At 45.7% G+C, this 96,963-nt stretch carries 88 protein-coding genes, 3 tRNA genes and 2 pseudogenes; 47 read left to right on the top strand and 46 right to left on the bottom strand.

Annotated features, from left to right (window positions below; genetic code table 11):
* Positions 1-518 precede the first annotated feature (518 nt).
* A pseudogene (locus tag KBW69_RS14695) lies at positions 519-746 on the bottom strand (ISAs1 family transposase); the annotation flags it as partial.
* Between the two features lie 371 nt (positions 747-1,117).
* Here KBW69_RS14695 and KBW69_RS14700 point away from each other — a divergent pair.
* From KBW69_RS14700 to KBW69_RS14715, 4 genes are all read left to right on the top strand, one after another.
* Entirely contained in the window at positions 1,118-1,603 is a 486-nt protein-coding gene (locus KBW69_RS14700) for a DUF29 domain-containing protein (protein ID WP_257255551.1), read from the top strand.
* 253 nt (positions 1,604-1,856) lie between these two features.
* A complete protein-coding gene (locus KBW69_RS14705; protein WP_257255552.1) occupies positions 1,857-2,285 on the top strand; it encodes a putative toxin-antitoxin system toxin component, PIN family in 429 nt (142 codons plus the stop codon).
* Positions 2,282-2,500: a toxin-antitoxin system HicB family antitoxin gene (locus KBW69_RS14710; protein ID WP_257255553.1), complete on the top strand. Its 219-nt coding sequence runs from the start codon at positions 2,282-2,284 to the stop codon at positions 2,498-2,500. The genes KBW69_RS14705 and KBW69_RS14710 overlap by 4 nt, the downstream gene beginning before the upstream one ends.
* Positions 2,501-3,359: 859 nt before the next feature.
* Positions 3,360-3,707 carry a hypothetical protein gene (locus tag KBW69_RS14715; RefSeq protein WP_257281337.1) on the top strand — a complete coding sequence of 116 codons (348 nt, stop codon included), beginning with the start codon at positions 3,360-3,362 and terminating at the stop codon, positions 3,705-3,707.
* 171 nt (positions 3,708-3,878) lie between these two features.
* Here the strand turns inward: KBW69_RS14715 and KBW69_RS14720 are convergent, their stop codons facing one another.
* The 3 genes from KBW69_RS14720 to KBW69_RS14730 are packed head-to-tail and all read right to left on the bottom strand — an operon-like array spanning position 3,879 to position 5,631.
* Positions 3,879-4,481 carry a hypothetical protein gene (locus KBW69_RS14720; protein WP_257281338.1) on the bottom strand — a complete coding sequence of 201 codons (603 nt, stop codon included), beginning with the start codon at positions 4,479-4,481 and terminating at the stop codon, positions 3,879-3,881.
* Positions 4,456-4,719, bottom strand: a complete 264-nt coding sequence (locus tag KBW69_RS14725) for a hypothetical protein (protein WP_257281339.1) — start codon at positions 4,717-4,719, stop codon at positions 4,456-4,458. The genes KBW69_RS14720 and KBW69_RS14725 overlap by 26 nt, the downstream gene beginning before the upstream one ends.
* Positions 4,720-4,725: 6 nt before the next feature.
* A complete protein-coding gene (locus KBW69_RS14730) occupies positions 4,726-5,631 on the bottom strand; it encodes a hypothetical protein (RefSeq protein ID WP_373690702.1) in 906 nt (301 codons plus the stop codon).
* 196 nt (positions 5,632-5,827) lie between these two features.
* Here KBW69_RS14730 and KBW69_RS14735 point away from each other — a divergent pair, with 196 nt between their 5' ends.
* Both KBW69_RS14735 and KBW69_RS14740 read left to right on the top strand, forming a co-directional pair.
* Positions 5,828-6,163 carry a type II toxin-antitoxin system Phd/YefM family antitoxin gene (locus KBW69_RS14735; RefSeq protein WP_257252408.1) on the top strand — a complete coding sequence of 112 codons (336 nt, stop codon included), beginning with the start codon at positions 5,828-5,830 and terminating at the stop codon, positions 6,161-6,163.
* 2 nt (positions 6,164-6,165) lie between these two features.
* Positions 6,166-6,513, top strand: a complete 348-nt coding sequence (locus KBW69_RS14740) for a type II toxin-antitoxin system RelE/ParE family toxin (RefSeq protein ID WP_257281341.1) — start codon at positions 6,166-6,168, stop codon at positions 6,511-6,513.
* Here the strand turns inward: KBW69_RS14740 and KBW69_RS14745 are convergent.
* Positions 6,510-6,863, bottom strand: coding sequence for a glycosyltransferase family 4 protein (locus KBW69_RS14745; protein WP_257281403.1), 354 nt, complete (start codon positions 6,861-6,863; stop codon positions 6,510-6,512). The genes KBW69_RS14740 and KBW69_RS14745 overlap by 4 nt on opposite strands.
* A 961-nt stretch (positions 6,864-7,824) precedes the next feature.
* On the opposite strand from KBW69_RS14745, the gene KBW69_RS14750 reads away from it, so the two are divergent.
* From KBW69_RS14750 to KBW69_RS14780, 7 genes are all read left to right on the top strand, one after another.
* Positions 7,825-8,058 carry an antitoxin gene (locus KBW69_RS14750; protein WP_257281342.1) on the top strand — a complete coding sequence of 78 codons (234 nt, stop codon included), beginning with the start codon at positions 7,825-7,827 and terminating at the stop codon, positions 8,056-8,058.
* Positions 8,058-8,474: a type II toxin-antitoxin system VapC family toxin gene (locus tag KBW69_RS14755; RefSeq protein ID WP_257281343.1), complete on the top strand. Its 417-nt coding sequence runs from the start codon at positions 8,058-8,060 to the stop codon at positions 8,472-8,474. The genes KBW69_RS14750 and KBW69_RS14755 overlap by 1 nt, the downstream gene beginning before the upstream one ends.
* Positions 8,475-9,008: 534 nt before the next feature.
* Entirely contained in the window at positions 9,009-9,230 is a 222-nt protein-coding gene (locus KBW69_RS14760) for a hypothetical protein (protein ID WP_257281344.1), read from the top strand.
* The gene (locus KBW69_RS14765; RefSeq protein ID WP_257281345.1) at positions 9,203-9,463 is read left to right on the top strand and encodes a type II toxin-antitoxin system PemK/MazF family toxin; all 261 of its coding nucleotides are present in this window, start codon (positions 9,203-9,205) and stop codon (positions 9,461-9,463) included. The genes KBW69_RS14760 and KBW69_RS14765 overlap by 28 nt, the downstream gene beginning before the upstream one ends.
* A 354-nt stretch (positions 9,464-9,817) precedes the next feature.
* Positions 9,818-10,198, top strand: coding sequence for a hypothetical protein (locus KBW69_RS14770; protein WP_257281346.1), 381 nt, complete (start codon positions 9,818-9,820; stop codon positions 10,196-10,198).
* A gap of 112 nt (positions 10,199-10,310) precedes the next feature.
* Positions 10,311-10,574 carry a type II toxin-antitoxin system RelB/DinJ family antitoxin gene (locus KBW69_RS14775; RefSeq protein ID WP_257252413.1) on the top strand — a complete coding sequence of 88 codons (264 nt, stop codon included), beginning with the start codon at positions 10,311-10,313 and terminating at the stop codon, positions 10,572-10,574.
* Positions 10,571-10,843, top strand: coding sequence for a type II toxin-antitoxin system YafQ family toxin (locus KBW69_RS14780; protein WP_257252412.1), 273 nt, complete (start codon positions 10,571-10,573; stop codon positions 10,841-10,843). Before KBW69_RS14775 ends, KBW69_RS14780 begins: the two co-directional genes overlap by 4 nt.
* 343 nt (positions 10,844-11,186) lie before the next feature.
* Here the strand turns inward: KBW69_RS14780 and KBW69_RS14785 are convergent, their stop codons facing one another.
* Complete coding sequence (locus tag KBW69_RS14785; RefSeq protein WP_257281347.1) at positions 11,187-11,957, bottom strand: galactosyltransferase-related protein; 771 nt, start codon at positions 11,955-11,957, stop codon at positions 11,187-11,189.
* 38 nt (positions 11,958-11,995) lie between these two features.
* Here KBW69_RS14785 and KBW69_RS14790 point away from each other — a divergent pair, with 38 nt between their 5' ends.
* On the top strand, positions 11,996-12,214 hold the full coding sequence (locus KBW69_RS14790; RefSeq protein ID WP_257281348.1) for a hypothetical protein: 219 nt from the start codon (positions 11,996-11,998) through the stop codon (positions 12,212-12,214).
* 100 nt (positions 12,215-12,314) lie between these two features.
* Here the strand turns inward: KBW69_RS14790 and KBW69_RS14795 are convergent, their stop codons facing one another.
* From KBW69_RS14795 to KBW69_RS14885, 19 genes and pseudogenes are all read right to left on the bottom strand, one after another.
* A complete protein-coding gene (locus KBW69_RS14795) occupies positions 12,315-13,373 on the bottom strand; it encodes an ATP-binding protein (RefSeq protein WP_257281349.1) in 1,059 nt (352 codons plus the stop codon).
* Positions 13,370-14,152 carry a hypothetical protein gene (locus KBW69_RS14800; protein ID WP_257281350.1) on the bottom strand — a complete coding sequence of 261 codons (783 nt, stop codon included), beginning with the start codon at positions 14,150-14,152 and terminating at the stop codon, positions 13,370-13,372. The genes KBW69_RS14795 and KBW69_RS14800 overlap by 4 nt, the downstream gene beginning before the upstream one ends.
* 326 nt (positions 14,153-14,478) lie before the next feature.
* Positions 14,479-15,504 carry a hypothetical protein gene (locus tag KBW69_RS14805; RefSeq protein WP_257281351.1) on the bottom strand — a complete coding sequence of 342 codons (1,026 nt, stop codon included), beginning with the start codon at positions 15,502-15,504 and terminating at the stop codon, positions 14,479-14,481.
* A complete protein-coding gene (locus tag KBW69_RS14810) occupies positions 15,504-16,097 on the bottom strand; it encodes an AAA family ATPase (RefSeq protein ID WP_257281352.1) in 594 nt (197 codons plus the stop codon). Before KBW69_RS14810 ends, KBW69_RS14805 begins: the two co-directional genes overlap by 1 nt.
* Positions 16,098-16,145: 48 nt before the next feature.
* A complete protein-coding gene (locus KBW69_RS14815; RefSeq protein ID WP_257281353.1) occupies positions 16,146-18,332 on the bottom strand; it encodes a glycosyltransferase in 2,187 nt (728 codons plus the stop codon).
* 160 nt (positions 18,333-18,492) lie between these two features.
* Positions 18,493-19,380, bottom strand: coding sequence for a UTP--glucose-1-phosphate uridylyltransferase GalU (gene galU / locus KBW69_RS14820; RefSeq protein ID WP_257281354.1), 888 nt, complete (start codon positions 19,378-19,380; stop codon positions 18,493-18,495).
* Positions 19,381-19,733: 353 nt separating this feature from the next.
* On the bottom strand, positions 19,734-20,999 hold the full coding sequence (locus KBW69_RS14825) for a polysaccharide pyruvyl transferase family protein (protein ID WP_257281355.1): 1,266 nt from the start codon (positions 20,997-20,999) through the stop codon (positions 19,734-19,736).
* A gap of 211 nt (positions 21,000-21,210) precedes the next feature.
* A pseudogene (locus KBW69_RS14830) lies at positions 21,211-21,868 on the bottom strand (IS1 family transposase).
* 138 nt (positions 21,869-22,006) lie between these two features.
* Complete coding sequence (locus KBW69_RS14835) at positions 22,007-24,760, bottom strand: glycosyltransferase (protein ID WP_257281356.1); 2,754 nt, start codon at positions 24,758-24,760, stop codon at positions 22,007-22,009.
* A gap of 219 nt (positions 24,761-24,979) precedes the next feature.
* Positions 24,980-25,291 (bottom strand): hypothetical protein, encoded by a 312-nt coding sequence (locus KBW69_RS14840; protein ID WP_257281357.1) that lies wholly within the window; start codon positions 25,289-25,291, stop codon positions 24,980-24,982.
* Positions 25,292-25,459: 168 nt separating this feature from the next.
* Positions 25,460-26,626: a dTDP-glucose 4,6-dehydratase gene (gene rfbB / locus KBW69_RS14845; protein WP_257281358.1), complete on the bottom strand. Its 1,167-nt coding sequence runs from the start codon at positions 26,624-26,626 to the stop codon at positions 25,460-25,462.
* A complete protein-coding gene (gene rfbD, locus KBW69_RS14850) occupies positions 26,623-27,591 on the bottom strand; it encodes a dTDP-4-dehydrorhamnose reductase (RefSeq protein ID WP_257281359.1) in 969 nt (322 codons plus the stop codon). The genes rfbB and rfbD overlap by 4 nt, the downstream gene beginning before the upstream one ends.
* A 2-nt stretch (positions 27,592-27,593) precedes the next feature.
* Positions 27,594-28,220 carry a dTDP-4-dehydrorhamnose 3,5-epimerase gene (rfbC, locus tag KBW69_RS14855; protein ID WP_257281360.1) on the bottom strand — a complete coding sequence of 209 codons (627 nt, stop codon included), beginning with the start codon at positions 28,218-28,220 and terminating at the stop codon, positions 27,594-27,596.
* Between the two features lie 12 nt (positions 28,221-28,232).
* Complete coding sequence (gene rfbA / locus KBW69_RS14860) at positions 28,233-29,156, bottom strand: glucose-1-phosphate thymidylyltransferase RfbA (protein ID WP_257281361.1); 924 nt, start codon at positions 29,154-29,156, stop codon at positions 28,233-28,235.
* A 255-nt stretch (positions 29,157-29,411) separates the two neighbouring features.
* Complete coding sequence (locus tag KBW69_RS14865) at positions 29,412-29,834, bottom strand: hypothetical protein (RefSeq protein WP_257281362.1); 423 nt, start codon at positions 29,832-29,834, stop codon at positions 29,412-29,414.
* Positions 29,835-29,962: 128 nt separating this feature from the next.
* Positions 29,963-31,564, bottom strand: coding sequence for a polysaccharide biosynthesis/export family protein (locus KBW69_RS14870; protein ID WP_257281363.1), 1,602 nt, complete (start codon positions 31,562-31,564; stop codon positions 29,963-29,965).
* A gap of 94 nt (positions 31,565-31,658) precedes the next feature.
* Positions 31,659-32,912: a hypothetical protein gene (locus KBW69_RS14875; protein WP_257281364.1), complete on the bottom strand. Its 1,254-nt coding sequence runs from the start codon at positions 32,910-32,912 to the stop codon at positions 31,659-31,661.
* A gap of 21 nt (positions 32,913-32,933) precedes the next feature.
* Positions 32,934-33,587, bottom strand: a complete 654-nt coding sequence (locus KBW69_RS14880; protein ID WP_257281365.1) for an ABC transporter ATP-binding protein — start codon at positions 33,585-33,587, stop codon at positions 32,934-32,936.
* Complete coding sequence (locus KBW69_RS14885) at positions 33,584-34,363, bottom strand: ABC transporter permease (RefSeq protein WP_257281366.1); 780 nt, start codon at positions 34,361-34,363, stop codon at positions 33,584-33,586. The genes KBW69_RS14880 and KBW69_RS14885 overlap by 4 nt, the downstream gene beginning before the upstream one ends.
* 1,099 nt (positions 34,364-35,462) lie before the next feature.
* Here KBW69_RS14885 and KBW69_RS14890 point away from each other — a divergent pair.
* Positions 35,463-36,167, top strand: coding sequence for an acyltransferase (locus KBW69_RS14890; protein ID WP_257281367.1), 705 nt, complete (start codon positions 35,463-35,465; stop codon positions 36,165-36,167).
* 106 nt (positions 36,168-36,273) lie between these two features.
* Here the strand turns inward: KBW69_RS14890 and KBW69_RS14895 are convergent, their stop codons facing one another.
* From KBW69_RS14895 to neuB, 6 genes are all read right to left on the bottom strand, one after another.
* A complete protein-coding gene (locus KBW69_RS14895; protein ID WP_257281368.1) occupies positions 36,274-37,341 on the bottom strand; it encodes a DUF6716 putative glycosyltransferase in 1,068 nt (355 codons plus the stop codon).
* A gap of 49 nt (positions 37,342-37,390) precedes the next feature.
* On the bottom strand, positions 37,391-38,857 hold the full coding sequence (locus KBW69_RS14900; RefSeq protein ID WP_257281369.1) for a hypothetical protein: 1,467 nt from the start codon (positions 38,855-38,857) through the stop codon (positions 37,391-37,393).
* A 1-nt stretch (position 38,858) separates the two neighbouring features.
* Positions 38,859-39,509 (bottom strand): hypothetical protein, encoded by a 651-nt coding sequence (locus KBW69_RS14905; RefSeq protein ID WP_257281370.1) that lies wholly within the window; start codon positions 39,507-39,509, stop codon positions 38,859-38,861.
* Complete coding sequence (locus tag KBW69_RS14910) at positions 39,484-40,170, bottom strand: cytidylyltransferase domain-containing protein (protein WP_257281371.1); 687 nt, start codon at positions 40,168-40,170, stop codon at positions 39,484-39,486. Before KBW69_RS14910 ends, KBW69_RS14905 begins: the two co-directional genes overlap by 26 nt.
* Positions 40,170-41,336: a UDP-N-acetylglucosamine 2-epimerase gene (neuC, locus tag KBW69_RS14915; protein ID WP_257281372.1), complete on the bottom strand. Its 1,167-nt coding sequence runs from the start codon at positions 41,334-41,336 to the stop codon at positions 40,170-40,172. The genes KBW69_RS14910 and neuC overlap by 1 nt, the downstream gene beginning before the upstream one ends.
* 71 nt (positions 41,337-41,407) lie before the next feature.
* On the bottom strand, positions 41,408-42,445 hold the full coding sequence (gene neuB / locus KBW69_RS14920; protein WP_257281373.1) for an N-acetylneuraminate synthase: 1,038 nt from the start codon (positions 42,443-42,445) through the stop codon (positions 41,408-41,410).
* Positions 42,446-43,510: 1,065 nt separating this feature from the next.
* Here neuB and KBW69_RS14925 point away from each other — a divergent pair.
* Complete coding sequence (locus KBW69_RS14925; RefSeq protein WP_257281374.1) at positions 43,511-43,825, top strand: type II toxin-antitoxin system RelE/ParE family toxin; 315 nt, start codon at positions 43,511-43,513, stop codon at positions 43,823-43,825.
* On the top strand, positions 43,812-44,126 hold the full coding sequence (locus KBW69_RS14930; RefSeq protein WP_257281375.1) for a DNA-binding transcriptional regulator: 315 nt from the start codon (positions 43,812-43,814) through the stop codon (positions 44,124-44,126). The genes KBW69_RS14925 and KBW69_RS14930 overlap by 14 nt, the downstream gene beginning before the upstream one ends.
* Positions 44,127-44,317: 191 nt before the next feature.
* On the opposite strand, the gene KBW69_RS14935 is transcribed toward KBW69_RS14930, so the two are convergent.
* Positions 44,318-44,394, bottom strand: a tRNA-Pro gene (locus KBW69_RS14935).
* A 291-nt stretch (positions 44,395-44,685) separates the two neighbouring features.
* On the opposite strand from KBW69_RS14935, the gene KBW69_RS14940 reads away from it, so the two are divergent.
* The 3 genes from KBW69_RS14940 (at position 44,686) to KBW69_RS14950 (ending at position 48,407) form a co-directional block, all read left to right on the top strand.
* On the top strand, positions 44,686-45,246 hold the full coding sequence (locus KBW69_RS14940; RefSeq protein ID WP_306674567.1) for a peptidylprolyl isomerase: 561 nt from the start codon (positions 44,686-44,688) through the stop codon (positions 45,244-45,246).
* 85 nt (positions 45,247-45,331) lie between these two features.
* Entirely contained in the window at positions 45,332-46,228 is an 897-nt protein-coding gene (locus KBW69_RS14945; protein WP_257281377.1) for a rhodanese-like domain-containing protein, read from the top strand.
* On the top strand, positions 46,221-48,407 hold the full coding sequence (locus tag KBW69_RS14950; RefSeq protein WP_257281378.1) for a tRNA(Met) cytidine acetyltransferase TmcA: 2,187 nt from the start codon (positions 46,221-46,223) through the stop codon (positions 48,405-48,407). The genes KBW69_RS14945 and KBW69_RS14950 overlap by 8 nt, the downstream gene beginning before the upstream one ends.
* Here KBW69_RS14950 and KBW69_RS14955 read toward each other — a convergent pair.
* Positions 48,399-48,635 carry a hypothetical protein gene (locus KBW69_RS14955; protein ID WP_257274246.1) on the bottom strand — a complete coding sequence of 79 codons (237 nt, stop codon included), beginning with the start codon at positions 48,633-48,635 and terminating at the stop codon, positions 48,399-48,401. The genes KBW69_RS14950 and KBW69_RS14955 overlap by 9 nt on opposite strands.
* A 337-nt stretch (positions 48,636-48,972) precedes the next feature.
* Between KBW69_RS14955 and KBW69_RS14960 the strand changes: the two genes are divergently transcribed.
* A complete protein-coding gene (locus tag KBW69_RS14960) occupies positions 48,973-49,230 on the top strand; it encodes a GrxA family glutaredoxin (protein ID WP_257281379.1) in 258 nt (85 codons plus the stop codon).
* A 132-nt stretch (positions 49,231-49,362) separates the two neighbouring features.
* Here the strand turns inward: KBW69_RS14960 and KBW69_RS14965 are convergent, their stop codons facing one another.
* From KBW69_RS14965 to pdxH, 3 genes are all read right to left on the bottom strand, one after another.
* On the bottom strand, positions 49,363-49,770 hold the full coding sequence (locus KBW69_RS14965) for a hypothetical protein (protein ID WP_257281380.1): 408 nt from the start codon (positions 49,768-49,770) through the stop codon (positions 49,363-49,365).
* Positions 49,771-50,031: 261 nt separating this feature from the next.
* Positions 50,032-50,928 (bottom strand): DNA replication terminus site-binding protein, encoded by an 897-nt coding sequence (locus KBW69_RS14970; protein WP_257281381.1) that lies wholly within the window; start codon positions 50,926-50,928, stop codon positions 50,032-50,034.
* A complete protein-coding gene (gene pdxH, locus KBW69_RS14975; protein WP_257281382.1) occupies positions 50,925-51,560 on the bottom strand; it encodes a pyridoxamine 5'-phosphate oxidase in 636 nt (211 codons plus the stop codon). The genes KBW69_RS14970 and pdxH overlap by 4 nt, the downstream gene beginning before the upstream one ends.
* Positions 51,561-52,186: 626 nt before the next feature.
* On the opposite strand from pdxH, the gene KBW69_RS14980 reads away from it, so the two are divergent.
* The 5 genes from KBW69_RS14980 (at position 52,187) to KBW69_RS15000 (ending at position 60,757) form a co-directional block, all read left to right on the top strand.
* Positions 52,187-53,746 carry an AbgT family transporter gene (locus KBW69_RS14980; RefSeq protein WP_257281383.1) on the top strand — a complete coding sequence of 520 codons (1,560 nt, stop codon included), beginning with the start codon at positions 52,187-52,189 and terminating at the stop codon, positions 53,744-53,746.
* A gap of 494 nt (positions 53,747-54,240) precedes the next feature.
* The gene (locus KBW69_RS14985; protein WP_257281384.1) at positions 54,241-57,042 is read left to right on the top strand and encodes an insulinase family protein; all 2,802 of its coding nucleotides are present in this window, start codon (positions 54,241-54,243) and stop codon (positions 57,040-57,042) included.
* A 296-nt stretch (positions 57,043-57,338) separates the two neighbouring features.
* Positions 57,339-58,628: a 2-hydroxycarboxylate transporter family protein gene (locus KBW69_RS14990; protein ID WP_257281385.1), complete on the top strand. Its 1,290-nt coding sequence runs from the start codon at positions 57,339-57,341 to the stop codon at positions 58,626-58,628.
* A 158-nt stretch (positions 58,629-58,786) separates the two neighbouring features.
* The gene (locus KBW69_RS14995) at positions 58,787-59,887 is read left to right on the top strand and encodes an enoyl-CoA hydratase/isomerase family protein (protein WP_257281386.1); all 1,101 of its coding nucleotides are present in this window, start codon (positions 58,787-58,789) and stop codon (positions 59,885-59,887) included.
* A gap of 138 nt (positions 59,888-60,025) precedes the next feature.
* Entirely contained in the window at positions 60,026-60,757 is a 732-nt protein-coding gene (locus tag KBW69_RS15000) for an SDR family NAD(P)-dependent oxidoreductase (RefSeq protein ID WP_257281387.1), read from the top strand.
* 178 nt (positions 60,758-60,935) lie between these two features.
* Here the strand turns inward: KBW69_RS15000 and KBW69_RS15005 are convergent, their stop codons facing one another.
* The 3 genes from KBW69_RS15005 to KBW69_RS15015 are packed head-to-tail and all read right to left on the bottom strand — an operon-like array spanning position 60,936 to position 63,818.
* Positions 60,936-61,613, bottom strand: a complete 678-nt coding sequence (locus KBW69_RS15005) for a type 1 glutamine amidotransferase domain-containing protein (RefSeq protein ID WP_257281388.1) — start codon at positions 61,611-61,613, stop codon at positions 60,936-60,938.
* 18 nt (positions 61,614-61,631) lie between these two features.
* The gene (locus KBW69_RS15010; RefSeq protein ID WP_257281389.1) at positions 61,632-62,789 is read right to left on the bottom strand and encodes an iron-containing alcohol dehydrogenase; all 1,158 of its coding nucleotides are present in this window, start codon (positions 62,787-62,789) and stop codon (positions 61,632-61,634) included.
* A gap of 18 nt (positions 62,790-62,807) precedes the next feature.
* Positions 62,808-63,818, bottom strand: a complete 1,011-nt coding sequence (locus tag KBW69_RS15015; RefSeq protein WP_257281390.1) for an NADP-dependent oxidoreductase — start codon at positions 63,816-63,818, stop codon at positions 62,808-62,810.
* A 102-nt stretch (positions 63,819-63,920) separates the two neighbouring features.
* On the opposite strand from KBW69_RS15015, the gene KBW69_RS15020 reads away from it, so the two are divergent.
* From KBW69_RS15020 to KBW69_RS15030, 3 genes are all read left to right on the top strand, one after another.
* Positions 63,921-64,859 carry a LysR family transcriptional regulator gene (locus KBW69_RS15020; RefSeq protein ID WP_257281391.1) on the top strand — a complete coding sequence of 313 codons (939 nt, stop codon included), beginning with the start codon at positions 63,921-63,923 and terminating at the stop codon, positions 64,857-64,859.
* 103 nt (positions 64,860-64,962) lie between these two features.
* Complete coding sequence (locus KBW69_RS15025) at positions 64,963-65,277, top strand: hypothetical protein (RefSeq protein ID WP_257254723.1); 315 nt, start codon at positions 64,963-64,965, stop codon at positions 65,275-65,277.
* Positions 65,278-66,808: 1,531 nt separating this feature from the next.
* Entirely contained in the window at positions 66,809-69,439 is a 2,631-nt protein-coding gene (locus tag KBW69_RS15030; protein ID WP_257281392.1) for a TatD family hydrolase, read from the top strand.
* Positions 69,440-69,669: 230 nt separating this feature from the next.
* On the opposite strand, the gene KBW69_RS15035 is transcribed toward KBW69_RS15030, so the two are convergent.
* Together KBW69_RS15035 and KBW69_RS15040 are read right to left on the bottom strand one after the other, a co-directional pair.
* Positions 69,670-69,760 (bottom strand) — tRNA-Ser (locus KBW69_RS15035).
* A gap of 88 nt (positions 69,761-69,848) precedes the next feature.
* Positions 69,849-69,939: transfer RNA gene (locus KBW69_RS15040), tRNA-Ser, on the bottom strand.
* A 238-nt stretch (positions 69,940-70,177) separates the two neighbouring features.
* On the opposite strand from KBW69_RS15040, the gene KBW69_RS15045 reads away from it, so the two are divergent.
* The 5 genes from KBW69_RS15045 (at position 70,178) to KBW69_RS15065 (ending at position 72,305) form a co-directional block, all read left to right on the top strand.
* A complete protein-coding gene (locus KBW69_RS15045) occupies positions 70,178-70,849 on the top strand; it encodes a Bax inhibitor-1/YccA family protein (protein ID WP_257252809.1) in 672 nt (223 codons plus the stop codon).
* 96 nt (positions 70,850-70,945) lie between these two features.
* A complete protein-coding gene (gene tusD / locus KBW69_RS15050; RefSeq protein ID WP_257252807.1) occupies positions 70,946-71,338 on the top strand; it encodes a sulfurtransferase complex subunit TusD in 393 nt (130 codons plus the stop codon).
* 2 nt (positions 71,339-71,340) lie between these two features.
* A complete protein-coding gene (gene tusC / locus KBW69_RS15055) occupies positions 71,341-71,700 on the top strand; it encodes a sulfurtransferase complex subunit TusC (protein ID WP_257281393.1) in 360 nt (119 codons plus the stop codon).
* A complete protein-coding gene (tusB, locus tag KBW69_RS15060; RefSeq protein WP_257254554.1) occupies positions 71,700-71,987 on the top strand; it encodes a sulfurtransferase complex subunit TusB in 288 nt (95 codons plus the stop codon). The genes tusC and tusB overlap by 1 nt, the downstream gene beginning before the upstream one ends.
* A 3-nt stretch (positions 71,988-71,990) precedes the next feature.
* Positions 71,991-72,305 (top strand): TusE/DsrC/DsvC family sulfur relay protein, encoded by a 315-nt coding sequence (locus KBW69_RS15065; RefSeq protein ID WP_257254555.1) that lies wholly within the window; start codon positions 71,991-71,993, stop codon positions 72,303-72,305.
* 58 nt (positions 72,306-72,363) lie between these two features.
* Here the strand turns inward: KBW69_RS15065 and KBW69_RS15070 are convergent, their stop codons facing one another.
* Positions 72,364-73,620 carry a hypothetical protein gene (locus KBW69_RS15070; RefSeq protein ID WP_257254556.1) on the bottom strand — a complete coding sequence of 419 codons (1,257 nt, stop codon included), beginning with the start codon at positions 73,618-73,620 and terminating at the stop codon, positions 72,364-72,366.
* A 333-nt stretch (positions 73,621-73,953) separates the two neighbouring features.
* Here KBW69_RS15070 and KBW69_RS15075 point away from each other — a divergent pair, with 333 nt between their 5' ends.
* A complete protein-coding gene (locus tag KBW69_RS15075) occupies positions 73,954-77,034 on the top strand; it encodes an ankyrin repeat domain-containing protein (RefSeq protein ID WP_257281394.1) in 3,081 nt (1,026 codons plus the stop codon).
* A 139-nt stretch (positions 77,035-77,173) separates the two neighbouring features.
* On the opposite strand, the gene KBW69_RS15080 is transcribed toward KBW69_RS15075, so the two are convergent.
* On the bottom strand, positions 77,174-78,424 hold the full coding sequence (locus KBW69_RS15080) for a hypothetical protein (protein WP_257254885.1): 1,251 nt from the start codon (positions 78,422-78,424) through the stop codon (positions 77,174-77,176).
* Positions 78,425-78,733: 309 nt separating this feature from the next.
* Between KBW69_RS15080 and KBW69_RS15085 the strand changes: the two genes are divergently transcribed.
* The 3 genes from KBW69_RS15085 (at position 78,734) to KBW69_RS15095 (ending at position 83,817) form a co-directional block, all read left to right on the top strand.
* Positions 78,734-79,444, top strand: a complete 711-nt coding sequence (locus KBW69_RS15085; protein WP_257254884.1) for a TetR/AcrR family transcriptional regulator — start codon at positions 78,734-78,736, stop codon at positions 79,442-79,444.
* Positions 79,445-79,618: 174 nt separating this feature from the next.
* Complete coding sequence (locus tag KBW69_RS15090) at positions 79,619-80,761, top strand: efflux RND transporter periplasmic adaptor subunit (protein ID WP_257281395.1); 1,143 nt, start codon at positions 79,619-79,621, stop codon at positions 80,759-80,761.
* Positions 80,762-80,763: 2 nt separating this feature from the next.
* The gene (locus KBW69_RS15095; protein WP_257281396.1) at positions 80,764-83,817 is read left to right on the top strand and encodes an efflux RND transporter permease subunit; all 3,054 of its coding nucleotides are present in this window, start codon (positions 80,764-80,766) and stop codon (positions 83,815-83,817) included.
* Positions 83,818-83,888: 71 nt separating this feature from the next.
* Here KBW69_RS15095 and KBW69_RS15100 read toward each other — a convergent pair whose 3' ends face one another.
* Positions 83,889-84,773 carry a hypothetical protein gene (locus KBW69_RS15100; protein WP_257255372.1) on the bottom strand — a complete coding sequence of 295 codons (885 nt, stop codon included), beginning with the start codon at positions 84,771-84,773 and terminating at the stop codon, positions 83,889-83,891.
* Positions 84,774-84,946: 173 nt separating this feature from the next.
* On the opposite strand from KBW69_RS15100, the gene KBW69_RS15105 reads away from it, so the two are divergent.
* Positions 84,947-85,360 (top strand): hypothetical protein, encoded by a 414-nt coding sequence (locus tag KBW69_RS15105; protein ID WP_257255373.1) that lies wholly within the window; start codon positions 84,947-84,949, stop codon positions 85,358-85,360.
* Between the two features lie 214 nt (positions 85,361-85,574).
* On the opposite strand, the gene KBW69_RS15110 is transcribed toward KBW69_RS15105, so the two are convergent.
* A complete protein-coding gene (locus tag KBW69_RS15110; protein WP_257255374.1) occupies positions 85,575-85,880 on the bottom strand; it encodes an RNA-binding protein in 306 nt (101 codons plus the stop codon).
* A 380-nt stretch (positions 85,881-86,260) separates the two neighbouring features.
* Between KBW69_RS15110 and KBW69_RS15115 the strand changes: the two genes are divergently transcribed.
* The 4 genes from KBW69_RS15115 to KBW69_RS15130 all read left to right on the top strand — a co-directional run bounded on the left by KBW69_RS15115 (position 86,261) and on the right by KBW69_RS15130 (position 91,868).
* Positions 86,261-87,283, top strand: coding sequence for a C45 family peptidase (locus KBW69_RS15115; RefSeq protein WP_257281397.1), 1,023 nt, complete (start codon positions 86,261-86,263; stop codon positions 87,281-87,283).
* Positions 87,284-87,366: 83 nt separating this feature from the next.
* Positions 87,367-89,817 (top strand): DNA translocase FtsK, encoded by a 2,451-nt coding sequence (locus KBW69_RS15120; RefSeq protein ID WP_257281398.1) that lies wholly within the window; start codon positions 87,367-87,369, stop codon positions 89,815-89,817.
* 69 nt (positions 89,818-89,886) lie between these two features.
* Positions 89,887-90,537: an outer membrane lipoprotein chaperone LolA gene (lolA, locus tag KBW69_RS15125; protein WP_257255588.1), complete on the top strand. Its 651-nt coding sequence runs from the start codon at positions 89,887-89,889 to the stop codon at positions 90,535-90,537.
* Between the two features lie 62 nt (positions 90,538-90,599).
* A complete protein-coding gene (locus tag KBW69_RS15130) occupies positions 90,600-91,868 on the top strand; it encodes a replication-associated recombination protein A (protein WP_257255589.1) in 1,269 nt (422 codons plus the stop codon).
* A gap of 30 nt (positions 91,869-91,898) precedes the next feature.
* Here the strand turns inward: KBW69_RS15130 and KBW69_RS15135 are convergent, their stop codons facing one another.
* The gene (locus KBW69_RS15135; protein ID WP_257281399.1) at positions 91,899-92,606 is read right to left on the bottom strand and encodes a class I SAM-dependent methyltransferase; all 708 of its coding nucleotides are present in this window, start codon (positions 92,604-92,606) and stop codon (positions 91,899-91,901) included.
* 248 nt (positions 92,607-92,854) lie between these two features.
* Between KBW69_RS15135 and crcB the strand changes: the two genes are divergently transcribed.
* The 4 genes from crcB to KBW69_RS23835 all read left to right on the top strand — a co-directional run.
* Positions 92,855-93,244, top strand: coding sequence for a fluoride efflux transporter CrcB (gene crcB, locus KBW69_RS15140; protein ID WP_257281400.1), 390 nt, complete (start codon positions 92,855-92,857; stop codon positions 93,242-93,244).
* A gap of 125 nt (positions 93,245-93,369) precedes the next feature.
* Complete coding sequence (locus KBW69_RS15145) at positions 93,370-94,935, top strand: hypothetical protein (protein WP_257281401.1); 1,566 nt, start codon at positions 93,370-93,372, stop codon at positions 94,933-94,935.
* Between the two features lie 168 nt (positions 94,936-95,103).
* Positions 95,104-96,720: a hypothetical protein gene (locus KBW69_RS15150; protein WP_257281402.1), complete on the top strand. Its 1,617-nt coding sequence runs from the start codon at positions 95,104-95,106 to the stop codon at positions 96,718-96,720.
* A gap of 126 nt (positions 96,721-96,846) precedes the next feature.
* On the top strand, positions 96,847-96,963 hold a 117-nt coding region (locus KBW69_RS23835; RefSeq protein ID WP_373690703.1), incomplete at its 3' end, for a MerR family DNA-binding transcriptional regulator.

The raw sequence follows: 96,963 nt of genomic DNA on the forward strand, positions 1-96,963 counted from the left end.
ATCATCTTCTGGATAATGGACTCTTTCATTTCTTTGGAGTAGCGAGTCATAACAGCCTCTTTTTGTATGCTCTCAATTATTGAGAGTCATGAATCAAAAGAGGCGACATCTATCCTGACACAGCGGGCCTCCGGGCTGGAGGAATGTTAAGCCTGCGGAGTTCGTGTGAGACTTGGGGAACACGGGGCTGGGCGCCCCCGATGATTCATCATCGTAAAAGTTCCCACTGTGGAACTTTTACGCGAGAACCAAGCCTGGGCGGCCCCGCTTGTTCCCTGAGCAACGAACTGTGAAACAGGAACCTGTTAGGTGACTAACGGGAATCTCGCTCCTTCAGGGGCGAGAGGATGTCAAAAGGTAGAAACCACGGCAAAATCATGAAAGTGCCTACCCAGCAAGGACATCAGCCAGATAGCGTTTGCTCATAGCTGCTTACTTTTGTTTTCTCTTCAGACCTGCTTCGAAGATTTTCGTGTTGTTCAGCAGATTGACTGCAATATGTCTAAAGCCTGCTAAACCTGATTGCCTTTGACCGCTAACAGATAGTCAGCCTCCTTTTTGACTATGGCCCGGGCTATATGTCGCTGACATCCCATGGCATCGAGGGTCACCAGACAACCCCTGATTTCCAGGAGCTTCAGGAGTTCGGGGATGGCGGTTATTTCATTAGATTTCTCTTCTGTTTTAAGCTGTCCCAGCCCCACGTTATTGGCCGCAGAGAAAGCACTAACCCTATGAATTGCCGACAATAACAGCGCAGATGGTCAACAAAAGGATGTCTGTTAGCTTGTGGCCGACTTTCCAAGCTTGCAGAGGGTCACTGATAATAGAGAGTTGTGAAATCAAATCGTGAGCATTCATGCTGCGGCCTTACCCTAGTGTGCAGTTATAAGGCCATAGACGTATTAAAAAGAAAACAAATATAAGCTACGTGCCAATAATTTCAGGGGTTTTCATCATTTTTCCCTGATCCAATAGTCTGTTGGATATTTGGTTCTGAGGTGAAGGTCGGCCAGGCATCAGCAAAGGGACGCATATGCATTATGAAATAACTGGATAACTTACAAAAGTTGATCTAGGTTGGAAGGCCAATGGAGTTAAACATTAAGAGATGATCATGGAAAACCTCTATAACACCGATTATCACGGCTGGATCGCCCGGCAACGTGAGCTTCTGAAAAACAACAGGCTTAACGAACTGGATATACCCAACCTGCTAGAGGCAATGGAACAGGAAATGGGGAATAACCACCATACACTTGAATCACATCTGAAGATTCTTTTATTACATCTGCTGAAATACCAGTATCAGGTAGAAGTTATCAATCCGGTGCTGCCGGAGCCATATAATTGTCGTGAATGGTTTGCAAGCATAGACAGGGCGAGGGATGCCATAGGGTCGCTACTCCGCAGAAACCCATCTCTGAAACGGGAGACCGACGTAATACTCCGTGAGGTTTACCCTAGTGCCAAGCGCATGGCTATTAAAGAAATGAACCGCTACGTGCAGAAGCACCAGCAGCTCAATAACAACAGTTTCTCACCTGACTGCCCCTGGACCTTCGGGCAAGTTATTGAGGATGACTGGCTGCCCTGCGATTAAATAGGCTACCCGGCTAACTGCATCTGGTTTTCTGTGCGAGCATGGCTTGTTTCTTGGATCGGATAGCTATCACCTTGCCATTGGTTCGTCTTGGGCTTTAAATATTTTGCTATTGCCCGACTAACTCACCAGACGATAGCTTCATTCAATTCATCTGGTATGCGGCTATGGATATCTTAGGCCCACCTAAAAGCAGGTTGGCACTGTCATTAGTAAATATTTTTTTGATAGCATATGTGCTATCATTGAATTCATGAAAACCATTGTACTTGATACCAGCTGCTTTGTTTCGGCGCTTCTCGGTATTGGCGGCGCAAGCCGGGAAATTCTCAGGTTGTGTCTGAATCGCCAGTTGAACCCTCTGATGGGCAATGCACTTTATACCGAGTATGAGTCGCTGTTAAACAGGCCAGTGCTCTGGAATAAAAGCCGTACTACCGAGTCGGAACGTGAGCAGGTGCTCAACGCGCTGCTAAGTATTACCCAGTGGGTTGAGATCTATTATCTCTGGCGGCCAAACTTACCAGACGAAGCTGACAATCACCTGGTAGAACTGGCAATGGCTGGTGGTGCCAGCCATATCATCACCAAGAACATTAAAGATGTTGGTCGCGGAGAACTGAGGTTTGACCACCTGACCATTTGTAATCCAGAAGACTTTATCAGGGAGATCAGGCAATGAGCGTACTTACCATTCGACTGACCGAAGAAAAACATGAACGCTTGAAGCAATTGGCCAAGTCCAGAAATATCAGTCTGAACAAATTGATGGATGAATTATCGACCATCGCCTTGGCAGAGTTTGATACCTATAACCGTTATTTGGTCAGAGCAGAATCAGGTAATCCAAAGGAAGCTCTGAAGATTCTGGACAGGCTGGATAGTGAGTCACGGTAAAATCATGAAAGTTCGTGCCTGGCCAGGACTGCAGCCGGATAGCATGTGCTCATAACAGCTTTCCTTTGCTTTCCCTTCAGGCCTGCTTTGAACGTTTTCGAACTGTTTGGCAGAGTGACTGCAATCTGTCTAAAGTCTGCCAAAATTTCTGCTCCAGCATGACTTCGAATTCGACACTCATCTTCTCTCATCGCACCATCAAGCTTCCTTTTTCACTTTTCTTAAAACATACCCTCGTTTTCCAGGCGTCAATAGCTTCCCCTCACTACAGAGCTAAGCTATCGTTGATGAACCATTGATACAGGGAGCATGGATATGTTTCAGACTTACAAAGCCACTGTAGATAGTAAGGTCAACCTCAAACTGCCAGATTACCAGTAAACCCTACTCTGATCCGACAGCAGTTGTTATTGCTGCAAACGACTTCAACCAGGGTACCCTTAACCGTGAGAGCTATGCGCGTCCGGGAAAGTTATTCACGGCACATCAAAGCAGAGAAGTTTAATGAAATTATTCGTCGACTACATCAAATTTTTTCAAGAAAAGAGCAATAACCCTTGAACTGATAGGTTGACTCGTTCCCTCGCTTTTAGGCCCCGTGGGTCCCAGCGTGGAAATGCATACCCACACCTGAAAACGGACTCTGTCGTATTGGCTCAGCATGGGAGCCAATGTTCTGCCAAACGTGGAAACGAGCCAAAGAACCTTGAAAATAGAACAGAGTTAAACGATGTCAATAATCAAGACCTGACCCTTTTTTCTGGCACTAGCTGGTAGGATAATCAGACCAGGCGGTTTGTTGTTAAAGTCATTCATGGTCTAAGCTTGCATCTCTTCCGTCGGTTAACACGAGCTGAGTGTGTCGCAAACGCTGTTCAAAGAACTGAAAAACATAGGCATTGATGAGGAGCTGGCGGCAGAAGTCAGTGCCTCCCTTGACCCGGACCACAATGCTAGCAAGAAAGACGTGCTCATCATGCAGGAGGCTATCTTGCAGCACCAGGTTCGCAGCGATCAAAAAATGGCCGACATGAAGGCCGAGTCAGACGCGCGCTACTACGAACTGAAAATGGAAAACTCCAAGGCATACACCGAACTGAAAACCGAAATCCACACCACCATCAACCGGCAATACCTTGTCACCTTTGGCGGTGCCCTGCTGACCATTGCTTCCGTACTGGCAGTAAACTGGTACTTTAATGTTTGACTCGTTCCCACGCTTTTAGGCCCCGTGGGTTCCAGCGTTGGAATGCATACCCACACCCGAAAACAAACTCTACAACTCGAGATATCGTATGAGTCCAACATAGGAACCACTGTTCTGCCAAACATGGAAACGACCCAAAGAGCATCAATAATAAAACAGAGTCAAACGACATCAACAATCAAGACCTACCCCTTTTTTCCAGCTTTTCCGCACAAGCACACTATCCCGAAAAAATGCCACCGGATTCAAAAACAACTTCCGCAATTTCCGCCAAAAACCACCATTCTTTTTTCTTACACCAGCCTGAAAATGAAACAGACCGGGATATTCCTCAACCGGAAAGCCATTCAACGATTGTTGCTCCCGTAACCAGCAAGGAAAATCAGAAAGCACCGTATCAGAGTCAAAAACACCGTTTTTTAAAACAGCCAATATCTCAGCGTCTGCCTGAAAGCCCGGCAAAGGTTCTGGCAATGTCACTGTGGCGTCCTTGAGAAACGGATAATCGGCAGGCCGTTGGCCAACAGGGTAATACATGGCCAGTCGGTGAATCAGATCAAAGTCTTCATAGCCATGGCCAGCAAACGCCTGACGAAAGGCACCCATCGCCAGAAACCATTCACGATGGATCAGTAAACAGCTGGAGGCCAAGGCGATGCCATCCACTTTACAGACTTCACCACGAAACCAGGATTCAAACGCCTCCTGGTATAAAGCCTGCTGCAAAACAGGCTTAAAAAATTCTGCCTTAAAATGGGCAGGCAACCGTCGCATTACGTACCTGCCGCCCCGGAGCGAATACACCTGGCTGATACTGATGGAAATAGCGCAGGTTGTTCTGCTGTCTATTAGTCAATTTTAAGCGCGTTGATTGTCGCCCCGTATCAAAAACCACGAGTTCGATATCTGGTTGATCTGTAAAACAGGCAATGGCCTGATCAAGACGCTCAACAGAAGCCCGATTGCCCGACCGCTTCCGAAAGGGGATAATAACGGAAAGAAGCGTATTCAAGGTCTATTACCCGTTCAACACCTTCAATACCTGCTCAACCTTCTCCGCCAACACCTGACAGTGCCGGGTAATTTCCGCCTTATCCTCTCCTTCTACCATCACCCGAACTACGGGTTCAGTACCGGAAGGGCGCAACAATACCCGGCCACAGCCAGCCAGTGCCTGTTCGCATTCGGTAACGGCACGGGTCACTGCAGGAATACGGGTAAGGTCTCGGCGCTCGGTCATAACAATATTGACCAGATGCTGTGGGTACTTGTTTATGCCTTGCTTCAGTTCCGCCAGGGTTTTTCCGGAATGTTGAACCGCTGCCAGTACCTGCAAAGCGGCCACAATACCATCACCCGCTGTAGTCACCTGTCGGCAGATCAAATGGCCGGAGGGTTCTCCTCCCAGATACCAGCCATTGGCCAGCAGCAACTCATTAACATAACGGTCGCCCACCGCTGCACGGGTAAACGGAATATTGCGCTGGGCCAGGGCGTGCTCCATCCCCAGGTTGGACATCACCGTGCCCACCACACCGCCCTGCAACAGACCACGGTCTTGCAGTGAGCAGGCCATAATAAACAGCAACTCATCGCCGTCCAGCTCGGCGCCATTGCCATCCGCCATGATCAGCCGGTCACCATCGCCATCAAAGGCAATGCCCAGATCTGCACGATGTTCCAGCACCTGCTGCTGCAAATGGTTAATACAGGTGGAACCCAAACCGTCATTAATATTGGTGCCATTGGGCTCAATACAGGTGCTGATCACCTCAGCCCCCAACTCAGCAAATACCGCAGGCTCCACCTTGTAACAGGCGCCGTTGGAGGCATCCACCACAATCTTCAGACCATGCAGATTCAGCCTGGGTTGTACGGTACTTTTGCAAAACTCGATAAATAGGAAATTGACCGACACGGCCACGGATGCCGTCGGTACCGAAGTATTTTCTAGTCATTGGAAATCAATAAAGGAATAAGAGGATAGGAAAAGTATCTTGCAGGGCTCAATAGAAAAGGCAGGGCGGTTAATGCTAAAACCAGCCCAAAAGGTTTGTGTATGATAGTAAACCAGCTAGACTATATAAGGTCTTAATTAAGTCTCATGGAGGCAATTCAGGATGAAACTCTCACAACAAGTCAAGCCTATCAGCTACCTGAAAGCCAATGCAGCTGAGGTACTGAACCAGCTGCAAGAAAGTCGGGAGCCGCTGGTGATCACCCAGAACGGTGAAGCTAAAGCTGTTATTCAGGATATCCACAGTTATGAAGCATTGCAGGAAGATATCGCCCTCTTAAAACTGCTGGCCTTGGGAAAACGACAGCTGGCCGACCATCACACCGTTACGGCAGACAGTGTAATGGCTGATATTGATCAACTCCTGATGGATGACGCTCCTGATAATAACCGGGACCATAACAATGGTGAAGAATCACAAAACAGCACAGGGGAGTAATCGTGACAAAAGTTATTCTCACTCAGGATGCCCGACGGGACATACTGGATATTGTCACCTACACCAGAGACCACTTTGGCAACCCCCGGGCAGTGAAATTAAGGCAGACTTTTAATACCGCCTTGCAAAGCCTCAGGGAGCAGCCCTATAAAGGTGCCATAGTTCCGGAACTGACCCGGTTCGGGAATACTGAATATCGGCAATTGGTAAGGAAGCCTTTTCGTATTATTTATTTAGTAACTAAGAACGCAACAGGAAATAACCAGGACGTCACCGTTGCCATATTGCTTTGCGCTGATGGGCGGAGAAATTTCAGCACATTATTGCAAAAGAGGCTGTTCAGGTGCTAAATGGTAGAGTACATCTGAACATACTGCTTACCATTCTGCTCCCAGGTACGATTATTCTCAGCCCATTCTCTGGCAGCGGTTGCCAGCCGCACGGCCAGTTGCTTTTCCAGCAGTTTTTCAAGACATTCTGCCAGTGAATCTGCATTATCCGGTCGACAGATAAGACCGGTAACCCCGTGTTCCACCATTTCGGTTAACGGTGGCAGATCAGAAACCACTACCGGTTTTTCCATTGCCATCGCTTCCAGCACCTTCATAGGGGGGACATAACGACAGACTGCATCATTCCTTCGTGGATAGGCACAACAGTCAAAACTAGCATACCAGCGTTGTGCATCACTGTGAGAGATGGCCCGGCATAATAAATATTATTCGTTTACTCGTTCCCACGCTCCAGCGTGGGAATGCATATGGTGTGCCGAGCATGTTGCACAGCTTGGGGGTGAAAGTCCCCTGCCCAGCCAGATGAGGGTGAAGGGCTAGCGAAACACAAGGTTTGTATCGCGAGGTACAGGCTGAAGGCAGTGTGGAGCAAAACTGCGAGCTGACGAACATAAATCGGATATGAGGCTGCCTGCGTGGGGACGAGTTAGCGTATGGTAACGAAGTCCCATACTCATCCGGACATTCAGGCAGTAGATCCGGCAGTTGTGCAGTGAAGGCGGTGTGACTTACCTTGGGAGGTCTGTGTAGTGTCTGACATTTCAGACTGAGGTCATCGTAAGGTGTCCTGATCGCTATACAGAAGTCAGCAGACGGCATAGTAGCTGGCGTATGCCAGTGAAAGCCTGAACGGTATAGAGTGGTGAATAGTTTCTGTTATTCGATACACCGGACGCAGACAAGTCCAGCAAACACTGGAACTCATGCCAAGTGGTCACGGCGGAACCGGAGGCTAACGCTATGAGGGCTGAGGTCGTGTCGGCATCACAGGATTAAGAAAGCCCGGCAGTTATTGACTGCTTAACTGACCGAAACGCCCAGTAAGGATCCACACCCGAAAACAGACTCTACAACCAGAGATATCGTATGAGTTCAACATGGGAGCCAGTGTTCTGCCAAACGTGGGAACGAGCCAAAGAGCTTTAAAAATAGAACAGAGTCAAACGATGTCAACAATCAAGACCTGACCCCGGTTTCCCAGAGTCAAACGATGTCAACAATCAAGACCTGACCCCGGTTTCGCTCAACAATCAAGACCTGACCCCGGTTTCGACCCTGACCCCGGTTTCCCTAGATCTGTAGATCTGTAGGCAAGGCCTGAATTTTTAATCTTGTATATACTCAGGTATATACAAGGGAGGTTCGAATATGAAAACGACCATTTTCAAAAACAACAGAACGCAGGCTGTACGCATTCCCAAAGAGTTTGCGTTTCCCGAAAATGTAAAGCACGTTCAAATCCAGAAACAAGGGAATACTTTGACCATTTCCCCCGTGGATGTTGACTGGGACGAATTTTTTGACAACATCACGGTCTGTCCGGATTACCCTGACAGAGAACAGCCTCTACCACAAGAACGTGATTTTGGAGATTGGTCATAATGAAATATTTACTTGACACCAATGTACTGATTCACATCCTGAGAGGGCGCGATAAAGGTAGTATTAAAGCACATTTTAAAAACAACAATGGTCGTATGTTTATATCAGCCGTTACTTTTGGTGAGCTTATGTTTGGCATTTGCTCCGCCCCAAAAAGACTTCGGGAGACAAAACAGGAAGAGTTAAATACCCTCCTGAGTGTTATCCCAATACTGGATTTTAACGAGGATGCAGCAGAGCACTCTTCTCAAATTCGACACTTCCTGAAATCTACCGGTCAGCTGATTGGCAGCTATGACAATATGATAGCTGGACATGCCCGAAGTCTGGAGCTGACCGTGGTTACCAATAACACCAAAGAATTTTGTAGAGTGCCGGGCTTAGAGGTTGAAGACTGGTCGCAACCCTTGACATAACGGGTAGCAAGAATCCAAACCTGACCCCCGATTTCGCTGTTTTTGTTCCAAACCTGAAAAAATCAAACCACTCCACTCAGAACGCGACTCAAAGATTCAACATCCAAAACCAACTGATTCGCGTTGTTCAGCATATCCTGCTTATCCACCTGCATAAGGTACTCAATCGCTTCAACCCATGAATCAACACTATCATCAACAACCAGGCCAGCACGGTAAAATCATGAAAGTTCGTGCCTGGCCAGGACTGCAGCCGGATAGCATGTGCTCATAACAGCTTTCCTTTGCTTTCCCTTCAGGCCTGCTTTGAACGTTTTCGAACTGTTTAGCAGAGTGACTGCAATCTGTCTAAAGTCTGCCAAAATTTCTGCTCCAGCATTACTTCGAATTCGACACTCATCTTCTCTCATCGCACCATCAAGCTTCCTTTTTCACTTTTCTTAAAACATACCCTCGTTTTCCAGGCGTCAATAGCTTCCCCTCACTACAGAGCTAAGCTATCGTTGATGAACCATTGATACAGGGAGCATGGATATGTTTCAGACTTACAAAGCCACTGTAGATAGTAAGGTCAACCTCAAACTGCCAGATAATCTGGTTTTGCCTTCAGGATCTAACGTATTGATAACCATACTTGAGGAGTCACCCGGCCAGCAGGTTAATGATGAAGTGCTGTTAAGTGAACCGTCACTCGCAGCAGACTGGAATAAGCCAGATGAGGATGAAGCATGGGAATGCCTTCAGCAGGAACAATAGTCACTATCAATTTCCCGTTCTCCGACTTGACGTCAACCAAACGCCGCCCGGCTCTGGTACTTGCTAGCGTTGGAAAAGGTGATGTTATTCTCTGCCAGATCACCAGTAAACCCTACTCTGATCCGACAGCAGTTGTTATTGCTGCAAACGACTTCAACCAGGGTACCCTTAACCGTGAGAGCTATGCGCGTCCGGGAAAGTTATTCACGGCACATCAAAGCAGAGAAGTTTAATGAAATTATTCGTCGACTACATCAAATTTTTTCAAGAAAAGAGCAATAACCCTTGAACTGATAGGTTGACTCGTTCCCTCGCTTTTAGGCCCCGTGGGTCCCAGCGTGGAAATGTATACCCACACCTGAAAACGGACTCTGTCGTATTGGCTCAGCATGGGAGCCAATGTTCTGCCAAACGTGGAAACGAGCCAAAGAATCTTGAAAATAGAACAGAGTTAAACGATGTCAATAATCAAGACCTGACCCTTTTTTCTGGCACTAGCTGGGAGGATAATCAGACCAGGCGGTTTGTTGTTAAAGTCATTCATGGTCTAAGCTTGCACCTCTTCCATCGGTTAACAAGAGCTGAGTGTGTCGGTAACGCTGTTTACAGAACTGAAAAACATAGGCATTGATGAGGAGCTGGCGGCAAAAGTCAGTGCCTCCCTTGACCCGGACCACAATGCCAGCAAGAAAGACGTGCTCATCATGCAGGAGGCTATCTTGCAGCACCAGGTTCGCAGCGATCAAAAAATGGCCGACATCAAAGCCGAGTCAGACGCCCGCTACCACCAACAGAAAGCTGAGACAGATGCCCGCTACTACGAACTGAAAGTGGAAAACTCCAAGGCATACGCCGAACTGAAAACCGAAATCCACACCACCATCAACCGGCAATACCTTGTTACCTTTGGCAGTGCCCTGCTGACCATTACTTCCGTACTGGCAGTAAACTGGTACTTTAACGTTTAGGCGTCTCAAACCTGAAAACGGACTCTACAACTTTATGTTGCCTTTGCACTGTACCTCAAATGATCTACAATGAAGCTGCACGGAACAAATATGACATACAAAGGTACTTACAATGAGCAAAAGCGCAATGATCCGGGCCAGAATAGAGCCTGATGTAAAGGAACACGCAGAGGCGATATTCAGGAAACTTGGGCTGAACGCAACAGACGCAATAACTTTGTTTTATAAGCAGGTAGGCTTGTGTAATGGGTTGCCTTTTGATGTTCGTATACCTAATCAAGAAACCCTGAAAACTTTCGAAGATACAGATAAGGGTGTAGGTTTGACCCGATATGATTCTATGGAAGAAATGTTTGATGATCTGGACAAAGAATGATGCTGACTCCAGTAAGGTCGACGAAATTCAAAAAGGATTATAAGAAAGTCGAGCGCCAGGGTAAGGATTTAAAGAAACTTAAAAAGATTATGGTTCAGCTCGCAAAAAAAGAACCACTTGAGCCGAAGCATAAAGATCATTACCTGACAGGAAATCACAAAGGACGTAGAGAATGTCATGTAGAATCTGATTGGTTATTGATCTACAAAGTGGTTGGAAGTGAAATCTTTTTTGAAAGAACTGGATCACATTCTGATTTATTTGGGTAGCAACTGGCTATTCCGGTGCATTGACTCGTTCCCACGCTTTCAGGCCTCGTGGGTCCCAGAGGGTGACGCAAAACTCCAACAGCTCGTTCCCAAGCTCTGAGATCGTCATTCCCGCGAAGGGTCGTCATTCCCGCGAAGGGTCGTCATTCCCGCGAAGGCGGGAATCCAGCGTCAACAGTGTGTCTCCACCTTCACGAGGATGACAAGGCCAGGGGAGTCCGGGCAGTATGGTTCTGATGGTGAGTCAGTGTGGATTCCCGCCTTCGCGGGAATGACGGGAATGACGGCAAGAAAACGACCCAAAGAGCCTCAAAAATAAAACAAAGTCAAACGATGTCAACAATCAAGACCCGCCCCTTTTTTCCCAACTTTTCCGCACAAACACACTATCCCGAAAAAACGCCACCGGACTTAAAAACAACTTCCGCCATTTCCGCCAGAAACCACCATGCTTTTTTCTTACACCAGCCTGAAAACGAAACAGACCAGGATATTCCTCAACCGGAAAGCCATTCAACGTTTGTTGCTCCCGTAACCAGCAAGGAAAATCAGAAAGTACCGTACCAGAGTCGAAAACACCGTTTTTTAAAACAGCCAATATTTCAGCATCTGCCTGAAAGCCCGGCAAAGGTTCTGGCAATGTCAACGTGGTGTCCTTGAGAATCTCGGCAAAACGAGCTTCATTCTCCTTTCTTTTACGGTGGTATTGTCGAGTCAGTGGCCTTGGGTGCCACTGGTGCAGCAGAAATGAACCGTTAAACAGATGCGGCACCGCGTAATAACTGAAGTGGCGGCGAAAGCCCCGGTAATCACCCGGAAACCGACTTTTCACATCCTCAGGATAATCGGCAGGTCGCTTGCCAACAGGGTAATACATGGCCAGTCGGTGAATCAGATCAAAGTCTTCATAGCCATGGCCAGCAAACGCCTCACGAAAGCCACCCATCGCCAGAAACCATTGACGATTAATCAGCAAACAGCTGGAGACCAGGGCGATGCCATCCACTTTACATACTTCACCACGAAACCAGGATTCAAACGCCTCCTGATATAAAGCCTGCTGCAAAACAGGCTTAAAAAATTCTGCCTTGAAATGGGCAGGCAACCGCCGCATTACGTACCTGTCCCGGAGCGAATACACGGCTGATACTGATGGAAATAGCGCAGGTTGTCCTGCAGTCTATTGAAGAAGGTTCTGAACTACAAGGAAGCAACACTGGTTCGCTGGGCTATGGGCAAATACAAGAAATTGAGAGGGTGAAAAAGGCGTGCTTCCCGATGTTTTGGGAGAGTCGCAAAGCGAGCCCCATGGTTAATGGCACACTGGCGTTTTGGTTGTGTGTCAGCGGTTGGGTAAGAAGAGCCGGATGAAGGGGGACTTTTATGTCCGAATCTGTGAGCAGCTGAGGGGGGGGCTTGGTTGACTCGACTGGGGTGGAGAGAGCTGGAGAAAGACCAGTCCTTACCCGATTTATACCCCGTTTGCAGGGACAGTGAAGAAAAAAGAATTTTCAGCTATGTCAATGCCACCACTTGTATAACCTTTTTCCGTGCTGTTAACATGGATTTCAAAGTTATGTGCCTGTGCTATATGTTGTGAGACATACAAACCAATACCCATCCCATCATGGTGTAGCCTATTAGCGTGCTTTCCTCGATAACCTTTATGAAAAATGAACTCTTTATCTTCCTCACTTATCACTGGACCTTGAGAGGTAACTTTAACTTCTACTCCATCTCTTACATCTTCAATATTAATCTCAACTTCTCTTGTTTTAGAATATTTTAAAGCATTATGTATAAGAGTAAGTGCGATAATAGGGAAAGACTCATATAGAAATATTTCTTTGAATGATGTCCCTGTTAAATTGAACTTTTTATTGTACTTCTTTCCTTCAGAGAAATATATTATTGCTTGAACTTTATCAAATAATTTATAGACATTTGTCTTTACGCTGCTACCATAAGATGCACTTGCTGGATTAAAAAAGACACCTAACATCTGTATTGAATCAGCAAGCATCCTAGACGATTGATAGAGTGCTTTTTGCTCATTTTTTGCATTTTCTAGTTTTTTCTTGAAGTTATCCCCAGGCAGAGACAATATCAATTTCTCTGAACTTATTTTGATTTGCTCAACCCACTTTACGGGATCATGAAAATAATGAAGAGTCTCTGACATTCGTTTCAAAGATTCCTCTTCAAACTGTGAGTTCAGTTTCTTTACTCTAGTTATCCATTGATTGTAAGTTTCAGATGAAAACTTATTTAGCTTAGATTTCTTTTGATTCTTTCCCTGAAATCCAATTAATATGATTTTGTCCTCTCCAGATTTTTGCATATAAGAAACAACATTTTTTTTGCATATATACTGGTAGGTGTCACTATCTAAACAATCTCTCACATGACAACTTTCACATATATCAGGTGTAATATATTTATCACCAGGAATGAAATGATCATTTATAAAAACAGGCCACGGTGTTGAGAATAGGTCAGCCTCTAATACAGATACCAAATACTTACTCACAGCAGATCCTTCAATTTTTTGCTTTTTTCCTTGAGTTTATAAGCATCGACTTTGTACGAATACTTATTTACGGATTTGATTAGTCTATCTTCATCGATACTTTTACTTAAGTAGTCTGTAACGCAGTGAATTATTTTTTTATGCTGTCTATGCGAAAGATCACAGTCGTTTAATAGACTGTCAATTTCTTTGGCTATATCTGTTGGAGAATAATGCTTATTAAGAACCCTTAAAATCAACTCTTCGCATGCTTTTTCATCAATCGGTGTTTTTGATTGCTCATCTGCAAGTTTAAAAAACTCTGTGAGTGTCGGATCATATCTTTTTGAGGAAACCCCAATTATAACTATTCCGTTTATCTCTGACCGAACACGTTTTATGAGTTCAAAACCTCCTTTTTGTGGGTCTTCGATAACAACATTAGTAATATCAAGAAATATAAGATCATAATTTTTAATAAACTCATAATCTGAAAGGCTAACCTGCGTATAAGAGGTAACGTTGAATCCTCTTTTTCTAAGATGATCAATGGGGTATTGATCTTGATCGTCATCGATAATTGCAATTTTTCGTTTTTTAAGTCTTTCTATATTATTTTCAATATAATTAGACTTTATATAATTACTGATATTGCTATGATCATGGAATGAGTCAGCCTTGTTTCGAGTATATTTATATATTTCTCTTAATATGCTACCAATTGTGATGGTTCCTAATACAACTGTTAATAAATTAGAAATCCACCCAGAGTTGCTCCAAAACGAAATAAATTGCGACAACTTAATTATAATCCTTTGTTTAAGACTTAATGATAGATAAGGGGGGCAACGCCAAATTCAGTGGCTGCCGAAGTCAGTCCGCTGGAATTTTTTGGTACGCCCGGCATGGGCGAACTTATGAGGTGAAAGTCCCCTGTGGGTAAACCAGGCCGAGGGGTGTCATGATCCGTTCCCACGCACCAGCGCGGAAATGCAAACCCATACCTGAAAACAGGCTCAACAACTTGAGATGTCGTATGGGTTCAGTACGGGAGCCACTGTTTTGCCACACTTGGGAACGAGCCAAAGTACCTTAAAAATAGAACAGAGTTAAACGATGTCAACAATCAAACCCCTTCACTGAGAACACGACTCAAAGATTCAACATCCAGTACCAACTGATTTGCGTTGTTCAGCATATCCTGCTTATCCAACTGCATAAGGTACTCAATCGCTTCAACCCATGAATCCACTCTGTCATCAACAACTAAACCAGCATTACTTTCTTCTATCTTCTTCGACAAAGGAAAGCGATCAGAATAGACACCCACCGCCTTCTGACGACAGATGTCAAGCAATTTAGTATGGGATCGGGAATGGTTGAAAGAGGTGTCCATCAGAGGTGCCAGACCAATATCCATGGTCCTTGATACAGTCATGGTGAGATAGTCGGGCCAGGGCATGGGGTGGATGACCTGAACACGGGGAATACCTCTTACCGCTTTATACAGTGAATGGTCACCGATCAGTTCAAACCAGGTATTCAGGTTGCGCGACTGTACTTTTCTAATAACGTTTAATACAAACTTCCAGTCTTCTTGATGAGAGCTGCTACCGTGATAAAAACATCGAACCAAAGGTCGCTTTTCTTTTAGTATCTGACAGGGGGGGAGAACCGTTTCTGCTGGTAATTGATATTTTTCTGCCAAGTGAGCAGTAGAAACCCAGATCTTGTTACACAGCTTTGTTAGTAGAGGGCTTGCTTTTTTGTACCAGGAAGAAAGTCGTTTGCGATAGCTTTTTGGAAGTGTATGATCAAGATGAGCGGCTGGAATATCGTCATCTATGAACCATACCAAATTAGAAAAATTAAATTTGTATGCATTCAAGAATTTCAGTGCATCTAATGGAACGTCACGAACAAGAATAAGTGTACAGCCATCCGTTATGTGCTCTTGTAATTGATATACATAGTCGCTGGCACAAGTATCAATTTCTCTATAATCAGTATCTTTCTCTTTACGACTTCTGAGATAAAACTCGACAGTAGCTGATTCTAGATTGCCAAAAACAACAACCTTCTTAGATGAACGAATATCATAATTTGCAGAAGGTATGAAAAGACCTTGTTTTTTTTTTGGAAATTTTAACATCACTCAAAACGAGCTATATAATTTTTCAGAACTAACGCCTGTTCACTATCTGGCATCATAGCTAAAGCACTAAACAAAAATTGCTTTGATAGAGCTTCCTGGCTCAACTTATCAGACTTTATAACAACATCTGCGCTGTTATAAAGTGCGATACGTTTTGGTGAAAACTGCGTCGTCATATATTGCTCAAAAGAGATATCCAGTTTACGCGCCTTCCTGAAACGATCATAAGCCACAGCAGGTGTAGCCATTATTGATAGTGATTTACAGGATGAAACCCATTCCAGAGAGTGTTTGGCATCTAGAAAACCTGTTCCTACATCAACAATTATCGGCTGATTGTCACTAGCTTTCATGTGCTCTTCAAGCACATTTAATCCATAGTTGACGAAACGATCTCTGTCATTCTCAAAGTACTTGATTAAAGCATTCAAGTCTTCTTTTTTATCAATCAGCCCTGAATCTCTTGCCTGCTTATGAACAATATTATCCAAAACAATGAAATGAGCATTCTTTACTGCTTTCATTGCATATTTGGAAACTGTCGTTTTACCTATGCCAGAAGGACCCATAAGCAAAATTGGTTCTTTCAAAATTATCTCTTTTAATAGTCTGGTTAAAATGTTGTTTTTAAAAATAGCCTAAACATTATAAGAAAAGTCTTCATGATTGAGGGTTAGATTCGGGCTGTAGTATGGATCAGTCGTTAGCTTGTCTCCCCATTTCTGTTTCATGTACTCGATTTCTTTTTGGAATCGAGCTTGCTTTTCAGGGTTATCTTCGGCACCTCTGCTTAGGGATTCGTGATGATAAAGACAAGCATAGGGAGTCCAGAGATTTCTATAGCCTTTATCACGAACTTTTAGGCAAAAGTCCACATCATTAAAGGCAACCTTAAGATGTTTTTCTTCGAAACCCTCGACTTCTTCAAAAACAGATTTACGCACCAGCATTGCAGCAGCTGTGACAGCAGAAAAATTCTGAACCAGTTTCAGCCTGGAAAAATAACCAGGGTTGACATCTGAGAAATACTTATGAGTGTGCCCAGCGACGCCACCTATTCCAAGAGTGACACCGGCATGTTGAATTCGATTGTCAGGGTAGTATAGTTTGGCACCAACACAGCCGATATCAGGACGTGACACTTGTCTGACCATCTCATCAAGCCAGTCGGGACTGATCACTTCAATATCGTTATTAATCAGTCCAATAATACTGCCTTTAGTTTGTGGAACACCAAAGTTATTGATGGCTGAATAATTAAATGGAAAATCGTAATTGAGCACTCGGATATTATTGTAGCTTGAGATTCTTTCGAAGTAATCAAGTGTTTTATCACAAGTAGTCTGGTTGTTTAATACAACTATTTCATAGTTCGGATAAGTTGTTTTCGTCCTGATACTTTCAATACATTGTTTCAGAATCTCATAGCCATCACGAGTAGGTATCAATAAGCTGACAAATGGCAACGGCTTTGGCATAGGCCATATTGTCCGATAGGTGTTTGCCAGTTGGCCTTTTCTGACTTCAACAGGTATATAAGTTGCTTTAAAGAAATCTTGCAGAGCCTTGTATCCTGCCTCTGTTGTGTAGTTTTTTTCGCCTGAAGACAGAGCAGTGGAGCCCTTTATAGCCCGCCAATGATAAAGAATATGAGGGATATGAGCAATTTGACCATTTCCAATTTTAGCGACACAACGAAGAAGTAAATCATAGTCCTGACTACCTTCCAGGCCAGATCGGAATCCTCCCACTTCCTTTATTAATGTTGCATCAAACACACTAAAATGAGTGATATAGTTATGTGAATAAAAAAGATCACGATTCCAGTCTGTTTTGAAATGCGGCTCGTATCTCACACCCTTTTCATCAATTTTGTCTTCATCACTATAAAGTAACCTGACTTGCGGTCGCTCATTGATGGTCTTGGCGATATAAAACAAAGCATGTTCAGCCAGACAGTCATCATGGTCGAGCAAGCCGACATAGTCACCAGTAGCCAGTTCAAGGGCAGTGTTACTGGCTTTGGAGATATGACCATTCACAGATCGAAATGTGACTTTAATTCTTGTGTCTTTTTCGGAATATTCATTAAGAAGGGTGCGAACCTGCTCATCAGTAGAGCAGTCGTCAGCAATACACAACTCCCAATGACAATAAGACTGCTCTAGTACAGAATCTATACATGCCTTTAAAAATAAAGGTTCAGTATTATAAGTAGCCATCACAATACTGATCAAAGGCTTTCTATTTAGCTGCTCGAGTTCATTGGTAATTTTTCTTTTATCGAATACTGCAGGTTCATGACGTTGTTGCCACTGTGGATAGGTCAGGGTTGCCTTGCAAGGTGAAAAGCAGTGGTTATAACGCTCCAATAGCTCCGTAACGGCCAGTCCGCTATGACTGTCCGTAGTATGTCGGGTCGTTAACTTTTTGATCATCAACTTGCGAGCATAAGCAGAAGTCAATCGGGTCATTTTCAGTTGTTTTACAGAAAAGCTACAGGGCTGCTCTGAAGGATCAAAGCGTATAGCTAAAGGTCTCTGAGAAAAGTAACAGACCCTTTTAAGAGGCTTACCATTTGTTAAGGGCAGGAGAATTGCGTTCGCTTCATTAATACCCTCTCCATAATCAACGTAAAGCTTGCTGTTGAGCCGTGTAGCAGAACTTTCGACTTGTACCTCAAGCATATACCAGCCTTTAGGCTGGTAAGCCATAGGTTTTAATTTAAATGCAGGGTCTTCACCTGTTGACTGCCAGTCAAAACCACCGCTTGCTTCTCGAAGATCTGATTTGGGTAACAGTCGAAACTTGGGATTAACGCTCAACCAGTGCCTGATATTAAGAATTTGACCTAACAACTTTTTTACACGCTTTTCATTTTTAAAATTACCGATTTAGATAACTTCATAACTCACACAGACTTAAAAAAGTGCTCCTGCAATACCCAGGATGATATAAATGGAGCACAGCTCAAAACGCTACCGCTTAGCTCAACGAGGAAGCTATAACGTCCTGCAGATATTCCTTAAACCGGCCATTAAGCTCAGGATGACGCAGTGCGTATTCAACATTAGCTTTCATATGACCCAGCTTGCTGCCACAATCATAACGAATACCATCAAACTCATAAGCATGGATCGTCTGTTCTTGCAGTAGTGTAGCGATAGCATCAGTCAGTTGAATTTCACCACCTGCCCCGCGAGGTGTGCTTTCAAGCAACTCAAAAATACGGGGTTGCAGCACATAGCGCCCAACAATAGAAAGGTTGGAAGGTGCTTTATCTACCGAAGGTTTTTCAACAACCCCCTTTAGCTTGTATAGCCGGTCACTCAACTGAACCGGATCAATAACACCATACTTATTAACCTGATCCATAGGAACCTGCTCGACAGCAACAACCGAGCTTTGATCTTCCTGTGCCAATTTAATCATGCTGTTCAGACAGGGTGTTTTATCACAATAGATCATATCGTCAGCAAGTAGAACAGTAAAAGGTTCGTTACCAACAATATCTTTTGCACATAACACGGCGTGGCCTAATCCTAGTGCTTCCTGTTGACGCACATAAAAGCAATTAACGCCTTTGGGCAAAATACTTTTTACAGTATCAAGCAATTCTGCTTTACCTGCCTGCTCGAGCTTGTATTCAAGCTCAAAGTTTTTATCAAAGTGGTCTTCAATTGAGCGTTTAGTCCACGATGTGACAAAAACCAGATCAGTAATCCCTGCCGCAATAGCTTCCTCCACTGCATATTGAATCAAAGGCTTATCAACAACTGGTAGCATCTCTTTTGGGCAGGCTTTTGTTGCAGGCAAAAACCGGGTTCCCATACCCGCTACTGGAAAAACAGCTTTTTTAATTTCATTTCCCATATACTTGATCTATATATCTACTATTATATCTGACGATTAATGAGGACTCTGCGAAAAAACCTGAAAACTCCTAACTTTTATGCTGGTTATGGAAGCTGTCAATTTTCAGATCATTCTGGTTTCCGACACTTTAGCAAAGCTATCTGCCTGAAAAGCGGGTTACTATTTCGAGTTCAAGACAACTTTCTGGTAAGATTTATGTAAAAAACATCAAACACTATCAGGACTTTTTCGCAGCTTGCTCTGATTTATATGTACTTTTCGCAAACGGATAGGATATCCATACATAGACGTTGAAAAACGTCCTTGTTTTCATAAAATCTAAATTCTGATTACTATTCTATCAAAAATTATTAGATAGTTTTCAAGCCATACTCACCTTTTTCAGCTAACTTTCTTATTTCATATGCTCTGTCGCCTCGAACTCTAGAGCGTAAATAATCTGAAATCAGCTTATCATTTACTTCCTTGCCTTCAATTGAACTTAACAAGTCAACTATATTCTTTTGAGCCACTGGATTTAAAGAGTAAGAAGAAACCTCACTGTCAGCTTCACCAAGATTATGACTGACTCCATTTTTGTTCAAGAAATCAACATACTTATCATACTTATGAGAGTAACTTGCATTAAACAATCCATAATCAGCTTTTTCATAAAGCTCATCAACCGTATGCTCACCGTTGAATTCATCCAGGAACATGGTAGGGAGATTTAGATACTCACATAGTTCTCTTGTTCTAGTGTCAAATACTAAATTCAGAGCTGGTGTTCCAGCCTGAATAGCTCCCATATTTCCGTGAAATCTCGTACCGATAGAGAAATCAACTTGTGCCATGTAACTAAACCATTCATCAATATCAAAGAACCATTTTGTATTTTCATGAAACCAATCTCTAAATTCTCTTTTTGAGTACTTCCCGTTATTGTAGTATCCAAACATGTACTCAATATCTTTGTCTTCAACTTTCTTTTCAACAGCTGATAAAAGATCAACCTCACTCTGCGCAATGTATGATTCGCAATTTTCTATTGCAAAATTATTAATATGAGCAATATTATCCCGGTAGTGCCCAGTTGGGGTATAATGAGTCACTAGCTTAGGTGAATTAGGTAAAGCTGACTTATTGACCTTAAAGTTTCGATCTAAGTTCATAAAAATTGATGGACAACCGATCACTTCACCATTAGTTACTCCATACTCTTCAAGAAGGTTATTTGTGAAGTTGCCACGGACACCAATAGTTTCACTTCTATTAGCAATTACTTTCAAAAACCTTTCTGTTCCTTTTGTGAGTTTAACCTCTTCAGTATAGCTATTTGCTTGAGCACCAGCACCAATCATTACAATCTGCTTTACATTAAGCCTTTCGATGTTATCTGCAATAGGGCCCAGATCAGTATGAGGGCTCATGAAATTAGACATCGAAAGTACAAGTTTATCAGCACCCTTAGGTAGCTCATTAAAAGATGAAATAACCTCCATCCCAGAAAGCTGTTTTTTTACTGCTGTTTCAAAAAAATAATTACCAGTATTTCTAACAGTGACATCTAATTTCTCTCTCAAAGAGAGTTCTGGGTTAACAATATTTGGTACGGTTTGTAAAAAAAATGTTTTCATATTAAAGAATCCAAAAAAAGTACGGCATTTATCTAAATAACACTCAAAGATATTATTTTCTTATGCCATGAAAATATTAGAAAATCCACAAAATACTTAGCCAAACTGCAAATAATACATTTATTGCAAAATAGCTCACAAATAATCACCAGAGCTGATAGCACAAACTATAATAATAAGCTAGCGGGTACTGTACAGCTTAAGTCGTGTTTCAAATGAGTTGATACCACATTCTCGCAATGAACTCCCCGATGACCTTGTCATGCAATTCTTCTGATCGAGAAAAGCAGATAGTCTTACGGGTTAACCGTTTCAGTCGAGTACGTAGTGTCAGGTTTGTTCTCTCGATACTTTGTGACAGCTTCTTAGGACAACATGGATGTCTTCTGGCAGTTCTGAGCCGTATGGCTTCCAGCCATCAGTGCAGTAAAACTTGAATTTGTAGGGCTTGGTCAATTTTATCAGCTTCTTCAGCGTTTTCCTTGACCTACGCCCAAAGTCATGAGCGATTACCCTCTGGTAGCGTGGTTCCCAAGCATAGAACAGCCACCGCTGATTCTTTTTGTTGCCAACATAAGACCATTGTTCATCCATCTGACAGATCAGTACCAATTCTTCATTGTCGAAAGGAAGTGATGTTACTTTTGGCGGGTCAAGTTTTTTAAGTGACTGATGACCGTAGTAGGGCTGACTCCCAGGACACGACCTGTATCCCAGATGCCAGAACCGTTCATGGCCATGTTCACTATGCGTTCGTGGGCACCCGGCTTATTGGCGTTGTAGACAAACTCAAGCTGGAAGCTTTGTTTGCAGCTTTTGCATAGGTAGCGCTGTATACCTGAAGGTGCTTTACCGTTTCTCACGACCACAACTGTGTATCAAAGTGAACGCAAACAACTTTAATGACTGCTATAGGAAAATCAGCAGAGTAGCAGAAAAACTTGTTCGTCAGATATACGGATCAACGCATTTGATTCATGACCCTGTTCTTGAGAACAGAGCCAGCCTTACCTATTTAGAAACTTAGTCCATTTTGAAGACTGCTTCGATGACGTTATTTGAGGGGCAATCATTTTATTCAAAGCTGACTCCATTGAAGCGTGAAGGTATTCTTTATCTATAGATGCGACATTAGAAAAACCAACCCGTCCTTCTTTTTTTCCGAATGACTTGAAATGTAACAACCCTGATTTAAAATCCCCATTCTGAACTGCTGCAGCCACATCACTATGCATTGCTAGATATTCACTTTCATCCCTTTGTAACAACCTATTCAAAGCAGTTTCATATTCATCTTTGAGCTTTAATGCTCTAGCAGCCTGGGCTTCAATAGCCAAACCTTCATAGTAGGGCTTTAATGATTTTGCTAACTGATTGAAGTCGTTTATGCCTAGCTGCTTATGGCATTCTTCGTCTGCAAATATTGCTTTATAGTATTTCAGAACTTTTAGAAAATGACTTTCCTTAACAATTGAGAATGAAATCAAACTGCTTAATAGTTCTCTATATTTCTTATTTACAAGAAGAACTCTAAATTGCATATTTTTTTCTGTTTTTATCTTAGTTACAGAGAATGTTAAATCTGCCGATTTTTCACCAAATGCCTTTGCTGCATTGATCGCTCCTATTTTTATTGCATAAGTTACTAACTGCTTCCGAACTTCATCATGCTGCCATACATCTCCTCTCTGTATAGGTAAAGCAAGGTCCGAGAAATCAGTTTGAGCGATGCTGTGCTCAACTCTTTGAGCTTGCAAGTTTCGAGCCTGTTTACCTACTGTTAGTCGGATATAATCAAGGCAAGCATTTGGTTGTAGATTTGGATCTATTTTTGATACAACTCTATCGAAATTTTGGAATGCAGAAGTATTTGAAATCATACTAGGTCGGCCAACTTCATAGAGATACAAGGGCTCGGGCAATATTCTAATTTCACCTTTCATTTGCAAGGCCCTGAAGAAAAATTCATAGTCCTCATGACCAACGCCTCTATCCTCAGTATATCCACCTACTTTATCGAAAAATTCTTTTCGAATTAGCGCTGTTGCAGCACCCAGTATATTTTCTTGACAAGCAAGTGAAAGAGGTCCTCCTAATGGCAGATAAGAAACTTTTTGCTGGTATTTCTCTAGTTGGAAGATAGCATTCTCTCGCTCGCTTAAATCCATAAATAAATTCAAACAATTGACAATATCACTCTTAGAGTACTGTATTGATTTCACGAGCTTTTCAATTAAATATGGGAAAGCAATATCATCATCATCAAGAAAACAAAGGTAATCACCCTTTGCATTTTTGGCTACAGTATTTCGTGCAGCTCCAAGATAAGCATTTTCTTGAATAATAAGACGATGCTGAGTCCCGTCAAACATTCCTTTTATTTCATTTAGTGCTTGACTTGCACTTTCAGATTTAGAGCCATCATCAACAACAATAATTTCAATATTATTATATGTTTGTTGTATAATTGAATCTAAAGCATCAAATAGTTTATCTGGCCTTTCATAATGCGTTATCCCAACGGTGACCAAAGGCTGGGTGGTCGTTATAGCTGCTTCAGGTTTTTGAGCTAAGATTTTCTTATGAAAAAGCTGCCAACAGTCTTCAATCTGCTTATGAGTTTTTGATAGTAACGGAACATTTTTAGGGCTATCAATCCAACTTGCAATCTTATCAGTCAAATCATAATTTGTATCAGTGTCTGCTAAACAGTCCTGCCAAGTGTCTTTATTTATCAGCTCTTTCGCACCACCTTTTGAGCTAGTAATAAAAGCCTTATTTAACAGCAATGCTTCTAAAACCGTATAAGGAGAATTTTCCTCCGATGGTATAACGATGAGAGAGTTTTTATTCGCGGACAAATATTTAACAGCTTCGTTTCTATGCATATCAGTATATATAGAGAGTTGAAAATTCCAACTCTTAGCTCTATTAGCTAAATATATACCTGAATGTTTCCCATTTATTTGACCAAACTTCCCAAGAAACGTCACCTTGACTCCGTTTTTTAGAATCTTATCCTTTAGTTTGTCTATTGCATCACAAAATTTAACAAAGCCCTTTCTATCTTCATGCCTAGCAAATAGAACAATCTCATTTACTTTATTACATTCCCTTTCAACGGAAATCTCACTAAACATCGAAAGCTCATCAACAAGTACAGAACCAAGATTCTGAATTACACAAGTTTTCTTCGGAAACGAATAGTCAGCTTTCTCTTTCAAAAAGTCTAAAAGATATTGACTTGGAGAAACTACGTAGTCCGCATCGCGCGCACATTGCCTCTCCATATGATCAAGCTTCAAATGCCCTTCTTCGTGATACATTGATTGATTTATAGCTGTAGTCCATACTGTTGGGCCGTGCATTTGAAGGACTAAGTTCGATGAACCAAAAGCTAAACCTTGTTTTTTTGAAGAAAAACAATAAAAACCAAGTGCTTTGTAGTCATGAAAATGTATTGTATCGTAACTTTCGCCTTTAAGTGTTTGATAGACGGCATAAGCTCTCCCTTCAATACTATCTACTGGATGAACAAAAGCTTGTGCACGCAAAAATGATAAATTAATCTGCTTTTCTTTGAGAAGCGCAACCATTTTATTTTGTAGCTGAGCAGATATCTCACCAACACTACAGTACAGTATATCGACTTTGTTTTTTGGGTCTTTTGCAAGAAGCAGTGCCAACTCATAAAAAGCTGCACCAATGCCTCCAGAACCCTGAAAACCCGCTAACTCTTCAGTTACCAAACAAACTTTCATTTCTTATCAACTCACTTATCGAATCCAGAATTGTAGATAAATTCAAACAACATCAACAATTCAAAAAAAATCAATGACTTCTATTTTGATCTGAAATTAAAATCAAAAAGTCAAAAACATTAAATTAATTTAGCACTTATAGCTATTGATTTTTCATCTGCCACTCTAATGTTTTTCTTATACCAGTTTCAAATGACTCTAGGGGAAGGTCGGTGTTTTTCAAGATAGTGGGCCCTCAATAAATACTCCAATGTTCAGACTTGTAGAGTCATCATCAAAAGAAATATCGAAGGCCGCTTTACCCTCTGCAATACCATGTGATTTCAAATCATCTCTATAGATTACTCGCTCTACTTCAATTAGTTTTTCATTTATTTTAATTGTTACTGGTTTATTAATGGCTGTTTTGCCGGCAGATGCGATCCAACCCCTTACCCTGTCACAACTAACTTCATCTATTACGCCAATGTAACCCGTCAAGGGTTTTTCGTTATCTTTTTTTGTTGATTTTGATTTGAAGGTTTTTAACATATACGGCAACCGGTAAAACTTTAAATGATGGTAATCTTATAGTGACCGTTCAGGATTTGTGAGCGATTTTTAGCTAGAATGGTTGCTGTCCAGTAAAAACAAGGAAGCTACACTCAAAATGTACATTTTTGCTTACAAAAAATGAATAGTTACAATTTCTATAGTTAATTAAATAACATACTGAGCCTGGGCCCACTCACGATATGACCCATCCATCACACTTTTCCACCAATCTTCATTCTCCAGGTACCACTCAACAGTTTTCCGAATCCCGGTTTCAAAGGATTCTTTAGGCTCATAGCCCAACTCTGAACGGGTTTTTGCTGCATCAATCGCATAACGACGGTCATGGCCGGGGCGGTCTTTAACGTATTTGATCAGTGATTCTGAGTTGCCGACTATCGCGGACTTTGCTTTGGGGAAGCGTTGTTTGAGCTGGAGGCTAGACAGAGAATTGTTCCCGACATTCTCTGCATTCCCACCATCCTTGGCGATCAAAGCTGGAAGCTGGAAGCTTTCATTCATCAGCTTACAGACGAGTTTAACTATGTCGATATTATGCCATTCGTTGTGGCCGCCAATGTTGTAGTTTTCACCGACTTTGCCTTTGTTGAGAACCAGCTCGATTCCGCGGGCGTGATCTTCTACGTAGAGCCAGTCGCGGATTTGTTTACCGTCGCCGTATATGGGGAGTGGCTTGTCGTGCAGTATGTTTGTGATCACCAGAGGGATCAGTTTTTCCGGGAAATGGTATGGGCCGTAGTTGTTGGAGCAATTGCTAATTGTGGTCTTTAGGCCGTAGGTTTCCTGATAGGAGCGAACCAGGTGGTCACTGGATGCTTTGCTGGCTGCATAGGGTGAGTTCGGGGCGTAAGCAGTTTCTTCAGTAAAGGCTGGTTCACTTAACGACAAAGTGCCGTATACCTCGTCAGTAGAGACATGATGGAAACGATGTTCTTTACCTTTTAACAGGTCTTCGTCCAACCACACTTTTTTTGCCGCTTTGAGCAGGCTGTGGGTGCCTATGATATTCGTTTCAAGGAATGCATCCGGGCCTGTTATGGAGCGGTCTACATGGGATTCAGCTGCAAAGTGGACTAAGGTGTCGATTTTATGGTTTCTCAGTAAACCTTCTACCTGTTTTGTAACCAGAATATTCCCGTGTACAAAGGTGTAATTGGGGTGATCTTTGATGGGATCAAGGCTGGCAAGATTTCCTGCATAAGTCAGGGCATCAAGAACTACGATGTTATGCTCGGGGTATTGCTTTATCCAGTATTGAACAAAGTTTGCTCCAATGAATCCGGCGCCACCGGTGACTAATAGTGATTTCATGAAACTGGTTTGTCTGACTTAAGCTCTGTGAGCACGGACCTGAGAGCACTTCGCCAATGTTCAATGGGAAGCACTAACTCAGAGTATGTCAGCTGTTTGTCCAAAACGCTGTATTTAGGGCGTTCAGCCGGAGTAGGGTAGGCCGAAGTTGGAATTGGTTTGACCGGGATGCTTTTTTTCAGAATGCCAAGAGATAACGCTTCTTCCTGGATCGCCACAGCGAAGTCGTACCAGCTTGCTACTCCGGCGTCGGTCCAGTTGAAGATAGCTGGAAGCTGGAAGCTGGGCAGAGAATTGTTCCCGACATTCTCTGCATTTCCACCATCCTTGGCGGTCAAAGCTGGAAGCTGGAAGCTGGAGGCTTGAAGCTTTTTTAGTGATTGCCAGCAGCATTGTGCTAGTGACTTGGCGGAAGTGGGGGTGCCAATTTGGTCAAAAACGATACCTAGCTGATCTTTTTCTTGCATCAGGTTGAGCATGGTTTTTACAAAATTATTACCGTGGGAGGAATAGACCCAGGCTGTGCGAATGACAACGGCTTTGTTTCCGAGAATCTCAAGTACCTGCTTTTCGCCCTGAAGCTTGCTTTCTCCGTAGACACTGACAGGGTTGGTTTTGTCTGTCACTTTATAGGGCGTTGATTGAGAACCATCAAAGACAAAGTCTGTCGAAACCTGAACCATCGGGATGACATGCTTTGAGCATGCTTGCGCCAGGAAAGCGGCGCCCTTGGTGTTCACTGCGAAAGCTGAATCACTGTCTGTCTCGGCTTTATCAACCGCAGTATAAGCCGCGGCATTGATCACTGCTTCAGGCTGATGAGCATCAAAGTAAGCATCAACAGATACCTGACAGGTAATATCCAGTCGATATCGATCAGCACAAAGTAGCTCTATTCCTTCAGGCACAGCCCTCTGCAACTCATACCCCAATTGCCCATCACAACCCGTAATTAAAACCCTCATCTTCAACCTTCCCTAACCCACCTTCCAGACCGAAAATTGTTCCCGACATTTTCGGCACTTCCACCATCGCTTCCAGCTTCCAGCTTCCAGCTTCCAGCTCCAACAAACGCAACAGCATTCTCATCCTTACCAGACAGCAAAGGCTGCTCCCCATCAACCAACGGCCATTCAATCCCCAGTTCAGGATCATCCCAGGCAATACTCAAATCATACTCAGGCGCATAATAATCTGTGCACTTATAAACGAAATCAGTACTCTCACTGGTGACATAAAAGCCGTGGGCAAAACCTTCGGGCACCCAGAACATACGTTTATTTTCTGAAGAAAGGTAAACACCGTGCCATTGACCGTAGGTGTCAGAGCCTTTTCTCAAGTCTACAGCGACATCAAACACTTCGCCCTGAATCACTCTTACCAGTTTTCCCTGAGTGTGTTGAGTTTGAATATGAAGGCCTCGCAATATCCCTTGTTTTGAGCGGCTGTGATTGTCCTGAACAAAGTGGGTTGGAAGACCCAGTTCTTCAAATTTTTTGGCTTGCCAGGTCTCCATGAAAAAGCCGCGTTCATCACCAAACACCTGAGGCTCAATGACCTTAAGACCTTCAATGCCTGTTTCCAATGCTTTCACTGTCTTGGTACCTCAGGCAACTTCAGTCTTATGTTGTTCGAACCAGCTGATACCTTCCAGTTCTTCGATAATATTCATGAGGTAAATACCATAGCCGCTCTTACGCAGTGGGCCAGCAATTTCAAACAATTGTTCTGCACCAATGTAGCCCATTCTATAGGCTATTTCTTCAGGGCAGGCAATTTTCAAACCCTGTCTGGATTCAATAGTTTCAATATAAGCTGCAGCATGAAGAAGGCTTTGATGAGTACCTGTGTCCAGCCAGGTTGAGCCTCGACCGATAGTGGCAACATTCAGACTGCCTTCCTTAAGGTAACAGTCAATTACAGACGTGATTTCCAGTTCACCCCGTGCTGAAGGCTTTACCGATTTAGCAAAGTCTAGAACCTTGTTATCGAAGAAATATAAACCCGTTACAGCATAATTTGATTTGGGCACTGAGGGTTTTTCTTCAATGGTCAAAGCTTTGTTATTTTCATCCAGTTCTATAACACCATAATCCCGAGGGTTACTGACCCGGTAACTAAAGATTGTGGCCCCTTGTTGTTTATCAGCCTTTTGAAGCAGACTGGAAAACTTGTGACCGTAAAACAGATTATCACCCAATATCAGAACGCAATCACTTAAACCTATAAACTCTTCTGCCAATATAAAAGCCTGAGCGAGGCCATCTGGTGAAGGTTGAGCCAGATATTCAAGACGGATACCCCACTGCGAGCCATCACCTAACAGCTCTTTAAAGCGATGCTGTTCTTGAGGTGTGGTGATAAGAGCTATTTCGGTAATACCCGACAGCATTAATGTTGCCAGTGGGTAATAGATCATGGGTTTATCATAAACCGGCATTAGCTGTTTGCTGACAACACGGGTTAAGGGATAAAGGCGGGTGCCAGAGCCTCCAGCCAGGATAATACCTTTTCTGTTAGATTTTCCCATCTTAGATCCTGATTGCCGGGTTGTTAGAGGCTCAACATTACATGAGCTCTCATCGTAAACTGATAGATAACCTGCACAACATCGCTGGTATATTGCATGTTTTTTTCATCAGCTTGTAGCATAACAAGCATTACATTGCCGCCTTTAATGTCATATCTGGAGAGGTCGCCATTAAACCGGTGATTGTTGAGCGAGGGTAGGGCCGTCATATCTACAACGGTGCTCAATGATGTCGTTTTTCTGTTCCGGGCTGTCTCAATCGTCACCACCTAACTTTAAATTGTATAGCTTGAGTAGGTAAGCTTCGATCTGATCGGTAATTTTAATCAGTTCGGGAGCCACAGCCCATGCTATGTTGAGCGCATCAGCCCGTTGTGACTCAGCTTCCGGGTAGTCTTGAGAAAGTACATTACGAATTTCACGCATTTTCCGCCAGCTGTCAGCAGAACTGAGGATATGTCGCTTTTCCATCCGTGATAACGTATCTGCCATATTCAAGCCTTCTTCATCTTCCATTCGTAGTAAGTTTCTGAAGAGCTTGTTGCCAATACAGTCTTGCAGGCCTGCAAATCGAACTCTGAAAGCGTCGAGTTTTTCAAATAGCGCTTCATCTTCCGACTTGAGTGTTTGAGCAGTCAATGGAAAGTGCTGTTCAAGCCTACTGAGTGAGGCTTTCATGCGTTTGACGGCTCTTTGGGATTCAGACCAGTTTTGCTCAAAAAGGGATAGATATTTTTTATTGAGTGGCATTGTTCGTCTCAAAGATCAGAAGGCTTTGAACGCAGTATGCTGCCGATATTGCCACCTTACAAGCTCAATACCACGGCGGTGCTCATAGCCACCTGATAAATCACCTGCATGATATCACTGGTGTACTGCATGGTTTTCTCATCCACTTGTGGCATAACCAGAATTTCATCGCCGGGTTTAACGTCGTATTTGGCGAGGCCGCCGCTAAACCAGCCATCGTTATACTCAATACGTGAAATAGTGCCGTCACTATGGAGTATCAGGACACGGGACTGATCTGCTTTTTGAGAGTATCCCCCTGCTGAGGAAACGTAATCCGCTATAGTCTTGCCATTGTCAAAAACCATGGCATTCGGGAACATAACTTCGCCGTGCACCTGAACCAAAACGGTTTTATTAGGAATAACGACTCTGTCCTGGTCTTTCAGCAATACGTCCATGCGAGTTTTATTTTGACCTAACAGCACCTGACCACGTGGTTTTGTCTGTCTGGCTCTTTCTACGAACTGAAGGATTGAGTCTGCATCGGCTTTTCTTAAATTGGCTTCGCCTATGCTTTTGCTTCGTGCTGAGAGTGCCGCTTGTTCAAGCTGCTTCAACTGTACATCGAGCATGGCTTTTTGGCGTTCTGCTACTGACTCTCTGAAGAGTTGCATCGCTTCTATGTTGGAGCGGTCGTTAGGGGAGAGGCGGGCCATTAGATCTTTAATGGTGCTGCCATAAGGGAGGATATAAACGGCCTGGCCATTGTGTTCGCCCTCTACGGAAACGCTGATGGTTCCGGGCATTTTGTCAGAAACAACGGTGACTTCATCGCCACTCTGGAGTTGAACGTCGGCTGTTTTAGCAATAGGCAGGTATTCCACGTTACGCTTGGCCATTTGGTTTCTGGCAATTCGAACATGGGTGGCCTCGGGTAATACACCGACCATATCCAGTGCGTCTTTCAGAGCTGTCTGGCCGTTGGCGAATTCAATCTGAACCGGGTTTTCCACTAAGCCATCAAAGGCAGCCACCCCTTGTCGTGTGTTGACAACCAGAGTATCACCATCGCCCAGCTGAATCTGTTCAATGGTGCCTGTAAGAAGGAACTCATAGAGGTTAAAGGTGGCTCTGGTCTTGCCATTACGTTTTAATTCAACATTCAGGTAACTACCAGACTCTGGGCGTATACCCCCGGCTTTTGCCAGAAAGGCCAGTATTGAATCCGATGAGAAGCCACCATAAAGGCCGGGTGATTGCACAAAGCCGGTCACAAACAGTTTGACCGGTTCTGCTGCATTCAGGCTGGCGTAGACGTTGACATTCTTTTGGTAAACACTGCGAACCTTTTTCTCGATCACCTGATTAAGGTCTTTGTTGGCAACGCCTTCCAGTTTTACAGGGCCTACTTGTGGGATAAAGACATTGCCCTGGGCGTCGACCGTGAGTTCGACGGAAACTTCATAGGCTCCCCACATTTGCAGAGTGACTCTGTCGCCAATGGCCAGAGTGTACTCAGGGTTGAACCCTTTAAACTCGGCCTGCTTGAAGCCATCAAATAAATTTTGACCGAATACCGTACGCTGGGTGACGTTTTCAACCAGTTCCGGGCCCACTGTTTCTGTTTCGGTGGATTCGGGGATCGCTGTGTTTGCATAAGCCGCCATGCTCAGCATGAGAGCGGCTGTTGATGAAATGAGTGGTAGTTTCATAGATTCATAGTCTTGGAAATCGGGAATGCTTTAACGATGCTGTTTTATTGGTCTTTCGTCAATCACGATGCTCATGGATGGTGGCGCGAATCATACGGGCCAGCGCAAAAATCATCAGCAAAACCAGCAGTATGTTGATGAGGGAGTAGGCCACCTTGGGGTACTTGGCATCTTGTGCCTGGTAAGGACTGCTGACGACGACGAGCTGTTTTAATTTACGACTCGCCTCGGTGCGTGTTGTTTCCAGGGCAACCAGTGCCGATGTATAGGCTTGGGTAGCCAGATCGAGATCCAGTTGTAACTCTTGTTGTCGAGCGGCAAGATCGTTCAGCGAAGTAGATCCACTGTCGACCAGCTTGTCCTTTTCTGTGGTGATCTGTGACTGAAGCGCGCTGATCCGTTGTTTTAATGCAATGACCTGGCTTGAGTTCTCGTTCAGATAAGAAGTCAGGGTCTGCAATTCGGTTTGGCTTCTGATCAATTCTGCCTGAAGCTCATTCATAATACCGTTAAGGGCGGCTCCCTGTTCCTCGACGCTCAGCAAACCGGTTTCGTTCTGGAAATTCAGCAGTCTGCGAGTGAAGTCCTTGAGCCTTTGTTCTGCTCGCTCAACTTCTGAACGGACAAACGTCAACTGTTCATTAGCCAGATTGTGACTGATGTCATTTACAAAGCCTTCGCTCTTTAGAAGAATCAGGTCGGTGATTTTTTTGGTGTATTCGGGCTCAAAACCCTGAACCTCCATATCCAGCATGCCATTGGTATCATTGTATCGAACGTTGATATGACTGCGATAAAAGTCGAGAAAGTCTTCCTGACTGGCAGATGGGGAGAGTCTGGAGATCCAGTCGGCAGATTCAATGTAATGTTGTCTCAGGCTCACCTCTTGATTGAGGTAGTCCAGCATGTCGGGTGATTGTATAAAGGTCTCCAGGATTCGCTGGTCATTGCTGGCCTGTGGTGTCACACCAAACAGGCTAAAGCCTTCAATAGAACCGCCACCTGAGTCACTTCTTTCAATAAGGAAGCTGGCTTCAGAGACATAACGATCTGAAGCGATCAGGGTAAAGTATACGGCAGAGAGCGCCCAGGGAATAAGAACTATGGCGGTAAACCACTGCCCGGTTTGATGAGTCAGCAGCGCTGACTTAAGCTTATGAGTCAGTTTAAGCCTTTTTAGCTTTTTCTTGATGGTGTAAGCAGGCGCGTCGGGCTTTTTAGACTTCGGTGGTGTTCGAAGAACTTCGCTTTTGCTGGCGGGTTGTGCTTCTTTCGGGGGGGCTTGAGGCGGTGTTTGAATGGTATCTGGCATGTCGATAGGGTCAGGTCAAATTTACATGGAGTTATAGGCGGCAATGGCATCGTCGATGCTGTCATGAACATGGATAGAGCCATTTTTTATATAAATGCCAATATCGCACTGCCGCTTTAGCTCATTGATGTTGTGTGAAACAAAAAGAAAGTTGGCTATCCCTTTTTTGGCATCAAAGGTTTTGCGACATTTTTCTCTGAATCGTTTGTCACCGACGGCTGTTAGCTCATCGATCAGGTAGTAGTCAAAGTCAAAAGCCATGCAAACGGCGAATGAGAACTTGGATCTCATACCGGATGAGTAGCTTTTGAGAGGCATTTCGAAAAAGTCGTTCAATTCAGAAAAGTTTTTGATGTATTCGATCTTCTCCCCGATTTCCTCTTTGTCTTTTCCGTATATCCGGCATATAAACTCAGCGTTCTCACGTCCTGTCATGCTGCCCTGGTAACCGGAAAGTCCCAGGGGCCATGAAACATTACCTGCTACTTTAATGCTGCCCTTATTAGGGTGGTCAACACCGGCCAGCAGTCGCATCAGTGTGGATTTGCCACTGCCGTTAGCACCAAACACACCGATGTTTTTATCACCCGGCAAAACAAGGTCTACATCTCTGAGTATGTAGTGGCGACCGTTTGGCGTAGGGTAATACTTTGTGACGTTCTTGAAGGTGATCATTGTGTCAGCATCCTGCGCCAGTTGGCCCGAAGCATCAGAAGGCCTAATGTAAGCGTTGTTAAGGCCCACATCTCTACGTACTCAAGACTGAGCAGGCTTGTGTCATAGTCGTATGAAAAGCCTGAGCGCATAAATTCAAAAATATGGACCAGTGGGTTCCACAGCAAGATTTCCTGTGCGGCTGAAGGCAGCTCGTTGATGGAGAAGAATGTGCCAGAGATGAACATGAGAGGTCTGAGCAGGGTGGGTATAAATTTTCCAGGTTCGGGGTAAAGCGTATTGAGAACCCCAAATATCAAGCCTAACCCGAATGCAATGATGCTCAGCAACAGATAGGAATATATGATAATGAGACTATTCACCAGATTGACTTCATAACCAACCCACCAGGTGATCAGTATGATGCCGGACAAGACGATAAAAGAGGTGATGAATTCAAGTATGAAGCGGGACAAAAACGTATCAAAGACCCTTACCTGACGGTATATGAGCAGGTTTCTGTTGGCACTGACTGCATTCAATGATTGCGTTACGACTTTCTTGAAATACAGAAAGGGAGCAATACCTGTTGCCAGAAAAAGAGGAATTTCAAGACCTCCAACAGAGCTTCGTCCCCCAAAGTAAAACAGCCCCATGAAAACGGCCATCTGCAGGATTGGTTCGATAAAAGCCCAGGCTATACCAAGCCGGTAAGCTCCAAAGCGGGTCTTGAGTTCACGTATGAGTAGTGCATGCAGTACAGCATACTGAATTTGTAAGGGAGATCTTGATTGCATCAGAAAAATGAGGTCAGCCAGCTCAAACCACTAGGAGGCTGACCGAGAATAGACTGCCCTACTGCGGCGGCAGCAAATTGGTCTGAAAATCCGCTTTTGTTCGTCAAATAGCTCGCTATTCTCCTCACAAAACCGAATTTTCATCCTCAATTTTCTGCCGTCCTCGCTACGGGCGCTATTCTCGGTCAGCCTCCTAGCAGGTTTGTAGCCTGGATTTGCATCGATTTATATTCAGGCACGCTACCGCCCTTCGGGTTTTGCTTCATGAATTGTCATAGGACAGGTACGAGCACGCATATACTGAAACAGCGTGTTAGGAATTTGGCTGTGTACTATAAACTTTGTGTCTTATTCAGGTAATTGTGTATTGTCGCACTTGATTATTAAGATTTGATTACATTACTTATTGCTGCGGCGTTCATGTGCAGGTGCGAAAATAAGGAAGGTAAAAAACTCTGTGTAAAAAGGCGGTAAAGTATCTATGTTTCTGATATCCATATTCATATTTTGTCCATGGAATGTACAGTCTGTATAGTTTTTGTAATCTATACGGCACTGATTTTCTATGCAATAAGTGTAATCCCTTATACCCTTATTAAAAAAAGTGTGAGTCACATTTTGCGCTCAGCCTAAGGTGTTTGCGCACAAGTTCTGGTGTAACCAAGCTCTACCTGAAAAAAATGACAATCAGGCTCATGCATTAGGTCAACGAAAATAGTAATGATTCAGGGCATGCGCACTATTTGACAGGTTGAAGTAGAGGTATATAATCAGAAGTCTTCTAAAGCCTGTAAGCCTGATCCCTTGTCTCGCTTATCTTGAAAATTTCCTGGGTACACGTCGTATAGCGTAATGTGGACACGGCTTTATCGATATCCTTGTGATCGGTAATTTCGACATCATTGTAAACGTCGATACACAGGAGGAGATCGGTCAAGAAAAAGAAGTGTGGCTGCTAGCTTTTCCGAAACTGACGAGAGGCGTTCCCTCACATTACAAGTTAAGCTTAAGCCCTCTTTATCCTGTCAAATTTCTGAATTGCTTTACCCGCTGGGTAATCTGCTTTCCTGAAACTACTGAAAGATGAAACCAGATTAAAATGATATCAATCAACGCAGACACTCATTGCAACGATATTACTATCAACAAAATGAATAGTGATATCAATGGTCTTAGTATAATGGCTAAGGGGAGCGGTAATACACTGATTATTGAATCTGGCGCTAAAATCAACGATCTCAAGATCAACCTTATTGGTGATGGTAATAGTGTTATTATTCGAAAAGGGGCAATTTTCTTTGAGGGAATTATTACTGTTTCCCATAAAGCTAATGTTAATATTGGTCACAGATGCAGATTTGGACACAGACTGGAACTGATCGCCGAAAAAGAATCTATAACCTTCGGTGACGATTGTATGTTAGCCGCAGGCGTGCAGCTCAGGACGACCGATTCTCATCCTGTTTTCGATTTAGCCAGTGATACAAAAATTAATCAATGTAAGAGTATTGAAGTGGGTGACTATTGCTGGATAGGAAAAAATGTAACCGTTTTGAAAGGGGCGCAAATCCAACCATGTAGTAGCGTTGGTATTAACTCAATTGTTACAGGGAAAACGACGCCGTTTTCGGTATGGGCCGGGTCGCCAGCGAAGTTGGTTAAAAGTGGTGTTATCTGGTCAAGATTGAATAGAATTGATAGCTATCTTGATGAACCTATCATTGTAAGATATTTAAAAAAATATAAGGATCTCATTCCGGAAAATTTACGCGACACTATTGAGAAAAAAATAGAAAGCTTCTAAAGCACTGTGCTCAATCTCTGAGCTAATGGTGCAAACGGCTACTGTCGGGTAAGTGTTATAATAGATTGAGGTCACAACATATAAAATATGTTGTGTGGGTCAGACTTTATTGTGAGATTCCCTGTTTAATGGTTTTTGAGTCGAGAAATATTGCAAAATTTCTTAAAACTTTATACCTGGAGTCATTACAGAATCCTATTGGATCGCTCGTTAGCTTTTTCATTCTTTTTAACAATAATGGCCTGTTATCTGGTACTTTTGAAAAAGCTCCATCTGGCATATGACGATGTGGTAGCAGGCCTTTATTTTTAAGAACCAGAAGCTCATTTAGTTTTATTTTTAATGCCTCCACGTCAGGTTTTTTTACATTTTTTTGTAACCACTGTTGGTTAACCTTAGGCACATAACCAGCAGCCAGTTGATCAAAGGTTGTCAGGCATCCACTGCCTACAAAGCTAGCTGTATGAATATCTTTTCGTATCCCAAAATCACTTAAAATAGCTGTTGGGATGCTGCGAGCCATAGCCTCTATTGCGACAGTTGAACTGACAGTAATGCATAGGGCAGTGTGCTGAAGGATTTCTTCGACCGGTTTGTAGGTAAATCGCAAATTATCCGGAAATTTTAATTTCAGCAATTTTTTTATTCTTTCAAGGTGCCATATTTGTTTATGAATTGTTCTGCCGCCAAGTTTGCAACGGGGCTTTATTAATATGGTTTCCTGAGGTTTTGATTTTGCTAAATGAACGAGTTTTTTTAGTAAATAACATCTTTCACGAAAATTCCTGGGCGCAACAAGCTGTTCAAAAAAAACTATATCCTTTTGTTTGTTGACGAAGTTGTTTTTGATATTTAAAAGCTGAGGGTAGCCAAAACAAAAAGCGTTGTCTGGTGAAAAAGCAAGCTCTTTCGATAATTCGATATATCTTTCGTAATCGTTGGGGCAATTGAATAATATTAGATCAGACTGTACTCTGGACAAAATGGTTGCATCATCCCCCTCAATGTATCCAGAAAAACAACTAACAATCAGTTTTGAATGATTTTTTTCAAAAAAATTAATAAATTGTTTGTTGGTAAAGTTCTCAATCAAAATATCGTTATTAAAACAATCACCCAGTGAATGTTTAATTGCATGTTTAGAGAAATTTAATGATGAGTATTTTTTAAGCAAATTGTATAAGCTGACATTATATGAAATTTTAAAAAGATTAAATGAATAATCAAATTATGTATTCTTTTAGTTTATTCAGATTGTAATCTGACTGCCCTTTGCAATTGACAAAAAAGTCATTGTCTCCATCGCTTGTTATCTCAGGTATGTTAACAATGTATTCGACAGTCTTTTTGTAATCATCGATATAATGGAATAACTTTTTGCTGATCGCTTCTGAAAAATATTCCTTGGCATTTTCGCCATAGGTCAGAACTTTACATCCGAAAAAACTGGCTTCATATGCCACTGTAGAACTTTCAACAACTACCGCATAAGCCTGATTTAAGAGTTCGTATATATTTTTTGAGGTGGTTTCTTGTATATCAAAAAAAGTATAACTAGAAAAATGGTCTGTATATTTTTCTATCAAATGGTGACTTCGAGGATGCAGTCTTAAAGAGATCTTGAATTTATCCTGAAGATTATTGTCAATTATCGTGTTAACCGCCTTGGTTATCATTGATTTTGTATGGTTGTGAGTATATTGCTCAATAAATACAATATTCTTGATCTTTTTACCTTCTCTATTGCTTCCATTCTTATAAGAAAATAAGTCTAACTTCCCACCCACTAGCACTTCTGGTGCTAAATCGTCTTTTACTGGCTTTATGTATTTTCTTGAAGTCTCACCCCAGACCCAAAAAGTATCTGGTAAGATATCCTTTTGATGATCAAATTGTTTCAAGTTATGAAAGTTTGGCCCCAGAATCCCATGTTGTACTTCTGCCGTTTTTATTCCCAGCTGTTTGCAGGCAATAACCGCAGCCAGGCGTTCAGAAGAATAAAAGCTGGTTAACATGAGAAGCTTGGGAGAGATGTTAGATAAAATATCTATGAAATTATCTGATCTTATAAAGATAGATTTAATCCATCTGTCAACATAATCATAACTGAATGGGCATAATAATTTGTTCTTTCGAATGAAGAAGAAGAGTTCTTTCAATCCTCTTATATTACGTTCTTTAAAATTATTGGGTATAAATTTATCAATCGGTTTCTTGTAGTACAGTACATCTCTTTCAAATTTGATTTTTCTAAAGCTGTTATCAAATGGAAGAATGCTCAACTGTGAAAACTCTGACATTTTATCTTGAATAGGCTGAAAAATTCTATTTTCTGAAGAACCGTTCTCGTTCAAAATTAATGAGTCAACAGCTTCAAGAAAAACAATGTCATACTTATTATTAAGGCAATGCTTTTCTTTCGCCAATAGCAAATTATCGCCAACCTCTTTTGCGAAAAGTTTGTTTTGACGGAACGAGGAATCTCTATTAAAAACTGAGTAAGTTTTTCTATTGGCAGAAGCCAATAGTCCGGCACTATCAAAAGACCATAGGTGAAGGCCTGCTAATAAGCACTTTACAGCGTTCCAGACATGCCAGTTATTAAATTTTATGTTTTTTACGTTAAACTCTTGTTCAATACGACTGATGTTTTCTTCAACAACTTTAGGGTTTATTGAAAATGAGTCCATATTAAATGATTTCTAGTTTGTAGTTGATTTTAAGGCCATACTTTTTTTCTAGAAATAGTTTTTTCTTATATTGTTTTTTTGCCTTATTGCTAACTAAATTGCCATATAGCATTCTACATCGTGGGTTGATACCGCTACGTATTATATATTGCTTCAATCTGAATAAACTCATTTCAAAATTGCCGCAATGATAATAGCATTCAGCAGATTTTATTCTTGATGATTTAGCCGCTTTATGAGTATTTATAATATATTCATAATACCCCAAAGCTCGATCAAAATTTCTAAGTGCATGATATGAGTCACCTATCAATTCAACTATAGGCAAGCCGTATTTATGCTGGATTTCATCATATCTTTCTTTAGAGAACAGCCGTACAACTTTATAAAAGGATCTCATTCTAAAGAGTTCTCTGGCAATATCCACTTTCAGAGTCTCATGAACTTCATAAAAACGTATAATTCTTTCAGCAGAAAAATTATTGTTAGCCCTACGATATACTTTTGAGAATTTCACAGCTAAAGGGAATGTCTTTGGGCTGATCTTGCAGGCTAGTTTAATTAATTTTTCAGTGTTTAAAGATTTTTTACCAAAAAAAGAAAAATATCTTCTTATAAAAAACGATTTAATTTTTATAAATGGATTCAGCATTAATCAAATCGTCAATATTGTCGATATCAATTGAAAACTTATGTTCCATCTCGAATGGAATGACTGGCTTTTCAAAAAGATTTAATCGTTTTATGAAATTCATAAAATTTGATATATAGATTGCTCCATTAATTAAGTATGTTGACTCTAAACTTTGTCTTGGGGCGGTAAGGCTAGCCCAGTCAAAAACCGGTTCAATAACACCATTCCGTAAATATAAATTCTTTTGAATAGGGTGGTCTGTTTTGGTGACACTTACCAGGCTTTTAGCATTAGACGCATTAAATCTTTCCTTGGCATCTTTGATGTGTGTGGCACTACGCAAGGGTGATGTTGGCTGTAAAAGTATAAAATGCGTCGTTTCCTTATTCTGATTTACAAGCTCCAATAAAGCATGTTTGACTACATCAAGACTGCTGGATGAATCTGTTGCCAGTTCTTTTGGCCGGTCAATGACCTCAGCCCCCCAGGCCAAACTGACCTCTTTAATTTCGGGGCAATCTGTTGTTACAACAATATGCTCAAAGCATTGGCTTTCCAGCGCTGCTGTTATGGTGTGCGCAATCATCGGTTTACCAGCAAGGTCAAGAACATTTTTGCGGGGTAAGCCCTTAGATCCTCCTCTGGCCGTGATAATGGCGGTATAGGTATTTTTTTGCATCAGGCTACTTCTTTAATGGTTGGTGCTATTAGTGAAAAGTCAACGTCATTGAACAGTTTTTGGTCTGCAGCAGACCAGATTTCTTCTTTCTGTATAATTGACATGAACTTTTCTGTACTATTGCCATCACCAAAATAGCTGTCTCTTCCCGTATTTTTATAGTGTGAGGCTTTTTGAATAGCTTTGTATATATCTTCGCTATCGTAACCAGTATTGATAATGCCTTTTGCAAAATATCTTGCATTCTGACGGTTGCCGATATTAATTGATGGCATACCATAGAAGGGTGTTTCACGAATACCTGCGCTGGAGTTGCCAATCATGCATTCAGAATTCTTCAGTAACGTCAGGAATGACTCAAACCGGATAGAAGGGTAAATTCTAAAGTTTTCTCTGTCCTTCAATCGATCGTATTCTTTAAGAATATAATCTGAGCCTTCGTCATTGTTGGGGTATACAACCACAAAGTTTTTTTGACATTTCAATAAAGCGTCAACCATTGCCTTGGCATTGGCTGGCATATTATCAATATCAGTGGTTACCGGATGAAATAGAACAATGCTGTAATTTTCAAACGGTATAGCATAATGTTCCTTCACCGTATCCAAATCAGGCAGGTCAGATGATAGCATGGCATCTATATCGGGTGAGCCGATATTATGAATATATTCTTGCCTTTCTCCCATCTGGACCAGTCGTTTTACTGCCTCATTATTACTCACCATATGTAAGTGAGATAATTTAGAAACAGAATGACGAATAGATTCGTCGATCGTGCCAGAGCGCTCACCCCCCTCAATATGACACACCAGTGTATTAGTAAGGGCTCCTACAATAGCGCCCGCAAGGGCTTCGACACGGTCACCATGGATGACGAGCATGTCTGGTTTATTTTCATGAATATAGCGTGAGAGGCCTTTAATGGTGCTGGCCAGAATCATCTCCATTCTGTCGCCAACATGCTGGTTCATAAATGTGTAAACAGATTTATAACCTGCGCTTACAACTTCTTTGGCAGTGTAGCCATAGCGTTGTAGTGTATGCATGCCGGTAATAAATACTTGGCATTCAAACCTTTCATGGTTATCAGTAGCAAGCATTAAAGCCTTCATCTTACCGTAATCAGCGCGTGTCCCTGTAAGGAATAGTATTTTACGTTGCTCCATGACTTTCTTTTGTTGTTTAGAAGAGAATATGAAAAGCTGTCGAATGAACTTCGACAGCTCCTAAGAGTAAGTTAATTTACATCAGACTTTCTAATATGCTCGTCAGAGCTGATGTTTCGTGTCGCGACTTTACCTAGTAACGAGTTGAAGTCTTCTGCCAATATTTCCCCTGTGCCCGGGCGCTTGACCCAGATGTTGTCTTTATTGAATACATCACCTTCTACGATATCTTTGATTGCAACAACCGTTGCGAAAGCAAAATCTATAGTAGGTTGTTCTTCTTTAATTGGGGTTTTTGTTCCGCCTAAAGCCTTATGGATGGTTTTAGATCCTATGATTAGCTCAGACATGGTTTTTGTGTCGTTTGAACAAATAATATCGGGTCCTGGTCGGTCCATTTTATCTGTAAAGTGCCTTTCAAGGATTTTGGCGCCAAGTGCTACAGCACCCAAGCATGCATAATTATCAACAGTATGGTCTGACAGACCAATTACAGCATTTGGAAATGCAGACTGCATTTCAGTCATAGCACCCAGTCTGACTAATTCTGGTGGTGTCGGGTAGACATTTGTACAGTGCAACAATGAATATGGCACACCATGCTTTTCAAAAATAGAGACTGCTTTTTTAATACTCTCTATGGTATTCATTCCAGTGCTGAGTATTATAGGTTTACCAAATGAAGCAACATGATCAATTAATGGGTAGTTGTTGCACTCACCGGAACCAATCTTATAGGCGGGTATATCCATCCGTTTTAGTCTGTCCGCAGCTGCACGAGAGAAAGGTGTGCTAATAAAAATCATATCTTTACTTTCGACATATTGTTTAAGCTTGATTTCTTCCTCTTCATTGAGTGAGCATCTATCCATTATTTCGTATATAGAAACGTCAGCATTGCCGGGGATGACTTTTTTTGCATCTGCACTCATTTCATCTTCAATAACATGAGTTTGATGCTTAACCACTTCTACACCGGCATCAGCCGCAGCATCTACCATCTCAAATGCTGTTTTCAATGAACCTTCATGGTTGATTCCAATTTCAGCAATAACCAGTGGTTCGTCATTTGGGCCAATTCGTCTGTTGCCGATAAAAAATTCAGTCATATTAAACCTTTAAAGCTTTGGCTGTATGTAAGTGAGTTTTATTCAAAGTATTAAATACAAGATTTAAGAGATTAGATTGTGAATTTAGAATCTACTATTAATATCTCTGGTGTAATGCATATTTGAAGAGGGTGTTCGTAGGTTTCCCCGAGCTATAAGTAGATTTACGTGATGCTTTGTATTGATTTATATCGAGACACGCTACCGCCCTTCGAGCTTTGCTTTATGAGTTGTTGTAGGACAAACACAAGCACGCATAGACTGAAACATCGAGATAGAAAATTTGGCTGAGCATTTTAAGATTTATGTTTTGATCAGGTAATTGTGTATTTTCGATGCCTTGATCGGTTTTGAGCACCTGTTCTGCAAATATCCTGTAACAGCGAAATAGAGAAAGCTAGCAGAGCATCTTAAGTGTTATTTTTTGTCTGCGTAATAGTGTATTTGCGCACTTGATTTAGGGGTTAGTGCATTACGTATTACTGCTATGTTCCAGTAAAGGTGCGAATATCAGCCAGGTAATAAATACCTGTATAAAGGTGGAGAAGTATCTGGATCTCTATTTTCCATATACATATTTTGCCTATGAAATTCAGTAGTCTTGTATTTTTTTCTGCAATCTATACGTCATTGGTGCTCTATGCAATAGGTACTAACACTTACCGTTGATTTTCCTTGCCTAAGCTTCGCTCGCTATTTTATCGACGTCTACCGAGCGCTCGAACAGGTTGCATTGCTATTTTCAAATCCCGAATAAAAAACCATTAGGGCGTGCAGTATGAGTCTTGCAGATAGAGTTACGGCATTAGAAGAACATCGGGAGCATTGGGACAAGGTGCGTACTGGAACGTGGCCCGTAACTGAGCGGAATCTTCATAAAATCGGGCTAACCACCTGATTCCGTGCAGGAAAAATGAAATTCCTTATCAAACAGTCATATTGAAGTTTGATAAAACGAGGGTTTAGTTAAACGGGCAAAATCTGGACTGGAGCAGCCGGAATCGTCCGTAAAATGTTTCATTCTTCCGGTCTAACTATTCAAAGTCTGGTTTTCTCAGATTGTAGATGAGTATTCCAGGCTACCTGCATGAAGATTTGTCACGGTTACGGGCCACATACCGATCACTTCAGGTCGAGCTGATGGCTGACCCTTGGCAAGGCGATGTGATCCAGGGCACTGGCGGTTTGCGTAAGGTGCGTTTTGCTGGTAAGGGGAAAGGCAGGCGCGCTGGCCTGCGGGTCATTTATTATTATCTGGGTGAGCGCCAACGTTTCTACTTGCTAACCCTTTACAGCAAAAACGAGATGGCGGACTTGACTACGAATCAGAGGAAGCAGTTAAGACAATTTATGGAGGCATGGCGCAATGAGCAGTCGTGATTTATTCTCGGAACTCAGCACAGCCCTTGCTGAAGCCAGGGAACATTCAGAGGGCAAGTTGACACTCAGAAGTCATCAGTTGAATGACAGAGGAGAGCTAAGTATTTCACCGGACGAGATTCTTGGCATCCGGGAAACGTTTAATATGTCCAGGGGCGTGTTTGCCCGCTTATTGCACACTTCTGCCCGTACCCTGGAGAACTGGGAACAAGGACGCAGTGTGCCCAATGGTCAGGCCATTACCCTGCTTAGGCTGGTGCAGCGCCATCCTGAGACCCTCTCGTATATTGCGAGTCTTTGAGCAGCGCTTTCAAGCAATCTTGTTGCAGTATCTCATATTTCGATAGATGCTCACCATGTGCTGTAAGTTGGTGGTTTTTGATATTCGGGAGGATAAAAAGAGAGGAAAATTAATAAAAGACTTGCATGTCCCAGACGTGTCCCGCCCTGTTTTTTGAGATGGGCGAAAAACTCTGGAACCCTTGGTATGACTGGTCGGAGCGAGAGGATTCGAACCTCCGACCCCCACAACCCCATTGTGGTGCGCTACCAGGCTGCGCTACGCTCCGAGTCCGCTCTGTGCGGTGGGTCTGTATATTACCTTTCTACTATCTATTTGCAAGCTTTGAGCTGATTTTCTTCTATACCATAGCTTCTGAAAATGTGGGGGGTGCCAACAGCGTAGGATTAACGTGCAGATTATGGGGAAATGTGCATTTTTTCGGTGTGATGAACTATGGCCTGAACATGGATTCCAGTAGTATAACGACCTCAATCATCTTACTTATGGGTTAAAGCAGGTGTTAAAAGCTATTAAAAAAGTTCTGACGGTGTCTTTTTTACTGTTTGCCGGCCATGTGATGGCAGAGCAGAAAGCCACCGCTCCTGATAAACCTGTTGCAGAGGCTTTGCAGCCTGTTGATGTCGTTATCAAGACCAGTAAAGGTGATATGACAATTCGTCTGAATCCCGGGAAGGCACCTGTCACTGTAGAGAACTTTCTTGCTTATGTGGACAAGGGCTTCTACGAGGGACTGGTTTTTCACAGAGTGATGCCCGGCTTTATGATCCAGGGAGGTGGCATGACTGCAGATATGAGTCAAAAGCCAACGAGCGCACCCATCAGGAATGAGCCCGGTAATGGCCTCAGGAACCGTCGTGGCACTATTTCAATGGCAAGAACAGCTAACCCGGACAGTGCTACCTCTCAGTTCTTCATCAATCTCGTCAATAATGAGTTTTTGAATAATCGTCCCGGTCGTCCGGGCTATGCCGTATTTGGCGAGGTGATTAAAGGTGAAGAGGTTATGGATTCCATAGCTTCCGTGAAAACCGGGAACAGAGGGCCTCACGCAAATGTGCCTGTTGACCCGATTACAATTCTGACAGTTGAAAGAGTCAAAACCGCCCCCACTAAGTAATATGGCTATAAGTACCGCTGCAACCCAATAACTATCAGGTAAATCAGGTTCCATGAAGCATTGGGCAAAATATTGTCTGTTAATCATGTTGTTACCGGTCATCACGGCTTGCGACAGCTTTTGGAATGACAGGCTGGCATTAAAATCGGTTGATCAACCTGCGATGGAAGCACTGGTTCGGGAGCAGGGCTGGGTGTTGGTCGATGTTCGAGACAGTAACTGGTACAACGGGTGGCCTTCGGGTAATGACCCGGACGGGGGACATATTCCCGGTGCCCGAAATTTTGACCTGGCATTGATGACAGCCGATCCTGAACACGTCCGGAATCTTTTGACCAGTAAGGGAATATCGCCAGACAAGAACATCGTTGTCTATGGTCGTGATAAGCAGGATGCCCAGGTGTTAGCCCAGTGGCTGGTGGCTGAACAGGGCTTTGATGAAGGTCGGATTCGTGTTTTTGAAGAGGGCTTTTCTTACTGGCTGGCTCAAGGTGGCAAGCCTGCCAAACTGCCGGGTTATGAGCGACTGGTCACACCAGAGTGGTTGGATGAACAACTTAAGATGAATACCGACCTTATGGTGCTGGATGTCTCCTGGGGAAGAGGGGCTCGCTATGTTGTTCAGCATATTCCCGGTGCTCTGCACGTTGAAACAGGCAGCCTGGAGTCGATTATCAAGGAGTCAGAACGGCTGAAATCAGTTCTCCTTGGGCTGGGTATCACTAAACATACACCAATCGTCGTTTATGGCGACGATATGATTGCCGCTGCACGCGTTTTGTTTGTTCTTCAGTATGCCGGTGTCAAGGATGTTCGGCTTCTCAATGGTGGGCTGAAAGCCTGGACTGGTTCAGGCTACCCGGTGGAAAGAGGCATCAACTATGCTACACCCGCCAGGCAGTTTGGCAGTCTTGTTCCTGCTGAGTATGAATTATGGATGGATTCTTTGGTTTCAGAAAAAATTACGACGGCGAATGGATAACGTTGCCTCTATCCTCAAACGGGCGGCTGAAAACAATCACCGTGCTTTGTTGGTTTTGTCCGGAACAGAAGCCTGGACACAACAGCAGGCTGAGAGTCTCCTTTCAAGTGCACTTCTGTTTTCAAAGACACAAGGGCAGCAAACACTCTGGGTGGGTGAGCGCTTTAAGGTAAATAAAACTTCGATCTCTGCACCAAAAGCTATCAGCTGGCTGGGGCGTGAGATTGACTTCGTGGTATTTAATGCCTTTTCCGGTTTTGATGTCGATGCCTTTGGTCAGCTCAGTGGTGCTCTGAAAGGTGGAGGGCTTTTCATACTTCTGATACCGGATCTGGATGACTGGCCTGAATACTCTGACCCTGACCACAAAAGACTCGCTGTTTATCCATATCAACCCGGGCACATTCGGGGACTCTATCTGAAAAGACTGGTCAACCTTATCAAGTCTGAACAAACACTCTCTTTGTTGTGTGAAAACGGCGTTGCAAGGTGGCAACAGGGTATTTGTTGCAGTGGTTTACCTGATTCAGGGCAGGCAGAATCTCCAGACGACACTATTTGCAGAACATCGGATCAATCCAAGGCTGTCGAGTCCATTCTTCGTGTGGCAAAAGGCCATCGTCGGCGTCCATTAGTGCTGACTGCGGATCGTGGCAGGGGCAAGAGTGCTGCGCTGGGTATTGCATCGGTCCGGCTACTGCAATCAGGGCTCTCAAGGATATGGGTGACAGCCCCCTCTCTGGCTTCTGCCGAAGTCGTCTTTCATTCTGCTGAAGCTCTACTTGATGGGTGTGAAGCCCATCGGGGAAAACTGTTTTGGGAAGGCAAAATTCTCGAATTCAAAGCTCCCGACGAACTCCTGCATTCTGCTGGTGACTCAGACTGTGAGCTTATGCTGGTGGACGAAGCTGCTGCTATCCCGGTGCCACTACTGACCCAATTGTTAAAGAATCATTCTCGAATTGTTTTCTCATCCACTCAGCATGGCTATGAAGGGACGGGCAGGGGCTTTGCCATTAAGTTCAAGTCAACACTGTCTGAACTGACGCCAAAATGGCAGGGGTTGCATCTGAATCAGCCAATCCGCTGGGCTGATAATGACCCTTTCGAAGCCTTTGTTTTCAGGGCGTTGATGCTGAATGCCTCACCCGCTTCAGATGAAACGATAAAGGGTGCAGGTATTGATAATTGTTCGTTTGATCGTCTTGAATCCGCTCAACTGATTCAAGACGATCGGCTGCTGGCTGATGTGTTTGGTCTGCTGGTATTCGCCCATTATCGAACCCGTCCTTTTGATCTCAGGCATCTTCTGGATGGCCCGAATATCGAGGTCTATTGCCTCAGGTACCAGGAACGAGTCGTTGCAACGGCATTGCTGGCACTTGAAGGAGGCATAGAAGACGACTTGCAGGAAGCTGTCTGGCTAGGGCAACGCAGGGTTCGGGGTCATCTTATTCCTCAGTCCCTGAGTAATCATTGTGGTTTCCCGGAAGCTTCAGCCTTTACTGGCCTGAGGGTTATCCGAATAGCGGTACATCCTTCATTACAGGGGAATGGGCTGGGCACTCATCTGTTGAAGTGCATTGAAAAGCAGGCAAAACTCAGAAAACTGGATTATCTGGGCAGTAGTTTTGGTGCGACGTCAGAACTGGCGGCTTTTTGGGTGAATTCGGGCTATCTCCCGGTTCGTGTTGGCATTACCCGTGAAGCAGCCAGTGGCTGTTACTCAATGATGGTTTTGAAGTCACTGAATGAAGCATTCAGTCTCCTGACAAAGGAAATGCAGTCTCGTTTTACCTCAGGTTTTCTGATGCAGCTGTCCGGGGTATTCAAAGAAATGGCTCCTGATCTGGTTCGTGTAATGCTTCACTTAAGTCATTTCAGCATTGAGACTGCTTTAGATAAGCGAGATCGGATGGACCTGAAATCGTTTGTCCATTCAGATCGATTGCTTGAAAGTTGCCTTCCTGCTGTTCGCTCCCTACTGTTATCAAAAGTTTCTGATGGCTCTGTCTCGCAGGACGCTTTGAATGGATTGATTGCCAAAGTACTTCAGGGGGCTGAGTGGTCAGAGATAGCAAAAGCGAATGGCCTGACGGGTAGAAAGCAGGCCGTTCAATTTTTAAAGCAATGTGTCCGGCACCTATGTATGGGACAAAACCTTAAACGGTCAATCTGAGAAATCTGTACATTCAATTGGGCCGCCAAAGTTTTTTCTGGTACAAAACTTAACGTCTCCGCTTTCAGAATCCAGAATCCATATTTTATGGTCTAGCCCGTTGCCCTGGTTCTGGACAGGGTAGGCAGTATACCTGCCTGAAATAAAGCCTCTTACACAGTCCGCTGCCCAAACTGCACCACTGAATAAAACAGCAGCCAAAATTATCGTCAGATATTTTTTGTGCATAACTAACACCTCTCTAACTTATGAAAATGGTCATCTTTTTCAGAACAAGCTCATTTGCTTGACTTTGTATTTTTAGACAACAGCTCAAGGGAATCGTTCACTGTTGTAGCCATGTCAAAAAGTCCGGGCTTTTGCGGAAGGGGAGTTCAGAACATAAAGCTGGGCAATCCGCTGCTCAAAACTCACTAACAGGCATTTAGGGGGATTCGGTAATGACGGATAGACTTTCTCTATCAAACCGTTAAAAAATACTGATTTCGTGCGTCACGCTAACTCGTTTATAGTGGGCGTTTTCCTATTTCTGAAAGTTAATACTGATTAGAGTCAGGTGGGTTTTATGGATCGTTTTACCGTTTTTGGTCGTCCGGGCTGTGGTTATTGTGTACGAGCTAAAGAAGTGCTGGAAAGCCGTGGACTGCCAATGCTCTACGTGGATATTCATGCGGAAGGCATCACCAAGGCAGATCTGGAAAAAACAGTAGGAAAGCGGGTTGAAACCGTACCTCAGATTTTTCATGGTCAAAAGTACATTGGCGGTTACACAGAGCTGGATGCTTACCTGAAAGAAGAGATGGTGGAATCCCTGCAAGGCTGAGGTCGACAGCCAGTCGCTGCGCCTCAGGCCAGTCATTCGTGGTATGGTCCGGCCCCGTCGATGTAAGGTAGCAATCAGGATGCTCGACGTTACTATCAGGGGCAGAATCACTACAACCCATACGCCTTTGCGTTACTGGTGAAAGTGCCAATTAATGACAAAAACGCTGACAATGGTGGTAATCAGGCTCAGAAAGGTAATGATGTATTGCCGACTAAAAGAGCCCATTTCGGTGCGTACATCGCTGATTTCAGCACGTACATCGCTGATTTCAGCACGAACACCGGCAATCTCTTTATGCAGTTCGGTTCGCACACCGGCTATATCCCTGTGCAGCTCAGTACGCAAGGCACTGATATCCGAACTCAGTGACTGATAATTTCGCTCACCCTGAAGCTGTAACTGCATAATGGCTTCCTGCATAATCAGGATGTCCTTTTTAGTGGCGTTGTATTCCGGATCAAGGGAAGCACTGACCTTACTGGCCAGTTCTTCATCAATGCCAATACGCTTGAGCTCTGAAAATAACGACTTTTCCATAACCATCCCGACAAAAACTGAAAAAACAGCATAGATCAGGGATGACACTACGACCAGCTGGCAAGACCAGACTGCAGACCCTGTTTTTCAACAGGCCGACGATGCCGAAAAAGAACGTCTGCGCAACCAGTATTGGGAACAGAATCTGGCCCCTGCCATTCCCATGGAAAACTGGGCCGAAGCGAAAAGCATTTTTGATGAGCAGACACGCCACTGGCCACCATCTACTATCAACTACCCAATACCCAATACCTTTCGAATTCAGGCATATTTATAAATTCGAGAGTGTGGGTTTTCGGATATTTTCACCAGTCTGGCGTCACTGCGAGTGAGTCGCTCCTGTTTGGCAGAGGGATTAAAGGGTTTGATCCGGTTGAACTCTGGCAATGGCTGGCCTTTTTCGAGCTGGACAAAAACAGGGAGTGGGGTATTGATCTGGCCAGGATAGCGCTTGCGAAGCTCTTTATCCGCCTTTCTCAGCTGTTCAATCTCTTTGGCCCAGGTCAGATTGGCACGGAGGTGAGGGCTCAGAACTCTTTTGATAATGACGGTCTCGCTGGCGGGCATCGCTTCAAGCATCTCAATGTCTGTCTGAATGGCACTGGAAGTCAGGTATTTTTTGCGTAGATGGTCAATTGCTTCATTTGCGGAAAGCTTAACAGAGCCGCTATGGTGGGCTGCCCAGCTGAAGCCAATGCGACGGGGTGGTGTCTCAAAGAGTTTCAGTTGACGATAACTCTGGACGAAATGGATGTGGGCAAACTGCAGGCCGCCCAGCATCTTCTCCCTGATCTCGTCCGATGTTTCTTCAATGGCTTCAATACTGTCTCCATACAGCTTCCTGAACTCGGTCATGGCCTGTTTGAAGTTTTCCCGGGCTTCATTAAGCCTTATACCTGTCTGCAAGGTGTCTCTGGCAATGCCCACGATTCCGGGCAGCCGGGCCGTTTCCTGTTTGTTTTGCTGATCGGTATAGATCAACCGGGTGCTGGTTTCAGCTGCCAGTGCGCGGTCATTCTTGTCCTCGTCCGGCAATTTCATGACCCAGACGGGCAGGAGCTGGTCATCATAGACCTGCTCACGAAATTGTCTGTTGACGGTTACCATATGAATCAGAGTGTCTCTGACGGCAATCCTGGCCGCCGTTTTCTGACTCATGGTGACAGCCTTTCTATCGTCCAGTTGGATGCTGTCCGTGTATAGAGGAAGCGATCATGCAAACGATTGGGTCGTCCCTGCCAGAACTCTATGGTGTCAGGGATGATTCGGTAGCCGCCCCAGAAATCCGGAAGAGGTACCTTGCCTTCTTTGAATTTTCTTTTCATTTCTTCGAGCTTCATCTCAAGCACTTTTCTGCCAGTGATGACCGAACTCTGTTGTGAAACCCAGGCTCCCAGCTGGCTGCCGTGGGGGCGGCTGGTGAAATATTTTAACGAGTCGGTTTTGGAAATTTTTTCGGCCCGGCCTCTGACAGTGACCTGTCTCTCCAGGGAAACCCAGGGAAACATAATCGCGACATTCGGATTGTCAGCAATGTCCCGGGCCTTGCGGCTGCTGTAGTTGGTAAAAAAGACAAAGCCCCCGGGGCTTACGTATTTCAGCAGGACGGTACGCAGGCTGGGTAAACCTTCTTTGGATGTTGTGGCCAGGCTCATGGCGTTGGGTTCGGTCAGCTGTGCTTCGACCGCTTGCTGAAACCACAGGTCAAACTGTTGGAATGGATCGGGGTCAAGAGAGTCCAGGTCCAGACCCGCCTGAGTGTAATTCTCTCGCAGATGGCTGATATCCATGTTCATACTTCGCTGATGCAGTGAGTTTATTGTATATGAACCGGGAAGGTCGTGAAACCGAAGTCGTCTGGCTGTATCCCATAACGTTTGGGCTGAACTCGTTCAACTGCGGTGCGTCCTGACTATAAGCTTATAAGCGACAGTGTGTATCTAATACCCTGTTCGCACATGCTTTTCTTTAGGGGAGTTACCTTTATTAAAGGGCATTGCTTTGTTTTTATTTGAACTTTTGGAGTATTTTTTGTTACGTAGGCTTTTCTTGGTTGAAAGTACTGTTTGTATTCGTATTAATACGATTTGTTGAGTTGGTCTCTATCAATGAAAATACCGTCTCTCAAGATATTAATAATAAGTGGGCGCAGATGTTTGAAGGTGAAAGAGATTCATCTCTGAGGGTTATATTCCCCGTCGCTTGCGGCGAACGACCCACAGAGCTTACTTCATGCTCTGCCCCTTCAGGCAGGGTAGTTGATTTGATTTAAGCCATTCCAGACTGAAATTAACGTCAATCATACTCAATATTTTTCCCTGCCTTTAAAAATGCCTTTCAGAAGGAAGGGGCTCTCAAGCCTCTGGTCAGAAAGGGCCAATCAACAACATAACCCTTGGTACACAGGCTGGTATTAATGAGTACAACGGCAACGGTGGCACCTTCTGCCAATGGCGGCAGGAAATCCATGATTGAGAGAATCGGGAAAAAGATTCCTGACCCGGTCATTATCTTTATCTGGCTATTTGGCCTGACTCTGGCGGCTTCTTTCTTGTTGGGAGGCCATAGCTTTGAAGTCATGGGCGCGGATGGTGGTCAGATCGTTCATTCTGTCAAAAACATGCTGACCACAGAAAACGTTCGCTGGATGTTCGAAAACGCCATTCTGGCGAACTGGCTGTCCTTTGGACACGGCGTTCTGGGTATCATCCTGATTGTTATGCTGGGTGTCGGTGTTGCAGAAGACTCTGGTCTGCTATCCACCCTGATCAAGAAAGCCGGTCTGAAAGTGAACGATAAATACTTGCCTGCTTTGCTGGTATTCATCGGTATCATGAGCAGTGTCGCCACCGATGCCGGCTATCTGGTTCTGATTCCACTGGCCGGTCTTTTGTATGCAGGTCTGGGCAAAAATCCTCTGATTGGAATGGCGGCTGCTTTTGCCGGTGTATCTGCAGGATTCAGTGCTAACCTGCTGCCTGCCACGCCGGTGGATGTCGTCGTGGGTGTGAACGCTCAGATTTTTGCTGAATCTCAGGGAGTGCCTTTCACTAATGCCGCGGGTGAGGCTTTGACGCCTGCTACTATGCATTATTTCTTTATCCTTGCATCGACGTTTATTCTGGCGATTGTGGGAGCCTGGGTGACTCACAAGTTTGTCACTCCCAAGCTGGAGAAAATGGATTACCAGATACCTGAAGATCTGGATATCACCAGTTTTGAAGTCACTGAGGCTGAAAACAAAGGTCTGAAAGCAGCGTTCTTTGGTCTGCTGGCTGCCATTGCCATTATGGTGGGGCTGGCAACGGGCCCGCTGGCTGAATACACCAATGAAGCGGGCAAAGTGGTCAATCCGTTCCTGAATAACATCATCCTTATGATTACCATGACGTTCCTGATTGTGGGTATTTGCTACGGTAAATCAACAGGTAAATTCAAGGGTATGCAGGATGTTGTCAGTGCCATGGTCAAGCAGATGAATACGGTCGGCTATGTACTGGTGTTGACCTTCTTCTGCTACAACTTCCTGGCTCTGTTGGGCTTTACCGGACTGGGTACTTACATTACCTACCTGGGAGCCAGTTTCCTTCAGTTCCTGGGACTGGATAACTTCCCGATTCTGTTGATCATTGGCTTCATTATTACTACCGCAGTCATCAACCTGTTTGTTGGTGGTCTGACAGCCAAGTGGATGCTGCTGGGTCCCATCTTCGTACCCATGTTGTACCAGGCAAACCCGGCCATGACCCCGGATCTGGTGGCTGCGGCATTCCGTGTTGCAGACTCTTCCACCAACATCGTGACACCCATGATGACTTATGCGGGTGTTATTCTGGCCTTCATGAGGAAGTACAAGCCTGATCTGACCGTTGGCGACATGATCGGAATCATGATGCCTTACTCTATTGCCTTTATCACCATCTGGACGGCTGCATTAATAGGGTTCTTTGCCCTCAATATTCCTTTGGGCTTCTGATTCGCTACAGAATAAAACCAGCTCTCAGTGCTGGTTTTATTCAACGTGATGAATCCATTTCGTTTTAATTTGTCTGGTAACTCTGTTCCAGAAAAGCCTTTCTTTCAGATAATGGCCTCAAGAGTTGCGATGAGATCTGCGGCAATGCTTCATAACTGATCCTGATCGCATCGAGTGGGGGCCGACCCACTTGACTATCCTTCTTCCCGAAGGTAGCTCTATAAGACGTGGCTGATTAATGCTCGAATCTTTAATCCTTTCTGTGTTACAAGTGTAATTAGATTGCGACTGCTACCTTTGTACTCTGGTTTAAAAAATCTTGACGAATAGAAAAATAAATACAAATACAGGCATTTTCTATATGAGTCTTTTAACGAGCATCTTTGCAAACAGTAAAAGGATGGTAAATTGGTTGTCTCAGTGCTTGATAATTGGCCCAGTCTGCAGAAAGTATTCAGTTGGGATCAAGGCCTTTAAAAGGTGTGGAAATTTTTATGCTACTAAAGCACATGTCTCTGATTGCCGGGGTGCTGGCAACGGTGCTGGTAAGTGGGTGTACAGTGACAGCTGAACGAGATGCAATGGAAAAAAGCCAGGTGGTGGTGAAAAGTCCGGCAGATGATCGTGACTACCGTTTTGTCGAGTTGGAGAACGGTCTCAAGGCCCTGCTGATCTCTGATCCGGATACGGATAAGGCCGCTGCGGCAGTGGATGTGAAAGTAGGTAGCTTTCAGGACCCGGACAATCGTCTGGGCCTGGCTCATTTTCTTGAACATATGTTATTTCTGGGCAATGAAAAGTACCCGGAAACAGACGGTTATTTTGAATACATCCGCGCGAATGGCGGCTCTGCCAATGCCTATACGGCGGATACCCGAACCAACTATTTCTTCGACATTAACAGTGACAAACTGAGACCTGCGCTGGATCAGCTGGCACAGTTTTTCGTCTCGCCAACGCTGGATCCGACTTATGTTGATCGTGAGCGTAATGCGGTGGACTCTGAATATAAGCTTCATGCCAATGAGGATGGCTGGCGCTTGATGACAGCTCAGAATGCGACGTCGAATCCGGCGCACCCTCGCAGTCGCTTCAATATTGGCAGCCTGGAAACCCTTTCCAATGAAGACGGTAAATCTCTCTGGGAAGATCTGAAGACGTTCTACGATAGCTACTATGTCGCTGAGAATATCGGTGTTGTTATCTATGGCAAAGAATCAACGGATGTTCTGGAAAAATGGTTACGGGAGTCATTTGCAGGAGTACCTGAAGGTCAGTCGCCAGACACTCATATTGGCCTGGTTCCCTATACACCTGAGCAGCTGGGCGTTCGTATTCACCTGGTGCCTCTGAAAGACATCCGGGCGCTTTCTTTGAGCTTCCCAATGCCGAGCCAACATGAAAATTATCGCAAGAAGCCTTTGGGCTATTTGGCGAGAATACTGGGTTATGAAGGCGAGGGCAGTCTGCACAGTTATCTGAAAGAGCGTGGTCTGATTGAATCTCTGGCCTCCTATTCCAGCCATGTACCGGGGGAATACAGTGAATTCACGGTGCGTATGGAGCTGACCCCAAAAGGTCTGGAGCAGGTAGACGAGATGACTGCCAAGGTGTTTGATTATCTGGACCTGGTTCGCAAAGAGGGTCTGGAGTCCCGGATATATGAAGAAGCTCGCCAGCTGGCTGATCTGGGCTTTCGTTACCAGGAAGATGCTAATCCGCAGCAGACCGCATCCGGACTGGCTACTCGTATTCACGATATCCCGGCTCAGGATATTCTGCGGGCCAGTTATCTGTACGAGGACTTTGATCGCAAGCTGATCAGTGATCTGCTGGATCAAATGAAGCCTTCGAACATGAGACAGGTTGTTATTGCCAGAGACCTTGACACAGATCAGGTCGAGCCCTATTTCAAGACTCATTACAGCATTGAGCCTTTGGCAGATACTCTGGTGAAGCGGCTTTTATCGCCTCAGGTTCATGCAGAAATGACCATTCCCGAGCCGAACGGCTTCATTGCCAGGGATTTGAAACTGCGAGCAAGCAGTTCGGATGATGCACCCGGGGTACTACTGGAAGAACCCGGCTTTAAAGTCTGGAGTATGACAGACAGCAGCTTTGAAGTGCCCAAAGCCAATGTTCGCATCAAAATATCTTCAGAGAAGGCTTCCGGAACGGAATACGATCTCGTAGAAATGCAACTCTACAGTATCCTTTTGAGGCGTAGCCTGAATGAGTACGGCTATCCAGCCAAAGAAGCGGGGCTGAACTACGGTGTATCATCCGGTCGGGAAGGACTGACCATTGCCCTGTCCGGGTATCAGGATAAGCAGGCACTTCTGCTCGACGACATTCTCAAGGCCATCAAACAGTTCAACCCCGATCAGGCCGGATTTGATCAAGAGAAGGCACTGCTCATCAGAAGGCTAAAAAACAAACAGTTTCAGCCTCCCTATAAACTGGGTATGGATCGTTTAAGTCAGGAGCTTTATCCCCACTATCGTGATGATCAGACTCTGCTGGCGACAGCGGAAAAGGTCACCCTGAGTGATGTTAAACAGTTTGCCAGTGACTTCTACCGGTCGATTTATATCCAAATGCTGGTTCACGGTAATCTCAGTTCTCAAGAGAGCATGAAGCTGGCCGAACAGGTCGAAAAAGCTTTGCTGACGAACGATAACCGTGGCAGTCAGTTCTGGCAGCCACTCAATCTGCTGAAGGACAGGAAGCGTACCATTAAGGCTGACTTTAACCATAATGACTCTCTGTACGTCAGTTACTACCAGCGTCCTGGCACAGATGATAGAGATCGCGCTGTCTACTCCCTTCTGGGCAGACTCTTGGCGACCCCCTTCTTCAATCAGTTGAGGACTGAGCAGCAGCTGGGTTACATCGTCTTTGCCGGTCCCCGTCCTGTTGAACGTCATCCCGGCCTGATCTTTGTGGTGCAGTCGCCCGTGCTTGGGCCAGAGGGTATAGAGGATAAGGTAGAGGCATTTCTGCTGGGCCAGAAAGAGAGGATGAAATCCCTGACCGATGAAGAGTTGGAGCAGTATCGTCAGGGCTTGCTGGGTGATCTTCTGAAAAAAGATGCCAATCTGGATGAGCGCAGCTCCCGTTTCTGGCAGTCTCTGGACGGTCAGGAAGCCGACTTTGATTTCCAGAAGTCGATTGCTGAAGAGGTGAAAACGGTCTCCGTCAAAGAGATTCAGCAGGCGCTGGATACCATTCTTGAAGACAAGGGAAGATTGATCGTTGAGTCGATTGGCAAGGCTCAGACGGCTAATAAAAACTGAGTTTTCTTATTCAGGCCAGGCTATTTGTCTGGCTTGGATTTATTCAAAAAAAATAATTGGATGTAGACTGTCCTGACGAATTAGATTGCATTTCATGTGCTGACCAGACAGCGGCACAGAAAGTTGTGGAGAGAATACATAAGGCCGTTTTGAGTCTTATCTTTACTCCCTTCCCACTTTTAAAATCTCCTGTTTTTTTCTCCCTGAATGGAATGTCTCCCTGAAAGAAAAACACAATTTTCCTGAACTTTGCTATTAGTTAGATACATCCTGAAACTAACGGATAGCGTTCATTAATGGAAACCTTGTTGCAGCAGATGACAGGGGGGCAATCACCCCGGCGAGGGGTGTTGATCTGGCTGAGTTTGCTATGTGTTGTTGTGATTGCTGCTGGTTGCACGGGACGTCTGCCAGCAGGCATGGTTGGACTGATTCCTTTTCTTATGGCACTGGGCGGTGTGCTGAACGCCCTTGGCGAGCATCTGGACTGGGTTCGCAACTATTTGGGCGGAGGGCCGATTGTGGTCATTTTTGGCTCCAGCCTATTGGTAGCGACAGGGGGCATTCCAACCGAACTCTTTACCAGAATCGCTGATTTCGTCAGAAATCAGGGTTTTCTCGCTTTGTTTATATCAGGCCTTATTACAGGCAGTTTGTTTGGAATGGACAGGCGGCTGCTGCTGCGTTCAGCACTCTGGTATTTGCCGGTGGTTGTCGGTGGTGTTCTTGGTGCCATTACGCTGGCAGGGCTCGCGGGTATGCTCATTGGCACTGGTTTTGTTGAAGCTGTTTTCTATGTTGGTCTGCCCATCATGGGGGGCGGAATGGGGGCAGGAGCCGTACCGCTGGCGGAGATCTTTGCCAACATTTCAGGCTCCGACGCCGCAACCGTTTTGTCAAAAATGGTCCCGGCCGTTGTACTGGGTAATCTGGTTGCCATTATTGCAGCTGGAATGCTTGAAAAGCTGGGCAAAATCAAGCCCGGATTAACAGGTAATGGCAAACTGATGAAAAGCCAGAAGGCTGTCCGCCATGAAGAGAGAGTCGAGCGTATTCCGGATCTGGCAAAGATGGGAACCGGACTGTTTGTTGCAACCAGTTTCTATGTTGTGGGCTATCTGCTCAGTCACTTCATTTCTTTGCACCCTTACGCCTTGATGATTTTCTTTGTTGGCCTTGTCAAAGCCCTGGGAATATTACCTTCCCGCTTTGAAGAAGGGGCGGCTCTATGGGGTGATTTTATGGTGATGTCTCTGACGCCGGCTTTACTGGCCTGCATAGGAATAGGCTTTACGGACCTGCATCAGGTTGCACAAATGATCTCCCTCCAGTATTTCATTCTGGTGGTGACTACTGTGATGGGTGCGGTACTGGGGGCGGGCCTGACAGGAAAAATCCTCGGTTTTTATCCCATAGAGGCCTCCGTAACAGCTGGTCTTTGTATGGCCAATATGGGGGGAACCGGAGATGTGGCGGTGTTATCAGCCAGTCGTCGTATGTATCTCATGCCCTATGCTCAGATTTCTTCGAGAATAGGGGGGTCTTTTATTTTGCTATTGGCGACTGCGCTGCTGGGTCTGATGTAGATCAGGTTCAGGCAGTATTGTGATCATTATCCGGGTTTGAAAAGCCCGCGATGGTCTCATATAGTGGATCACTGAGAGAACTGCCTGTCCAGTGACCCCGGGCAAGCATAGGATAACGATTGACCGGTTTATCGCCGGTCATGGCAGGAGAAGAAGAAATGACCGAAAAGGTCCTGTTTGACAGGCTTGATACAGCTTCCGGGCATCAGGTCGGTGTTATTACACTCAATGCTGAACGCAGTCTTAACGCTCTTGACAAGGGCATGTTAGACAGTCTTTACGAACGATTAAATGAATGGCAGGAAGACAGCAAGATCGTCTGTATTTTTCTTCAGGCTGCTGGGGAAAAAGCCTTTTGTGCCGGAGGGGATGTCCGTTCTCTAAGCCAAAGTGTCATTGATGGGGATACCAGTGCCCCGGCTCAGTTTTTTGAAAAAGAATATCGTCTTGACTACCTGATTCATACCTACCGCAAACCGGTGATCTGCTGGGGTAACGGGGTGATTATGGGGGGGGGCTTTGGCCTGATGGCGGGAGCAGACTTCCGGGTCGTGACCGACACTTCTGTCATGGCCATGCCAGAAATTACTATAGGGCTTTATCCGGACGTCGGTGGTTCATGGATTCTGAATCGCTTGCCCGCCAAAATAGGTCTGTTTATGGCCTTGACCGGATGTCGTTTAAACCCTGCAGACGCCATGTATCTGGGACTGGCTAACCGATTTATTGATCATGCCTTTAGAAAAAAAGTTCTGGAATCACTTCAGGCAGCTGACTGGTCTGAAGATCATTATCAGGTGGCCTCTGACGTCGTTCAGTATTATGCGGATAACAGTGCTGGCTGGTTGCCTTATTCTAAAATCAGGGAACATCGCGATCTGATTGCCCGTATGATGGGCAAGTCAAACCTTTCGGCAATCATTGCCGATTTGAAAGCGCTGGAAACGGAAGACAGCTGGCTTGAGCAGGCACGAAATATAGCTCTGACCGGCTCGGCTCTATCAGCTGTGATTGCCTATGAGCAACTGAAGAGGAGTCGCTATGACTCTTTGAAAGAAGTCTTTCAGAGTGAGCTGGTACTCTCTATCAACTGTGTGCTGAAAGGTGATTTGCAGGAAGGCGTCAGGGCACTGCTGGTGGACAAGGATAATCAGCCGCAATGGACTTATTCGGTGATTGAAGAGGTGACTCAGGAAAAAGTAGCAGATATGTTTGCCCCCCCCTGGGGAGAGTCAGCCAACCCACTGTCTAATCTCTGATGTGAGCCGATAGCTGGCTCAAAGCGAGTTGAGCCATAAGCTGAAGCTCGCTCCTTCAGGGTGAGTCGTTCGCATAAAATGTGATCCGGATACTCACCCGGATGCGTAGGAGGTAAAACTCATCAAGTTGAGGCTTTTATGAAAATATTGGTTGCTGGTGGCAGCGGCGGAATCGGCCGGTCTTTCGTCGAAGAGATCGTACGTGTAATGCCACAAGCGGAAGTGCATGCTACTTTTTTCAGAGGCTCTCCAGGTTTCGAAAACGCCCCGGAAGATAAACACCTCGAAAACTCCGTTTTATGGCGCAAGGCAGATCTTACCGATGCGGAATCTGTAGAACAACTTGCCAATAGCGTTGGGCCAATTGACTGGATTATTAATGCCGTGGGGATGTTGCATACATCGACTCAGATGCCTGAAAAATCGATTACTCAGGTAGATGCAGATTTTTTTCACAAGACAATGGCGGTCAATGTTCTATCCACTCTCTTTTTAGCGCGTTATTTCCTGAATAATTTTAAGGGCAGTGATTGCCCCCGATTTGTTGCACTGTCTGCAAGAGTGGGCAGTATTGAAGATAACCAGTTGGGTGGCTGGTACAGTTACAGGGCATCGAAAGCGGCTCTTAATATGGTGTTGAAAACATTCAGTCATGAGTGGCGAAGGAAAAAGCCTGATGGTTGTGTTGTGGCCATGCATCCGGGCACGGTTGATACTCAGCTTACCGAGCCATTTAAAAAAAATGTTCCACCTGAAAAACTCTTCTCTTCAAATCACTCAGTCCATCAGATGTTGGAAGTTATTCGTCGTCTAAGTTCTGGGCAGAGTGGTCAGTTCCTGGCTTACGATGGCTCTTCGATTCCATGGTAGTTGTTCGAAAATTTGATACTTTGTGATCATACCCTGAGCAATAATCCGGCCCCTCCCGGAAAGCCCGGGGCATAAATGACAAAGCTACTTCACAATTGACATTGAAAGATGGGCATGGAAATTTTCAAAGCCCGCTATGGAAAATTTCTGCCAAAGCAGGCTTTGAAGGTTGATAGCGTCAGGTGAGCATAGACAAGACAACTTCTGCAACAGCTTCTGAAGAGGCAGGATTTTGTCCGGTTACCAACAAACCATCGGTGATACAGTAGGGTGACCAGTCATCTCCCTGACTGTATTCAGCCCCTTTATTTTTGAGTTCATCTTCCAGAAGAAAGGGCACGACATCGGTTAACCCGACAGCGGCTTCTTCGCTGTTGCTGAAACCAGTGACTCGCTTGCCACTGACCAGCGGTGTATTGTCTCCTTTCACAGCATTCAGCAAGACGGCTGGTGCATGGCATACGGCAGAGACTGGTTTCCCTTGTTTGGCAAATGTCTCTATCAGGGCGACGGAGTGCTTGTCATGGGCCAGATCCCATAAAGGACCATGTCCACCCGGATAAAAGACGGCATCATAGTCGTCTGCAGAGACTTCAGACAACTTGACGGTATTCGACAGTTTATCTTGCAGGGCACTGTCAGAATCAAACCTCTTGGTGGCAACCGTCTGAAAGTCTGGCAGGGCACTTTTGGGATCAACAGGCGGTTGTCCTCCCGCAGGGGAAGCCAGAGTTATCTCAGCATTGTGATCCGCAAACACGTAGTAGGGCGCTGCGAACTCCTCGATCCAGAAACCGGTTTTCTCTCCCGTGTCTCCCAGCTTGTCATGGGAGGTCAGGACGAATAGCACCTTCATAAGTTCATCTCCATATGGTCAGGCGGCATGCCTGAGAATTTGGCTGGCTACTTCAGGAGTAATGTTCTGTTTTTCTCCCAACGCAGTCATTTTATGCCGTTTCAGCTGATCAACAAGGTCGGCGATGGCGCTTTCTTCGATGCCATAATCGGACAAACGAGTTCCAATGCCCATCTGTTCAAAGAAATCACGGGTTTTGTCGATGGCTGCATCCATCCTCTCCTGGTCGCTGCCCTCCTTAATGCCCCAGATCCTGTCGGCATACTGAAGCAGCTTGGACGCTTTCTCTTCTCTCATGACATGCATGACAGAGGGAAGCACGATCGCCAGTGTCCGGGCGTGATCCACTCCAAACAGGGCGGTGATCTCATGGCCAATCATATGAGTAGACCAGTCATGGGGCACACCCATGCCAATCAGACCATTCAGGGCCTGGTTTGCAGTCCACATGATCGTGGCTCTTGATTCATAATCCTGCGGTTGTTTGAGAACCACCGGGCCCTGCTCAATCAGGGTTGACAGTAAACCTTCGGCATAGCGATCCTGAACAGGTGCATTCTCACGGGTGGTGAGATACTGCTCCATTACATGAACAAAGGCGTCTACTACACCGTTAGCGGTCTGGCTTTGGGGAAGGCTATAAGTGGTTTCCGGATCCAGCACCGCAAATTGTGGATAGACTTCGGGACTGCTAAAGGCCAGCTTGTCATTCGTGGCTCTGCGGGTAATGACAGACCCGGAGTTGCTTTCCGAGCCTGTGGCTGGAAGGGTAAGAACATTGCCTGCAGGAATGGCCTGGTGGATCCTGGCTTTGTCACTGAGAATGGTCCACGGGTCGCCTTCAAATGGAATAGCGGCGGCAATAAATTTTGTGCCGTCAATCACTGAGCCACCGCCTACCGCCAGCAAGAAATCAATGTTTTCCTGTTTTGCCAGAGCGACTGCTTCCATCAGTGTTTCAAAAGAAGGGTTTGGTTCAATGCCACCAAACTCGGTAATGGATGGGTGGTCTTTCAGGGCTTCCCTGACTTGATCAAGAGTGCCGTTCTTTTTAATGCTACCACCACCATAGGTGATCAGGATTCTGGCATTGCGCGGGATTTCATCAGTAATACGGGCGATCATGCCTTTGCCAAAATGAATGCGCGTTGGGTTGTGAAACGAAAAGTTTTTCATAAATGATCCTGATTCTAATTAACTGAGTTTAACGAGCATTTTGCCGGTATTAATGCCAGAGAAGAGGCCCAGGAAAGCCTCGGGGGCCTGCTCGATACCTTCAAAAACCGTCTCTTTCCAGGAGATCTTGCTTTCCTGTATCCAATGGCTCATTTGTTGAACAAATTCGGGGTAGTGGTCCCAGTGCTCAAACACAATAAAACCCTGCATTTTTAATTTTTTCACAATCATCTGTGACAGGTTAGCCGGTCCGGGAACAGGAGAGGTTGAGTTATACTGATCAATCATGCCACACACAGCTATGCGACCATGATCGTTCATGAGGTCGAGAGCGGCTTCAAGGTGCGGGCCGCCAACATTTTCAAAATAGACATCAATACCTTCAGGGCAGGCTTCGGCAATGGCATTGGCTAAATTGGGGGCGGCCTTGTAATTGACGACAGCATCTATTTTCAATTCTTCCTTCAGGTAGCGTGCTTTTTCATCGGAGCCAACACTGCCGGCAACATAGCAACCTTTAAGCTTTGCAATCTGGCAGACTGTGGACCCCACAGCGCCGGATGCAGCAGAAACAAAAACACGATCACCTTCCTTCAGTTCAGCAATTTGTGTTAACCCCGTCCAGGCTGTCATACCTGGCATACCCAGAATTCCGAGGAAGGCCTGATCGTCAACCTGTGTCTTGGGTAATAGCTGAAGGTCTTGACCCTCAGAAATGAAGTACTCTCGCCAGCCATTCATGCTGGACACTTTACTGCCTTTGGGCAGGGATGGGTTTCTTGACTCTACGACTTCTCCGATGGCTGCGCCTTCAAGAGGGGCATCCAAAGCAAAAGGAGGTATGTAGCTTTTACGATCGATCATGCGTCCACGCATGTAGGGATCCACTGACATCCAAAGATTTTTAACCAGAATTTCACCTTCTTTCAGCTCTGCAACTGGCTGAGAGACCAGCTTGAAGCAGCTGCTGTCAGGCAAACCCTCGGGGCGTCTGACAAGGTGAATCTCGTGACTTTTCTCTATAAACATGAACCGAAATCCTGAAACGATAGTTAAGAGGTAATTTATCGTTGTAATCAATATGACTCCAATGCATCATCGTTATAGTAGTCATGATTGTGAGTAATGATTTTGCCTGTTGATAATCTGTCGTCTTCTGACTTAAATCTGCTGCCGGTCTTGCAAGTTCTCTTGGAGGAGCGCAGTGTGACCCGTGCTGCCGGTCGATTAAATCTGACTCAGCCTGCCATCAGCCGCAGTCTGGCCAGACTCCGGGTACTTTTTGATGATCCTCTATTCACTCGAACTCCCCAGGGGCTGGCGCCCACTCCACGGGCTGAGGATATCGCTCTGGGTTTGCAGAAATCATTGCAAGATATCAGCCAGTTAATTGAACCTCCCCGTTTCATAGCAGCAGAGTCTGAACATAGCTTTCGATTGGCGTCTTCAGATTACGGGGCCCATGTGTTATTGCCTGAAGTCATAAAGAGGTTGAGTCGGGAGGCTCCGGGAATTTCGCTGGAAATTGTGCCCTGGCGCTCGCATTTGCTCCATGAACTGGATCAGCAGAATGTCGATCTGGCAACCTGCTCTATCACCGACGCACCCGCAATGATTCATGGGCGAGGAATAGGTCAGGACAAGTTTGTCTGTGTTGTCAGAGATTCTCACCCTCTGGTGGAGCAGGGTATGGATATTGAGCGCTATGCCAGTCATTCCCATGCATTGATCACCATGGGAGGAGAGCGAAAGGGAGCTGTCGACTATTTGTTGGAAGAGCGGGGATTGTCCCGGCGAATTGCCCTGAGGGTACCGCATTTTATTGCGGCACTGGCTCTGGTTGCCAATACCGATTATATATTGACAGCGCCTTATGGTTTGGTGGGAAGCTGCGCTCATCACTATGGGCTGGCAATACTGCCTTTTCCCATGGAGCAAAAGCCTTTTACCTACTCAATCATATGGCATGAGAGGTATATGAAAGAGCCTGCTCATATCTGGTTCAGGCAGCTGGTCTATGAAGAGCTGACCCAAAAGATCAATCGGCTTCATCTCGAGTGCAAGGTTTGAACACATTGTGATTGATTAAGCGCATGTGAGCATAAAAATTTCGTTTCTTTGTTAATTTTCTGTCACTATGTGAAGTGCTTGGAACAAACAGGGAGTGTTTGAAATGAAAGCTAACGGATTGGCACTTTTGCTGATTTTATTTCCTTTGCCTCTGATGGCTGAACAGGTGGCAGATAATCAACGCTGCTCATCAGGTCTGGCCATCTATATCGCAGGAGAGTATGCCAAAGCATTTGAGGTGCTCAAAGCTGAGGCTGACAAGGGGCTGGACTGTGCACAGCACTGGGTGGCCAGAATGTACCAGATGGGTCATGGAATCCCCATGAACAGAGAGCTTTCTAAAGCCTATTATGAACTGGCTGCCCGTCAGGGGTTTGAGCAGTCCATCATGCAGCTTGAGTTGTTGAAGAACGATTGAGATGACCAGAATAAAAAAAGCCCCTGACCACTTTTATGCTGATCAGGGGCTTTTTTAATGGCCGGGAATGAAGGGTGAGTACGTCCAACCAAGCGTAAACTTTTGTCTGCTGTCATTTTTAGGAAGGGCTAACGTTTTTGAAAGGCACTAAAATAAACGGGGGATAAATTAAACATCTTCAAATTTAAGGTCTATTGTTATGCCTCATCAATAAAGCCTGTAGGCAAATCCAATTATGAAAACGGCAAGACTTCTCACTATGACTCATCTGTTTTTCTTATTCATAGTATCTGTCGTTTTGCCGTTTGATGCCTACAGTGCTGCTTATGCCAATCTATTGAGCTGGACTGGTTGGTTGAGTTCCTCCAAAGCCATTGAAAAAAGGACAGCGGTATCGGAAGGGATTAGCAAGCTGTCGTTTATAGGTAGCGGTCCGCCTCTCCTTCTTGCTTATGGTGGCAAGACGGTTGACGAGAACATCAAGACAGTTTCTGAACTAGAGGACAATCAGCTTTATATCGTCCTGAATAGCCAGCCGGGCGACCTGTTTAATTTTTGTTTCAGAACTCCTCCCGCATTTTCGTCGGGAACTTTGCCCTACCCACCGGTCATTACAAAGCCTTTGACGGGCCAGAGTATGCCTCATATGCAAAACGGGGGAGTAAGACTGATCGCATTGGCACCAGACAGTGATCGCTGGCAGCATGAGTACCTGGCCAGATGGCGTTTACCGCCAGGTAATCAGTCCTTGGTTCTGTCCATTGAAGACAATGAGAGTGGATGGGTTTTAGAGCCAGAATGTAGCGGTATTGTTTCAGAAAGCACTGGTTCACCGTCGTCTTTGGATAGCAGTGTTCACGACGGTCATAATTTCGGTGACAAAAAAAAATCATCTGTCGATATTATTTTCCGTAACACAGAGACTCTAAAAAATGAGCCTGACCATCCTGAAGACAAAAGCCGTTTAAGTGGAGCTTTGGCTATACCCGTAGCTTCTGATAGTGCCGATAACCATGAGTCATTCACAAGCTCTGGTGGTGGCGGTTTTGGTGGTGGGAATGATTTTGACGATTTATTCAAGAAAAGGCCGGGAAACGGGATGGCCCCACTTTACTATTTTGAATGGATGAGTGAACTGGTCAGCAGTATGGTCCTGATGCCTGACAATGACGGCCAGACCGTTAAAAAACGGATCTGGGATAGCCGGATTGTGCTCAAAATTAAACAGGGTTGGAATGAGCAGACGATCATTATTTCGCAGGCACTGTGGGACAGGATAAGCAGGGCAAATCTTGAACGGAGTTCAGAACTGTTTCTGGCATTGTCCAGAAGCCCCGATGATCCGGAAGCTGCATTTAATCATTACCTGGACAGTAACCGGGCACAACCATTACAAACAGAAGACTACAGTCGTTATGCACAGCAAGGTTTCATTTTAAGTCCTGAACAATTACGCAGTGTGTCCGTTTTTCCGGGCTATTGCCCCACTGGGACCGGTTGCTCTGGAGGAACCAGTCAGGTTGAAAAGGAAATGGCCGGCCTTGGTATGCAACCACCCACCTATACCCAATCTCAAAGAGACTATGGTCGGCACAATCAAGGCAGCCGTGGAGGAAGGAATAGTGGGGGAGACGATGGGTCGGGTGGGTCTCCAAACGCTGGGTTATGCCAAAAGTGTAGGAAACCTGTACTCGCCTTCAATAAATGCCGTGAATGCCTGAATCGTGAATCTGATCTGGTCGAGCTGGAAGCGACTGAAGAACCGCTTGCTGCGATAAGACGAGATAAAGAAATGCCGGTGTCTGAAGCAAAGGATTTTAATACTTCAGCAATCCATGTATTTCGATGGTTCCAAAGTTTGAGATTCAATGAAAAAAAGAGAGGGGGTTATTTTCGCACTAATGATTTCTGTAATTTGCCAGAGCTTTATAACCTCTTATCTCATGGCCTTGCTTCAGACAAAAATAATCTAAGTAAATTCCATTCGAAATGGGTTGAATTTACAAAAGGAAATTTAGAACTTTACCACCTTATTTCAGAAGTCGGTGAACTGGCAAAATCCCAGGGGGGCGATGATTATGTTGAGGTGACGAGAATTATTAAATCGCTTGCTTTATACAGTAATATATATGAGAGCGAGGTTGCATTAAAACTATTCAGAAATGAATTACTGCACTACTTAAAGAGTAATGATCTCTTGGTGTCAGATGACTGGGATCAGGTTTATTATTCAGGGTTAACCCAACAAAAGAAAGCAAGCCTAATTAATTTTATTTATCAGGTGTTTAAAATAACTGGTCGTTCTCTACAAGAAGAAATTGTCCCATCGGAATATAAAACAATAGTGATGTTTAATAGATTAGCCAGAGATATTTATGCTGAGTATAACTTTGGTCTGCCGGATATTAACGATCAGGGGGAGGGATACACTATTATGTGGGGCTATCCGGACCATATTCAATATTCTTTTATTACCCGATCTAACATGAATAGATTACGTGAGGGTCGAAGTCATCAAGCACTTCAAAAACTGGCATTAGATATTTCTGGCGATGAATCATCAGGAGCTGAAAATGTTAGGGCAATGTTTACCGCTTTGGTTATTATAAGATCAATGTTTGCGGAACGTTTAAGAAAAGTGTTCCCGGAACACGCTTTTTTACTAAAAGATGTTCCTCGTGTGCAACTTGAGTTTTTAAGAACTTTTACCCTTAAAGCCAGAGAACAACTTGTTGAGGTACTAAAACTTACTCGGCCAGAAAAAAAAGACGAATTCGTACGTAATATGTTTTTGGTCTTTGGTATGGTTCCTGAAGAACTGTCCCAGGAGTGGAGCCCTCTATTTGTTCCTTCAGAGCAAGCTGCTGCTCACAAGGAAGATGTACAAAATGTCAGTCTTCACGCTGACGTGAACGGTTCAGGAGGGGGCTGGCAGGTGGTCGGCGATTCAAGAGCACTGAAAAGCAAAAAGAAAAAGCGTTCAGGTTCCACAGGCAGGTCTGTTGCCGGGTATCCACCCTGCGCTGCCCGCTATCGTGATAACTCTCGTCCGGATACAGTTCAGGGGCAGCAGGCTAAAGTCGACATAGGACAGCAGTTCCGACGTCGGCAGTCCTCAACACGGGCCAGTTTGCAGCTGAATGATTCTACCAGAGGTAATGATTTTGGCGGTGTTCAGTTAAATCCTGCACCAGGAAAAAAAGTAAAGCTGACACCTTTGGCGGTCAGGCCCCGGTACGATACTCCGCTGATAGATATTGGTGCCAATCTGGTAGGTAACAACAGATTTCATAACTTAAGTGGAGTTCTGGCTGATGCTGTCCGTTCGGGGGTCGGCACCGTCATTATAACCGGTACTTCTATCCCAATATCTGGACAGGTTCAGGATGAGGTAATGAAATGGGTGGAATCCTCTCCTGTGTCAGACAGAGTAACTGGTCAGGCAACAGCTATTGACGTTTCCTCTGACGCCTCCCGATGTTCTTTATACTATACGGTGGGTTGCCATCCTCACAAGGCCAAAGACTTTTTAAAAGACGGTGGTATCCCGGCGATAAAAGAAATACTTGAGAAAGATCACAGTCGCTGCGTCGCAGTGGGTGAGTGCGGGTTGGATTACGACCGTAACTTCTCAGATGAGAGAGATCAAAGAGAGGCTTTCCGGCAGCAGCTGGCACTGGCTGTGGAAATGAAAAAACCGTTGTTCTTGCATGAGCGTGATGCCCATGACGATTTCAAGGAAATTCTGGAGGGTTATATTGGGCAGCTGCCTGCAAAAAACATGGCCTGCGTTCACTGTTTTACCGGCAATGGCGAGGCTCTTCAAGATTACATCGATATGGGGTGCTCCATTGGAATTACCGGATGGATTGCTGGTAACAATAACAGAGATCTGGTGGAAGCATTGAGTACTGTTGGATGGGATGTTCTGCGGGACCGTCTGATGATTGAGACGGATGCACCATTTTTACGCCCCTTTCAGGTGATGTCCCGAAAAGATAATCCTAAGACGGATAATAAAAAAAGAGTTGATAATGTCCCTGCTAATCTGCCCTATGTGGTCCATGCACTGAGCGAAGTGCTGGGTGTAGATGCAGAAGAGATTGCTGCTGCAAGCACCCGTAATGCCAGGAAGATATTCTCCCTATTTGACGTTGATTGAACTTTTTTTATTGTTTTCGACGACTCCCGGGATCTCTGTTTTCCGAGCGACTGTGTTGGAAAGTCAAATTCCGTCTGAGGGTAATGTATAGGCTCAAAGTATCTTGAAAAGCTTTGTAGATGCCGGGTCTTCACTTAAGGCAGGCTAATAGCGATGTCAGAAGCAGAAATGCTGTAAATGATGGAAACCCGCCAACTAATCAGCGGGGCTCTGGACGCTCTGACAATAAATGGCGGTGGGTCAGAGATTCGAACTCTGGGAAGGCTACTAACCTTCGCCGGTTTTCAAGACCGGTGCTTTCAACCGCTCAGCCAACCCACCTAAAGAGGTTTGAAAGTGCAGCAACGAACATGGCAACAACCCGATTTTTACCAGCTGAACCCCGAGGATGTTACTGCACTTTGAGAAGTGGCGGAGGGACAGGGATTCGAACCCTGGGTGGGCTATTAACCCACGCCGGTTTTCAAGACCGGTGCTTTCAACCGCTCAGCCATCCCTCCGCAGCAACGGGATTGAATATTACCTGAAAACGATCAACTGTCAAACCCTTGAAAACCAAAGAATATCTCCTGATTGGAAAAATCTTTACGGCATGGCACCGGAAAAAAGTTACGGCTGTTACGGTTTTGTAATGCCTGCGGGGTACTGTGGGCATCCTGTAAAAAGAGAATCTCGATATAGCCGGTGTGTTCAGCTCTGGTATACTCCCTATATAAGCCCCAATGCGAGGAATAAAAAATGGAACGCAAATCCACCGTTTTAGCGTCAAGGCCGACACAGGTTGGCAGCGGCATTGAAATCAATAGTGTTTTGCGCAACACCTACCTGTTGCTAGGTATGACACTGCTGTTCAGTGCTTTTACTGCGGGTGTGGCTATGGCACTGGAAATCAGTCGTATCACTGCCCTGGTGCTCAGCTTGGTAGGTTTTGGTCTGATTTTTGTTGTCAATAAAACCGCTGACTCAGGCAAAGGTCTGGTGGCTGTTTTTGCTTTCACCGGCGTTCTGGGTGCTGCCCTTGGGCCTATGCTGAACTTCTATCTGGCGCTGCCTAATGGTCCTTCTCTGGTGATGCAGGCGCTGGGCGGAACAGCCGTTGTGTTCTTTGCCCTCTCAGCCTACGTGCTGGTTACCCGCAAGGACTTCTCATTTATGGGAGGCTTCCTGATGGTGGGCCTGATTGTGGCCGTGATTGCCAGTATCGCCCTGATCTTCTTCCAGATCCCGGCGGCATCCATGGCTCTGTCTGCTGCTATTGTGCTGTTGATGTCCGGCTTCATCCTGTTTGACACCAGCCGTATCATCCACGGCGGCGAAACCAACTACATCCGCGCTACCGTCTCTCTCTACCTGAATATCTACAACCTGTTTACTGCTCTGCTCTCTCTGCTGGGCATGTCTGACGACTAAGTATTCAGTAATTTATGAAAATACCTCGGTATTCCCGGGGTATTTTTTTTGCACCAGTGACGGTTATAGAAACTTTTTGTAGACGGGAGTCTGTGAATGAAATATGCACTGGCTGTCTACGGTGCTTCCGGTACCGGGCAGTCTTCTCTGACAGCACTTTCTTTTGCCAGGGCCTTGCTGGCTGCGGGCCATGAGATCATTCGAGTCTTTTTTTATCAGGATGGAGTGCACAATGCTTCCAGCCTGGTTTCACCGCCACAGGATGAGGTGAATCTGCCGGAGCAATGGCAAAAGCTGATCACAGAGCAGGGTATTGATGCGGTAGTCTGCATCGCAGCGGCTCTTCGCAGAGGTGTGGTGAATACTGAAGAAGCTGAAAGATATGAACTGCCAGCCAGCAATTTCAGGGAGGGGTATGAACTCTCGGGATTAGGTCAGTTACTCGAAGCGACCGTTGAAGCTGATCGTCTGGTGACTTTTGGAGACTGAGCATGAGTCAATCTATTTGCATTATTTCAACTCAGGCCCCTTATCGTGGCCAGTTTGCCAGAGAAGCGCTGGACGCTGCCCTGGTTTCTGCTTCCTATGAGATCCCAACCAGTCTGTTGCTGATGGGTGATGGTGTTTATCAGATATTGGACGGACAATCTCCCGGGCAGCTGGAAAAGAAAAAACTTTCATCCCTGTTCCAATCTCTCGAACTCTATGGGATTGAAACGGTTTATGTGGATGGAGAGTCGCTGGCAGAGCGTCATCTTGATCCCGAGCAGTTGTTACCTCTGTACACGCTTCTGGAAGGAGACGCGGTGGCATCTTTCCTGGCACAGCAAGATAAGGTATTGAGTTTCTGATGGCTACTTTACATACGGTCAATAAAGCCGGACAACCCCTGGAACTGTGCCTGAGAGCCCTTAATCCGGGTGACAGTGTTCTGCTTCTGGAAGAGGGCGTTTACGCTTTGTATGAAGCCAGTGATGTTTTGTCTGATCTCCTCAGGCATATAGCCGTCTATGTGCTGGAGGCGGATGTTCTGGCCCGGGGAATGACGAACAGAGACGATCTGGATATCGATATGGTGGACTATCAGGGATTTGTTGAGTTGACGGTGGCCAACGATAAAGTGGTGAGCTGGTTTTAGAATATGTCGGATTTGAAGCTTGATAAAGACGGCTATCTGGTCAACCTTAGTGACTGGAATCCAGAGGTCGCTGGTCAGTTGGCAGCAGAAGACCATGTTGAACTGACCGATGAACACTGGGAAATCCTTAATCTGCTCAGGGAATATTATCAGCAATTTGAACACGCTCCCAGTCAAAGACCTTTTGTGAAATACGTTGCCAACCAGCTGGGAAAAGAGAAAGGTAACAGTCTCTATCTGATGAAGCTGTTTCCCGGCAGCCCCGCCAAACTGGCTGCCAGAATTGCAGGTCTGCCCAGACCTACAAACTGTTTCTAGCAGCTTGTGTATCCCCACCGCAAAACCGGGCTGTCTGGTCGACAGCTTTTCCATAGCTTCAATTTGATTTAGCCGCCTGGCTGGCAACTTTTAAGGCACTGACATCCTGACGATAGACATGCCAGCAGCGCAGCTCCAATCCATTTCTTTCCGCGTCATATTTAATATCATTGAAAGATCTAAAATTCTCGATACGTGACCTTTCATGAAGATACTTCCTGAAGATGTAGTCTGGCCAACATTGATCAGGGTTTCTGAGCATTTCCGGTTGTAATTGATCTTTCAACGTGGAGATCGCAGCTTGGTAGCTATCCCGCTGTTCAGGAAGTTTTGCCAGCAACTGGTTTAACCGGTGAATATCACTGTTTTCTGCATTCATTCTTGCGGCTTTTGCCTCACGAATGGCAGTCTCTGTCGCAGTAGCCTCAGGAGTAAAGAAATTCGCGAATGCGTGATAATGTCTGGTGTACAGCAGTTCCGGGGGAATATAGCGCTGCGGTGAGGATACATAAGGGTCTTCAGTGGTCAGGACAAAGCAGCCGGGATTGTTTTTTATCAGTGCGGTCAGATAAAAGTCAGTCATTCCCTCTGTAATCTCCCTGTTCAGTCGTTTTGCAACTGAGCCTGAGCCGGTAAAAGGGTGTATAGCGGTAAACAAAGTGGTCGCCGGTGAAGCGTCAGCAATTTCCTGAGCCGGGATCAGGTTTATGGGGAGTGGCTTGGCATCGTTAGCCTCATTGGCGTAATCATTGCGCACATCCACAGGAATAACTTTGATCCTGAATCCCTGTTCATTGAGGTAGTTTTGCATTAACAGGGATAGTTTTGCGTTGTGACAGCCAATATCCACAATACATTCGATTGTGTTGTTTTTGCTTAAAAAATTAGCCAGAAAGCTGAAATTATACAAATCCAAAAAGCGCCTTTTTGTAGCCTGGGCAGGATCAACAAAGGGTTGCGAAGTATCCAGCGTCATCAGTTTCTGGTTGCCGATCCGGACAGTTTTCGGTTCAACGCCATGCGGTATATTGGCATAGGTCGCACAGTAATTGCTCCGGGGATTGTTATCCATATGGACTGGTGTATATTTGGAAGTGCCGGGATATGGCCTGGAAGGCGTCTTCAAATCAGTCACGGTACGACTCGAAAGACCGACGGTTTGTTGTTCGCGGACTCCGTTGCCGTCGGTCTTCAGATAAGGGGCGATGTCATGGCTTTGTGAGCCATCCTCAGGTTTACAAGGGGGAGTTTGTTCTGTTATGCCTTGTTCTGCCATCTGAACGTGTGAATTGGCAGTGTCCATACCTTTAAACATGATTACTCTCCATGTCTATGAGTCAGTAATAAGATCAAAAACTTTATTCAGTTTGAACTTATAAAAAGTTTGTGATTATTTACTTTGACCAAGATATTAATACTTAGTTCAATTCATAAATTGGCAGTCATATTGTCATTTTTCAGGGCGTCCTCAATCGGGCGCTTAATCCCTTTAGCAGGTTGGCTGGTCACTTCTGAGCGTGAGGCTGTTCCCGGTATCGAATAGAAGTTCCCTGAGTCAGAACTTTTTGAGTCATCAGTTGTCGTAAAAAGATAGCGTGTCTAATAAAAGCTGGCTGATGTGGGCAATATTTTCAGGAGGAAAAAAACAATGCTGCCAACAGGAGGGGCGTCATCCAATCCACTAAACCTGAAAGGTGTTGATACAACCACATCTGAAAAGCATAATCCCGTAACAGCCTCGACTAGAAGAATACCCTTTGTCCAGAGCGAGACAACTCCGCGTACGCAAAGCACTGTGCCATCTGAAGGCTTATGCACCACAAAAAGGGTAAAACTGAAACCGGCTCGCTCCATTCTTGGTCACCCTTATTACAGGCCCGAAAATAAAAAAGCACTCTTGGCATCAAATAATTCATATAATAATGTGCTGATGCAACAAATGATGATGGAGTTGACAGAACTGCAAGTCTCTTCGAAGGAGGCGCAATGTCGTCAGCACAACCTTTTGGATAATTCATCCCCGCAAGTCTTTATAAATCTGATAAAGCAGGGTGATACAAAAAGCGTAAAAGAATGCATTACCAATAACCCCCTTGCTTTAGCTGTTAAAAATAAAGAAGGTAACTCAGTCCTGCATCTGGCAGTGCTACACGGCCATGATGACTTATGCCGACTGTTAGTTAGTAGGGCACAACACCTGTTGCAGGCAACAAATAATAACGGCGAACGACCTCTGCATATCGCAGCCAAAGAGGAACAAAACCATTTTTTGAGATTTTTTCTGGATAATTGCCCCAGTTTGTCATTATTGGAAACAGAGTTGCTGGCAACAGACAAATCAGGAGCTACACCGGTACACCTGGCAGCTCAATACGGAAATAAAGCTGGTTTGATGGCCATGCTTGATTATGAAAGTATCCGGAATGTGTTTGTTGGCAATTATTTCCTTATCGGGTTGGCGATAGAAAATGGTCATACACAGTGTGCGGAAGTTATTATTAACAGTGCAAAAACTGCGGGTACTTTTTTTCAACCCTATAACCTTCTTCACTATGGGGTAGAGTGTGGCCAGTTGGATTGTGTAAAATGGCTTGTGCAAACCTATCCAGACGCTTTCACACCTGAAGAAGGTGATTTAAATGACTTGGAGCCACTAACCCGGTTAGCTATAAAACGTGGCCATGATGAAATTCTAAAATATCTTCTCGAGCAGCCGTTCGTCATAAAACAACTGACGAAAATGGGGTATGCCTCTGAATTTGAGAGTAAAGAAAATGGTGCCTGTGCAAAACTGATCAGAGATGCCCGGGAGAAAGTGAAGTTGCCTTTTTGCCCGGTGAAAAATTTCGATAAAACACTATTCCAACAGGCCTTGCAGCAGGAAGAAGATAAAATTTTCAATAAAAATACCAAGAGAGACAATTTATCGGATCAGCCCGATAACAGTTTTGCCGACAGATCATTGTCCAGCAAATATCTGCCACAAGTTAAAGCCTTGTTAAGTGGGTTGCAGGAAGTAGGCGTTTATGTACATTGTATCATTGAAGAAAATTTAGATAAAAAAGGTCAATTCATGGCTATGGGTGATACCGCAGCATCGGTTGGACTGATTAAGGCTCTTGTTGCCCTGGGCGCCAAAACTATCTATGCACAATTGTCACCTCCGGATTTCAGCGATTTCATTACACGACAAAAATTTAATCATAAAGAGCAGATAAGATACATAAAGAAACAGCGTATAGCATTATCCATGTTGGCTTACTTACTGCCGGGAATAAAGCTTAAGCCGGGCACTCAGGAAATTTATATTAAAGACACGAGAGTTATCATTTCAAGCTGTAGTCTTAGAAGGGAGAATAAAATCAATGCAGCCGTTACCCTTTCATTTTTCCGACCTGAAATGCTTTACTGGCAATTGGGATACATACAAGAATCCTACATTACTTTAAAACCCTATCGTTTTTTTTCTGAACACGAAACGATGTATTCGGATACCAAAGCATCGGTTAAAATGAATGATAAAAATAACGAATACCCTCAGTGGTCACAGCCTTGCAATTTTTCGAGATCTACTTTCATCGATAAATCTCCCACAACTTCCATTTACGACAAGGATGCAATGCCTGATTGTAATATCATCCCTTTGCATCTACCGGCAAACTCCATTATCCCCAGCGATGATCTGCAACCACAGGGAACGGAAATATCCACTGAATCCGTCGATAGCCATCAAGCAACATTAATCTCTGCGATTGATGAGCTTTGTGATTTATCTACCAACGGGAAAATACAAACTGCGGTAGTTTATGGTTTGCATACTGTTCCGCGGCAGTATAAAAAAACGATACTAACCAATTGGCTTAGTGCTATTAAAATGAATCAGGATCAGCTGGCGGATGCTCTCCCAGTGGTGGTGACCACCACGGTCAGCGCTTTCAGGGATAAAGATAGAGAGGGAGATGAATATATGGATGAAAGTGGAACGAGTTCGTTAAAAGAAATCGCGAGCACCACAGGCTTTACACTGATTGACTTTCGGGATCAGCAGGACTGGGCCTCTTTGAGGGCCACGGTCAAGAGCCAATGGTTACTGTGTCTTATGCCCAGTTTGCCACGGCAAAGTTTCAATAAACTGGTGCAAAGCTCCCGGTTCCCGGTGTTAAGTGAAGGCGCCAATCTGACCTCGACCCTGTTGCAAAATGGCCAGGCCCATCTTTCTCTCCTTCCCTATGGAAATACGCCAGTGGCTCAGGACATGGGAGTGCCACTGGAGGCTTTAAAAGCCCTGGCCTTTTCCTGCAAGCTGCAGATGGAAAGAAAGGGTGCCGAGAATGAAGTCCTTAAAACATTGTCAAACTTTGTCAGGAAAGGCCGCTATGCAGAGGCACTCTCTTATATTGACAAGATAAGGACCGAAGGCTTTGAAAATGGAGCATTGAGTTTTGTATGGGCAGACCCTCAACCATCGCCTTTGCATTTGAGGCCAGTCACCATTATGAGCCTGTTACATAAGGCAGAAAAACTGGGTGGTATTGAGAAAAAGGCGTTGCTCGCAGCGCTTGACCCTTCCGATCAAGCCCTGACTGATTACATTAATAGCTGCCTGGACAAGAACTCAATAACAAATCATCATTTCAGGCTGCAGCAAATGCATGTCAATAAGCCTTTCAATAATAAGGTGCTGGCAGCGCTGCTGCAATTTGGACGCTATAAAAAACTGCTGCCATGAAGGTAATCCTGTACTTGAGGTAGTGGTTAAAACAGTAATAACTGATAGTGTCAGGGAACCTGCAAATCACTACCCGTCTGTTACGCAGTGCGGTCGCGGCATTCGTAAACCGTGCTGCCAGTTAACTTCTATTTAAAAATCAGGGCTCTTTAGTCTGGCCATTAACTTCTGAGGTATTGATACCCTGTCGATAGACATGCCAGCAATGCATCTCCAAGTCATTCCTTAATACTTCATTTTGGATGCCTTCGAAAAAATCGACATTTGCCTTGAATAATGTTTCATCCATATAGATCTTGGAGATGATATCTGGCCAGAATTCTTCTGGCTTTTCTAGAATGGGTTCTTTTAAACAATCTGTAATTCGAGAGATTGAAGCCAGATAACGGTCCCGCTGTTCGGGAAGTTTCGCCAGCAATTGGTTTAGCCGATGAATATTACCGTTTTCTGCGTTCATTTCTGTGGCTTTTGCCCGGCGGAGGGCCCTTGTCTCAAATTCCTTCGGGAAATGGCTATTCGCGATAGCATGGTAATGTTTGGTGTACACCAATTCCAGGGGTATGTAACGCTGGGGTGAGGATATATACGCATCTTCGGTGGCCAGAACAAAACAGCCGGGATTATTTTTTATCAGTGTGGTGATGTAATAGTCAGTTTTCCCCTGCGTGATCTCCCTGCTCAGTTGTTCTGCCTCTTCCCCCTCATCGGTAAAAGGATGTATGGCGGTAAACAGGGTAGTTGCCGGTGTAGCACCAGCAATTTCCTGGGCCGGGATTAAGTTGAAGGGGATTGCTTTAATGCCATAATGTTCAGCTTCTGCACGACAATCGTTGACATCGACAGGAATGACTTTGATCTGGAATCCAAGCTCCTTGAGGTGATTTTGCATTAACAAGGATACTTCTACGTCACCGCAGCCAATATCAACAATGTATTTGATTGCGCTATTTTTGCGTAAAAAGTCAGTCAGAAAGCTGAAGTTATGCAATTCCAAAGTCGAACTGTCTGCCGCCAGAGTGGGATCAACGAATGGTTGCGAAGGGTCCAGTGTCATCAATTCCTGATTACCAATGCGGACCGTTTCCGGTGTAAACTCATCCGATAGATGGGCATAGGTAGCACAGTAATTGCCAATGGAACTATTATCCACAATGGCTTTTTTCGCTTCGGATGAACCGTAATACGGCGTTCTGGAAGGCGTCTTTAAATCAGTAATGGTCCGGCTTGAAAGATCGACGGTTTGTTGTTCGTGGAAGCTGTCGGTTTTCAGATAAGAAGTGATGTCATGTTTTTGCGTAATATCATCAGGTTTACCAGGGGGAGTTTCTTTAGTGTCGCCCTGAAGTGTCGTTGGAACGACAGAGTTGAGAGTGTCCATACCGTTAATCATGACTTTTCTCCTTGTCTATGAAGATGCAATAAAATTAAAAACTTTTATTCAGCCTGAACTGATTAAAGTCTGTGCTTAATTTTTAGACTAAAGTGCCATTCATTAGTTCAATCCATGCTTCCATAAGGGGCAGCCACAAAATTTCAGCAATTCGTAACCACGCCGCGACCCACAGAGCCTGAAACCGTGGGAACCGGAGTTTTGCAACAGCTCTCCAGCCTGGTAGCTATTCAAATACAAAAAAGAACTTGTATCCGTTTACTAAAAACGAATAATATTCGGCTTTATTTTCAAGTGTTAGTGTCCTTTATGTCCAGACAGCAGAAACGTAATCAGAGAGAGGCCGAAATCGTTGCTGCCACACTCCTCCTGATGAAAGAGAAAAGCTTCCTTGATCTGCGAATGTCCGATGTTGCCAAAGCAGCAGAATGTTCCATGGGAGCCATCTATTCTCATTTCTCCAGTAAAGAGGATCTCCTTCTGGGGTGCGCCTGTTTTCTGGCCCGGCAAAAAATTCAGGTGCTTCAACGTGTTCTGGGTGCAGATCTGACTTCAATTGAAAAGATGGTCATGATGTCTCTCTGCATGTGGCAGGTGAATCAGGAAAATCCGGAGCACTTTGCACTCGGTCAGCTGGCCATGAATCCAAGCGTCTGGCAAAGAGCCTCGACCAATCGCAGTAATGCCATGAATGAGTTGGGAGACTACATTGACAATCTCCTCAAGACTCTGGTTCGGCAGACACTGGTTGAGAATGGTTATGAAGAAGTGTCTGAGACCTTGGTCGCCGAGTTGTTGATGGGGCTCTGGGGGCTGTCCAGTGGTCTTTATCAAATTAAGGAGTCAGGTTTTGGCGTGTTCAATGCGGACTTTCGAGAAGACGACGGAGTCAATCTGCACCTGGCAAATATTGAACGCTACCTGGCAGGCTGGAACCTTCATGCTAGCGTTCCCAGATCACGACTTATTGAACTGGTAGACGTTGTGGGTGCCTATACAGCCCTTGAAGCAGTCTGCTGAAAGTTTTACGTTAAACACAGTTTGGTTGGCAATTGTGGCATTTGAAGGTGGCGCAGAGTGTTGTTCTTTGCCCATGGCTGTTTATATTAATCCCCTCAGGCAGGGGATTTTTTACACTATTTTGCGAATGATATTCGGGGTTTGGATGCCCTGTGTCTGAGAGGGAGAAAGATAATGAAACCGCTTTTCAGCCTGCCCAAAAGCAAGGCTTTGTTCAATAGCAACAAGTTGGGGCATTCTCCGGCTTTTGTAGGCTTGGTCGCTGCGATTCTGGTGCTTACGGGTTGCTCGCAGCCACAGGAAGAGCAAAAAGAGCTGGTTCGTCCTGTGAAGCTGTTCAAAGTGGAAGACTCCAATGCCGGGAACTTACGGCAGTTCCCGGCCAAGGTTTACGCCAGCAGGGAAGCCGAGATTTCTTTTCGTATTCCCGGTGAGCTGGTGGAGTTTCCGGTCAAACAGGCTGAAGTGGTAAAGAAAGGGCAGTTACTGGCCAGGCTGGATGACCGTGATATTCGCAATGAGCTGGCTGCCCGACAGGCAGATTTTGATCTGGCAGAAACGGAAAATAAGCGGATTAAATCACTGTATCAGAAAAAAGTGGTCTCCCGGTCCGAGCTGGATAATTCCAACGCCAAACTGAAGTCCGCAGGAGCAGCTCTGGAACTGGCCATCGATAAATTGAAGTACTCTGTGCTGAAAGCGCCGTTTGGTGGCCGGGTTGCCCAGACTCTGGTAGAGAACTACCAGTTTGTTCAGGCGCAGCAAACCACTCTTATTCTGGAGGGCAGCAATACCCTTGATGTCAGTATTCAGGTTCCGGAAAGTATTGTCGCCAATGTCCGGGAAGAGGATGTGGATTTCAGCTATCAACCGGTGGTCACTTTTGCCGGAAGACCCGGTACTGAATATAAGGTCAGTTACAAAGAGCACGCTACGAGGGTAAGCCCCGGTACCCAGTCTTACGAGGCGGTTTTCACCATGCCCATTCCTGAGGACTTAACGGTATATCCGGGGATGGGGGCAACCCTGACGATGGATTTAGCAAAAATTTCACCAGCAACCAACGGCGGTGAGCACTTTGTTGTGCCTGTGTCTGCGGTGTTGAAAGACAATGTGACCGGCAAGGAGCAGGTGTGGGTATACGATGAGCAGAATAATACAGTGAAGCCGGTTGCAGTGACGTTAGGTACTCTTCTCCAGTCGGGTATTGAAGTCACTTCAGGGCTCAGTGAAGGTGTGCAAATCGTTTCAGCGGGCCTTAATCGTCTGCGTCCTGGCATGACCGTCAAGCCACTGCTGCGCGAGCGGGGGCTGTAAACATGAATATCGCGGAGTATTCGATTCGAAACAAAGTCATCAGCTGGATGTTTGTGGTTCTGCTGTTGATCGGCGGTACGATATCGTTCTTTGGTCTGGGGAAATTGGAGTTTCCGGAGTTTCCGATTCCTCAGGCGATGGTCAATACAGCTTACCCGGGGGCTTCACCCCAGCAGGTCGAAGAGGAGGTGACTTTGCCTCTGGAACGGGCCATTCTGGAACTGGAATATATAAAGAATATCGATTCCGTCTCCAGCGCGGGTCTTTCCCAGATCATGATAGAGCTCAAAGATGAGTTCTCTGCCAGCGACCAGCCACAAATATGGGATGAGCTTCGCAGTAAGGTTAATGATACCCAGTCCTCTATGCCTCCCGGTGTGCTGCCTTCCATCGTTAATGATAACTTCAGTGATGTCTTTGGCATCATGCTGAACATCAGTAGTCGTGATTTTAATTATCGTGAGCTGGAAAGTTATGGCGACTTTCTTCAGCGCGAACTTTCTCTGGTGGATGGCGTCAAGAAAGTCAGCCTGGCGGGTACGGTCGACGAACAGGTGGTTATTGAAATCTCTCAGCCCAAATCGGCCGCCCTGGGGGTCGATCCGGCCTATATCTACGGTCTGATCAAGAATCAGAATGTTGTATCCAATGCCGGTAACATGTTTATTGATGGCTTTTCGGTGCGTATTCATCCCACGGGAGAGTTCAGGGATATTAGTGAGCTGAAACAGTTGCTGATCAGCGCACCAGGCACCACTGAGCTTATTTATCTGGGTGATATTGCAGACATTCACACTGCATTTGATGACACGCCCCAAAATCTCTATCGAAGTAACGCTGAGAAAGCGATTTCCCTCGGTATATCTTTCGCCAAGGGCGTGAATGTAGTGGACGTCGGGGAGGCCGTTAATGCCCGTCTGGCCGAACTGGAGTCAAGCCGTCCAATAGGGATCGACGTTACCTTTGTTTATGACCAGCCTGAAGTAGTCAGGGCTTCAGTGAATGGCTTTCTGGTCAGCCTCGCTGAAGCCATTGCCATTGTCATTGTCGTCTTGCTATTTGCCATGGGGCTGCGTTCAGGCCTGCTAATGGGCGGTATTCTGTTGCTGACTATTCTGGGTACTTTCATCGGTATGAACGTGCTGGGCGTCGATTTGCAGCTCATTTCACTGGGCGCATTAATCATTGCCCTGGGGATGCTGGTGGATAATGCCATTGTGGTCACCGAAGGCGTTCTGGTGGGTTTACACAGAGGGCTTTCCCGAATGGAAGCCATCAGGCAGGTGGTGATTCAGAATCAGTGGCCTTTGTTGGGCGCTACAGTGATTGCTATTATCGCCTTCGCACCTATCGGCCTGTCGCCTGATACCACCGGTGATTTCATGGTATCCCTGTTTCAGGTGCTCCTACTCTCCCTGATGATCAGCTGGGTTCTGGCAATCACGTTGACACCTTTCTTCTGTCATATGGTGTTTAAGGAACCCTCTGAGGCTATGGTGGGCAGTGAAACCGATCCCTATAAAGGAGCCCTGTTCTCTTTCTACCGCTGGTTTCTGGGCAAAGCCCTGAAGCACAGAATTACAGCTCTGCTACTCACAGTGGCTGCTTTGGCAATGGCTGTTATCGGATTCGGTTATGTTAAACAGTCATTCTTTCCACCCTCTAATACGCCGATCTTTTTTGTTGATGTCTGGATGCAGGAAGGTAGTGATATTCGCGCTACTGAAAAAGCCATCAAGCAGCTTGAGCAGGATGTTCTGGGTTACGAGGGCGTGGAAAATGTTACTTCGGTGATGGGCAGGGGAGCCCAGCGTTTTATTCTGACCTATGCTCCGGAAAAGAGTTATAGCAGCTACGGCCAGCTGATTATCGAGGTGGACAAAAGAGATCGGATGAAAGCGCTGATTGGCCCTATGGAAAAGACTATCAACGCCAAATACCCGGACATTGAATTCAAATTCAAGCTGTTGCAAAACGGTCCTGCACCTGCCGCAAACATTGAGGCAAGGTTCTATGGCTCAGATCCCGGGGTACTCCGGAAACTGGGGGCCAAAGCCATGGCCATCATGGAGGAAGAGCCTTCCGCTGTGGACGTCAGACAGTCCTGGAGAGAGCAGGTCACTATTGCCCGCCCCCAGTTTGACGAAGCCGCAGGCCGCAGAAGCGGTATTTCAAAACAGGCGCTGGATGAGGCCTTGCTGGTGAACTTTACCGGCAAGCAGGTCGGTGTTTACCGGGATGGCAGTCATTTGTTGCCGATTATAGCCAGAGCCCCGGAGGAAGAACGTCTGAACGCCAATACGCTGACCGATCTTCAGGTGTGGAGTCAGGAGCGAAGTGCGTTTGTGCCGGTGGCACAGGTGGTGAGCAGCTTCGAATCGGCCACAGAAAATCCGCTGATTGTGCGTCGCAACCTGAAGCGTGTTCTGACCGTGATGGCAGACGCAAGACCCTTCAGTGATGACACGCCCGAATCGGTTCGATTGAAGCTCAAGGATAAAATTGAGTCCATCACCCTGCCAGAAGGTTACACATTGGAATGGGGAGGTGAGTTCGAAATGTCCAGTGACGCCCAAAGCAGTATCTTTAAGTCATTGCCAATGGGTTACCTGATGATGTTTATTATTACGGTTTTCCTGTTCAGTACGATCCGACAGCCACTGGCTATCTGGTTTACCGTGCCTCTGGGCGTCATCGGTGTGTCTGCGGGCTTGCTGTTACTGAATATGCCTTTCACTTTCACAGCGCTGCTTGGTTTACTGAGTCTTTCAGGTATGTTGATAAAGAATGGCATTGTACTGGTGGAACAAATCAACATTGAAGAAAAGAAAACCGGCAATCTTGCCAAGTCCATTGTTGATGCTTCTGTCAGCAGGGTGCGTCCGGTTTGTATGGCGGCATTGACGACCATGCTGGGTATGATACCGTTGGTGTTTGATGCGTTCTTCAGCTCAATGGCGGTAACCATTATCTTTGGCCTGGGCTTTGCGACCGTTCTGACACTGATCGTACTGCCTGTCACCTATTCACTGCTTTACAAGGTTCGATACGGCTGATCGAGGCACCGGGACTTGATAAAAAGAGCCGTGACTGTAATAAGCGCGGCTCTTTTTTTTGAGTGAAATGTTTAGTTTCGGGTTATGGCCGACTCGTGAATGCTCTTGTCATTTCTGAGGGCGTGAAAATAAAGGTTGTTAAATACCTCTGGGTAATCCACACCGGCAAATTCCAGAATTTCAGCGAGCTGTCGTGCAGTGTAACCCTGACTCAGTAAAGTGCTTACGCTCTCCTGAAAATCTTCCCTGGATGTAATGAATGCACGGTAGTAGGGACGACTGGACACATCGATTAATCCGTGCGCATAAGATGGAATCAATTTCAGCATGGCGCTTTGCAGCAGGTTGGGGTCAATCAACTTGCTGGATTCAACTCGGGTCAGGGATTCAGCCTGATGACAAGAGCGACGTTTGGCGGGGTTACTGGAGGGTTGAGGTGTCATTCTCTTGCAGGCCGTAATCTTCTGTTCCAGCTTGGGCATGATTTCGGTGGACTCCAGAAAAGGAGTGATTTGGCCTGACAGGCTTTTCTGACTCCACTCGGCCAGTTTGTCCTGCATACCACTTTTAATACCCAGGAGTGTCTCGGGTCCAAAGCCTTCACGCCCCAGTCTCATCATCCATTGTGCCAACAGAGTCTCGTTTATTTTCTCAACAGTGTGACCCGGCTCTGCCAGCATCTCTTTCAGATAAGTAAGGTAGAGGCTTCTGATTTGAAAGCGATAGCCTTCCGTCACCATCCCACTGGGGCTGCTCAAATAAGCGTCAGCCATCATGCCGTACCGCACTGCAACAGAAACCAGTGGCATGGGAGACTGGTCAGTGAGGTCGGGTTGAATGGCCGACTCAACAGACTGTTCAGCCTTTATGGGTTCAACCGGTTTCAGAGGCTTTTGGTTGGCTTGTATGACAGGAGACAGAAGTAGAAACAGTGGGAATAGATAATTTTTATTCATCAGGTCATCCAGTGATCAGTTGCAGAGTAGCGCTAGATTTGTATCGGCAGAAATGAACATGGATGAGGTTTCTGGAAGTGGTTTTTGTTTTATTGTTTTTTGTGCAAAAAATGAACGAACAATCCTCTGTTTGGTCTACGCTATATCCGGGTTTTATAGAGTATTCAGATTAAATGATGTTGTTAAAAAATTACCATCGAATCGCCGGGATATCACTACTGGCATTGACGCTGCTGCAGGTAGGCTGCGCAGGCAGGGATGCATACCCGGTTGCTGTGCGACAGTACGGGGATATCAATCGCTCCTGTGCGGCTCTGGAAAGTGAAATAGTTTTCATCGAGGAGGAAATAAGAAGGTTGATTCCCAAAACATACAAAACCGGTAAAAACGTAGCGTTGGGTATAGCCGGAGCGTTTGTTTTGGTGCCCTGGTTCTTTATGGACCTCAGTCAGGCAGAGCAAATTGAAATTGATGCTTTGCGTCAGCGATACAATTACCTGCTAAGTCTGGTTCAGGAGAAAAACTGTTCCAACTCCTCAAGGGTACCTATTCCTGAGATAAGCAATTCCGGTGCAAGCCAGCAATAGTTACCTCAGTAAAAATTGCAAATGAAGGTGCAACAAGCGATGAGTCTCCGGGAGTCAGAAAAGTGTCCATCAATCCGATGGAATGACAGAAGGAAATGATGAAGACAATCCGGAGAAAAAATACCCCGGAATTATGAACAGGGATGCTCTAAAGGACTTCCCTGATCCTTTCGATCGAAGCTGTATATATTTTCCTTCAATTTCGCTGAATCAATCAGGCACTGTTTTTCGGAGGGCTTGGTTTGCGGGGTTTTCCGCCGGACTTACCACCACTGCGTTCGGTAGCAAAGCTGACTCGCAAGGGTCTGCCATTTAATTCTTTACCATCCATAGTTAAAGCGGAATTAGCGCTATCACTCTCGGCAAAAGTAATAAAGGCAAAACCTCGGGAGCGGCCCGTTTCCCTGTCGGTTATGACGCGAATTTCATCGATCTCACCGAATTGCTCGAAGGCTTGCTGAAGGTCACTTTCATCACTGCTGAAAGGAAGGTTACCTATAAACAGTTTATTCTGTTGCATGGTAAATAGGTCTCCAAGTATTGATTACCTTGAAACATTTTTATCTCTCTTTTTATTTTGAAGGGAGAGGAAAAACGGTTTCTGTGCTCAAGGCTTTCGGAATCATTTCCTGAATAGGGTCGTTCTGGTGAACCAATCACTCACCGGGTCCGGACAGTCCATAACTGGATATAGTGAGTATCTTTAATACCGTGGCCTGTCTGTTAAGCCACTCATCCAGATTATAACTTCATTGCTCTATGTCAAGCATGAAGTTGAAGCAGGTCACGATTGTGTTATCTTCCACGGAAGCCGGCACAAGAACGGAGACCAAGAGCGTCAAGAGAAGACCACTGAGCAGTGGTTTGTTACTGAATCGGGATTTTTCGGGGCTCGTATTGATGAAAAAACTGGTGCTAAATGGATCAGCCAGGAATCGGGGGCGCATTCATGGCGAGCAGATGCGTGAAGAAATCAGCGAAGTGCTGGATTACTACCGGTCACGTTTTCTTAAAGACAGGGAAAGATTGCAGTCTCATCTTGATCTGCTGATGCAGAAGGTTCTGTCATTCCGGCCTCATTACAAAGAGGAAATGGATGCCATTGCAGAGGCCGCAGGCGTTGAGCCTTTTTGGATCTATTGCATGAATGCCCGCAGTGAGCTGATGTCCTCTCCCATCGAGTGTTCTTCTGTGGCATTCCCCGGGCAGGGGCTGATAGGGCAGAACTGGGACTGGGCTGAAGCACTGGCAGGCCACCTGGCTCTGGCGGATATTGAACTCGAAAACGGTCACCGATTGTTGACCATGACTGAGCCGGGCATGCTGGCCAAAATTGGAATGAACTCTGCGGGGTTGGGTGTCTGTCTGAATATTCTGCCCGCCACTCAAAAACTGACCGGCTTACCTGTTCACATTTTACTAAGGGCGTTGCTGGAATCTCAAAGTCTTCAGGAAGCCCGTTCCCTGATCCGGACGAACGGGGCAGGCAAAGCCAGTCACATCATTGTAGCGGACAAAAATGAAACGATAGCGGTGGAGTTGGCACCTGATGAGCCCTGGTTCCAATCTACGGAACAGGATACTTATCTGCATACCAATCATTACTTTCAGTCAGGTCAGGCTCAACCGACGTCATCAAAGCCTTGCACTGAGACCCGACTCAAAAGACTGCAGGATGAATTACTGTATAATCCTGAACTGAATCTTAAGACTATGAGGCAACTGCTTGATAATAATGAAAAACCTTTCCCGGTTTTGAGGCCCTACAGCTATCACGAACTGACCGGGAATGCAGGCACTCTGGTGACCCTGATGATGGACCTTGGTAAACGACAAATGTTGTTGAGAGAGGGGCATGACCCCGAGCAGGGGTTTGAGAGCTATTGTTTTGGTAGTCTCAATGCTGGGATCATGTGTGAGTAGCATGGTATGTTGAAATAACCATGAGTTGCTCTTTGCAAAGAGCACATATTGATGAGACTGTCAGGAGATTAAACGGGAGTCTAATGTCCGAAACGATCACCAAGAAACGCAAACGAGCCGCCAAAGAAAAGACGGTGCCCAGAGCCATAAGAGGTATCCGTGACTCGGATTCTGGCGAAGAGGTTGTCCAAGCCAGTGCTCTGGTATTGAGATTCAGGGAAGCGGGAATGTTATTCCTGCTGGTGCTGGCTGCCTTTACTGCATTGGCGCTGTTTTCGTACAATCCTACTGATCCCGGCTGGAGTTATGTCGGATATGAAGGAGAAGTGGCAAACAGCACAGGCAAAGCGGGAGCCTGGTTCAGTGATGTCCTGTTTTCCCTGTTCGGTGTTTTCGCCTGGTGGATACCGGTTCTGCTGGTCATTAAAACGGTGCTGGTTTTCCGGTATCGATACAGTGCCTGGCACTGGCAGCCCGGCTGGTTTGTCATGCGCTCACTGGGTTTGCTGCTGGCTCTGGCGACAGGGGCAGCATTAGCCGCTATTCATCTGGAAGGAGCGGGTAAAAGCCTGCCTGCCCGGAGTGGTGGTATTCTGGGTCGCATGATCATGGAACAGTCACTGCCTGTTTTTAATCTGATCGGCAGTACATTGATTTTGCTGGCTATTTTTCTGGTGGGATTCACTCTGTATACCCATCTGTCATGGTTTCAGGTACTGGATGCTATCGGTCGATTGTTAAAGATAGCGTTTGCCAAATTGGGCAAGGGTATTATCGGATTGGCAGAAGTCGTCCGGTCTCGTATCGCCGGATGGAAAGAGCAGCGCGAACTGGATCGTGAGGCTTTTCAGGGGGCAGCACAGCCCGAACCTGCTCAGGAGCCTGCCGACGTTTCCCCCGGAGAGCGCCAGGAGCCTGTGTTGGTTCTCCCGGCCCCGAAGTCAGAGGAACAAGTCGGCAAAATGGCCGTGGCCCGGAATATCGCTGCAGCCGATGAAATGGCCTTCGCCGTCGGAGAGAACGTCGTTGAAATTCCACCGGAAGGTGAACTTCCCGGAGTGGGCTTACTCGACAAAATCCAGGATCATGGCAACGGCGTCAAACAGGAAGAGCTGGACATTGTCTCCCGGCTGTTGGAAGCCAAGCTGGCAGACTTTGCTGTCAAAGCTGAAGTGGTCGCTGTGCATCCGGGCCCGGTGATTACCCGCTATGAGATTCAGCCTGCGCCGGGTGTTAAGGCCAGTAAGATTTCCAATCTGGCAAGGGATCTTGCCCGTTCTTTGGCTGTGGTCAGTGTCCGGGTCGTTGAAGTGATTCCCGGCAAGTCAGTGATGGGCATCGAAATCCCGAACGACGACCGGGAAACCGTATTCTTTGCCGAGTTGATTGCTTCCAGAGCTTATGAAAAAGCAGCATCGCCACTCAGTCTGGCGCTTGGACATGATATTGCCGGTCAGCCGGTGGTGGTGGATCTGGCAAAAATGCCGCACTTGCTGGTGGCGGGTACCACCGGTTCAGGTAAGTCGGTTGGCGTTAATGCCATGCTGCTCTCCATGCTGTTCAAGTCAGGGCCGGAAGACGTTCGTCTTATTATGATTGACCCAAAAATGCTGGAACTGTCGATTTACGACGGTATTCCTCATTTGCTTTCTCCCGTCGTGACCGACATGAAAGAAGCCGCCAATGCCCTGCGCTGGTGTGTGGCGGAAATGGAGCGTCGCTATAAGCTGATGGCGGCCCTGGGGGTAAGAAATATTGCTGGCTATAACAAAAAGGTCAAAGAAGCGAAGGCCGCCGGTAAACCTCTTCGTGATCCATTCTATGAAGCCATGACCCTCGGTGATCTGGCCCCTGAGCTTGAAGCCCTGCCTTTTATTGTGGTGGTGGTGGATGAATTTGCCGACATGATGATGATTGTCGGGAAGAAGGTGGAAGAGCTGATCGCCCGGATTGCCCAGAAAGCCCGTGCTGCGGGTATCCATCTGATACTGGCAACTCAGCGTCCCTCGGTGGATGTCATTACGGGCCTGATCAAGGCTAACGTTCCGACTCGCATTAGTTTCCAGGTGTCCAGTAAAATTGACTCCCGCACCATCATTGATCAGGGCGGGGCAGAGCAATTGCTGGGTCATGGCGACATGCTCTACCTGCCGCCGGGCACCAGTGTTCCTATTCGTATTCATGGTGCTTTTGTCAGCGATGATGAAGTGCACAGAGTGGTAGCCGATTGGAAGAAACGGGGCCAGCCTGATTATGTGGATGCTGTTCTCAGTGGCGCAGAGACGGCTTCTGACGGCAATGCTATCAGTGGTGGGCTGGACGAAGATTCAGAGCAGGATGCCCTCTATGATGAAGCTGTTGCTTTTGTGACTGAAAGCCGCAGGGCATCAATTTCGTCAGTGCAGCGTAAATTAAAGATCGGTTACAACCGTGCTGCCCGTATCATAGAGACGATGGAAGTAGCCGGCGTGGTAAGCCCGGCAGGTCATAATGGTAATCGTGAGGTGATCGCACCACCTCCCGTGAAGGGTTAATGTTGAGTGTTTAAGAAAGTTTTTCAAGTAACTGTAATTACAGCTGTTTTCAGTGTCTCGTTGCAGGTGATGGCCGTCCCGCCGGGTAATGCTCCGGCAACTACCCTGACGGCTCAATCAGTGAAGACAGTGGATGTCAGCAAAGGTCTGAACGACGAGAAAGCCTCTCAGTCTCTGGCAGAAAAGCTGGAGTCCCTGAAAAGTCTGAGCGCTCATTTCCGGCAGGAAGCCGTCTCTTCCGATGGTCGTACCCAGACAGAATCCGGTGAGATGCAGATGAAACGCCCTGATCTTTTTCGCTGGGTAACCAGGGAACCTTTTGAACAGGAAATCGTTGCCCACGGCAACAGAGTGTGGATGGTCGATCGTGAACTCCAGCAAGTGATCATCCAGAAGCAGGATGCGCGCATGGCGAATACGCCAGCCAAACTGCTGACAGGGAATGCCCGTGAGCTGCTGAAACAGTACAACGTTTCTGTCTACAGCAAGGGCCGGAATGAGCAATACACCCTGACACCCAAAGAGGAGTCAGATCTGTTTGAAAAGCTGGATATTGATTTTCGCCAGGGGACGCTGGTCTCCATTGCATTGTCAGATTCTCTGGGTGGCAAGCGCAGGATTCAGTTCTCCAAGGTCAAAGAAAACACACAGTTGAATGACAACTTGTTTGAGGTAAGCCCTCCCAAAGGCTTTGATGTGATTGATGAGACTCGGGGTTAACGGTGTATTCTGCTGGTTTGTTTGATGACGAGTCATCCCGATATGAGCCACTTGCCGCACGCATGAGGCCTCGCAACCTGAGCGAATACCTGGGTCAGGAGCACATTCTGGCCAGGGGCAAGCCTCTGCGTGAAGCCCTGGAGCAGGGTGCTATTCACTCCATGATTTTCTGGGGCCCTCCCGGGGTTGGAAAAACCACTCTGGCCCGGTTGGTGGCCGGTGTCTGCGACGCCCACTTTGAAACGCTTTCAGCAGTGCTCTCCGGTGTCAAAGACATTCGGGCTGCGGTAGCCAGAGCCCGGGATGAGCAGATGGCCCGTCAGCGGAAAACCATTCTGTTTGTGGATGAGGTGCATCGCTTTAACAAGTCCCAGCAGGACGCCTTTTTGCCCCATATTGAGGATGGCACTATCACATTTATCGGTGCGACTACCGAGAACCCTTCCTTTGAGTTGAACAACGCCTTGCTCTCCCGCGCGCGGGTTTATGTGTTAAAACCCCTGACGGACGATGCGCTCAGGGAAGTGCTTCATCAGGCGTTATCAGACGAAAGGGGTTATAAGGACAGTCCTGTTTCCCTTGAGCCTGAAGCTGAGGATATCCTGGTGCGTTATGGCGATGGCGATGCCAGAAGAGTTCTGAATATTCTGGAAGTAGCGGCAGATCTCAGTGAAGATGGACAGGTTAAAGCGGCAACAGTGTCGGAGATTCTGGCTGACAGTGGCCGACGCTTCGACAAGGGCGGTGATGCGTTTTACGATCAGATTTCAGCATTTCACAAATCCGTGCGAGGCTCTGATCCCGATGCCGCACTCTACTGGGCAGCCAGAATGGTGGATGGCGGTGCCGATCCGCTTTATATCATTCGCAGACTGGTAGCGATTGCCAGCGAAGATATTGGTAATGCTGATCCGAGAGCACTGGAAATGACCATGAATGCCTGGCAGGCCTATGAACGGCTGGGCAGCCCGGAAGGTTTGCTGGCGCTGGCCCATGCCACTGTTTATTGTGCCTGTGCTCCGAAGAGTAACGCTGTCTATCTGGCCTGGAAGGCTGCAATGGTCGACGTCAAAGGCAACCCTTCCTTTGACGTACCGAACCATCTCAGAAATGCCCCCACCCAACTGATGGGATCTCTGGGCTATGGGGCTGAATACCGCTATGCCCATGACGAGCCCAATGCCTATGCAGCCGGTGAATGTTATTTTCCAGAGAATATGGAAGCCAGAAAGTACTACCAGCCCAATGATCGCGGGTTGGAAATCAAGATTCGGGAGAAGCTTGAGAAACTGGCGCAATGGAATCAGCAGAGCCCTGTTCGTCGTCGCTAGCAGGCTGCTAACAGGTAACCGCTCTGTAATTCATTTTGCCTGAAAAACCATGAATGCTGCCGGATAGTCTGGCAGCTCTTTCACTATCTGATGTTCCAACAGACGCCACTGGGCCTGCTCACCGATTTCACAGAGCTGCGCAATACTTTCCGGGAAGTCACACTGGCTGACGTGATCCAGAACAATGTTCTGCCAGTCACTTTGCAGTGCCGGGATACTTCTGAAATACTGGCCAACCTTCTCGATGTATTGATCCCGGCTCTGATGATCGAGCCTTATGGCATCAATCAGCACAAACAGGGTGTCGGGTTCGGCCTTATTCCTGAGTTCCGAGAAAAGTGCCTGTTTTTCCGTCAGGGAGCCGTGATGAATGGCGAAGCTGCTGAAGATCAGGTTGTAGGAGCCGTTAACCGGCAGGGGGGCGAAAATGTCACTGAGAAAAAACTCTGCATCGACACCGGGTTGCCTCATGTTCTGTTTGGCCATGGCTAACACAGATTCAGCAAGATCGACCGCAGTGTAGGAGGTCAGTGATAGCTCGCGGGTCATCTCTGCAGCCAGTGATGCATCGCCGCAACCCAGATCGAGCAAATGAACTGCCTGATGACCGAAGTGCTGTCTGAGTTTACGGGTGGCGAGACGCATCAGCTGCTGGTGACCCATGATATTGTTATCGACCAGCCAGCGGTAGCACTGCCATTGCTCATTGAAAATATCGACTTCTGAACGATGTTTCATTGGCTTACCGGGATGTGCTCTGATGATGAAACCAAAGATGGGGTGACCACTATTATTGAAGCAGGTCAGGGGTGTCTGTCCAGTGGGTTGACTTGTTTGTCTTACTGCTAATCCCCTGGAACTCATGGTATCTTGGCGAAAATATAACTCTACAAGTCTGGTTTTGCCTGAGATGGCTTAATTTAAGTCATAAAATTTGACCGAATGATGTCAGAGGCAAGGCTGTGACCAGAAAACAGACAGGAATTATGATGCAAGCTACACACTGGATAGCCATTGCTGCAGGTGGTGCACTGGGAGCCGTTCTGAGGGCATTTGTCTATGAGCTGTTTGTGCTGACCCGTAATCCTCATCTGCATCATTATCCGACTCTGACAGTTAACCTTGTGGGGTCAGTCCTCATGGGTATTTGCTGGTACCTGTTGGCAGAAAAAGCCATGTTGTCACCGACCTGGAAAATCTTTGTGATGACCGGCTTTCTGGGAGCCATGACTACCTTTTCAACCTTCTCTCTGGATCTGATGAGGTTGCTTCAATCTGATCAGTTTCTGACAGCCCTGGCCTATGGGCTTGGCAGTGTGCTCGTTTGCTTGCTGGGCACCTGGCTGGGTTATCAGGGTATCCGCTGGGCACTTTAGAGCCTGAATACAAACTCAACCATTTATCGCTTTTTCTGTACCGGCCAGTCGATTGTCCTAGACTTTTCAATTCTTTAGGGAAAAAAAATTTAAGAAAAAATTCGTTAGTGAAAAGGAGGTATAGGATGTATCTTTTTCGAATTATTGGGTCTGTTTTTATCAGTTTGATACTGGTTTCTTCCTGTTGGAGTAGTGTTGATTCACCCGAGCAGAAAGCCTTCAGGAATGCTGAGCGGAGTGTCAATCGTCTTTATTTTGACTACGTCTTTGCGGAAGAAAACGAGAGACTCTTAAGAGCCATCATGGTTTCTGTACGAAGACTCTATGACCGCTATGAGCTGGATCAGTGGCTGGAAGGTTACTCTGCACCAGGCAATCAGACAGAGGCCCGGCAGCAGCTACTCACCAGGCTGATCCAACAGGCCGCCCGGCATACTGTTGCGGAAATCAGTGGTAATGAGGAGTTGTTTGGCAGTGATCGTTCCATGTTTCATCTCCTGCAGGCACTGAGCAATGCGCCATCCATGCAGGAATCTCTGGATGTTGCTCACTGGTTCCACTTCCGGCCGGTCATGCTTCAGGGTGTCTTGGCTGAAGATCGCATGGACTCAATGGAGGCGCTGATTCAGGAAGCTGTGCAGAACAGTTTCAGAGAGTTTCCATCCAATCGACTTTCACGGGAACAGTTAGCCCGGCAACTCAGTTTTATTCTTTTGGAAATGCAGGAGCGTTTTCTTCGTGGCAAGGCGCTTCGTTCTCTCAGCCACAAGGTAGACCGGCAAAAGCAGAACCCGGAGATTGCCAGAGACCCGGCATTTTCAATCTACCTGTCCATGATGACTAAGGCCTTTAACAATCATCCCACCCTATGGCATACAGACGGCAAACGTCGTCACTATCAGGAAGACCTCTCCGCGCTGTTTATGAAAGCCGCTGATCGTGAAGATTATGGCAATGAGTGGTACCAGCAGATTCGCAGAATTCTGGATGGTGAAAAGCCGGTACCTGTTACATCACCGCCACCCGTTCAGATACCGGTCATGCATTACTCCCCGGATGAAAGTAAAGAGGAAAGCTGGTTTCAATTCATTTTATACAGAGCAATGCTTGGGATGGGCGCTTCGCTTGGCGTGATATCCGCCGGCGTGTTTTGTATGGTGATCTCTCAATATGAAACAGAACCAGCCAGGCAGATGCGGCTGCAGCGGGAGAAGCTGCAAAGAAAGTTAGGCAATGCACTGAACCGACCCGGGCGGAATGATCCGCAGGGAAGGGACTGGAAACCCACCAAATGGGACAGGGAGCAGATCAAAAGAGCTACGGAAGGCTTTGATGAAAAGGTAATTAAAAATGTGTTGATGCAGGCCGGGGTTCTGAATCCTCTTACTTGTAACATGGATTTGGCTGATATCTACATGCAGATATCGCTCACAGAGCTATACAGCCATTTGCGGCAAGAACGCTATATCTGGACAGCAGAAGATGAAAGACGCCGAAGAAGGCAGCAGGAAGAGGAAGAGGAAGAAAGATACTGGGCAGAGACAGAAACGACCCATCAACAAGGCGGAGTGGGGGGGGCATTCGGCGGCTTCACCTACAATTTTTCAAGCAGCGATGGCGGCAGTGGTTCTACCAGCTTTGGTACCTCGACTACAGGAGATGTTCAGAATCGGAGTGCCGACTGGTTCTGAAATTATTCATATGTCTGATTCCGCGCCTGTGGGCCCGGCAGTGTTCCCACCTGCCTGCCGGGCACTTTAGAACCTGAATACAAACTCAACAACTGTTTATCGCTTTCTCTGTCCCTGCCAATTGATTGCCCTATGCTTCCTGAATTTGTTAAGACATTGGAGTGTCGTATGGTTATTTATCGAATTATCTGGTCTGTGCTGATCAGTTTGATGCTGGTGTCTTCCTGTTGGAGCAGTGTTGAGTCAGCTGATCAGAAAGCTGTCAGGAATGCCAGGGACAATATCAACAGACTCTATTTTGATTACGTCTTTGCTGAAGAAAATGAGAGGTTATTAAGGGCCATTATGGTTTCAGTTCGGAGAATCTATGACCGCTACGAGCTGGACCATTGGCTGACAGCTGACTCTGGATCGGGCAACCAGACAGAAGTTCGACAGCAGCTCCTCACCAGACTCGTCCAGCAGGCCACCCGGCATGCTATTGCGAATGTCATGGCCAGCGATGAGCCCGATGGCAGTGATCGTTCCATGTTTCATCTCCTGCAGGCATTGAGCACTGCTCCTGCCATGCACGAATCCCGGGTTGTTGCTCATTGGTCCCAAACCCGGCCTGTGATGCTTCAGGGTGTCGTGGCTGATGATCGAATGGACTCCATGGAGGAGCTGATTCAGGAAGCTGTGCAGAACAGTTTCAGAGAGTTTCCATCCAATCGACTTTCCCGGGAGCAGCTAGCCCGTCAACTCAGTTTTATTCTTCTGGAAATGCAGGAGCGTTTTCTCCGCGGCAAGGCGCTTCGTTCTCTCAGCTTCAAGGTAGACAAGCAAAAACAGAATCCGCAGATTGCCGGAGATCCGGCATTTCATCTTTACCTTTCCTTATTGACTGAAACGTTTAACCGTCATCCCACCCTCTGGCACACAGGCAGCGGTGAACGTCGCCACTATCAGGAAGACCTCTCCGCCCTGTTTATGAAAGCCGCTGATCGTGAAGATTATGGTAAGGAGTGGTACCAGCAGATTCGCAGAATTCTGGACGGTGAAAAGCCGGTGCCTGTGACTCCACCACCGCCTGCTCAGGAAACGGTCAGGTATCACTACGAGGATGACGACGAATACGAAGGCTGGTTTGAACTCACTACCTTTAGAGTGATGCTTGGGATGGGGGCTATGGTTGGCGTGTTTGCTGCCAGCATAGTTTACCAGGTGATCTCTGAACATGAAGCCGAATCGCAAAGGCAGCAATCCCAGCAGGAGGAGGAGCTGAAAAAGCAGTTAGGCAAAAAACTGAACAAACCAGAGCGAAAAGATCCCAAAGGAAGGGACTGGCAACCCGGTATAGAGGACAAGGAGGAGGTCAAGCGCATTATGGAAGGCTTTCCAGAAAAGGTTTGGAAGAATGTAATGATCCAGGCCGGGCTGATGAGTCCTTTATTCTGTAGAATGGATCTGGATGATATCTTAATGCAGTTGCAGCTGTCAGCGCTCTACAGTCATTTGAGGGAAGCGCGTTATATCTGGACAGAAGAAGATGAAATACAGCACAAAAGACAGCAGGAAGAATATGCAAAACGTCATAAAAAGGAGCAGGAAGAGGCGGCTAAAAGAGCCAGAACGGTCACTCATACTTCATCAACAACTCACCAACAAGACGACTGGGGGGGCTTATTCTCCTCCGGTTCAAGCTTGACTTATAATTTTTCAAGCAGCGAAGATGGCAGTGGTTCTACCAGCTTTGGTACAGCAACGACTACTGAAGTTCAGGGTCGGGATGCAGGCTGGAATTGAAGTTATTTGTAAGATTTCACGTTTGAGGGCCTTGCAGTGTTCTCATTTGGCTGCCGGGAACGTCAGGGTTAAAAACAGTTCGCAATAATCTATTATAATCTAAAGCTATCTAATATAATCTCAAGAATGGATAAGAGATTAGTGAAGATAGGTGAGGCAGCTCGTTTACTTGGTACAGACCCAGTAACACTACGAAAATGGGAAAGTACAGGTGAGCTGCTTCCTGCCAGAAAGACCAAAGGC

The organism is Endozoicomonas sp. ISHI1, from assembly GCF_024606225.1.
Classification (GTDB): Bacteria; Pseudomonadota; Gammaproteobacteria; order Pseudomonadales; family Endozoicomonadaceae; genus Endozoicomonas_A.

Excerpts from the sequence above, each read along its gene's own strand:
- rfbB (WP_257281358.1), bottom strand. The coding sequence starts at position 26,626 with ATGAAATCACTATTAGTCACCGGTGGCGCCGGATTCATTGGAGCAAAC.
- KBW69_RS14980 (WP_257281383.1), top strand. The coding sequence starts at position 52,187 with ATGAGTACAACGGCAACGGTGGCACCTTCTGCCAATGGCGGCAGGAAA.
- KBW69_RS15025 (WP_257254723.1), top strand. The coding sequence starts at position 64,963 with ATGAAAGCTAACGGATTGGCACTTTTGCTGATTTTATTTCCTTTGCCT.
- rfbD (WP_257281359.1), bottom strand. The coding sequence starts at position 27,591 with ATGAGGGTTTTAATTACGGGTTGTGATGGGCAATTGGGGTATGAGTTG.
- KBW69_RS14750 (WP_257281342.1), top strand. The coding sequence starts at position 7,825 with ATGAAAACGACCATTTTCAAAAACAACAGAACGCAGGCTGTACGCATT.
- KBW69_RS14890 (WP_257281367.1), top strand. The coding sequence starts at position 35,463 with ATGATATCAATCAACGCAGACACTCATTGCAACGATATTACTATCAAC.
- KBW69_RS15000 (WP_257281387.1), top strand. The coding sequence starts at position 60,026 with ATGAAAATATTGGTTGCTGGTGGCAGCGGCGGAATCGGCCGGTCTTTC.
- KBW69_RS14710 (WP_257255553.1), top strand. The coding sequence starts at position 2,282 with ATGAGCGTACTTACCATTCGACTGACCGAAGAAAAACATGAACGCTTG.
- KBW69_RS15065 (WP_257254555.1), top strand. The coding sequence starts at position 71,991 with ATGTCGGATTTGAAGCTTGATAAAGACGGCTATCTGGTCAACCTTAGT.
- KBW69_RS15130 (WP_257255589.1), top strand. The coding sequence starts at position 90,600 with ATGAGGCCTCGCAACCTGAGCGAATACCTGGGTCAGGAGCACATTCTG.
- KBW69_RS15015 (WP_257281390.1), bottom strand. The coding sequence starts at position 63,818 with ATGTTTATAGAGAAAAGTCACGAGATTCACCTTGTCAGACGCCCCGAG.
- KBW69_RS14970 (WP_257281381.1), bottom strand. The coding sequence starts at position 50,928 with ATGAGTCAGAAAACGGCGGCCAGGATTGCCGTCAGAGACACTCTGATT.
- KBW69_RS14870 (WP_257281363.1), bottom strand. The coding sequence starts at position 31,564 with ATGCTGAGCATGGCGGCTTATGCAAACACAGCGATCCCCGAATCCACC.
- KBW69_RS15070 (WP_257254556.1), bottom strand. The coding sequence starts at position 73,620 with ATGTTTAAAGGTATGGACACTGCCAATTCACACGTTCAGATGGCAGAA.
- KBW69_RS14940 (WP_306674567.1), top strand. The coding sequence starts at position 44,686 with ATGGCAGAGCAGAAAGCCACCGCTCCTGATAAACCTGTTGCAGAGGCT.
- KBW69_RS15085 (WP_257254884.1), top strand. The coding sequence starts at position 78,734 with ATGTCCAGACAGCAGAAACGTAATCAGAGAGAGGCCGAAATCGTTGCT.
- KBW69_RS14865 (WP_257281362.1), bottom strand. The coding sequence starts at position 29,834 with ATGAAAGCCTCACTCAGTAGGCTTGAACAGCACTTTCCATTGACTGCT.
- KBW69_RS15080 (WP_257254885.1), bottom strand. The coding sequence starts at position 78,424 with ATGATTAACGGTATGGACACTCTCAACTCTGTCGTTCCAACGACACTT.
- neuC (WP_257281372.1), bottom strand. The coding sequence starts at position 41,336 with ATGGAGCAACGTAAAATACTATTCCTTACAGGGACACGCGCTGATTAC.
- KBW69_RS14700 (WP_257255551.1), top strand. The coding sequence starts at position 1,118 with ATGGAAAACCTCTATAACACCGATTATCACGGCTGGATCGCCCGGCAA.
- KBW69_RS14735 (WP_257252408.1), top strand. The coding sequence starts at position 5,828 with ATGAAACTCTCACAACAAGTCAAGCCTATCAGCTACCTGAAAGCCAAT.
- tusB (WP_257254554.1), top strand. The coding sequence starts at position 71,700 with ATGGCTACTTTACATACGGTCAATAAAGCCGGACAACCCCTGGAACTG.
- KBW69_RS15095 (WP_257281396.1), top strand. The coding sequence starts at position 80,764 with ATGAATATCGCGGAGTATTCGATTCGAAACAAAGTCATCAGCTGGATG.
- neuB (WP_257281373.1), bottom strand. The coding sequence starts at position 42,445 with ATGACTGAATTTTTTATCGGCAACAGACGAATTGGCCCAAATGACGAA.
- KBW69_RS15075 (WP_257281394.1), top strand. The coding sequence starts at position 73,954 with ATGCTGCCAACAGGAGGGGCGTCATCCAATCCACTAAACCTGAAAGGT.
- KBW69_RS14765 (WP_257281345.1), top strand. The coding sequence starts at position 9,203 with ATGGGAATGCCTTCAGCAGGAACAATAGTCACTATCAATTTCCCGTTC.
- KBW69_RS14925 (WP_257281374.1), top strand. The coding sequence starts at position 43,511 with ATGAGTATTCCAGGCTACCTGCATGAAGATTTGTCACGGTTACGGGCC.
- lolA (WP_257255588.1), top strand. The coding sequence starts at position 89,887 with ATGGCCGTCCCGCCGGGTAATGCTCCGGCAACTACCCTGACGGCTCAA.
- KBW69_RS14995 (WP_257281386.1), top strand. The coding sequence starts at position 58,787 with ATGACCGAAAAGGTCCTGTTTGACAGGCTTGATACAGCTTCCGGGCAT.
- KBW69_RS14805 (WP_257281351.1), bottom strand. The coding sequence starts at position 15,504 with ATGTTAAAATTTCCAAAAAAAAAACAAGGTCTTTTCATACCTTCTGCA.
- KBW69_RS15135 (WP_257281399.1), bottom strand. The coding sequence starts at position 92,606 with ATGAAACATCGTTCAGAAGTCGATATTTTCAATGAGCAATGGCAGTGC.
- KBW69_RS15120 (WP_257281398.1), top strand. The coding sequence starts at position 87,367 with ATGTCCGAAACGATCACCAAGAAACGCAAACGAGCCGCCAAAGAAAAG.
- KBW69_RS14905 (WP_257281370.1), bottom strand. The coding sequence starts at position 39,509 with ATGCTGAATCCATTTATAAAAATTAAATCGTTTTTTATAAGAAGATAT.
- KBW69_RS15110 (WP_257255374.1), bottom strand. The coding sequence starts at position 85,880 with ATGCAACAGAATAAACTGTTTATAGGTAACCTTCCTTTCAGCAGTGAT.
- KBW69_RS15100 (WP_257255372.1), bottom strand. The coding sequence starts at position 84,773 with ATGAATAAAAATTATCTATTCCCACTGTTTCTACTTCTGTCTCCTGTC.
- KBW69_RS14755 (WP_257281343.1), top strand. The coding sequence starts at position 8,058 with ATGAAATATTTACTTGACACCAATGTACTGATTCACATCCTGAGAGGG.
- KBW69_RS15010 (WP_257281389.1), bottom strand. The coding sequence starts at position 62,789 with ATGAAAAACTTTTCGTTTCACAACCCAACGCGCATTCATTTTGGCAAA.
- tusC (WP_257281393.1), top strand. The coding sequence starts at position 71,341 with ATGAGTCAATCTATTTGCATTATTTCAACTCAGGCCCCTTATCGTGGC.
- KBW69_RS14875 (WP_257281364.1), bottom strand. The coding sequence starts at position 32,912 with ATGCCAGATACCATTCAAACACCGCCTCAAGCCCCCCCGAAAGAAGCA.
- KBW69_RS14825 (WP_257281355.1), bottom strand. The coding sequence starts at position 20,999 with ATGAAAACATTTTTTTTACAAACCGTACCAAATATTGTTAACCCAGAA.
- KBW69_RS14930 (WP_257281375.1), top strand. The coding sequence starts at position 43,812 with ATGAGCAGTCGTGATTTATTCTCGGAACTCAGCACAGCCCTTGCTGAA.
- KBW69_RS14885 (WP_257281366.1), bottom strand. The coding sequence starts at position 34,363 with ATGCAATCAAGATCTCCCTTACAAATTCAGTATGCTGTACTGCATGCA.
- KBW69_RS14720 (WP_257281338.1), bottom strand. The coding sequence starts at position 4,481 with ATGCGACGGTTGCCTGCCCATTTTAAGGCAGAATTTTTTAAGCCTGTT.
- KBW69_RS14785 (WP_257281347.1), bottom strand. The coding sequence starts at position 11,957 with ATGCGGCGGTTGCCTGCCCATTTCAAGGCAGAATTTTTTAAGCCTGTT.
- KBW69_RS15030 (WP_257281392.1), top strand. The coding sequence starts at position 66,809 with ATGGCCGGCCTTGGTATGCAACCACCCACCTATACCCAATCTCAAAGA.
- KBW69_RS14990 (WP_257281385.1), top strand. The coding sequence starts at position 57,339 with ATGGAAACCTTGTTGCAGCAGATGACAGGGGGGCAATCACCCCGGCGA.
- tusD (WP_257252807.1), top strand. The coding sequence starts at position 70,946 with ATGAAATATGCACTGGCTGTCTACGGTGCTTCCGGTACCGGGCAGTCT.
- KBW69_RS14780 (WP_257252412.1), top strand. The coding sequence starts at position 10,571 with ATGATGCTGACTCCAGTAAGGTCGACGAAATTCAAAAAGGATTATAAG.
- KBW69_RS15005 (WP_257281388.1), bottom strand. The coding sequence starts at position 61,613 with ATGAAGGTGCTATTCGTCCTGACCTCCCATGACAAGCTGGGAGACACG.
- KBW69_RS14965 (WP_257281380.1), bottom strand. The coding sequence starts at position 49,770 with ATGGAAAAGTCGTTATTTTCAGAGCTCAAGCGTATTGGCATTGATGAA.
- KBW69_RS14960 (WP_257281379.1), top strand. The coding sequence starts at position 48,973 with ATGGATCGTTTTACCGTTTTTGGTCGTCCGGGCTGTGGTTATTGTGTA.
- KBW69_RS14985 (WP_257281384.1), top strand. The coding sequence starts at position 54,241 with ATGCTACTAAAGCACATGTCTCTGATTGCCGGGGTGCTGGCAACGGTG.
- KBW69_RS15145 (WP_257281401.1), top strand. The coding sequence starts at position 93,370 with ATGTATCTTTTTCGAATTATTGGGTCTGTTTTTATCAGTTTGATACTG.
- KBW69_RS14790 (WP_257281348.1), top strand. The coding sequence starts at position 11,996 with ATGGAAATAGCGCAGGTTGTCCTGCAGTCTATTGAAGAAGGTTCTGAA.
- KBW69_RS15150 (WP_257281402.1), top strand. The coding sequence starts at position 95,104 with ATGGTTATTTATCGAATTATCTGGTCTGTGCTGATCAGTTTGATGCTG.
- KBW69_RS14910 (WP_257281371.1), bottom strand. The coding sequence starts at position 40,170 with ATGCAAAAAAATACCTATACCGCCATTATCACGGCCAGAGGAGGATCT.
- KBW69_RS14880 (WP_257281365.1), bottom strand. The coding sequence starts at position 33,587 with ATGATCACCTTCAAGAACGTCACAAAGTATTACCCTACGCCAAACGGT.
- KBW69_RS15045 (WP_257252809.1), top strand. The coding sequence starts at position 70,178 with ATGGAACGCAAATCCACCGTTTTAGCGTCAAGGCCGACACAGGTTGGC.
- KBW69_RS14760 (WP_257281344.1), top strand. The coding sequence starts at position 9,009 with ATGTTTCAGACTTACAAAGCCACTGTAGATAGTAAGGTCAACCTCAAA.
- KBW69_RS14775 (WP_257252413.1), top strand. The coding sequence starts at position 10,311 with ATGAGCAAAAGCGCAATGATCCGGGCCAGAATAGAGCCTGATGTAAAG.
- pdxH (WP_257281382.1), bottom strand. The coding sequence starts at position 51,560 with ATGGATATCAGCCATCTGCGAGAGAATTACACTCAGGCGGGTCTGGAC.
- rfbA (WP_257281361.1), bottom strand. The coding sequence starts at position 29,156 with ATGGGAAAATCTAACAGAAAAGGTATTATCCTGGCTGGAGGCTCTGGC.
- KBW69_RS15105 (WP_257255373.1), top strand. The coding sequence starts at position 84,947 with ATGATGTTGTTAAAAAATTACCATCGAATCGCCGGGATATCACTACTG.
- KBW69_RS15090 (WP_257281395.1), top strand. The coding sequence starts at position 79,619 with ATGAAACCGCTTTTCAGCCTGCCCAAAAGCAAGGCTTTGTTCAATAGC.
- KBW69_RS15115 (WP_257281397.1), top strand. The coding sequence starts at position 86,261 with ATGAAAAAACTGGTGCTAAATGGATCAGCCAGGAATCGGGGGCGCATT.
- galU (WP_257281354.1), bottom strand. The coding sequence starts at position 19,380 with ATGGGAAATGAAATTAAAAAAGCTGTTTTTCCAGTAGCGGGTATGGGA.
- KBW69_RS14840 (WP_257281357.1), bottom strand. The coding sequence starts at position 25,291 with ATGTTAAAAACCTTCAAATCAAAATCAACAAAAAAAGATAACGAAAAA.
- crcB (WP_257281400.1), top strand. The coding sequence starts at position 92,855 with ATGATGCAAGCTACACACTGGATAGCCATTGCTGCAGGTGGTGCACTG.
- KBW69_RS14705 (WP_257255552.1), top strand. The coding sequence starts at position 1,857 with ATGAAAACCATTGTACTTGATACCAGCTGCTTTGTTTCGGCGCTTCTC.
- KBW69_RS14955 (WP_257274246.1), bottom strand. The coding sequence starts at position 48,635 with ATGCACAAAAAATATCTGACGATAATTTTGGCTGCTGTTTTATTCAGT.
- KBW69_RS14900 (WP_257281369.1), bottom strand. The coding sequence starts at position 38,857 with ATGGACTCATTTTCAATAAACCCTAAAGTTGTTGAAGAAAACATCAGT.
- KBW69_RS14945 (WP_257281377.1), top strand. The coding sequence starts at position 45,332 with ATGTTGTTACCGGTCATCACGGCTTGCGACAGCTTTTGGAATGACAGG.
- KBW69_RS14835 (WP_257281356.1), bottom strand. The coding sequence starts at position 24,760 with ATGAAAGTTTGTTTGGTAACTGAAGAGTTAGCGGGTTTTCAGGGTTCT.
- KBW69_RS14950 (WP_257281378.1), top strand. The coding sequence starts at position 46,221 with ATGGATAACGTTGCCTCTATCCTCAAACGGGCGGCTGAAAACAATCAC.